Below are 111,812 nucleotides of genomic sequence, written 5' to 3' on the forward strand. Positions count from 1 at the left end.
CTGCTCGAAGGCTTCAACCTGCACGGCCGCTCGTTCGGCACGCTCTTCCAGCGCGGCAAGGTGGATGGTCGCGGCAAGGAGTTCACCTTCCTCGCCATCCGGTTCAGCCTCTACTTCGGCGCCATCTTCTGGCTGCTCCCGCTCGGCATGGCGTTCGCGTTCATCGGCGTGCAGCTCGCGGTCTTCGGCCTCTACATGGGTGCGAGCTTCGCCCCGAACCACAAGGGCATGCCGCTGATCGGCCGCGGCGTGAAGGTCGACTTCCTCAGCCGCCAGGTCCTCACCTCCCGCAACGTCGTCGGCTTCGGCATGACCGGGCTGCTCGGCGGGCTCAACTACCAGGTCGAGCACCACCTGTTCCCGAGCATGGCCAGGCCGCACCTGCGCAAGGCCGCCGCCATCGTCCGCGAGCACTGCCACACCGAGAACATCCCGTACACCGAGACCACACTGCTGAACTCGTACGGCATCGTCATCGAATACCTGAACCGCGTCGGCCTGTCCGCCCGCGACCCGTTCGACTGCCCGGCCGCCGCCTCGATGCGCTAGCGGTCTTCGGCCCGAACGTCAAGCATTGTCCGCTCGCCCTCACGTGTGAGAGTGTCGGCAGGGAGCGGGCGGACCACCGAAGCTCCACCCGCGCCGTTCTGCGACGAAGGGTGGGGTATGTCAGAAGTACTGCCGGGTGCCGTTCTCCCGACACCGGATCAGGTCTATGTCGGACCGATCACGATGGACGAGAAGAAGCTCGACGCGAAGCGTGACCCGATCGAGGTGAAACGCCCGCCGCAACAAGCGCCCAACGTGTTGATGGTGCTGCTTGACGATGTCGGGTTCGGCGCATCCAGTGCCTTCGGCGGCCCTGTGCCGATGCCGACGGCCGAGCGGTTGGCCGGTGGCGGCCTGCGCTACAGCCGCTTCCACACCACCGCGATCTGCTCGCCGACCAGGGCGGCCCTCCTGAGTGGCCGCAACCACCACCAGGTGGGGATGGGGCAGATCACCGAGACGGCGACGCCTGCTCCCGGCTACCGGTCGACGCGTCCGAACAGCTGCGTGCCGCTGCCGGAGATCCTGCGGCAGGCCGGGTACAACACCGCCCAGTTCGGCAAGTGCCACGAGGTGCCCGTGTGGGAGAGCGGCCCGACCGGCCCGTTCGATCACTGGCCGGCCTTCAGCGGCTTCGAGAAATTCTACGGTTTCATCGGTGGCGAGACCAACCAGTGGACGCCCGCCCTGGTCGACGGCGTCTCCCTCATCGAGCCGCCGGACGACCCCGACTACCACCTGATGCCGGACCTGGCCGACAAGACCATCCAGTACATCAACCAGCAGAAGGAGCTGACCCCGGACAAGCCGTTCTTCGTCTACTTCGCGCCGGGAGCGACGCACGCGCCGCATCACGTGCCGAAGGAGTGGATCGCCAAGCACAAAGGCGAGTTCGACGACGGCTGGGATGCGCTCCGCGAGAGGACGTTCGCACGCCAGAAGGAGCTGGGCGTGATCCCGGAGGATGCCGTCCTCACGGAGCGCTCCGCCGGCATCCCGGCGTGGGACGAGGTGCCGGACGAGCGCAAGCCGATCCTCGCCCACCAGATGGAGGTCTACGCGGCCTTCCTCGAGTACGCCGACCACCACACCGGCCGGGTCGTCGACGCCATCGAGAACCTCGGCATCCTCGACGACACCCTGGTGATCTTCATCATCGGCGACAACGGCGCATCCGCGGAGGGCGGCCTCGAGGGCGCGTTCATGCTGTCGACCGCGGCCAATGGCGGTGCGGAGTACGAGACGGTGGAGTTCTGGCAGGAGCACCTCGACGAGATCGGCGGCCCCGAGGCGTACAACCACTACGCGGTCGGCTGGGCTCACGCCATGTGCACGCCGTACCAGTGGACCAAGCAGGTCGCCAGCCACTACGGGGGAACGCGGAACGGCACCATCGTTCACTGGCCCAACCGGATCTCCGCCCGCGGCGAAGTGCGCGACCAGTGGCACCACGTCATCGACATCGCCCCGACCATCCTGGAGCTGGCGGGCCTGGCCCAGCCGCACACGGTCAACGGCGTGACCCAGGTGCCGATGCACGGCGTCTCGATGCAGTACAGCTTCGACGACGCATCGGCGGACGAGCGGCATCACACGCAGTACTTCGAGATCATGGGCAATCGCGGCATCTACCACAACGGCTGGACGGCGCAGACGAAGCACCGCACGCCGTGGGACGTGGTCGGCGCCGCCCCCGACTTCTCCGAGGACGTCTGGGAGCTCTACGACACGACAGTCGACTGGACGCAGTCGAACAACCTGGCGACGTCGAACCCGGACAAGCTGGCCGAGCTGCAGCAGCTCTTCCTCATCGAAGCGACGCGCTACAACGTCATCCCGATGGACGACAGGGCAGCGCAGCGGATGAACCCGGAGTTCGCCGGTCGCCCCACCCTGGTGTCCGGGACGAAGCTGCGACTGCACGAGGGGATGAAGCGCCTCAACGAGAACGTCGCGATCAATGTGAAGAACCGGTCTTGGTCCGCCACGGCGCAGCTCGTGATCCCGGACAGCGGGGATGCGGACGGCGCGATCCTCGCACAGGGCGGCCGCACGGGAGGCTGGGCGTTCTTCGCGGAGGGCGGCAAGCTCGGTTTCCACTACAACTACTGCGGTCTGCTGCGCAGCACCGCGCTGTCGGACAAGGCGATCGGAGCGGGAACCCACCAGGTGCGCGCCGAGTTCGCGTACGCGGGCGGCGGCATCGGCCGAGGCGGCACCGTCACCCTCTACATCGACGGGGATGCGGTGGGAAGCGCCGAGGTGGAGCGCACCCATCCGATGTACTTCTCCTTCGACGAGGGGCTGGACGTCGGCATCGACACCGGGATGCCGGCGTACGAGGGATATCGCACGCCGCACGGCGCCTTCAGCGCACGCATCGACTGGGCAGAGATCGACCTGGGGCTGGACGACCACAGCCACCTGCTCGACCCGGACGAATGGCTCGCGGCGGCGATGCGGCACCAGTAGCAGCACTGCTCACCGCACTCGGCGGCGGCGCTCCCTCTCGCTGGGAGCGCCGCCGCCGATCGGGGCGAGACGGCTCACGCCCCGAGCCTGCGCACCTCCACCGGGGCGAAGCGCGCCTCGACGAAGCGTGACGCCAGGTCCACCGCACGTTCGATCGACGCGACGTCCACCAGGTAATAGCCCCCGACGAACTCCTTGCTCTCGGTGAACGGCCCGTCGGTGACGTCCCTGCTGCCGCCGCTGTCCGTCCGCACCACGCGCGCGTCCGTCACGCTCAATTCGGCGGTGTCGACCAGCTCGCCGCTCGCGGTGAGCTCGCGCTGCAGGTCCTGATGTGCCGCCTCGAACTCGTCCTTGAGGTCGGTCTCCATCCTGGTCACGAACTCGTCGGTGTTGTAGATCGTCAGCAGATACTTCATCGTCGCCTCCTCGGCACTCGTACACTCACCATCACGTCGAACGGGGTGGCGTGATTTCGACAGGCCGCCACACCAGAATGTACGCACGCTCAGGCTCGCGCACACCGCGAATCCCGATTTCCGGTGACCTTTCCACACGCCTTTGCTACCCTCGAACGGGTATGCAGTCCGCATCCACCAGCCCCCGCAGTCATGGCCGCCGCTCGGCGGTCCGTCGTGCTGCCGTCCCGGCCGCCGAGCTGAGGCTGCCCGTCCACCACAGGATCGGCGTCGCTCTCGCGGTCATCGCGCTGGTCACCGGCTTCTCGATCGTGCCGACGGACGCCGCCCTCGCGGCGACGCTGGCCGCTCCGGCCACCACGCTCGCCCCGGGCCGGGACGCGCCGGCGCACACCCCGCCGCAGCGCATCGACGTGGATGCGACCATCGCCGCCCCCGTCGTCTCCCGCGACCAGCTCTCGGCGACGGACGGGGTGCAGACCCTGAGCAACAACGGCACGAACGCCGACTGGGCCAAGCTGGTGCTGATGTTCGGCGGCTGGCCGCAGACCGACGCGAACGTGCAGGTGATGCTGCGCTGGATGCGCCAGGAGAACGGTCCGCCCGACTGGTGGAACCGCAACAACCCGCTCAACAACGGCTACGGCTCCGGCGGTGGCGCCGGCCTCGGCAGCTACCCCGACCTCACCACCGCTGCAGAGTACGCCGCGAAGAACCTGCAGCGCGGCTACCCCGGCATCGTCGCGGGCCTGACAGCGGGCACGTCCGCCGACGCGACGGCGGCGGCCATCTGGGCGTCACCGTGGGCCACCAGCCACTACGGCAACGGCTCCCACTGGAGCACCGCCCCGGTCCAGCTCGTCAAGGCCCCCGCCTCCGCCTGGGGCAACTGACCCCTCCCGTCCCCCTCCCGGCTCGATCATGCGGGGGCGAGCCAGTCGCGGAGGCGGGGGAGCGGCCAGGTGGTGATGATGCGGTCGGGCGGGACGTCGTTGGCGGCGGCTCGGGCGGCGCCGTAGGCGAGGAAGTCGAGCTGGCCGGGGGCGTGAGCGTCGGTGTCGATGCTGAACAGGCATCCCGCCGCCAGCGCCACCTGGATGAGGTCGTCCGGCGGGTCCTGCCGCTCCGGCCGGGAGTTGATCTCCACCGCCACGTCGTTCTCCGCGCAGGCCGCGAACACCCGCTCTGCGTCGAACTCGGACGGCGGCCGCGTGCCGCGCGACCCGCTGACCAGCCGCCCTGTGCAGTGACCGAGAACGTTGGTGTGCGGATCGCGGATGCCGCCGAGCATCCTGGCGGTCATCGTGGCCCTGTCGGAGCGCAGCTTGGAGTGCACGCTCGCTACCACAACGTCGAGCCGCCAGAGCAGCTCGGGGGTCTGGTCGAGCTCCCCGCTCTCCAGGATGTCCACCTCGATCCCGGTGAGCAGGGTCACGGCGCCGGTGTCGAGCGCCGCGATGACATCCAGCTGCTCGGTGAGGCGTTCGGCGCTCAGCCCGCTGGCGACCGTGAGGGTGGGGGAGTGGTCGGTGATCGCCTGGTACTCCCGGCCGAGGGTCGCAGCTGCAGCGGCCATCGCCTCGATCGGGGTGGTGCCGTCCGACCAGTCGGTGTGCGCGTGCAGGTCGCCGCGCAGGGCGGCGCGCAGTGCGTCCCCTCCCTCGGCCAGTGGATGCGCGTTCCGCTCCCGCAGGTCGGCCAGGTAGTCGGGCACCACCCCGTCCACCGCCTGCGAGATCACCTGGAAGGTGCGGTCGCCGATCCCTTTGGTGCGCTTCAGCCGCCCGTCCGCCACGCGTTCGCGCAGTTCGTCCTGGCCGAGCGGAGCGATGGTCCCCGCCGCCCTCCGGAACGCCTGCACCTTGAAGGTCGGGGCGAGTTCCCGCTCCAGCCAGAAGGCGATCTCGTTGAGGGCGTCGACAGCATCCATGGAGCCCATCATGCTCCTGTTCAGCGGCGTCGGAGCAGGACGGTCGCGCCCGCTCCGATCACGGCGAGGGCCGCTGCGCCGACGAACAGCCAGGAGAAGCCGTCGGACAGCGCTGTCGCCGTGGAGGCGCCCGCCGCGAGCCCGGTGGCAGTGCGTCCGGCCGCGATGGTGCCGAGCACGGCAAGGCCGAGTGCTCCGCCGATCTGCTGGCTGGTGTTGACCAGGCCGCTGGCGAGGCCGGAGTCCCCGGCGGATGCGCCGTCCACCGCGAGCTGGGTCGCGGTGACGAAGCCGGCGCCGAGGCCGACGCCGATCAGGATGCTCGGGCCGAGCAGCCCTCCGACGAACGCGGCGTGCGGTCCCGCAGCGGCGAGCCAGAGCATCCCGGCGGCGAAGACGGCGAGGGCGGTGACCAGGGTCGGCCGCACGCCGACCCTGGCGACCACGGACGGCACGACGGCGGCGACCACCACGAGGGCTCCGGCGAGCGGGAGCTGGCTGATCCCCGCCGTGAGGGCGTCGTAGCCGAGCACATCCTGCAGGTAGACGGAGAGGGCGAAGAACAGGGCCGTGGTCGCGCCTCCGGCGAGGAGCATCACGACGTTGCCGGTGGCCGCGTCGCGATTGCGGAAGAACCGGAACGGCACGAGTGGATGCGCTGCCCGGCGCTCGACCAGCACGAACGCGGCGAGGAGCACCAGGGCGGCGGCGGAGGTGCCGATCGTGACCGGGCTGGCCCAGCCGAGCTGCCCGGCGAAGCTCAGGGCGGCGACGAGGGCGGTGAGCCCTGCCGTGATCGTGGCGGCGCCGGCGACATCCATGCGCTGACGCTCCCCGGACGGGTCGCGGGAGACGAGAGACGGCAGGACCGCGAGCACGACGATGCCGACCGGCACGTTGACGAAGAACACGGCCTGCCAGCCGAGCAGCGCCGTGAGGACTCCGCCGAGCAGGACGCCGGCCGCGCTCCCGATGCCGGCGACGGCTCCCCAGACGCCGAGTGCCTTGACGCGGTCGGCGCCGGTCACGAAGAGCTGGGTGACGATGGCGAGCGACGCGGGGGCGAGGAGAGCCGCGGACGCCCCCTGGAGTGCGCGGGCCGTGAGGAGCATCCCGCCGCTGACGGAGAGCCCTGCCAGGGCGGACGCCGCGACGAAGCCGGCGACGCCGACCAGGAACATGCGGCGATGGCCGAACCGGTCGGCCAGGCGTCCGCCGAGCAGGAGCAGCCCGCCGAAGGGGAGCACGTATGCGGTGATGACCCAGGCGAGCGCTGCCGTGCCAAGCTGGAGCTGGGCGCCGAGCGCCGGGAGCGCGATGTTCACGATGGATGCGTCGAGCACGACGAGGAACTGGGCGAGCGCGAGCACGCCGAGCGCCCACCAGCGGTGCGGGCTGCGCGTCGTGGTGGGGGCGGATGCGGTTGTGACGGACATGAGCGGTGCCTTTCGATAGTGAGTGACCGATCAGTCACTCTTATAGGTAGAAAAAGAAACCCGGGGGATGGGCGGGGGCGGCTACGGGTGGCGGATCCCGGCGGTGACGATGCGCGCCCAGTCGGACGAGTCGCCGTCGATGCCGGTGGTGACGATGAGGTGGCAGAGCTGCCCGAAGGCGATGAAGCGCTGCACGTCGTCGTCGGGCGCGCCGGAGCGAGTCTTCGCGAACCTGGTGACCCTGGCGAGGCCGCGTCGCAGCGCTGCCCCGATCTCCGGGACGGACGCGGCGGACTGCGCGTGCACCTGCAGCATGAGCAGCGATCGGTCGGCGATGAGGTCGGCGTACGCGTCGCCCATCGCGTAGAGGATCTCCGCGGGCGACGGACCGGCGCTCGCCGCCGCTCCGAGTTCCAGAGCCTCTTCGATCCGGTCGAAGCAGCGGTCGAGGGCCGCGACGAACAGCGTCTCCTTGCCGGGGAACAGCTTGAACACGTACGCGGTGGAGATGTGCGCGTGCTCTGCGACCGCCGAGATCGGCGTGCTGCTGTATCCGGAGGCGCCGAAGACTTCGATGGCGCTGGCGATCACGGTCTCGCGCCGTTCTTCAGCGGTCGAGAGCGTGGAGCGAGAGGTGGTCACCATGTGAGTGACTGTACACTCACTCCTTCTGCACGGTCAAGCGTTACGCCCCCTTACGCCGCGCAGAGCCGCCGTCGCCGCGCCCCCGCTAGCGTCGGAGAGGTGACCTCCACCATCGAGAACCTGGGCCGGGAGTCTCGGCTGTACCCGCCGTCCGAAGCCTTCGCCGCGCAGGCGAACGTCGGGGCGGACGCCTTCGACGACGCCAGCGACGCCGTCGCGTTCTGGGAGCGGCAGGCCGCGCGCCTCGACTGGGCGGAACCGTGGCACACGGCCCACACCTGGGAGCCCGCGAGCGTCGGCGCGGACGGCGAGCTGAGCATCCCGCGCGCCGAGTGGTTCGCCGGCGGCAGGCTGAACGCTGCCGTCAACTGCGTCGACAGGCACGTGGATGCCGGCAACGGCGAGCGCGTCGCCATCGACTTCATCGGCGAGCCCGGCGACACGGAGACGATCACATACGCCGACCTGCAGCGCCGCGTCGCGAAGGCGGCCAACGCACTCACCGCCCTCGGCATCGGGAAGGGCGACCGCGTCGTCGTCTACCTCCCCGTGATTCCGGAGACCATCGTCATCACTCTCGCCATCGCTCGCGTCGGGGCGATCCACTCGCTGGTGTTCGGCGGCTTCTCCGCCGAGGCGCTGCGCTTCCGGGTGGAGGACACAGGAGCGAAGCTGCTGGTCACTTCGGACGGCCAGTTCCGCCGCGGCACCGCGGTTCCGGTGAAGGCGAATGCCGACGCCGCCGTCGCAGGCGACAACGCCATCGAGCACGTGCTGGTGGTGCGGCGCACGGGCGACCTGACCCCAGGCATCCCGTGGCAGGACGGCCGCGACGTCTGGTGGCATGACGTGGTGGATGCGGCGCAGGACACCCACGAGCCGGAATACTTCGACGCGGAGACGCCGCTCTTCATCATCTACACCTCCGGCACGACCGGCACGCCGAAGGGCGTGGTGCACACCACGGGCGGCTACCTCACGCAGGCGTCGTGGAGCCACTGGGCGCTGTTCGACGCGAAGGAGTCGGACGTGTACTGGTGCACGGCCGACCTCGCCTGGGTGACGGCGCACACCTACGTGCTCTACGGCCCGTTCTCCAACGGCGCCACCTCGGTCATCTACGAGGGCACGCCGAACACTCCGCACGCCGGGCGGCACTTCGAGATCATCGAGCGCTACGGCGTCACCACCTACTACACGGCGCCCACCCTCATCCGGACCTTCATGACCTGGTTCCCGGACGGGCTGGGCGACGGCTGGGACCTGTCGAGCATCCGGTTGCTCGGCACGGTCGGCGAGGCCATCAACCCGGAGGCGTGGGTCTGGTTCCGCGAGCAGCTGGGCGCGGGCAGCGCTCCCGTGGTCGACACCTGGTGGCAGTCGGAATCCGGCTCGGCGATCGTCGCGCCGCTGCCGGGCGTCACGACGCTGAAGCCGGGGTCGGCGACCAACGCTGTGCCGGGGGTGACCGTGCGCGTGGTCGACGAGAACGGCGTGGATGTGCCGCGCGGTTCCGGCGGCTCGATCGTGATCGACGGCACCTGGCCGTCGATGGCCAGAACCGTGTGGGGCAACCCGGAGCGCTACCGCGACTCGTACTGGAGGGCGTTCGCCGCGCAGGGCTACTTCCTCGCCGGTGACGGAGCGGCCGTGGACGAGGACGGCTACATCTGGCTGCTCGGCCGCCTGGACGACGTGATCAACGTCTCAGGGCACCGCCTGTCGACGATCGAGATCGAGTCGGCGCTTGTCGCGCATCCACAGGTCGGCGAGGCTGCGGTGGTCGGCGTGGACGACGCGACCACCGGGCAGGCCGTCGCGGCGTTCGTCGTGCCGAGTGGGGATGCGCCCTCCGAGCAGGTGCTGCGGGATCAGGTGACGCGCGAGATCGGCGCCATCGCGAAGCCGGGCCACATCGTCGTCGTGCCCGACCTGCCCAAGACGCGCTCCGGCAAGATCATGCGCCGTCTGCTGGTCGATCTCTTCGACGCGCGCCCGCTCGGGGACACCACGTCCCTCCAGGACGAGACCGTCCCCGACACCATCCGCACCCTCCTCAGCAATCGAGCCTGAGGTTATTCAGCCGACACGCCGCTGTCGGCCTGAACAACTTCGGGCTCGATGATGGGGGAGGTAGCGGGGGCAGCAGACGCGGGGACGGGCTCTGAGGAGATGACGGCGTCGCGGAAGGCGGCGGTGAGCGCCGCGAAGTCGGGGCGCGTGGCCGGATCGCGGGCCGTCATCGCGGTCAGCAGCGCCGTCCAGTCTCCCGGCAGGCCGCTCGGGATGGGCGGATCGGCGCGCAGCCGCGCGAGCGCAGACTCGACCGCGGTGCCGGGGAACGTCACCGTGCGCGTGAAGCACTCCAGCAGCACGAGTCCGAGCGAGTAGACGTCGCTTGCCGGCGTCGCGTGCTCCCTGGACGCCTGCTCTGGGCTGAGGTAGGCGGCGGTGCCCGTCGTTGCTCCCGACTCGTCCGGCTCCGGTCCCGCGATCCCGCTGGCGATGCCGAAGTCGGTGATCCGTGCCCTGGCACGGAAGCTCGTGGTGCCGTACGACACGAGCATGATGTTGGACGGCTTGATGTCGCGGTGGACCACGCCGTTCGCGTGCACGTACTCCAGCGCCTCGGACACGTCGTATGCGATCTCGGCGATCTCCCTCACCGTGAGCGGCCGCTGCGCGATGGCGGTCTGCAGGTCCGTGCCTGAGACGAGCTCCATCACCAGGAACGGCCGGGGATCGTCGAGCGCCGAGTAGTCGATGCCGGCGTCGATGAGCGAGACGATGCCGTGGTGGCTGAGCCTGGCGAGCGCGCCCTGTTCCCTGCGGTACTGCTGCATCTCCTCCTCGCCGCCGGCGCGGTACACCTTGATGGCCACCTCGCGGTCGAGGATCTCGTCGGTCGCGCGGAACACCCGCGCCTCTCCGCCGCGCCCGATCAGGGTGTGCGGTCTGTACCGGCCGAGGAGGGCCGGGATCTCCTGCTCCGTCATCACTCCGCTTTCGAGCGGAGCAGCGCGAACGCGGTGTGGCCGACGATCAGGGTCTCCGGATGCTCGAGCGACAGTTCGGGGTCGCTCGACAGTTCCAGCTCCCACGCGGCGCCGTTCGTCTCCGGCAGCACGAATTCGACGCCGTTCTCCGATGCGTTGAGGAGGAGCAGGAAGCTGTCCGCTCCCGTATGCCGCAACTGGAATGCGATGGATTTGGCGTCGGCGACGTCCCAGTCCTCGTCGGCGAAGAGCTCGCCGTCCGCGCGCACGATGTGAACCGTGTCCGGTGCATCCGTCTCCGGACCCTGCCGGTACCAGTCCGGCCGCAGCGCAGGCTCCTCGCGGCGCAACCGGATGAGCCTGGTCGTGAATTCCCGCAGCTCCGTGTCCTCCGCCGCCCAGTCGAACCACGAGATCTCGTCGTCCTGGCAGTACGCGTTGTTGTTGCCCTGCTGGGTGCGGCCCAGCTCGTCGCCACCGAGGATCATCGGCACACCGGCGGAGAGCAGCACGGTGGCGAGGAAGTTCTTCCGCTGCCTGGTGCGTCGCGCGAGGATCGCCTGGTCGTCCGTCGGTCCCTCGACTCCGTTGTTGCTGGACCGGTTGTCGGATTCGCCGTCCGCGTTGTCCTCGCCGTTCGCCTCGTTGTGCTTCTGGTCGTAGCTCGTGAGGTCGGCGAGGGTGAAGCCGTCGTGCGCTGTGACGAAGTTGACGCTCGACAGCGGGGAACGGCGGGATTCCTCGTACACGTCAGGGCTGCCGAGCACGCGCTGCGAGAGCGTGGCGAGCATCCCGTCGGTTCCTCGCCAGAAGTCGCGGACGTCGTCGCGGAACTTGCCGTTCCACTCCGACCATCCGGCGGGGAAGCCGCCGACCTGGTAGCCGGCGGTGTCCCACGGCTCGGCGATCAGCTTGACCTGCGCGAGCGTCGGGTCCTGCTGCACGAGGGCGAGGAACGCGCTGTGCACGCTCGCGTCTCCGCCCTGCCTGGTGAGGGTGGTGGCGAGATCGAACCGGAAGCCGTCGACGTGCATCTCGGTGACCCAGTAGCGCAGCGAGTCCATGATGAGCTGCAGTGCTGCCGGGTGGCTGACGTTGACGCTGTTGCCTGTGCCCGTGGTGTCGAAGTAGTGCTCAGGGTCGTCCTCGACCAGCCGGTAGTACGACGGGTTGTCGATGCCCTTGAGGCTGAGCGTCGGGCCGAGGTCGTTGCCCTCCGCTGTGTGGTTGTAGACGACGTCGAGGATCACTTCGAGTCCGGCGGCGTGCAGCGCCTTCACCATGCCCTTGAACTCGTCCACCTGCTGACCGGCGGCGCCGGAAGCCGAGTACTCGTTGTGCGGGGCGAAGAACCCGATGGTGTTGTAACCCCAGTAGTTGCGCAGCCCCTTCTCTTCGAGGTGCGCATCCTGGAGGAACTGGTGCACGGGCATCAGCTCGACGGCGGTGACCCCGAGCGACGTGAGCTTCTCGATGGCTGCCGGATGCGCGAGACCGGCGTACGTGCCCCGCACGTCTTCCGGCACCGCGTCGAGCTGCTTGGTGAAGCCTTTGACGTGGGTCTCGTAGACGATCGTCTCTGCCAGCGGCGTCGCCGGCGGCCGGTCGTCGCCCCAGTCGAACGAGTGCGGGTCGACCACCACGGAGAGGGCCACGTGCCCTGCCCCGTCCGTCGGGTCGAGCTGGTCCGGCTGGTTCAGGTCGTGCCCGAAGACCGCCTGCCCGGTGTCGAAAGCACCGGTGACGGCGCGGGCGTGCGGGTCGAGGAGCACCTTGGCGTCGTTGAAACGCAGGCCGGATGCCGGATCCCACGGGCCGGAGACGCGGAGTCCGTACCTGGTGCCGGGGGTGAGATCCGGCACGATGCCGTGGAAGACGTGCGCCGTGCGCTTCGTCAGCTCTGTCCTGGTCTCCGTGCCGTCCTCGGCGAAGACGCAGACGGTGACAGCGTCGGCGTGCTCGCTGTAGACGGCGACGTTCGCGCCGCCATCGACCAGGGTGACGCCGAGCGGGTACCGCCGCGAGGTGTACTGGGTCATGCGCGTCCTGCTCGGTGTTCGGTTGTGCTCATGCCCGCCTCGCCCATCGTGGTGAATAGTTAGATTATCTAGACAATCGACGGGTTCACCACCCGTTGACAGGCGAGGCGCGGTCAGCTAGCCGTCAACGTCACCCGCACGGCATCGTCGAACGCCAGCACCGCGTCCGGCTCCGCGCCCTCCAGGTCGGTGCCGCTCAGGCCGGCGCCGCTCAGGCTGACCCGCACACGCATCCCGCCCCTGCTGAACGCGAAGACGTCGCCGTCCGCCGTGATGTCGGTCGCCGACGCATCCACCTGGATGCCGCGGCGCAACGCGATCAGGTCGCGGTAGAACGCGAGCAGCCGCGCATGCTCCTGTCGCTCCGGCTCCGCCCAGTCGAGGTGGGAGCGCTCGAACGTCTCAGGGTCCTGCGGATCTGGCACGATGTCCGGGTCCCAGCCCATCTTCGCGAACTCCGCGATCCTGCCGCGTGCTGTCGCTTCGCCGAGCTCCTTCTCCGGATGCGACGTGAAGAACTGCCAGGGCGTCGTCGCGCCCCACTCCTCCCCCATGAACAGCATCGGCGTGAACGGCCCGAGCAGCGTCAGCGTGGCCGCGACGGCGAGCTGGCCCTGATTCAGCGTGGCGGTGAGCCTGTCGCCGACCGCGCGGTTGCCGATCTGGTCGTGGTCCTGGCTGAACGCGACCAGCCTGGTGCGTGGGATGTCCGCATCCAGTGGCCGCCCGTGGTGCCGCTCGCGGAAGCTCGACCAGGTGCCGTCGTGGAAGAACCCGCGCTCGAACACCTTGGCGAGCGAACCCGGCCCGGCGAAGTCGGCGTAGTAGCCCGTCGTCTCCCCGGTGAGGTTGCTGTGGATGGCGTGGTGCACGTCGTCGTCCCACTGCGCGGTGATGCCGTAGCCGGTGCGCGCGCGCTCGCGGATGACCCTCGGATCGTTGAGGTCGCTCTCGGCGATCAGGCCGAGCGGTCGCCCGAGCTCGGCGCTCAGCTCGTCCACCTGGGTCGCCAGCTCCTCCAGGATGTGCACGGCGCGCGCGTCGTGGAGGGCGTGGACCGCATCCAGTCGCAGGCCGTCGACGTGCAGCTCGCGCAGCCAGTACAGCGCGTTGTCGACGATGTAGCGCCGCACCTCGTCGGACTGTGGACCGTCAAGGTTGACGGACGCGCCCCAGGTGCTGTGACTGTCGCCCAGGTACGGACCGAACACCGGCAGATAGTTGCCGCTCGGGCCGAGGTGGTTGTACACGACGTCCTGGATCACCGCCAGGCCGCGCGCGTGGCAGGCGTCCACGAAGCGCTGGTATGCGGCCGGTCCGCCGTACGGCTCGTGCACCGCGAACCAGAGAACGCCGTCGTAGCCCCAGCCGTGCTCGCCGTTGAAGGCGTTGACGGGCAGCAGCTCCACCGCATCCACCCCCAGCTGCACGAGGTGGTCGAGCCGGTCGATGGCGGAGTCGAGCGTCCCGTCCGGCGTGAAGGTGCCGATGTGCAGCTCATAGATCACGGCGCCGAGCAACTCGCGGCCCCGCCACTCCGCGTCCTCCCACACGTGCGCCGACGGGTCGAACTCGCGGCTGAGCGCGTGCACCCCGCGCGGCTGCCGCAGCGACCTGGGGTCGGGATGCGGTCCATGCCCGTCGACCACGAATCCGTAGTCGAGCGCCCCGCGGGCGGCGGGCAGCGGCTGGTCCAGCCACCACCAGCCGTCGTCCCCCCGGGTCAGCGGCCGGTCGTCCGCGCCCTCGACCACCAGCGAGACCGTGGATGCGTCCGGCGCCCACACCGGGAACCGCCGGTTCACAGCTCCACCAGCAGCGCGACGGGGTAGTGCTCGAGGATCGTCGCCAGCCTGGTCGTGCCCGTGTGCTCCGCACCCGTCAGTTCGTCCCGCATCCGTTGCCCTCCGAGGTCGATGGTGGTGTCCTGCCATCCTCCCGCAGCGGCGAGGCCGATGGGCAGGCGGGTGGCGATGGCGATGGCGCCGCCGCGGTCGAAAGCGATCACGTGGTCGGCCTGCGCTCCGGTGGCCACGAGCGGCCGGTATGTCGTGAACAGCTCCGGCCGGTCGCGGCGCAGCCGCAGGGCGCGGGAGGTGACGAGCACCTTGACGGCGCCGGACGAGTCGATGTCCGGCAGCCAGCCGTCGTCGATGCGGGCGAGCAGGGCGTCGGCGGCGTCGAAGCCGACCGGCCGCCGGTTGTCCGGGTCGACCAGCGACTGCTCCCAGCGCTCGCTGCCCTGGTAGACATCGGGCATCCCCGGAGAGAGGAGCTGCACGAGCTTGGCGCCCAGGCTGTTCGACGCCCCTGCGGCGTCGACCCGTGCTGAGATGGCCTCGACCTCGCCGCGCACGATGTCGTCGTCGTACGCTGCATCGACCAGCGAGAGCAGGCGTTCCTCGAACTCGTGGTCGCCGTCCGTCCACGACGTGCCTGTGCCGGCCTCGCGCGCCGCTTTCAGCGCGTACTCGCGCAGCCGCTCCCGCGAGATCGGCCAGGCGCCGACCGCCGCCTGCCACAGTCCGTCCTCCAGCGAGGCGTCGCCGATGGATGCGCGTGCCGCGACCTCCCGCAGGAACCGCGCCCACGCATCCGGCAGCTCGGCCAGCGCGCTGACGCGCGCGCGGGTGTCCTCTCCGCGCTTGGTGTCGTGGGTGCTCAGCGTCGTCATCGACTCCGGCAGGCGCTCCTGCCTGTCCAGCTGACGCTCGTGGAACTCGGCCACGGGCACGGCGAACTCGGCGGGCTCAGCGCCCACCTCGGTGAGCGAGATCAGGCGGGTGTACCGGTAGAAGGCGTTGTCCTCGACGCCCTTGGCCATGATCATGCCGCTGGTCTGCTGGAAGCGGACCGCAGCGGGATCGGCCGGGTCGGCCAGGCGCTGGACGACGCGGGCGAGCGCGTCGGCGAGGTCGGGGCGGGAGGCGAGAACCGCATCCCGTGCCGCGTGCAGCTGGTCGATGCCGAAGGGGAGGTAGCTGCGGTACACCGGGAAGCAGGCGGCGAGTTCTGCGACGGCGTCGATGGTGGCGTCCTGCGCTCCCGTCTCTGCGTCATCGAGCAAGCGCGCGATCCGCCGCACCTCCGAGTTCAGGATGCCGTCGGCCACCGCTCGCTTCCTGTCGTGCACGAGCGCTGCCCAGTTCGTCTCCGCATCCCCGGCGAGCTCGGTGAGCGTGTCGGCGCCGGCGGGATCGACGAACACACGGTCGATCAGCGCGAGCGCGTCGTATCCCGTCGTGCCGCTGACCGGCCAGTCCGGGATGCGCTCATCGCCCTCCAGGATCTTCTCCACCCACACCGGCCGTCCCTCCGCCAGCGCTGCCAGCCGCTCCAGGTAGCGGCCAGGGTGGGCGAGGCCGTCCGGATGGTCGACTCTGAGCCCGTCGACCAGACCCTCGCGCATCCACCGGCCGATCTCGGCGTGCGACGCGTCGAACACCCCGTCGTCCTCCACGCGGATGCCGGCGAGCGTGTTCACCGCGAAGAACCGGCGGTAGTTGAGGTCGTGGTCTGCGCGGCGCCAGGAGACCAGCTCGTAGTGCTGCCGGTCGTGCACCTCGGCCGGCGTCCCGCCCTCCGTGCCCGCGGCGATGGGGAAGCGGTGCTCGTAGTAGCGCAGCTCTCCGTCCTCCACGCTCAGCTCGGCGGTGTCGTCGTCGTGGCCGAGCACCGGGATGCGCACCCGGCCGCCTCCCGCCGCCCAGTCGATGTCGAAGTGGTCGGCGAACGGCGACTCCTGGCCGCTGCCGAGCACATCCCACCACCAAGAGTTCAGCGCGGGGGTCGCGATGCCCATGTGGTTCGGAACGATGTCGACGAGCACGCGGAGGCCGCGCCGGTGGGCGGCGTCGCTGAACGCGAGCAGCGCATCCGGACCCCCGCGCGCGGCGTCGACGCGGGAGTGGTCGACGACGTCGTAGCCGTGGGCGGAGCCAGGCTCGGCCTCGAGCAGAGGGGAGAGGTACACCCAGCCGACCCCGAGCCTCCTCAGGTATCCCAGGATCTGGGCGGCGTCGCGAAGGGTGAAGTCGGGGGAGATCTGAAGGCGATAGCTGCTGGTGCTCACGACTGCCATCCTCTTCGCGTCAGACCGTGCATGGAAGGGGTTGGCATCCTCAGAGAATGCTGGCAAGGGGGTAGTACCGGCCGCCGAGGCGTGGGAGCGTCGAAGGCGGGTCGGCAGTACTGCCGACGCGAACGCGTGAGAAAGGGAGGATCGTCATGGGACTCGACGACAAGATCCAGAACGCTGCCGAGAAGGCCGGGGGCAAGGCCAAGGAAGCCGCAGGCAAGGCCACCGACAACGAGCGCCTCGAAGCAGAGGGCAAGGCGGACCAGACCAAGGCGGACCTCAAGGGCGCCGGCGAGAAGGTCAAGGACGCGTTCAAGGAGTAGCACTCGGAACGCACGGTGAACGGCCGGACCCGGAAGCGGGGTCCGGCCGTTTCGTCTGTCCTGTCCCATCCGCGCTGCGTAATGCACAGAATCTTCACCGCGCGTTCACCTGGCGTTCACCTCGTTCCGGGAGTAAATTCCGGTGAATGGGCGACCGTATTGATCGCGTCAGAGCGTGGCGCGGAGTGGGCATCGGGATCGCGCTCGCCGTGGCGACGCTGATCGCGACCGTTGCGCTCGCTGTCGCCATCCCCACTCAGGGCGAGAATCCGCGGGCCTGGGGGGTGATCGTGTGCGGTGTGCTCACCGTGGCGATCTGCGTCCAGCTGGCGGTGCGGAACTGGCGCAGAATCCGCCACTACCGAGGCGACGACCTCCCGCAGACACCGGCAGGGCCAAGAAACCGTACGACCGGTTAATGCTAGGATTCTGCACACGAGGCGCCGGTTTTCAGGGTCGACGCCGTCACGGGGGTTATGGCGCGCCCGCCGGCGCCTCTTCTCCGGTGCGGGCCCTCCATACAGAACGTGAGGCCGCATCCCACCCGCTAGGGCAGCAGGATGACCTTCCCGCCCGGGTGTCCAGACTCCACCAATCGCTGCGCGTCCGCGGCCTGTGAGAGCGGGAACGTCCGCGCGATCTCGACCGTGAACTCCCCGCGCTCGATCAGGCCGAGCACGACAGGGTACGCCTCGTCCCGCCAGGCCTGCTCCTGCGGCGTGAGCGGGACGGGATTGCCGCCCGCCCAGGCCAGGATGCCGAGCTCGGCTGCGCGAGCGCCCATCACGATGGTCCCGATGTGCGAGCGGTCCTCGACCAGCTCGAACGACGCATCCAGTGCCTCGTCGGTGCCGATCGCGTCCAGGACCCTGTCGTAGCCCTGAGGTGCAGCCAGGCGCAGGCGGCCGACCACGCCGCGCCCGTACGCCACGGGGACCGCGCCGAGCGCCAGCAGTGCGTCGTGATTGCCCTCGCTCGCCGTGACCACCACGGTGGCGCCATCGCGCACGGCGAACTGGATCGCCGCGCGCCCGACGCTTCCGGAGCCGCCGTGGATCAGCAGCGTCATCCCGCCCTCGACGCCGAGGGAGCGCAGCGCCTGATACGCGGTGCTCACGGGCACACCGATCGCCGCAGCCTGCTCCCAGGTCACCCCGGCGGGCTTCCGCACCAGCTGGTCGGTGGATGCGGTGAGATGCGTCGCGTACGCGCCGTGCGCCCCGCGCACCACCACCTCGTCGCCCGCCTCCCAGCCGCTCGCTCCCTCCCCGACCTCGACGATGACGCCTGCCGCGTCGCTGCCGAGTCCGCGCGGCCCGGTGATCGGCCCGCTCGGCCGCAGCGCCGACCGGATCTTCCCGTCGATCGGGTTCACCCCCGCCGCCTTCACCGAGACGAGGACGCCGCCCTCCGGCGCCGTCGGCGTCTCCACCTGCACGATCTCGAGCACCTCCGGCCCGCCGAATCGCTCGTACTGCACCCGCTCCGCCATGCCTCTCCCGTCTTCTCTCCCCGTCCCCTCCGAAACTATCGAGTCCGAACTTGTTCAGGCGACACGCCGTCTCTGGATGTGAACAAGTTCGGACTCGATGGTTTCGGGGTCAGCCGGCGGGAACGGACTCGCGCTGGGTGAACGCGGCGCGGTAGCGCGTGGGGGCGACGCCCACCTCCGCGTCGAAGTGGTGGCGGAGCAGGGTGGCACTCGCGAACCCGGACTGCCGGGCCACCTCGTCCACCGGGAGGTCGGTCGTCTCCAGCAGCAGCCGGGCGTGCAGGATGCGCTGGGTGGTCAGCCACTGCATCGGCGACACCCCGGTCTCCGCCACGAAGCGCCGCGAGAAGCTGCGGGTCGACATATGCACGCGGCCGGCCAGCGCGCTCACCGTGTGGTTCTCGTCGAGGTGGTCGGAGAGGTGGTCGAGCAGTTCGGTGAAGGTGTCGTCCGTGCAGTCGGACACCGGCCGCTCGATGTACTGCCGCTGGCCGCCGTCGCGCTGCGGCGGCACGACCATGTTTCGGGCGATGGTGTTGGCCGTCGCGCTGCCGAGCTCGCGCCGCACGAGGTGCAGGCTCGCATCCACGCCTGCCGATGTGCCTGCGCTGGTGATGAGGTTGCCGTCGTCGACGAACAGCACGTCGGGGTCGACGTCCGCGGCGGGGAAGCGGCGGGCGAGCGCGTCCGCGTATCGCCAGTGCGTGGTGACCTTGCGCCCGTCGAGCAGCCCGGCAGCACCGAGGATGAACGCGCCGGAGCAGACGCTCAGCAGGATGGCGCCGCGGTCGGCCGCTCGACGCAGGCCGTCCAGCAGTTCCTCCGGGTAGTCGTCCCGGATGCGGGCGGCCGGGACCGCGATCAGGTCGGCATCGTCCATCGCATCGAGTCCGAAGGGTGCGATGATCGACGCCCCTGTCGGGTTCGGGATGGGGACGCCTGGCTCGATCGCGCAGATGCGGAAGTCGAACGGGGCGATTCCCGCGTAGCTGCGGTCGAGGCCGAAGACCTCGCAGACCACGCCGAATTCGAACATGGCGAAGTCGTCGATGAGCGGCACTGCGACAGAGCGGATCATGTCAGAAGCATAGTGGCCGAATTTTTGCGAAGGAAGACCTAAAGCCATCTCGTGGCCGAATCTTTCCCTCCGTAACGTTAACGTCATGGCTCAGGGAATCTTCACACAGGGAATGGAACACGGATGGGTCGCCAGGGCGGCCCGCACCCAGAACGCGGTCGAGCGCATCCCCCGTCGTCGGCGGTTCGTGCTCAGCGAGTGGCTTCCGGCGGCGCTGCAGGCCCGCGGACAGCGCATCGGCCGCGAGACCGAGCGAGCGTACTCCGACCTCAGCGCTGCACGCGACGCCCGCGAGGCCGGGCGCTGACCTTCAGGACGCGACCGCGAGGCCGCTCCGGCGCCGCCGTCACATGCGCGTCATACGGTCTAGACGCACAGAACGCGTCGCGCTACTCTCAGCGCATACCCAGGCACGCTTCGGTCTGGGGTACGGAGGGTGGGGAACATCATGTGGGACAACTTCTGGAACATCATCTGGCTCTTCTTCTGGAGCTTCGCGTTCATCGCCTACCTGTTCGCGCTGTTCGCGATCATCGGTGACCTGTTCCGCGACCACAAGCTCAACGGGTGGTGGAAGGCGCTGTGGATCATCTTCCTGATCTTCGTGCCGTTCCTCACCGCGCTGGTCTACCTGATCGCTCGCGGGCCAGGCATGGCGGAGCGTAGCCAGAAGGAGGCGCGACAGGTTCAGAGCGCGACCGACGACTACATCCGCACGGTCGCGAGCTCGAGCCCGGCCGACGAGATCGCCAAGGCCAAGCAGCTCCTCGACCAGGGTGTCATCACGCAGGAGGAGTTCGCGCACCTCAAGGCCCGCGCGCTCGCGCACCCCGGTGCTGCCGTACCGGCCGCTGCCGCCCCGGCCGCTGCCGCCCCGGCAGCGCCGACGCCGCCTGCGCCTCCCGCGGCCTGATTCACGCATTCGTGCCCAGGGTTCCTCGCCGCATCCGGCGGGAAACCCTGGGCTCGATGACGCTGTACGCCGGTCCGAGTTGACCGACCGGTATGGAAAGCTGTTTGCTTAACGGGTCGGCTGGTGCTGCCGCCGGGGATTTAGGGGCCCTTCGGAAGCGCCGGCTACTTACCCGAATGCGTGTGTGGGAGCGATTCGCTCCCACACACGCCGGGCACGGTCGGATGCACTGAATCGCTTCGGTCGATGACTCCCGTTTCACGTCGACGTCCAGAGCTGAGTCACCCCTCCCGACGGCCCGAGGGCTTCACCGTCCGGAGACCTGCCTTGTCCGTGTGGCCCCTGACTGGTGCGTGGCTATCCCGGCCGCTCTGGGAACGATGTGTCAGGCGTGTTGAACGCTGGCGCGGATCAGCGAAGCGGCCGCACCCCGAGCCCAGTTCTCGAACGTGTGCGATTGCGTGATGATCTGGCATTCGCCCGCGGAGGAGAACGTGTGCTCGTCGAAGCTCTCGCGGATCCGCTGCTCGTACAGGTCGAAATCGGTCACGGATTCGCCAGCGACCAAGATGATGCTCGGACCCACAAGATTGGCCATCGTGGCAAGCGCTGTCCCGATGATACGGGCGGCCTGCTCGAAAATCGCCACGGCGTCGGGGTCGCCAGACCGTGCAAGTTCCACGGCTTCGCGCATCGAGAGCAGAAAGTCGTTCTTGGCGGTGCGGATCGCCTGCAGGATGGCGCTGGAGGAGGCTACCGTCTCCACGCAGCCTCTTCGGCCGCACGAGCACACCAAATCGCTCGGACCGAGCGGCAGGTGGCCGAGTTCGCCCGCGACTCCGTATGCGCCTTCCACTACGTCGCCGTTGATGTACAGCCCGCAGCCGATGCCGGCCCCGATCGTCACGATCGCGAACGAGTCGGCGTCCACACCGATCCCGAACCATTCCTCAGCGATCGCGAGAGCGCGGACATCGTTGTCGATGATCACCGGCAGGGCCAGCCGGTCGCGGAGGATGCGTTCAAAGGGAACCTCGGACCAGTTCAACCTCGGCGAGCTCCGAACGGTCCCCGTCTGTTTGTCGACGTCGCCGGAGACGGAGACGCCGACCCCCATCACGCGCTCTGCGTCTGCGCCCAACGCCTTCGTGAGGGTGTTCACCGCGGCAGCGATCGCATCGGTTACGGCGTCCACCGTCGTGCCGAGCAGCGACCTGTGCGCCGACTGGACGACGTTGGCCCGCATCGTGGTGGCGACGGCGAAGATCTCGTTTGCCCGAACCTCCACACCGATCGCAAGCTGCGCCTGTTCATTCACGCTGATGGGCTGCACCGGACGGCCGGGCTGCGTCAAGCGCATGTTGTCGTGCGCGGAGAGAAGACCCTGGACGATAAGGGGCGCGACCGCCTTTGTCACCGCCGCTTGAGAGAGGCCTGTCCTCTTGGCGATCTCGATGCGGGCGATCGGGCCGCGCTTGAGGACCTCCGTGAAGACGTCGACCACCGCGGGGGTGTCGAGCGGGAATCCCGCCAACCCGTGCAATGCCTGCGTATCACTCACCGATATCGATCCTGTCTGGCATGCATGCCGGGAATCATCAGCGACCCCCGAAAGTGCAGAACTGCAACGCCTCTCACCACAATAGTTTCCGCCATCAAGCTACGTCAACAGAGTCGCCTCCGCAATCATCGGCGTCATTGCTTTACGCGGTCACGTATTCCGATCGTGGTCGGGTCGCTGCCTCGAGAATCTCCAGAACGTGCCGGTATGGGTTTCCTGTCGCCCTCGTCATTCCGATCTCGCAGGTTCGGTTGGAGGAAACGTACGCGTCGTACTTCTCTGCCGCAACGGTTTCTGCTTCTGCCGCGGTCGCGGCCGCCGTCAATTCGGGGTGAAGCATTCCACGATCCCCGGCGAAGGCGCAGCACCCCCAGTCCTCTGGAGTGACGACGCGGTCCGCGACGGCGTTGGCGACGCTGTGCAGTGCTGAGGTAGTGCCCAGAGCAGTGGTCGAACATGTCGGGTGGACGACGACCGAACCAAGACGCGAGGTCACCGTCAGATTCGGGACGAGGAACTGCTCGGCGAATGCGACCGAATCAACGATCCGAAGCACGATCCCACGCTCAGCGGCGGAGCGGGTCATCAGCTCCAGGCCCTCTGTGCACGAGGATGCGTCACTGACGACAGGGATCCGCCCATTGTCGGTAGCTTCGATCAGGAGGTCGACAGTCTTTCGCGACATGTGTGCGTACCCATCCACGAAGCCTTTGGACTTCCACGGTGTGCCGCAGCAGACGCTGTCGATTCCCGACGGGACGTGCAACGGGACGCCCGCGCGATCCGCCAGGGTCACCAGAGCGTCCTGCACGCCGATCCCGCCCGTCTCTGGTCCGAACATCGTGCCGACACACGCGGGGAAGTAGACAGCGACCGCGTCCGCTCGTGCGTCTCCTGCGAGACGCTTGCGCGCGTGGCCACCGGCTGGCAGTCTCGCGTCGTAGAGCGGAACGCGATCCTTGCCGAGCACCGCCCGTCCGACGTGCGTTGCTGGAATCGCCAGGGCCGCCAGCGGCTTCGCAGCGGACAGCGCGACGGCTCCCGCGCGGCTGATCGGGCCCCACGCCTCTGCTGCAGCTGACGCGACCGCGTTCGGGATGGTTCCCTGCCGTTCTGCGCGCAGACGCCTCACGAGGTCGCCCGTGTTGATGTCGACGGGGCAGGCGACGGCGCACATGCCGTCTACGGCGCACGTCTCTTCGCCCTCGTACTCGTAGTCCGCTTCGAGTGACTCCAGGAGCACCGTGTCGCCATTGGCTCTGGCCGACTCCATCTCTCGGCGCAGCACGATGCGCTGCCGCGGGGTGAGCGTGAGGTCGCGTGATGGGCACGCGGACTCGCAATATCCGCATTCGACGCAGCGGTCGACCTCGCTCTCGACGGTCGGCGTCGTCTTGAGGTCTTTGAGGTACGAGGTCGGGTCGTCGTTGATGAGGACGCCGGGGTTGAAGATGCCGGTCGGGTCGAACAGGTGTTTGATCTCGACCATCAGCACGTAGAGGGTGTCACCGTACTGGCGCCGTACGAACGGCGCCATGATCCGGCCTGTGCCGTGCTCAGCCTTCAGAGTTCCTCCGCGCGCGAGGACGAGGTCCACCATGCGTTCGGTGAACCGGCGGTAGCGATCGACGGCGCCTGGCTCGTCGAAGCGCTCATTCACCATGAAGTGGATGTTGCCGTCTTTGGCGTGTCCGAAGATCACACAGCCTTCGTATTCGAACTCGTCGAACAGGGCCGTGAGCTCTGTGCAGGTGGGAAGGAGCTCGGCGACGGGGACCGCGATGTCCTCGAGCAGCGCCGTGGTCCCGCTCGGCCTGGCGCCCGCGACAGCCGTGTACAGGCCTTTGCGCACATGCCACAGGCTGGCCCTGCTGTCGGCATCCCGTGTAAGACTCGCCGGTACGGCGAGGGGCAGGATCTCGAGGAGTTCTGCTACTTGGTCCACCTGCCTATCGAGTTCGGGCTCCGTCGCCCCGTGAAGTTCAACGAGCAGCGCCGCGTGACCCTCGACGTTGATGCCGGCGATTTCCTCTGGGCAGTCCGCCTCGGTCTGCGCTACGCGGAGGGACAGAGCATCCATCAGCTCGATGGTCGCGAACCCTGCATCGACGAGGGCGGGAAGTGATGCGGTCGCCCCCGCGAGATCCGTGAACACGAGGAGGCCGGTCGCGGCGTGAGCTTGCACGGGCACGGTGCGGAAGACGGCCTCCGCAACGAACCCGAGAGTGCCTTCGCTGCCGACGATGAGGTGCGCGAGGATCTCGGCGGGGGAGTCGAAGTCGATGAGCGCATTGATCGAATAGCCCATCGTGTTCTTGATGGAGAACTGCCTGCGCACCTCGGCGACCAGCGTTCGGTCTCGTTGCAGCGTGTCCCGAAGTTTCAGAAGCCCGGCGACGAGCTCCGGTTCCGCAGCGCGAAGTGTCTCATCGGCGTTCGCGGCCCCCGTGTCGATGGTGGTCCCGCTCGGAAGGACGACGGTGAGCGATTCGAGCGTGCGGTACGTGTTCTGTTCTGTTCCGCACGCCATACCGCTGGAGTTGTTGGCGATGACGCCACCGATCGTGCAGGCGATCTCACTCGCCGGATCCGGCCCGAGTTTGCGACCGAACCGGGCAAGCCGCACGTTCACCTGGCGTACCGTCGCTCCCGGCTGGACCCGGACCCGCGCGCCTTCGTCGAGCACGTCGATGCGCCGGAAGTGGCGGCGGGTGTCTGCGAGGACGGCGTGCGTGCTCGCCTGTCCGGAGAGACTGGTTCCTCCGGAACGGAAGGTGATCGGAGCGAGGCTCATGCGTGCGGCCGCGATCACCTGAGCCACTTCATCCGTCGTCTTCGGCGTCACGACAGCGTCCGGAACGAGGAGGTAATGGGAGGCGTCGTGTGCGAGCGCGCGCCGCAACGTCTGTCGTTGTGAAACGGCAACAGCTGACTCGGTGAGCTCTGCTTCGAACGCGACCGTGCTCGGTTTACTCATTCCGGCCGTCTCGGTCAGAGACTGACCGTGCCGCCGACGCCGGCGATCTGCCAACGGGAGCGAGCGACGGGGTCGATTGCGGTGGATGCGCCAGGAAGCTGGGGCCGCGTGAGGTACCCCTCGCTCACGACGCTCCGTTCCAGGAAGGCGTCCTGAGTCCAGGGGATGTACTCGATCAGCGGAGGAACTTCGGAGAGAACCGTGCCGACGAGGTGCTGGTGCACCTGCATCATGTCGCCGGCGTGCGGGGCGATGCGGAGCCCCTTCGCCGCGGCGTGCGCGGCGACCTGCAGCCACTCTGTGACGCCCCCGACACGGGTCGCGTCAACCTGCACGACACGGAAGGCGTCCGCCTCGATGAAGCTGGTGAACTGCTGATACGAGTAGATGCTCTCGCCGGCCGCGATATCGAGGACCGTGGACCGCTGCAGTTTTGCATGCCCGCCGAGATCGTCGGCGTGCAGAGGCTCCTCCACCCAGTCCATCCGCGCCTCCTCCAGGAACGGGAGGATACGGCTGGCCGTGGCGAGATCCCAGCGCTGGTTCGCGTCGCACATCAGGGTGACGTCGTCGCCGATGGCGGCACGAACGGCGCTGACCCTGCGAACGTCCTCGCGCCAGTCGGCCTTGCCGACTTTGATCTTGACCCGCTGCCAGCCATTGTCGATCAGCGACAGGAGGTCGCGAGTGAGTTCCGCCTCGGAGAAGTTCAGCCAGCCGCCGTCGGTGTTGTACGCCTCGATGTCGCTGGACGTGCCGCCGAGAAGCTGCCACAGGGGAGCGCCGGCGCGCTGCGCGGCAAGGTCCCACAGTGCGATGTCGACCATCGCAAGGGCCATGTGCATGACGCCGGCGCGTCCCATCCAGTGGGTCGGGAGCCAATAGAGCCGTTTCCAGGTTCCGAGGATGTCTTCCGATGAGGAACCGAGCAGGGAGGGGGAGTAGTACTTCCCGATGACATCGGCCAGCAGTTCCGGCGCACAGTGCACACCGGAGATCCCTGTTCCGACCCGGCCGTCCGCTGTACGGATCTCGACGACCGGCACTGTCCAGTGCGACATGGCAGCGGTCGAGTCGGCGATCGGCTTCGCGAGAGGCACAGCGAGCGCATACGTCTCGATCGAAACGATGACGGCTCCGTCGTCGCCTCGGTTGAGGTCGCCGGTGTCTGCTGACAGGACACCACGGGCGCTGCCGAGCGAACTCTCGATGGTCATAGTTGTCTCCTTCGGCTGCGCTGAGCGCAGATGTGCACGGTACAGTTCATTGCCTCACGACCGACCCGACTGGTCAACGACGTTTGCCGAATACGGTCGATCCGGATCCCAGATGCGTGTCATGGCCGTCCGTCCGTCGCAACTAGGATCGAGCCACCCTCGGACTCGAGCAAAGGGAGGACTCGTATGACGCTCGAACTGACGTGGCTGCGGACCTGGGTCGAAGTGGTTGATGCCGGCGGATTCGCGCGCGCAGCCGAGCTGGTCCACCTCTCGCAACCCCGCGTATCGGCCCACATCTCCAACCTCGAGAAGGAGCTCGGCTGCTCGCTCATCGAACGACGCGTCCGGCCGCTGACGCTCACGGACGAGGGAAAAGCGCTCCTGCCTCGCGCGAGGGCGGTTCTGGCGGCCGCTGACGAACTGACCTCTGGCGTGCTTGCTGAGAAAGGTGTCATTGCGGGGACGGTGCGAGTGGCGAGCTTCGCGAGCGCGAGTGCGCAATTCCTTCCGGCCGTGGTCACGCGTCTCGACGAACTCCACCCGCACATCGAATTGTCGATCCTCGACGGAGACGTCGGGATCATCGAGACCGCCCTGAGCGAGCGACGCGTCGCGGTCGCCCTCCGTCCGATGCGGCCAGAGCCAAGGGATCGGTCGTTCTCGGTCAGGCCGCTGTGGCGTGAGCCGTTCGTCGTGGTGGCTCCGGTCGGGCACCCGCTGCTCGAGAACGACCTGGTCGATCCCCGCCAGCTCGGCGGTGAACGGATCATCACGATCGGGAACCCACTCCTCGACGAGACGGTGGGATCGGAAGCCGAATCGGCGTTCAGCGCGCTGCGGCGCGGATTGCCGGCAGGATCGGTGTCGCACCAACCGTCGACACTGGGCGCGATGGTCCGTGCGGGGCACGGGATAGGGATCATGAACTACCTGGGGTTCGCGATGATCCGTCAGGACGGGCTGGAAACCCGTGAACTCGCCATCGATCAGTATCGCGACGTCGGCGTATGGTGGCACAGCGAGCGCCCTCTCAATGCTGCCGCGCGTGCGTTCATCGACATCGTCACCTCCTCACCACGCCCGGAAGGGACGTGGGAGATCCCCGTCACCGCCTGACCGAGCCGACACATTCGCTTGCCGGATACTCTCCATCCGCTAGTCGTCGTTGACCACCGCAACTCGTCCCTGGACGCTTAGGAGGCAGTCTGCCTCGTGACCCGGGACGACGTCGTCGGTGTATGGGGCGAATCTAGGAGAGCAATAACGATGAAATTGATGCGTATCGGACCGGCCGGCGCTGAGCGTCCCATTGTCCGCGTGAACGAGACACAGTACGTGGACGTCTCGGACGTCGCTCGGGACTTCGACGAGGCGTACTTCCGTTCCGGCGGACTCGACTCCCTCCGCGACGAAGTCGATCGTCGGATCGCGGACGGTCGGATCGAGAGATTCGGCGACGAGAGGATCGGCTCGCCTATCGGGCGGCCGCACCAGGTGCTGTGCATCGGCTTGAACTTCAGCGACCATGCAGCAGAGACCGGGCAGGCGGTCCCCGCGGAACCGATCGTGTTCAACAAGGCTCCGAACACTGTCGTCGGCCCGTACGACGACGTTCGGATCCCCCGCGGGTCGGCGAAGACCGACTGGGAAGTCGAACTCGGCATCGTCATCGGCCGTCGGGCGAGCTACCTGAACAGCCGGGAGGAGGCGCGCGAAGTGATCGCCGGTTTCGTCCTGGTCAACGACGTCAGCGAGCGCGCGTTCCAGATGGAGCGCGGAGGCCAATGGGTGAAGGGCAAATCGGCGGAGACCTTCAACCCGACTGGTCCGTGGCTGGTGACGCCCGACGAAATCTCCGACGTCGACGACCTGGCGATGTGGCTGGACGTCAACGGGGTGCGCCGGCAGACCGGCAGCACGGCCACGATGATCTTCGATCCGTACACGATCGTGCACTACCTGAGCCAGTTCCTCGTCCTTGAACCAGGCGACCTGATCGACACAGGGACACCTCCGGGAGTCGGCATGGGGGCGAAGCCCCCGGTCTACCTGAAGGCCGGCGACGTGATGGCACTCGGGATCGACGGTCTCGGGGAACAGCGACAGAACGTGGTCGGTGCACGATGAGCGGCTTCGACGGTCTCGCCGCGATCGTGACGGGTGGCTCCAGCGGAATCGGCGCGGCAACGACCCGGCTCCTTCTGGAGCGGGGAGCTCGGGTCGCCGTCCTCGACCGGAATCCGGCCGAGGACTCACGCGTGCTCTACGTCCCGTCGGATGTCACCGACTCGGCGAGCGTCGAATCGGCTGTGGCGGCGGTCATCGAGACATTCGGACGTCTCGACATCGTCATCAACAACGCGGGCGTCGGCGCGGTCGGCGATATCACCGAGAACTCGGACGACGAATGGCACCGGGTGCTGAACCTCAATGTCCTCGGGGCGGTGCGTGTCACGCGCGCGGCGGTGCCGTTCCTGCTGAAGTCCACCGACGCCGCAGTGGTCAACACCTGTTCGATCGTGTCCAAGGTGGGAGTCCCGCAGCGGGCGTTGTACTCCGCGTCGAAAGGAGCCCTCGAAGCCCTCACGATCGCGTCCGCTGCCGACTTCGTCGGTCGGATCCGGGTCAACGGGGTCCTTCCAGGGACTGCGGACACACCGTGGGTCTCCCGGTTGCTGCAGGGCGCAGGCGATGCGGACTCAGCCCGTGAACAGCTCACGCGGCGCCAGCCGCTCGGCCGGTTGGTCTCACCGGACGAGGTCGCGCACGCGATCGTGTATCTCGCCGATCCCGGCAACGCATCCACGACCGGAACACTGCTGACTGTCGACGGCGGGATGGGCGCGCTGAGGGTTCCGGAAGCTGTGCGTGGATCCTGACTCACGCACAGAAGAGCGGGCCGTGATGTGGGGCGGCCCGCTCTTTTCGTGTCTTCGAGCCTGTCAGCGCGCGTGCGCGACCACATCGTGCCCGGCAGCAGCGAGCGCGCGGACAGTGGCAAGACCGATCCCGTCGGTGGAGCCGGTGACGAAGGAGCGACCCATCAGTCGTTTTCGAGCCGGTACCAGCGGATGGCGTTGCCGCCGAGGGTGTCTGCCTCCTCGTCCTGGCTCAGGCCCGCGAGCAGTTCTGTCACCGTGTCGACGACCTGCGAGTATCCGGAGGCGGCGAGGAGGCACACCGGCCAGTCCGACCCGAACAGGACCCGGTCGGTCCCGAAGACCTCCAGGACGTGTTCCGCGTATGGGCGCAGCGTGTCGGCGTTCCAGTCGTCCCAGTTCGCTTCGGTGACCATCCCGGAGAGCTTGACGGCCACGTTCGGTCGTTCGGCGAGCTCACCGATCAAACGGGCCCAGTCGGGACTCCACCCGTCGGCGATGGGCGGCTTGGCGATGTGATCGAGAACGAAACGCTGATCGGGCAGATCCGACACCAGACGAATCGCGGAGGGGAGTTCGCGTGCGCGAACAAGCAGGTCGTAGGCCAGCCCGGCACTCCCGACCGCTTCGACCCCTGTGCGGACATCGGGCCGGTCGAGCCAGGCGGCGTCAGTCTCGTCGTGCACTTGATGGCGGATGCCGACCAACTGGCCGGGGAAACGCTCATCGAGCGCTGCCAAAGTCCCGTCCGTCCGCCCATCCGTCAGGTCGACCCAACCGACGACGCCGCGCACAAACGGTGTGGTCTCGGCGAGTTGAAGGAACTGTGTGGTCTCATCAAGGTCGGAGACCGTCTGAATCAGAACCGTCCCGTCGATCGTGTTCGCCTCGAGTTCGGGCGCGAGATCCTCCGGCGTGAACGCACGCCTGACGGGATCCATCGCATCTCCGGCCATCCACGGGTAGTCGAAATCTGCGGGGTCCCAGAAATGATGGTGCGCGTCGATTCGCCGCGGCCTCATCGGCGTGCGCTTTCGAGGCTGGGGATGGGGGCTCCTTCAGCGAGAAGACCCTCTCGCTGAAGCTCGAACCACAGCTGGTCGGGGATCTGAATGGACAGCAGCTCCAGGTCCTCGTCAAGCTCCTCCACGGAGCGCGCCCCGATCAGGACGGTCGCGACTTGCGGGTGCGCCAGCGGGAACTGGACGGCCGCTGCAGCGAGTGGAACGTCGAAGCGGTCGCAGACCGCGCGGATGCGACGGGCTTTCTCCACGATCCCCGAGGCCGCCGGCACGTAGTCGAACCGGGCGTCGTCTGACGGATCGATCAGGATGCCGCTGTTGAAGACGCCCCCGACGACGACGCGCGTGCCGTTGTCACGGCACGCGGGAAGCAGGTCGCCCATCGATCCCTGGTCGAGCAGGGTGTAGCGGCCTGCGAGGAGCACCATATCCAGGTCGAGGTTGGAGACGAGCTGGGTGAGCACCGTGGTCTGGTTCATCCCGGCGCCGATCCCGCGAACGACGCCTTGGGTGCGGAGGTCCCGAAGTGCGGCGTATGCGGTTGTGCTCGCCTCCGCGTAGTGATCGTCCGGGTCGTGCAGATTCAGGACATCCACCCTGTCGAGGTGCAGTCGTTCCAGGCTTTCGTGGAGTGAGGTGATGACGCCGTCGTAGCTGAAATCCCAGACCGGTCCGGTCTCGGGAACATCGACATAGAAGGGCTCGCCTTCGAAGTACTGACTCTCGTCTCGTGGAGCGTCAGAGCGAAGCAACCGGCCGACCTTCGTCGAGACGACGAATGAGTCTCTCTGTTCGGTGCTGATCGTCTCGGCGATCCGCTGTTCGGACAGGCCGTGCCCGTAGAGCGGGGCCGTGTCGAAGTAGCGGATGCCGGCATCCCAGGCGCGGCGCAGCGTCGCCGCCGCTTGCTCCTCTGGCACGACCGACAGGAAGTTACCGAGAGCTGCAGTGCCGAGTCCAATGCTCGGGAGGGTCAGGCCATGTTCGCCGACGTCAGTGGCGGGGAAGTCGAGCATGGAAAGCCTTTCGATGTGGGGATGGGGGGTTAGAGGACGGCGCCGATACGCCAAGGGACGATCTCTTCCGTACCGAAGCCGAGCTGTTCCGACTTGGAGGGGTTCCCGGACGCCATGTCGATGATCGCCTCGAAGAGTTGCGCGCCGGTTTCGAGCTGCCGGTCGTGACCAAACGCCTGTCCGGCGTCGAAGTCCATGTCCCCTTCCATCCGTCGGTAGAGGCCGGACGTGGTGCTGATCTTCAAGCAGGGAACAGGGCGGGATCCGAACACCGACCCACGGCCGGTGGTGAAAGCGAGGACGGTGGCGCCTCCGGCGACCATACCTGTCGCCGACACGGGGTCGTATCCCGGGGTGTCCATGAATGTGAGACCTGGAGTGGTCACAGGGGCGGCATAGTCGACGATGTCGTTGAGCGGGCTGGTGCCGCCCTTGAGTACGGCCCCGAGCGACTTCTCCCAGATGGTGGTGATGCCGCCAGCCCGGTTTCCCTTCGAGGGATTGTTGTCGAGCTCGGCCCCGTTGTCCTCCGTGTAGTGCAGCCACCAGTCGATCGTCTGGTCGAGTTGCTTCGCGATCGACGGGGTGGCCGCGCGAGCGCGCAGCAGGTGCTCCGCGCCGAAGATCTCCGGAGTCTCGCCGAGGATGACCTTGCCGCCCGCGGCGACGAGCATGTCAGCGGCGACACCGAGCGTCGGGTTGGCCGTGAGCCCTGAATAGGCATCGCTTCCCCCGCACTGCAACCCGAGGGTCAGCTCGGCCACTGGGATCGGCTCCCGCTGCAACTCCGCCAGCTGTGCGACGAGCGAGCCGATCTGCTTGACTCCTTCTGCGACGGTGGCGGCAGTGCCGCCGAGTTCCTGAATGGTCAGCTGTGTCAGCCCTGGGATCACGTCGGGGAGGAAATTCTCCGGCTGGTTGACTTCGCAGCCGAGACTGACCACGAGCACGCCCGCGAAGTTCGGGTGCGTGGCGTAACCGTGCAGTGTCCGGCGGAGGATGTCATCGCCGATGGTGTGTTCCGCGAGCGCGCAACCCTGGTCGTGAGGAAGCGGGACGATGCCGTCCAGGCCAGGGGCCCCTGCGAACTGTATCGAGGCGGCCTGTGCGATCAGCTTGCTGACCGTCGACGAGCAATTCACGGTCGGAACGATTCCGATGTAGTTGCGGGTCGCCGCGCGCCCGTCAGGTCGTCGATAACCCATGAACGTGCGCGCGGTCAGGTCCTCCGACGGCTCGTATGCAGTTCCAGAACTGACCGTCGATGCGCCGCGGGCGGACAGGTCGAGGAGTCCGACATTGTGGTCGTGTACGTGGGCGCCGGCCAGGATCGGCTCGATGGCCGCACCGATCACCTGTCCGTACTTGATCACCGGTTCTCCTGCCGCGATGCCTTTGAGCGCGACCTTGTGCGCCGGCGGTATGTCCGTCACCGCGACGATCGTGGTCTCGCCCCCAGCCAGCGACTCACCCGCGGTCGCGCCGTCGACGATGATGCCGACGTTGTCCGTCGATGGACGCGCGACGATCAGCGGGACAGCCGAAGCGACAGGGGTGGGAGTGGAGGGGAGAGTGCGTGACATTTCAGCGTCCTCAATGCTCGTGGTGCTATCCGATTCAGGCTATGCACGGGCGCGGAGGAGTCCCATGCCGGATTGCGAATGACCGACATCCGCTTGTCGATTGAAGCCCGCGTCGCCCGGCGCGGGATGCACCGGGTTCGCGGTCGGGCGGGAACTTTCGTGCGCCATTCACCGTCTCGATTCCCCCGTCAGTTCCGCGGAATCACGCGCAATTCCTGAAACCGTCGAGGTCCAGGCCCTGCAGTTGTCGAGGGTGGAAGCCTGCGCGTTTACTTTATTGCGTCAAGCCTGTGCGCCCAAGCTGATGGCAGAAACCGCATTACATTAGTTGACAGGAAAATATAAACCGAGTTAGTCTCTCGACACGTTCTCGGGCCGACGCCCGGTACCCCCGCCGTTGAAGTCCACGGCGAGCAGTTCAAAGGAGAGCACATCGTGGTCATGACAGCTGCGAAACCGACCGTCTCTGCCGGTCGAGGCAGCCGCCAGGTCAGGCGCAACCCATCTCACAGAGGGGACTGGCGCCTCGCCCTGATTCTGATCCTGCCCGCGACGGTGGGCTTCATCATTTTCGCGCTCTACCCCCTGGTGCGGGGCATCTACCTCAGCTTCACCGACTTCCATATCCTCACTCCTCCCGTCTGGTCCGGCATCGCCAACTACCAGCAGCTGCTGTCGGACGGCGTGTTCTGGAACTCGCTCGGGGTGACGGTCTACTTCGTGATCCTCTCGGTCGGCTTCGGACTCGCCATCTCCCTCGTGACAGCGGTGATTCTTCATCGGCTCACGAAGTCGAGCGTCATCCGCGGCATCGTGCTCCTCCCGTTCCTGATCTCCGGTGTCGTCGCCGCGCTGGTCTGGCAGTGGATGCTGGACCCTGGACTCGGCATCGTGAACGCACTCATCAAAGCGTTCGGCGGCCACAGCATCCTGTTCCTCGGGTCGCAGGACTGGGTGATTCCGACGCTCGCGTTCATCAGCATCTGGAAGGCGATGGGCTACAACGCCATCCTGATCTTCGCGGGACTGCAGACCATCCCGGGTGAAATCTACGAGGCAGGCCGCATTGACGGCGCCGGCGAGATCCGGATGTTCACCAAGCTCACTCTGCCGCTGCTGCGACCGATCATGGCGATGGTCGTCGTGCTGACGATCATCAGCTCGTTCCAGGTCTTCGACCTCGTGGCGGTCACGACCAAGGGAGGCCCGGCCAACGCGTCCAACGTGCTCCCGCTGTACATCTACAAGACGGGATTCGCCGAGTTCAACTTCGGCTACGCGCTGACGATGTCGATGGCACTCTTCGTGATGCTCCTGATCATCACGTTCTTCCAGATGCGCCTGATGCGCGCGAACGACACGGACACGAACTGAGACACCCATGACCAGCACACTTCTCCCAAAACCCGAGGTCGCGGCGGCGCCGATCGCGCGGGCCAAGTCCGGCCGTCGCTTCTCCATCGGCAAGGCCATCGCCTGGGTCTACCTATCCCTGTTCCTTCTGATCACTCTGTTCCCCTTCTACTGGATCCTGCGCACCGCACTGTCGAACAACTATGCGTTGATCAGCAACCCGACCTCCCTTCTCCCTGTCGGCTTCACGCTCGGCCCCTTCCTCCGGGTCCTCGGACTCGCCTCACCCTCCGAGGCGATCGCCGAAGGCGGTTCGGGCGCCTCGATCGACCTGGCCCTCTTCGTCCGCAACTCGCTGATCTACGCCACACTGCTGACGGTCATCGTCGTCTTCTGCTCGCTCCTCGCTGCATACGCGTTCTCACGACTTCAGTGGCGCGGTCGCAACATCGTCTTCTCGATCTTCCTCGCCGCGCTCATGATCCCCGGGATCATGACGCTGCTCCCGAACTTCGTGCTCATCCACGACCTCGGCTGGACGAACACGTTCGCCGGCCTGATCGCTCCCAGCGCCCTCTTCTCAGCGTTCGCCATCTTCTTCCTCCGGCAGTTCATGCTCGGCCTGAGCTCGGAGATCGAGGAGGCGGCCCTGATCGACGGCCTCGGCCCGTTCAAGATCCTCTTCCGGATCACGGTCCCGATGACCACGGGGCCGATCATGACCCTTTCGCTCCTCACCTTCATCAACGCCTGGAACGAGTACTTCTGGCCCTTGCTGATTGCGAACGACCCGAGCGTGCGCCCTCTCACGGTCGCGCTCGGCGTATTCCAACAGTCTTCACCGCAGACCCAGCCCGACTACGCCGGCCTGATGGCAGCTTCGCTCGTCGCGGCATTGCCGATGCTCGTGCTCTTCATGATCTTCGGCAAACGGATCGTCAATTCCATCGGCTTCACCGGAATCAAATAAGACCCCACACACTCGATCACAACCTGCTGACGTGACCCACGCCGGCCAGGCGAGTGCGCTCCAAGCCGGGTGGCACTGAGGCCATTCGGTCATCGCAATCCAGAAAGAGGCACATCGTGAAACTCAAGAAGTTCGTCCCCGTCGCCGCGGGCGCCGCAGTGCTCATGGCACTGGCCGGCTGCACCGGAGGCGGGGGCTCCAGCGACAAGGCCACCGTCAACTGGTGGACGTGGGACCCGAACCAGGCGGCCGCATACCAGCAGTGCATCCCCGGCTTCGAGAAAGAGAATCCGAACGTCACCGTCAAGATCTCGCAGTACCAAGTGAGCGACTACTTCACGAAGATCACCGCCGGATTCGTCTCCGGCGATGCCCCGGACGCGTTCATGAACAGTGTGACTTTCCTGCAGTCGTACGCCAGCCAGCACCAGCTTCTGGCGCTCGACGACAAGATCAAGCAGGACAAGGTCGACATGAGCCAGTTCGCCATCGGCGCCGACGCCTGGAAGTACACGGACGGCAAGCAGTACGCCCTCCCGATGGACTGGTCGACCGGCGTGCTCTACTTCAACACCGACCTCCTCGCAAAAGCCGGCTACACGCCGGAGGATGCGGCGAAGTTCACGTGGAACCCGCAGGACGGCGGCACCCTGTGGAAGGCCATCAAGCACCTCACGGTCGACAAGAACGGTGTCCGCGGCGACGAGCCCGGCTTCGACTCGAAGAACATCGCCACGTACGGGATGAGCAACCTCGAATCCACCGGCGACCCCTTCGGCCAGAACGCGTGGGGATGGATCCTGCCGAACGATGGCGTGAACATTCCGAACAAGAACCAGTGGGCGACCGTCTTCAACTACAACGACCCCAAGGTGGTCCAGGGTGTCAAGCTCGTGCGTGACCTGGCGAACGACGGTTTCACGCCTCAGCTGAACCAGTTCACCACCGCGAGCAACGAGCAGCTGGCGTCCGGCAACGTGGCGATCACGCTGGGCGGCACCTGGGAAGCGTCAACATACGCCGCGCTGAAGGACGCCAAGGTCGGAATCGCTCCGATGCCCGCTGGCACCGACGGCAAGCGCCATGCGATGTCCAATTCGAACGGCAACAACATCTGGGCAGGCGGCAAGCACATCGACCAGACCTGGAAGTGGGTTTCGTACCAGGAGAGCGAGGCGTGCCAGACCAAGGCAGCTACGTACAACGCGTCGTTCTTCCCGTCCATCGGTGCGTCGATGGAAGCGTTGACGAAGCAGGAGAGCGCCAAGCTCCCCGACTTCCACGTGTTCTCCGACTACGTGAAGAACGACGAGCTGTTCCCGAGCCCGATCTACAACAACGGTTCCGCTTTGACCAACGCGATGGTCCCGCAGTTCGAAGCGTACTTCACGAACAAGGCGGATGAGAGCATCTTCCAGAAGATGCAGGACCAGTCCAAAGAACTGCTCGCCAAGAAGTAGCAGCGAACATCTGAGCCTGCGGCCGCGCGGCAGCTGACCCTCCGCGCGGCCGCAGTTCCACGCACCAGCACCCTCAGGGTGAAGAGGAACACATTGAACACGACGAATCCGATCATCACTCTCCGCGGCGGCGGCACCGCGCTCATCGTCGAGCTCGCTCATCCGCGCCCTCGGATCATCCATTGGGGCGCCGACCTGGGCGACCTGGGTGCCTCCGACCTCGACGCGCTGGTGACGAGCGCCGACCCCTCCGCGACCCACAACTCGACCGACGAGCCGCGCGATCTGACGATTCTCCCTACTGAGGCGGACGCCTGGTCTGGCACTCCGGCGATCGAAGGCGTCGTCCGGGACGGAAGCCCGTACGCACGGTTCGTGCTCGCCTCTCATCGCTTCGACGAGGCAGCGGGAGAGCTCGACGTCACGCTTCGGGACGAACGGAACGGACTCGTCGCGACGGTCCGCTACCGGCTCGATCGATTCGGAGTACTCGACGTCGGGACGACCGTCGCCAACGAGTCCGACGGTGAAATGGTGTACGACGTCGGCGCCGTCACCGCCCTCCTGCCGCTGCCGGATCGCGCGACCGAATACCTGGACTTCACAGGCAAATGGTCGCGCGAGCGCAGTCCGCAGCGCGGTGCGATCGATCTCGGCACCCGCCTGCGCGAAAGTCGCAGGGGCCGGTCCAGCCTTGATTCGCCGTACCTCCTCATCGCGGGCACCCATGGCTTCGACTTCCGCAACGGCGAAGTGTGGGCGGTGCACGCGGGCTGGTCGGGCAACCAGCGCTACCTCGTCGAGCAGCTCCCGGAGGGCGCAGGAGTGTTCCGTTCGATCCTCGGCGCAGGCGAGCTGCTCCTCCCTGGGGAAGTCGGGCTCCGCCCAGGTGAGTGCTACCAAGCGCCCGAAGTCTCCTTCATCTGGTCGAACGCGGGCCTCGACGGCCTCTCCGGTGCGTTGCACAGGAAGCTGCGCGCGCGCGACACGCATCCGCGCTCGCCGCGTCCGTTGACGCTGAACACCTGGGAGGCTGTCTACTTCGACCACGACCTGGCGACGCTCGAACGGCTGGTCGATGCCGCGTCGCGCGTCGGCGTGGAGCGCATCGTCCTCGATGACGGCTGGTTCGCCGGACGGCGGAACGACACGAACGGCCTCGGCGACTGGATCGTCGACACCGAGGTGTGGCCGGACGGACTCTGGCCGCTGGTGGACGCGGTACGCGAGAAGGGGATGCAGTTCGGACTCTGGTTCGAGCCGGAGATGGTCAACCTCGGCTCCCGGTTGGCGCAGGAGCATCCCGACTGGATCCTCGCCCCGTCGGACGGGGTCGGCGCGGCGATCCGGCACCAGTACGTGCTGAACCTCGCGCATCCGGATGCCTGGGAGCACATCCTGGGCAGGATCGACGCGCTTGTCGCCGAGTACGGCATCGACTACATCAAGTGGGATCACAACCGCGAGCTGCACGAGGCCGCGCTCCGCAACGACCGTGACCGGGCGGGCGTGCACGAACAGACGCTGGCGCTCTACCGGATGCTCGACGAGCTGAAACGGCGCCACCCTGCGTTGGAGATCGAGTCCTGTGCATCCGGCGGCGGGCGGGTCGACCTCGGGATCCTGGCGCGCACGGACCGCGTGTGGGCGTCGGATTGCAACGACCCCGTCGAGCGTCAGAACATCCAGCGCTGGACGGCGCAGCTCATCCCGCTCGAACTGATCGGAAGTCATGTCGGGGCCGAGGAGTCGCACACGACCCACCGGGTCACAGCCCTCTCGTTCCGCCTCGCCACGGCGCTGTTCGGTCACGCCGGGATCGAGGCCGATCTGACCCGTCTCTCGCGCGAGGAACTCGACACCGTCACGGCGTTCGCCGCCCTCTACAAAGAACTGCGCCCGCTTCTCCACAGCGGCGACCTCGTCCGTGGTGACCTGGCGGACCAGGAGAGCGTCCTCACCGGCGTGGTCTCCACCGACCGCTCGGAGGCCGTCTTTTCCTGGGCTCGGCTCGGCACGTCCGCTCCCGCGCAGTCCGGCCGCGTCCGGCTGCCCGGCCTCGATCCCGACCGTGGCTACCGCATCCGGGTCCGCGACGAGATCGGCCGCACCTCGCTGCACGAGAACCCGCCGGCGTGGCTGGTCCAGGCGGCCGGCGACGGGTTCTCCGTCAGCGGCCGCGTGGCCGGAGGGGCCGGTCTGCCGCTGCCCACCCTGGACGCCCAGCAGGCGATCCTGATCCACCTCACCAGCCACTGAAGGAGTCCAGTACCGACATGCTGACCATCACCGACGACGCATCCGACGGCCAGATCCCGGCGGCGCGCTCCGGATCCCTCCACTACGAACGTCCGGCCTCGAACTGGTTCGAGGCGTTGCCGATCGGCAACGGCAGGCTCGCCGCGATGGTCTTCGGAGGGATCGAGACCGAACGCATCGACCTCAGTGAATCGACAGCCTGGTCGGGAGCGCCGGCATCGACAGACGTCAATCGGGCGGCAGCAGGCTCGCTCGGGCGGGTCCGTGAGCTCCTGTTCGCGGGCGAGGCGAGGCAGGCGCAGGAGCTTGCAGTGCGCGACCTCCTCGGGCGCCCGACCAGTTTCGGCACGAACCTGCCACTGCCGGATGTGGTCGTCGCGTTCGGCCACGGCGATCGCGCCGAAGGCTACTCTCGGCGACTCGACCTCGACGATGCGATCGTGACCACCCGCTATCTGGTGGATGGCGCCGACATTTCGCGCGAGGTCTTCGCGTCCCATCCGCACGGACTGATCGCCGTTCAGCTCCGCAGCGGCTCCGAGGGAGCGCTGGCGTTCCGCGTCGGATTCGCGACCGATGTCATCCCCGGGGCCGTGTCCTCGGATACGGACACGGTGACGTTCGACGGCCACGCATTCGAGACGCTGCACAGCGACGGCACACAGGGCGTCCGCGTCCTGATCAGAGCAACCGTCGCGTCGACGGATGGGACGATCACGGTATCCGGCGACGCGCTCGAGGTCGCCGACGCCACGGTCGCGACCCTCTACATCGCGGTTGGGACGGACTGGCGTGGCGAGCATCCGGACGACAGGGTGGATGCGCTGCTCGCGCAGGCCGCGGCAGACGGGTACGAACGGGTGCGCGCCGACCATATCGCCGACCACGGAGCGCTCATGGCCCGCTCGACTCTGCGCATCGGGGAGACCGATTCCTCCATCGCCGCGCTCCCCACAGACGAACGGCACCGGAGGCTCGCCAGGGGTGAGCGCGACGACGCCCTGCTAGCGCTCTACTACCAATACGGCCGGTATCTGACGATCGCGGGGTCGCGGGCGGATTCGCCTCTCCCGCTCGCTCTTCAAGGCCAATGGAATGACGGCCTCGCCAGCAGCGCCTCGTGGACGAACGACTTCCACCTGGACATGAACACGCAGCAGAACTACTGGGCTGCGGAGCCGACGGGCCTCGGCGAATGCCAGGAGCCGCTGTTCGGTCTGCTGGATCTCCTCGCCGAGACGGGCCGGGTAACGGCTCGCGAGATGTACGGCGCGGACGGCTGGGTCGCGCACACCGTGACGAACGCCTGGGGGTATACGGCCCCCGGTTCGGGCGCCGGCTGGGGGATGAATGTCACCGGCGGCGCGTGGCTGGCGCTCCAGCTCTGGGAGCACTTCGAGTACAGCCGCGACCTGGCGTTCCTCGGTGAGCGGGCGTATCCGGTGCTGCGGGATGCTGCGCGTTTCCTTCTCGACTACCTGGTGCTGGACCCGGAGACGGGTTGGCTCGTCGCCGGCCCGGCCGACAGTCCGGAGAACTGGTACGTGACGGAAGACGGCAGCCCGGCATCGTTGGCGATGGGCAACACTGTCGACCGGGTCTTCTCCGAAGCCATCCTCCGGATTGCGGGGGAAGCCGCGAAACTCCTCGACGTGGACGAGACTCTTCAAGGGCGCATCCTGGTGGCCAGGGAGAAGCTGCCGCCGTTCCAGGTCGGTCGTCACGGCCAGCTCCAGGAGTGGCTGCTGGACTACGAGGAGCACGATCCCGCCCACCGCCACACCTCGCACCTCTGCGCGCTCTACCCCGAGCGGCAGATCGGTCCCCGTGCGACACCAGAGCTCGCTGAGGCTGCTCGGGTGACGATCCAGCGGAGGATGGATGCGCCGGGGTGGGAGCAGGTGGAGTGGGTGGAGGCGAACTTCACCGTCTACTTCGCGCGTCTCCTCGACGGGGATGCGGCACTCCGGCACTACACACGACTCATCACGGACACCAGCGAGGTGAACCTGATGTCGTACTCGGCCGGTGGCGTCGCCGGTGCCACGCAGAACATCTACTCGTTCGACGGGAACGCGGGCGGCACCGCGGGAGTCGCCGAGATGCTGCTGCAATCGGATGGCGAGGTCGTGGAACTGCTGCCGGCGCTTCCCGCGGCATGGAAGGACGGGAGGATCACCGGGCTACGGGCGAAGGGCGGGTACGTGCTCGATCTGTCGTGGAGCGACGGCGTCCTGGACGAGGCGCGCATTGCGGTCGCGCCAGGTGCCACCGCCAAGCCGATCATCGTCCGTTACGGCGATGAGACGCTGCCGCTGGAGCCGACACCCGGGCTCACGACGACGATCAGCCCGCGATAGGTGATGACCCGCGCCCGGATCGGGCGCGGGTCGTCATCATCTCGAACGATGCGCCCCGGCTTTCACGCTTTGCGGACGGTGGTGATGACCGGTGTCGCGTTGGCGAACAGGTCGAGCACAGGGCAATGGGCGTCGACGGCTGCGCGGAGTTCCTGATAGCGCTCCTCGGTTGCCGGACCGGACAGCTCGACGATCAGGCGGACCTCTCCGAAGCCTGCGCGGACCGACTCGTCGAGCCCGAAGAGGCGCGCAGCGTCGAGGTCTCCTTCGGCGGTGACCGTGATGTCGTCGAATGGGATGTTCAGCGCGTGAGCGTAAAGCCGGAATACGACGATCTGGCACGAGATGAGTGCGCCGAGCGCGTACTCGACGGGGCTGGCGGCGGCGTCGTCCCCCGCGAGCGCGGCCGGCTCATCGACAAGGAACGTGTGCTTTCCTGCCGTGATTCGGCTGGCGACGGCACCCGACCCTTCGCCGCGGACCTTGTAGGTGAGGTGAGCGGCGGTTCGGTCAGCGTCGATCCGCGAACCCCACGCCGTCCCGGCTTCAGTGAGCCGCCGGGCGCGTTCAATGGTCTCAGGCGTTGTCTCTTCATCTGCGATGGTCATGGCCACCATGTTCGAGGGGGACTGCTGGTCCGGTCAAAGGCGTCCGTCACACGACGACATCGTCACTGTCCATGGCTTCCGTGAGCGCGCCAACGCCGATCGGGACGACGATTCCGCGTTCCGCATCGACGAGGACCCGCTGGCCGTCCGACAGGATGCGTGTGCCGTTGCCGGTGCCCATGATGGCCGGGATTCCCACTTCTCGCGCGACGATCGCGGCGTGCGACGCTGCTCCTCCTGAGTCGACGACCACGGCCGCCGCGATCGAGAAGAGGGGCGTCCAGGTCGGATTGGTGAACGGACAGACCAGGATCTCGCCGGCTTGAAGGGTGGCGAACTCCGCCTCGTCATGAATGATGCGCACACGCCCGACGACGCGCCCGCGGCTAGCCGGCATGCCACGCACCCGTCCATCCGCGTCCGCCGGTATGAACAGCTCCGCCGGGATGACGGTGTAATCATCGAGCGCCGCGATGCGGGCCGCCTTTCGTTGTTCGACGAGGTGCAAAGATGTTTCGTTCGATACTGGGGCGAGCTCGTCGATCGTCAGATACGCGATGTCGTCAGGGCTGGCGAGAGCGCCGCGAGCAGTCAGCCGGCCGCCCAGCTCGAGCAGGATGCGCCGGGCGACGGCCAGAGCGATCTCGAGCACGTACTGGCTGTCGTCACGGAATCCGGCACCCGATCGAGCCGCGCGAAGCTGCCGGTCGATGATCGGTCGGGCGACTCCGGCGCGCCATCCTGGTTCCGCGGCCAGCTCATTTCTGGCCCGCGCGAGGCGCACCTCGACGGCTCGATCCGGTTTCTGCTCGAGCCCGGCGAGACTCTTGATGAAGCCGTGCACGATCCAGGGCGCATCCCGCAGGGGAGGTAGGCCGACCGTGAAGATCGACACCGACCGGTACCCGTATGCGCGAAGATGGTCGTCCACTTCGGCGAGCAGGCTGCGGCCCCCCTCCGACTCCCGCAACCGTGCAGCGATATCAGCCGGCTCCTCTGTGCGGTACACGTCGCGCAGCTCGGGCGTCGCCCGCACGATGGCAGCGATGCGTTCGAGGTCGGCGTTCGTCGAGGTCATCACGCACGGAACGCCTGACATGAGATCGGCGCGAAGGGCCTCTACCCGGTCTCGTCCGACGACCCAGCGCAACAGACCCGCGGCCGTTGCTTCAGCCGCCATGCCGCCGATCAGCGCTCCGAAACGAGACGGCATCAGGCTGCCGACCGTGTCGATCAGCTCGTGGACACGAGCGATCAATGCAGAGTCATCGACGGTGGTCAGGTCCTCTGTGTCGAGACGATGCGCGAGCGGGCGGAACGATTCATCGGTACGGGCGTTCCAGTCGGCCGTTCTCGTGCGCATCAGGCGAAATGCCTTCGGCAGCACAGCAGGGACACGCCAGATGGCGCGCCAGGTCGGGCGGATCCGAGGCGGCGCGATCTGCGTGACCCCGTCGTCGATCTCGACCAGCACGTCGTCGAGCGTCGGCGAGGTGAATCCCGCCGACGCGATGGAGCCGAGAACCGCTCCGAGCGCCGGTCTGAAGACGAGAGACACATCCATCGGGAACGGTGGGTATGGCATGTGATCCGCGGTGATCGCGAAGGTGCCGAGGCTGTTCGTCAGGCGATCCGCGTCGCGTTTCGCGGATCGCTTCGCGGAACGCATCGACGGGCGACCTGCCTCGGCCGGGCCGCTCGGCGGAGCCTCGGGGAGAGCCGTGAGCGGCCTGGCCTGAACGAGTGCGCAGCGCCCGTTCGCGTATGTCCACTCGATGTCCTGCGGTGTGCCGAACCGTTGCTCGACGTCGCGGCCGAGGGCGACGAGTTGCCTCACAGCGGCGCGTGGGATCGCCGGGTGGCCGGCGACCTGTGCTCCAGTGATCGTGTCGACCTCGAAGTGCTCGCCCGTTGCTTCTCCCGAGACCAGGGCCTCTCCCAGACCGCGAACCGCCTCCACCACGATCCTGTCCCGACGCCCCGATACCGGGTCGGCAGTGAACATGACACCCGCCCACTCCGCGTCGACCATGCGCTGAACCACGACAGCGAGTGCGAGACCTTGTTCGTCCCACGAGAAGCGATCGCGGTATGCGACGGCCCGTGTCGTCCAGAGAGACGCCCAGCAGTCTCGTATAGCGCTCACGACGGCGTCGGCCCCGTGGACGTTGAGGTAGCTGTCGTGCTGGCCCGCGAAGGAAGCACCTGCCAAGTCTTCTGCCGTGCCGGATGACCGGACGGCGACGACCGGCGACCCCAGCTCCTTGTACGCCATCACGATCTGCCCGACGATGCGGTCGGGCATGGAGAGGTTCGGGATGCCGGTTCGTAGTGCATCCGGTTCAGCGCCCGCCAGCCCCGCCTCCTCGACGGACTCGACGTAGGCGGCTGTGGTCACGACGAACCCGTCCGGCACGGGGAATCCGGCGTCGACCAGGGCGCTCAGGTTGGCGCCCTTTCCGCCGAGGAGAAGCGGATCGGCGTGCTCTCCCAATCGAACCGTGTACTCACTCATCGCATCGCTCCGTATTCTTCACCACTTGATGGAGTTTCAGGCTAGTCGTCGCCCGGGTATTGTTCAACAGCCGATGAAGTATGCTGCGGACGTGGAGAATGCGAGCAGCCGACCGGGCAGATGGCGCTCCGGAGAAGACAGCCGGAAGCGCATCCTCGACGCCGCGCGCCGTTGCTTCAATCGCACGGGATACGACCGGACCACCGTGCGAGCGATAGCGGCAGAGGCGCAGGCGGACCCGTCGATGGTCTACTACTTCTTCGGCACGAAGGCGAGGCTGTTCTCCGTGGCGATGGAGCTTCCGCGCAACGTTCCGGAACGTCTCGCGGCGCAACTGGACGGAGAACTCGACGGACTCGGTGAACGGATCGTCCGGCACTTCCTGGAGATCTGGGATGAGCAGGCGAGCGTCGGTCCGTTGCTCGCGCTCATACGCTCGGCACCGACGGATACAGCATCCGCGTCGATGTTCGTGGAGTTCATGAAGCGAGAGATCGTCGTTCGATTGAGCGAGGCGATCGGCGGCGACGACGCAGAACTGCGCGCCGAGATGATCGGGTCGCAGCTGATCGGCCTGGCACTGATGCGCTACGTCGTCGAGATCGAACCGATCGCCTCGGCTCCGGCAGAGGCGATCGCGGCCCGCATGGGCGGTGCGCTGCAGAGCTACATCACCGATGCGGGCCGGACGGACCGCGTTCGACCGCACGAGATCTCTCGTGGTGCCTCGAGACCGTGAGCCGGGGTCCTCAGGCCGTATAGCCCCCGTCGACGGCGAGGGACGCGCCAGTCACGTACCGACCGCCTGGTCCTGCGAGATAGGCGACGGCCGCCGCGATGTCCTCGACCTCGCCGTAGCGACCGAGCGCGGTGAGCGACCGCTGGAAGTCGGCGGTGTCGCCGTCGGCGGGGTTCATCTCGGTATCGATCGGCCCAGGGTCCACCATCGTCGCGGTGATGCCTCTGGGGCCGAGCTCGCGAGCGAGACCGTTCGTCAAGCCGATCAGCGCGGATTTGGCCATCGCCTGGAGTACGGCGCCCGGACCGGGCACCCGGCCATTGAAGCAGGACCCGATGCTGATGATCCGACCTCCCTCGCTCATGTGCCGCGCCGCGGCCTGGGACGCAAGGAACACCGAGCGGAGGTCGACGGCGAGCACGCGATCCAGTTCGGCGACAGAGACGTCCTGCAGAGGACCGGATGTCAGGAAGCCGGCGTTGTTCACCACGATGTCGATTCGACCGAAATCGTTCACCGTCCTCTCGACGGCGCCGCGCGCAGCATCCGGCTCCGCCAGATCCGCATGGATGGCGGATGCGATACCGCCGTCGTCGCGGATGCGGTTCGCCACCGCGTCGGCGCGATCGGGGGAGTTCGCATACGTCAGCGCGACTTTCGCGCCGGACGATGCGAGCGTGACGGCGATGGCGGCGCCGATCCCGCGGCTGCCTCCGGTCACCAGTGCGACTTTTCCAGCCAGTTCGGCCCCGGACGGCCGCCGGGCGTACAGATCGTTGTTCGTCATATCGCCATCATGAAACCTTCACATTAGTGTGAGGGTCAAGTGTCCCGCAGGGAGAGGATCAGCATGCGCATCGGAGAGCTGTCCCGGCGGACGGCGACGTCGCGGCGTCAGCTGCGCTACTACGAGGAACAGGAGCTCATCTTCGCGGAGCGGGAATCGAACGGCTACCGCGACTATCAGGAGGCGCTCGTCGATCGAGTCGCACAGATCCGCGGCCTGCTCGATGCCGGCCTGCCCGTCAAGATCATCCGGCAGATCCTCCCGTGCCTGCGCTCCCCGTCCGCCATCCATTTCGAGTCGGCGACCCCTGAGATGGTCGCGACGATCGAGGAGCAGCGAGACAAGATGGACGAACGCATCCGCTGCCTGACGCAGAACCGCGACGCCCTCTCCGCCTATCTGGGCGCTGTGACACGACAGGTCGCTCCGGCGAGCCCGCCGGCGCGGTGAGTCAGCTCGACGACGAGGATTCCTGCCCCTTGTCGGCAATCGTGGTGAGAGCAGTCCTCAGCTGCCCGACGGCGTTGCTTCCGAGCATGCCCTCGAGCCAGGCTTCGTATTCGCTGACCACCATTTCTGCTGCGACCAGCAGATCCCAGCCCCGCTGCGTCGGGAGATACAGGCTCSCCCTCCCGTCCGCGGGGTCCGGTCGGTTCTCGACGTAGCCGCGAGCCAGAAGATGTCCGGCGAGCTGGGCGGTGGCCTGCTTCGTGCGTCCTCCGCGCTCCACCAGCGTCGAGAGGCGCGAACCTCCGGGGTCGACCGCTGCGAGCACCGATACGTGTGCGGCGCTGATGTCGGCGTATCCGGCATCGACCAAGCCCTCGTCGAGGAACGCCATGAGTCGTTGGCGCGCCTGCCTCATCAGATCGCCGATCGGGCGCGGCCGCCCGGCAAGGGGATTGGTCAGGTCCTTGACTATCGCAGCAGCATCGGGCATTTTAGTCATGTGCCTGACTATATCTCGAATCCGAGCCATCCTGAGTCGACCCGTGGACCCCGCATGCGCGACCGATTCATCGTCGTGAACGACTGCCGATTCCATGTGATCGAGGCCGGTAGCCGTCAGGCCGAGCCCGTGCTCCTTCTCCACGGCTTTCCGCAGCACGCGTACGCCTGGCGTCACCTCATCGCTCCCCTCGCCGGCGACAGGCACGTGATCGCCATTGATCTGCGGGGATGCGGCTCCACGGACGCACCACGACGGGGGTACGACACGTCGCAGCGAGTGGCCGACGTCATCGCACTCCTCGACGCGCTGAAGGTGGCCCGTGCCGATATCGTCGGGCACGATTGGGGAGCGTGGCTCGGGTTCCGGCTGGCGCTCGACCACCCCGATCGGGTGCGACGACTGGTGTCCGTTTCGATGGTGCATCCCTGGGTCATGCAGCGCCATCTCATCCCTCACCTCTGGCGATGGTGGGTGACCGCGTTGTTCGAGATCCCGGGCGTCGGTGAGTGGGTCTTGCGTCGCCGTCCCGAGGTGGCGGGGTGGCTACTCGCCCGCGATGCCCCGGATCGCGGGCTCTGGACGCACCAGCTCCGCACGATCTACTCAGGCCCGGCGGCGGAGCCGGCGCGCGCTTCGGCGGGGAGGCGCTTGCACACGCAGCTCGTGCTGCGTGACATTCCCCGGCTTCTGCTGGGAGTCGATCGGCGGCGTCCGTTCACGACGCCCACCGTGATCATCGGTGGGGACGGCGATGCGCTGCTGCCGCCGTCGGTGCTGACTGTTCCCTTGCGGCTGGCTGACCGCGTCACTGTTCGCGTGGTCCCCGGCGGCCACTTCCTGCTCGATGAGTCCCCCGAGGAGGTCCTGAACCTGACGGTGCAGCATCTGCGATGACCTCCACCTCAGTCGAGCGAGGGCTCACCCTCCGCTGGGTCGATGAGCTCTGCGATGACCGGCCGCAGCAGTTCCGCCACGGCGTCGGTGTGTTCGGGCCCGAGCCCATCCAGTTCCAGGATGTAGCGGCTTACCACCACGCCGATGGTCAGGGCGCCGACGAGGCCTGCTCGTGTGCGCGGGTGTGGTGCTGTCAGCTTCTCGGCCACAGCCGCCTGCTGCGCCCGCATCACCGACACGAGGTCGGATGCCGAACCGCGATCGGAGTGCACTGAGCGCAGCGCCGCAAGGAGCTCGACGGGCGGAGACGTGAGCTTCTCTTCGAGGGAGGCGACCAGGTTGGACGCGAGGACGCGGAGGTCTGCCGTGTCGTCCAGTTCGGGCTCGAGGCCGACGGCGCGTTCGTAGAGGTCGGCTTTCGAACCGAAGTTCCGAACGACGAGTGCTGGATCCGTTCGAGCCGCGGCGGCGATGTCGCGCACCGTAGTCGATTCGTATCCACGCTCACTGAACAATCGTCGAGCTTCAGCGAGGATGCGGCGGTCGGTCTCCCTCCGCTGCTCTCGTCGCCTGTTCGCCGGTACGGGGGATGCCATGCATTTGAGTTTACCGCTGTTGACTGAAGCGCTTCGTCGGCTATTCTTGGCTCGATCAACAATTGATGACTGAAAGATGGAATTCGCGAGGAGGATCCATGATTCAGACGCTCGTCCTGGGCTTGGCCGGAGGGGTGCTCGTCGCGAATGGCATCCCTCACTTCGTGAAGGGCATCACGAAGGAGCATTTTCCGACACCGTTCGGCGGCTCTCCGGTCGTCAACCTGGTCGGCGGGTGGGTGATGCTCGTCGGCGGTGGAGCAAGCCTGGGCTTCGCGGACCTGGGCGGGCAGCCCGTCGGATGGGTCGCCGTGGCGGTGGGGGCGCTCTGTATGGGTCTGTTCCACGCATCCATCGGAGCCTTCGGCCGGCGCGACTAGACGAGTCGGACCGCTGGGGCCACCCTGGCGCTTCCGATGCCTCGGTCGGCCTTGCCCAACCGGAACCGAACCTTCCCTTTGAGAACGGTGCCGGACGCCACCTGCCCGTCGACGAGGGGTTCACCGGGAAACAGGGTGAACGTCCACGTGACGTTGTCGTCGCTGTCGGGGATCGATCCTGGTTCGGATTGAAGGAGGCGCGCACCCCAGAGCTGCCGGGTCATGGCAGCACGAGTGTCGACGCCGTCGACCTCGAAGCGCTCGCCGGGGGACCGCGCGATGTCGTCGTAGCTTCCGCCGGCGAGACCATACGAACCCACGACGGAGACGAACGGCGTCCACGGCAGGGTCGGCACAGTGAGATCGACGCCGGGATCGAGCGACGGATCGACGAAGTCCGATGTCAACCCGGAGTGTTGACTCGCGCGAACCGCGTCGGGAACCCGTCCTCGCGTGTCCAGATGATGGGGCGACGGCACGAGAAGGATGCCGAACTCGACGTCTCCGGCGAAGCGGAACCCGTCGAAACGAGCACGGAGCTGGGCTTCGACGTGCGCCGCCCCCTCCCACGCGTCGTCGTCCATGAGGTCGGCGATGGCGTCCAGCGGCGAGGGAAGACCTGACGTCTCGACGAGGTCCCTGATCGCCGGGGCCGTGATCCATCCCGATCGCTGCAGACGGGCGAGCTCGCGCTCTCGATAGTCTGACGTCACCATCCGACGATCCTGTCACCCGAAGATCTTGTCTGCCGATATACCCAGCATCTCGCTCGAGAGCTGCACTCCGAAGTCCTCGGAGACCCTGCGCCTCCACGGGCGCGAGACGATGGCGTGCGTGAAGCGCCGCGCGGCGCGGGGCTGCTTCATGATGAGCGCCGCCAGCTCGTGGGCACGATCCATGATCTGGTCTCGCGGCACGATCTCGTTGACCAGACCGAGCTCCAGCGCCGTATGCGCGTCCACCGGTGCGCCCGTGTAGAGATGATAGGCGGCACGCTTGGTGCCGAGAGTCTCCTGCAGCGCCAGACCGAGCCCGTCTCCCGGCGCGGTCGCGGCCGCGAAGTGCCCGTCGGAGAACACGACATCGTCGGTGGCGATCGTCAGATCGGCCATCAGCGCGAACTCGGTGTGGAATCGGCTCGGTCCATTGATCGCGGCGATGGTCGGGACGTCAATCGCGTGCACGAAGTTCTCGATCAGCTTCAGGCCCTCGTAGTAGGTGTTGTACGCGAACTGGTCGGTGGCGCCTTCCGGTTGGAGTCGGCTCAGGTCGTCGGCATTGGGAAAGTCGAGAAAGAGATCGCCCGTTCCGGTGATGATGATCACCTCGTTGGCCGGGTCACCGCCGATCTCTCGCCACGCATTGCCCCATGCGCGGTGCACGTCGAGGTTGAATCGAGCCGGCCCACCGTCCGTGTGCAGGCGAAGCGTCAGGACGCCATCGTGCCTGTCCATGACGAAGTAGTCGGCGAACTCGAGGGAGTAGTGCTCGAACACGGGCTGACCCGCGACCGGGTGACGAGTGGGCATTGGGTGGCCTTCCTGATGATTATCGATGTGCGGAGCAGTGCTCCGTACATCAGAGTACGGAGCAGCGCTCCGGAGATCAAGTGCCATCGACTAAGATCATCCCGACATGAACGACCGGACTGAGACTCAGTGACCGAGAGCGGCGATGTCGGCTGGTCGGCCGCCCGTGCCCACGCGGCGCGAAATCGGGACAGACTTCTGCAGAGTGCCGCAGAGGTCTTCGCGCGCGACGGCGTGAATGCCTCGCTTCGCGACGTCGCGAGACGGGCCGGCGTCGGAATCGGAACCCTCTACAGGCGCTTCGAATCGCGCGAGGCCGTGCTGGCAGCCTTGCTCGCGGACAGTTTCGCGTCGCTCAATGCTCTCCGCGCCGAGCTCGAATCGCGCGACGACGCCACCGGGTCTTTGATCGAGTGGTTGAGCGCGCTCACCGACGAGATGCGCGCGTTCCCCGGAGTTCCGGACTTGGTCGTCAGGGCGATGGTCGACGACGACTCACGACTCCATGAGCTTTGTCGGAACATGGCCAGAACCGGAGGTGCGCTGCTTGCTCGTGCGCAGTCCAGCGGAGGCATCCGCTCCGATCTGACGATCGCCGACCTGCTCAGGGTGTCGGCCGCGATCGCGACGATCGAAGAGCAGGGCGCAGAACGGCGGAAGTCCGACGAGTCGACGGCATCACCCACGGCATCCCGGATGCTCGACATCGTCCTCGATGGCCTCCGCCCGCGGTCGCCCTGACCCTCTGCCGCGGCCCTCGCCACCCAATCCCGCTCCGAGGGGATGGTCTCAGTGCGAATCGCCGCGGATGCCCGCGGTATCCGTGCGCTCGAGTCCCCTCAGATACGCGCCGAGCACCTGCCGCGCATCGACGGGGGCGGCGCGAGCTGCTCTGTACATCAGCAGGGCATCGACCAGTCCGACCAGGTCGCTGGCGTGGGCTGCCGCATCCGAGATGCCGGCAGCGGTCAAGACCTCCTGGGCGGCGACGTTCAACCGGGACCGAACGGGGGCGCCGACGGTGAGTCTCGATCGCAGCTCTTCGTCGTCCCGCAGTTCGAACAGGAGCGCGAACCGGGCGGCCTGCGCATCCTCGCGCAGGGCCAGGCGGTCGAGGAAGCCCACGGCGACGTGTGTCGCCTCCTCGGTGGAGAGAACGGTCGGCACGACGAGGACGCTCACATCCTCCTCGGTGTATGCGGCGAGACGATCGACGACCAGGGCCGTCAGCTCGTAGCGGGTTCTCGCGTAATACGACGTCGACCCGGCAGCGAGCCCGGCCTCGACATCGACAGCGCGATGCGTCATGGCGCGGATCCCCTGCTGCGCAATGAGCCGCACCGCAGCATCCGCGATCTGTTCGCGTCTCGTCATGTACCTCACCCGTTCGTGCCTCTACAATCATAGAGACCTCTACATTTGTAGAGGATGATCGAGGAAGGAGTCGCGCATGAAGGTTGCTGTCGTCGGGGGAGGGCTTTCCGGCCACGCGATCGCTCGAGCGATCGCCGCCAGGGGTGCATCTCCCGTGCTGTTCTCGCGCTCGACAGGGTTCGACGTGACCCGGGATGACGCGATGCTCCGGTTGCGCGACGCGGACGTGATCGTCGAAGCGACCGGACGATTCACCACCAGCCGTTCGATCGCCACACGGTTCTTCACGCAATCGACTCGGGCGGTGGCCGCCGCAGCGAACGCGGTGGGTGCGCGGCATGTGCTCCTCTCCATCGTCAACTGCGAACGTGCAGAGGTGCAGGGGTACGGGTACTTCGCCGGCAAGCGAGCGCAGGAGGAGGCCGCCAGGGACCTGAGCCGTGACCTCGCCATCGTGCGTACAACGCAGTGGTTCGAATTCGCAGGTCAGACACTCGAAAGGATGGGGCTCGGTCCAGTGGGGCTCGTGCCGCGAATGCTCATCCAGCCTGTCGCTCTCGACGCCGTCGCCGCGGTCGTAGCAGACGCCGCAGTGGAACCAAAGACTGTCGTCCAGCGAGAGGTGGCCGGCCCAGAGATCATGACCCTCGCAGAGATGACCAGAAGGGTCAGGCCGACGAAAGTCGTGCGCATCCCCCTGCTCCTGCCTGGGCCGACCTGGAGGGCGATCCGACACGGTGCCTTGCTGCCCTCCCAGGATGCCGCCATCGTCGGACCGACGTTCTCGGACTGGCTTGCTCACGATCGGACGCACGCCGAGGCCGATGGCATCGGAGATGCTTCGTCGGCCTGAGGCCGGGCTCACACGGCTGACGCGCGCCGGTCCACGGGACGGGTGCCTTGCACAGGCTTATTTTATGACTTACGATAAGTCATGAAATAAGCCTGTCACTGTCGATGGAGACTCCCGTGAAAGAACTCACCACCCGTGATCTGAGGAAGCGCAACCGATCACGCGTTCTGCGCTTGATCGTTCGCGACGGGGAGACCTCACGGCGGCATCTGGCCGCCGCGCTCGGCCTGTCGCTCGCGACGGTGACGAACGTGGTCGCCGATCTGGTCGGCGAGGGTCTCGTCAGAGAGTCCGGCGCGTTTCCGTCGGATGGCGGCCGCCCGACCGCCATGCTCTCGGCGAACCCGGAGGGCGCATACTTCGTCGGGGCGTCAGTCCGCGAGGACGGAGCCACGGCGGTGATCCTCGATTTGAGCCTGTCCGTGATCGCGCGAGTCGATCGGGTCGCTGGAGCGTTCTCCGATCCGGAGGCAATGGCTGCGACCGTGACCGAGGCGATCGATGAGGCCATCCGCGCCGTCGACCGTCCTGCGGCGATCTATGGTGTCGGTCTGGGAATGCCAGGGCTCATCCAGGTGAAGGGTGACTCGTGGTCAGGCGCCGCCGACTACGTGATGACCAGCAACGGATACGGCCAAGGGCTCGGCTGGGCGACCACCCCGACCAGCGTGAGCCGGATCTACGAACATGCCGACCTTCCGACGTTCGCCGACAACGGTGCGAAGACCCAGGCGATGGCAGAGTCGTGGTTCGGCGCGGCTCGAGAGCTGGACGACGTGCTCATCGCCCTCGTCGGTCGCGGGCTCGGGCTCGGCATCATCAGCGACGGCCGGCTGCTCCGCGGCTCTGTGATGGGTGCCGGCGAATGGGGGCACACGAAGATCTCCACGGGAGGACCGACCTGCAGCTGTGGCAGCAGGGGGTGTCTCGGCACGTACATCGGCGCAGGCGGAATCGCCCGCAGGTGGCGCGAGGCCGGCGGGCAGCCGGCGGATGATCTGTCCACGGCCGTCGACGACCTCATCGCCTCGGCGAGCTCAGGAGACGAGCGTGCGGCAGGCGTTCTCACAGAGACGATCGAGCTTCTCGGGCTCGGCCTGTCGAACATCGTGAATCTGTTCAATCCGGAGCGAATCGTTCTGGGCGGATGGGTCGGCCTGAAGCTGACCGGGTTCGACCTCGCCGCCATCACCGGGGCGACGCGCCAGCGCTCGCTTCCCCAGCTGGCCTCCGGATTCGACTTCGTCCCGGCCGCACTCGGCCGCGACTCGAGCGCTCAGGGCGCCGCACTGCTCGCGTTGGAGAGCCTCATCGACCATCCGGTCCGCAGGACAGTGACGGCTGATTCCGACCTCATCACCGTGACCCACTGACCCGCTCGACCACCCACGACCACCACACGAAAGGAACCGCGAATGAGTATCGACCACCTGCGCACCGCCGCCGTCTGGCCCGTCATGCTGACACCGATGAACTGGGATCGCACCATCGACTGGGAGGGAGTCGACCGGCTCACCGACTGGTACATCGACGCCGGAGTGACCGGCCTGTTCACGAACTGCCGATCGAGTGAGGTCGAGTTCCTCACTCCGGATGAGCGGGTGCAACTCGCAGAGCGCGTCGTCAAGCGCGCGAACGGCCGCGCCGCCGTCGTGGCGACGGGGACGTTCGGCGCGCCGGTCGAAGACGAGATCGAGTCGATCAAGCGGATGGACGACGTCGGAGCCGACGCAGTGGTCATTCTGACGAACCACCTCGGCGAGCCTGGCGCGTCCGAGGCCCAGTGGTCGGGGAAGCTCGAGCAGATCGTCGAGGGGACCGGAGACATCAAGCTCGGTTTCTACGAGTGCCCGACTCCGTGGAAACGCGTGCTCCCCGCGAACGTCTACGGCTGGGCCGCCGACACCGGACGTTTCGTCTTCCACAAAGACGTCAGCCACTCGGTCCCTGATATCGCGGCGAAGCTCGAAGCGTCGGCCGGGACGCCCCTGCGCCTCTACAACGGTCAGATCTCCTCTGTGATCGAGTCCATGATCCTCGGCGGTTCCGGACACTCCGGCTATGCGTCGACGCTGTTCCCGGAGTTGGCGGTCTGGCTGTGCGCGAACGGAACGCGCGACGACGACGACACCCGGAGGGTGCAGCGACTGCTGACCGTCGCCGAACGGATGATCAATGTCGGATACCCGACATCGGCGAAGCAGTGGCTCGGCTACACGACCGACCTCGGAATCGCGCCGGTGAGCCGGATGCCAGGCAGCTACATCCTCGGCGCGCACGAGTTCGACCCGCTGGCGAACATGGTCGACCTCGTCAAGTCGCTCGAGCTGCAGCTCGCCTGATCCACCTTCCGGCCGGTCGCAAAGCCTCCGGCCGGCCGGAAGTGTGATCTTCCATCGACGTTTCAACCGACAGAAGTGAGGAGGCGCAATCGTCGCCCACGTCACTGGGCGCCAGCTGTACCGTCTCGCGGGGCCGCTTCGGCCCCGAGCATTTTCAGACAAGGAGGTCTTCAATGCATTTCCACTCGACACACTATCCCGTCGCTCGTCGATCGGGTCACTACCGTGCCCGCATCGGCGGCGTGGTGGCAGCATCGGTCGCCATTGTGCTGGCGATCGCCGGATGCTCTTCACCGGCCACCACCAGCGCGACCGCACAGAACAAATCCCTCACGCTGGCGGCATCCATCGACGCGGGCTCATTCGATCCTGCGCTGATCCAGAACGGCAACCAGGCCCAATTCTGGACACCGGTCTACGACACGCTCCTGCTGCTCAAGCCCGACGCGACGATCGCTCCGGGGCTTGCGGAGAAATTCGAGTACAACGCCGATAAGACGGTGCTCACCTTGAATCTGCGGAAGGGGGTGACGTTCAGCGACGGCACGCCGTTCAATGCGGAGTCCGTCAAGGCGAATGTGGAGCACCTCAGGAACGGAAACGGTCAGAACAGCTTCATGGTCGGTTCGATCAAGACCGTGGTCCCCGTCGACGATCACACGGTGAAGCTCGAGCTCAGCCAGCAGGACCCGGCGCTGCTCACCTACCTCACGATGGCCGGCGGAGCCGAGGGGAGCCCTGCGGCGCTCGCGTCGCCGTCGATCGCCACGAATCCGGTCGGGTCCGGCCCGTACGTGCTCGACACGAAGCAGACCGAACTCGGCGCGACGTATGTCTACACGCGCAATCCGGACTATTGGGACAAGAAGTCGTTCCCGTTCAAAACGGTCACCATCAAGGTGATGTCGGATCTCACCGCGCGGATGAATGCGCTGCAGTCTGGACAGGTGCAGGGCGCGATTGCGGACGGTACGAGCGTCGCGACAGCGAAGGCGGCAGGATTGAACGTCTCGTTCAACCCGGTGAACCGTCGCGGTCTGATCATCGCCGATCGGGCGGGCACGGTCGTTCCTGCTCTGGCCAACCCGCTGGTGCGGGAGGCCATCAACTACGCGATCGACGCGAAGGGATTGCTCAAGAGCATCCAGCAGGGTTACGGCACGAGGTCGACCCAGATCTTCAACCCGCTCAGCGTCGCGTACGACAAATCGCTCAATGACGAATATCCGTTCGACCCAGCCAAAGCCAAAAAGCTCATGGCCCAGGCCGGCTATGCGAACGGCTTCGATGTCGTGATGCCGGAGAACCCGACGGAGAAATCGAACCCGATCGTGGCGCAGCAACTCGGTGACATCGGCATCCGCGTGAAGTGGGCCAAGGTCGACGCCACGAACTACGTCAGCGAGGTGCAGTCCGGCAAGTACGGCATGTTCTGGATGTCGCTCAGCATCGGAGACCCGTGGTGGGACCTCACGAAGCAGGTCCTGCCCACTGGGCCGTGGAATCCCTTCAAGACGACGGATCCTGCCCTCGATCCGCTGATCACCAAGGCCAAGACGGCCACCTCCTCCAGCGCGTATCAGACCGCGATGCAAGACGTGAACCGGTGGCTGGTGAAGAGCGGCTGGTTCAACATCTGGTACGTCGAGCAGGCGGTGTACATCACCTCGAAGGATGTGAAGGCCACGATGCACGCCGAGAACACCGTCCCGTACATCAGGGACTTCGCCCCGGCATCCTGATCGGTCGGGGCGGCGGCTCAGGCTGTCGCCCCGGCTCGTCCCACCGGCCGTCAGAACGAAAGTCATCACCATGCTCCTGCTCTTCGCGAGGCGAGCGCTTGCCGCGGTCGTCCTCCTCTTCGCGATCACGTTCGTCGCCTTCCTCCTCATCTACAGCGGAGGCGGCAATGTTGCCCGAAACATCCTCGGCGAACTGGCGACCCAGGACCAGGTCGACGGGCTCTCGGATCAGCTGGGCCTCAACCAGCCGATCCTGGTGCAGTACGCCACCTGGCTGGGGAACGCCATCCACGGCGATTTCGGCGTCTCCTGGTTCTCCCAGGCCCCCGTCGGCCCTGCGCTGCTGAGCCGACTGGCCGTGACGCTCTCGATCGTCGCGGTGGCGGTCGCGCTGGCCGCCATCGTCAGCGTCGCGCTCGGCATGACGGCCGCCGTGCGCGGCGGGTGGCTCGACAGGGTCATCCAGCTCTTCGCCGTCGGCGGCGAGGCGCTTCCGAACTTCTGGATCGGTCTCTTCCTCGTCTCGGTTTTCGCCGTTTCGCTGCATTGGTTCCCTGCGACAGGCTTCGTGCCGTTCTCCACCTCCCCGATCGGCTGGTTGCAGACGATCACCCTCCCCGTCATCGCCCTCGTGATCGGCGGGGTCGCGTCAGGTGCTCAGCAGATCCGCGGAGCGGTGATCGACGTGCTGGAGAAGGATTACGTCAGGACTCTCCGCGCGCGTGGACTTCCCGAACGGTCCGTGCTCCTCCGGCACGTCCTCCGCAACGCCGCGTCACCGGCGGTCACCGTGATCTCGCTCCAGTTCATCGGCCTCCTCGGCGGAGTCGTCCTGATCGAGCGGGTCTTCGGGCTGCCAGGCCTCGGAAGCTTCGCGGTCACTGCGACGATCCAGGGCGACCGTCCCGTTGTCATGGGAGTACTCATCACCATGTCGATCATCGTGGTGATCGTGAACCTCATCGTCGATCTGGTGATCGGCTGGATCAACCCGAAAGCGAGAATCCGATGACAACGCAGCCGATCGCAGCGATCGAACGCAGACGCCACGGCGCGATCTGGCGCTTCACCAGGAACCCGCTGGCCATGACGGCCAGTATCGTCCTGCTCCTCATCATCCTCGCGAGCGTGTTCGCACCTGTGCTGGCGCCACACGACCCCAGTCGCGCCGTGCTCGAACTCACCAACGCGCCTCCAGGAGGCACGTTCCTGCTCGGTGGAGACGGCGCGGGTCGCGACATCGTGAGCCGGTTGATCTTCTCGGGAAGGCTGACTCTTCTCGGAGTTCTCATCACGGACTGCGTCGCCGCCGTGATCGGCGTGACCTTCGGTCTGCTGGCCGGGTACTTCGGCGGCATCCTCGACAACGTCAGCGGATGGCTCGCCAACTTCCTGATCGTGCTTCCCGGCACTCTCGTGCTCGTTTCGCTGTTCACGATCATCGGGCCCAACATCCTGCTGTCGATGGCTGTTCTCGGCGTGCTGATCGCGCCCAACTTCTTCAGGGTCACCCGCAATCAGGTGATCGCCGTGAAGAACGAACTCTATGTCGACGCGGCGAAGGTCTCCGGGCTTTCGAACGCACGGATCATCGGACGGCACATCCTCTCCGTCGTTCGTGGACCGATCATCATTCTGTTCGCCACAGTGGGCGGGATCGCCATCGTCGTACAGGCCGGGCTCGAATTCATCGGTCTCGGCGATCCGGCGACGCCGACGTGGGGAGGGATGCTGCAGGACGCCTTCACGAACATGTTCGTCGCCCCCCTCGCATTCCTGCCGCCCGGACTCGCGATCGGCGTGACCGTCGCCTCCTTCATCCTCGTCGGGAACGGCGTCCGCGACGCGCTCAACGACACCGCTCCGCCGAAGAGGAGGGCGCCGCGGGTCCCCGCAGGCGCTGCGGTCGAGCCGGCGCAGACCGCACCGCATCCGACGGACGCGCTGCTGAGCGTGCGCGACCTGGAGGTCGGCTACCAGACAGCCGACGGCGACCACGTGACCGTCGTGCACGGCGTGAGCTTCGACATCGCACGCGGCGAGGTCTTCGGACTCGTCGGAGAGTCAGGATCCGGAAAGACGCAGATCGTCCTGTCGGTGCTCGGTCTGCTTCCGAGAGGAGGCGCGGTCGAAGCCGGGAGCATCCGTCTGGCCGGAACCGACCTGAGGAGCCTCAGCGCATCCGAACGCCGTTCGATCCTGGGGCGCCGCATCGGCTACATTCCGCAGGAGCCGATGAGCAACCTCGATCCAGCGTTCACGATCGGACGTCAGCTGGTCGAGCCGTTGCGCAGCGTCGCCGGGCTGTCGCGCTCCGAGGCTCGCAAACGATCGCTCGACCTCCTGGCCAGGGTCGGTATCACCGATCCCGAGCGTGTCTTCCGTTCCTATCCGCACCAGGTGAGTGGAGGGATGGCCCAGCGGGTCCTCATCGCCGGGGCGATCTCATGCGATCCCGACCTGCTCGTCGCCGATGAGATGACGACCGCGCTCGACGTGACGGTCCAGGCGGAGATCCTCGACCTGGTGCGCGACATCCAGATCGAGCGCGGCCTCAGCGTCCTTCTCGTCACGCACAACTTCGGCGTGGTAGCCGACCTGTGCGACACCGTCACCGTCATGAAGGACGGACTCATCCTGGAACACCAGAGCGCAGCCGGGCTTTTCGGTTCGCCTCAACACCCGTACACCCGCGGTCTGCTCGACTCCACTCTGGAGGGCGCGCCCCTGCGCGAGCCACTGGACAGCGACGCGGAGACCGCGCAGATCTCAGGAGGCGCCCGATGACACTGCTCACCGTGGACGACGTCGTCGTCGAATACACCCGCGGCCGGACCCGTTTCAGGGCGGTGGACGGAGTGTCCATCTCGATCGCCGAAGGGGAGACGCTCGGGTTGGTGGGTGAGTCCGGTTCCGGCAAGACCACTCTCGGCCGGGCAGTGCTCGGGTTGGTGACGCCGGAGTCGGGTACGGTGCATTTCCGGGGCCAGGACATCACATCGCGGACCAGAGCGCTTCGGCGCAGCCTGGCCAGGCAGATCCAGGTCGTCTTCCAGGATCCGTACACGTCGCTGAATCCCATGCTGTCGATCGGCGACATCCTGGCCGAGCCGTTGCGGGCGCAGGGGGCGACGAGGAACGACGCCAGGCGCAGGATCGTGGAGTTGCTCGACCAGGTGCACTTGCCGGCCGGGTCGATCTCGCGGGTCGCGCGCGAGTTCTCAGGCGGTCAGCGCCAGCGGATCGCGATCGCACGCGCCCTTGCCGTGCGGCCATCGCTCATCGTGTGCGACGAACCGGTGAGCGCGCTCGACCTCACGACGCAGCTCCGCGTCCTCGAGTTGTTCAAGGAGATCCAGGAGAGCACGGGGGTGGCGTACCTGTTCATCTCGCACGACCTTGCTGTCATCCGGGCGATCAGCCATCGGGTAGCAGTCCTCTACCGGGGCAAGTTGGTCGAGCACGGCTCGGCTGAGGCCATCACGGCCACCCCAGCGGACCCGTACACTCGGCGACTGCTGATGTCGGCACCCGTCCCAGACCCTGTCGAGCAGGCCAGACGCAGGGCAGAGCGGCACGAGCTCCTCGTGGCGGGCACATGAGCGCCACGGAGCGGAGCGGTCGGCTGCGCGTGTTCATCGCCAACCGCATCGACGAAGCGCTCTGCGCGGTGATGACCGAGCTCGAACCGCGGATCGACCTGCTCTGGGAACCGGACCTTCTGCGGCCCCGACGGAGGATGGGAGACCACCACGGCGACCCGGATTTCACTCGCAGTCCCGCGCAGCAGTCCCGGTTCGAGACGCTGGTGTCGCGAGCTGACGTGTTCTTCGGGGTGCCGGACGAGTCCGCCTCGACCCTCCGGCGTGCGGTGGATGCGAATCCTTCGCTGCGCTGGGTGCACACGATGGCGGCAGGCGGAGGGTCTCAGATCAAAGCCGCCGGGCTGTCCCCGGTTCAACTCGAGTCGATCGTCTTCACCACCTCCGCAGGTGTTCACGCGGATCAACTCGCAGAGTTCGCCCTCCTCGGTGTGCTCGCCGGGGCCAAGGATCTTCCGCGTCTCCTCTCCGCGAAGGCCAGGCGGGAATGGGAACCACGGTGGCCGATGGGCGCGGTGCGTGGCCGAACAGCCATCGTCGTCGGTCTCGGGAACATCGGGAAGATGTTCGCACGGAAGGCATCGGCGCTCGGCATGCGTGTCGTCGGCGTTCATCGCTCCGCGACCGAGGTGCCGGGGGTCACGACGGTCGTGCCGCCCGCGAAGCTCCGCGACGTGCTCCCCGGCGCGGACGCGGTCGTCGTCGCCCTTCCGGGAACGGATGCCACGTTCCACTCCATCGGCCGTGCCGAATTCGCCGCGATGCGCGATGGAGCGACATTCGTGAACGTCGGCAGAGGCGCCGTCGTCGACGAGAGCGCCCTCGTCGAGGCCCTCGAGGAAGGCAGGATCGGCTTCGCGGCACTCGACGTGTTCGAGACGGAGCCCCTCTCTTCGGAGAGCGCGCTGTGGTCCATGACCAACGTCATCCTCAGCCCGCACACCGCGGCTCTCGACCCGCAGGAGGACAGGCGGATCGTCGAGCTCTTCGCGGGCAACGCCACCCGTCTGCTCGACGGCGACCCACTCGTCAACCGGGTGAACACGGTCGACTTCTACTAGCAGCACAGCTCGCTGACGATCATGCTCGGGGCGCTCGCCGGGATCAGCCGACGGGCGGTCGACGACATCGGGGGCTTTGTGCGACCCCGCACCCGGACATGTGCGTCATTCCGGCATCGTGACGACCACTTTGCGTCCGCGCTCCGCCCTCTCCGCCGCCCTGTGCGCATCCCACACCCGGTCGAACGGGATGGCGTCGACTGCTAGCGGCGTCAGCTCGCCAGCCGCGAGCATCCCGAGCAGCGTCGTGAGGCCGCGCCGGTAGTCGTCGCGCCTCGTCAGGACGAGACCGGGCACCGAGCACACGCGCTGCCGCTGCACGCCCCAGCGATGCGCCGCCGACGAGAGCGAGCCCAGCAGCGAGTCCGCGCGCTCGTGCCCCGGTCGGCCGACGAACGCCGTGTGCACCCAAGTGCCGTGCGGCGCGAGCGCGCCGAGCACCTCCTGCGAGCCCGTGTGGTCGATCGCGGCGTCGACGCCTCCGCCGCTCGCGTTCTTCACGCGCGCGGCCCAGAGCGGGTCGGTGTAGTCGACGAAGGTCACGCCGAGTGCCTCCGCCGCCGCACGCGATCGGGTGGATGCGCTGCCGAACACGGTCAGCCCGTCGCGCTGGGCGAGCTGCGCCGCATACGAGCCCACCGGCCCTGTGACTCCCTGCACGAGGATGCTGCCGCCCGCATCCACTGCTGCGAGCTGCAGGGCGTGCCAGGCGGTGATCAGGTCCAGCGGCGCCGTCGCAGCCACGGCGGAGTCGAGTGCGTCCGGCACGGGAGCGAGCAGCGTCGCGGGGATCACGATGCTGGTTGCGTGCGCTCCCATGCGGGGGAGGACGCCTGCGACGCGATCGCCTGCGCGCATCCCGAGCACCGCGGAGACGGCAGACTCGGTTTCGAGGACGCCGACGAAGTCGTAGCCGGTGACGAAGCCGGGGAGAGGCTGGAAGACGTAGCCGCCACGGCGGGCGAGCACGTCGGTCGAGCCGAGGGAGGCGTGCGTGATGCGCACGGCGACCTCCGTGCCGCGGGGCGCGCGCATTTCCTCGTCGACGAGCGCGACGCCGTCGGTGTCGCCGAAGCTGGTGACTCTGGCGGCCGTTCTGCTCTGCATGCGCTCAGCCGGCCCGGCGTGCGAGCAGCCCTGAGCGCTCCTGGTGCGCCTCGAACCAGTCGGCGACGTACCAGCACATCGGCACGATCTTCAGTTCGGTGTTCGCCTCGATGTCGTTCACGGCGTATTCGACCAGCTGCGCCGCATACCCGTTTCCGCGTTTCGCCGGCGTGGTGAACGCCCGCGTCAGCGAGATCGAACCGCCCAGAATGCTGTAGTCGAGCACGCCGACCAGCTCGCCGTCGATGCGCATCGCGTACCGTTTCGCATCCGTCTCGTTGCTGAACTCCGTGGCCATGCGCCCATCGTACGTCCGTCGCGTGCGAAGGGAACCCGGGGTAGGCTGACGACGTGGGATCCCGACCCGCACCCTTCGGGCTTCCGCGCGCAGTTCCGCGTTCGAGCCACAGCAGGCCAGGCCGCAGGCGACGTCCGTCGCGTGTGTAGCGAATGACTCTGGAGCCCGCTGTGACGTTCGATTCCCCGTCGCCTCTCTCGCCAGCCCACGAGGCCCTGCTCGCTCAGGTGCCGATCAGGGACCACACGGTGATCGAGGCGGAGACCATCCTCTACGAGCACGAGGGGGTCGCGCTCGAGGGCTATCTGGCCAGGGATGCGCAAGCCGACGAACGCCGTCCGGCCGTCCTGCTGCTGCACGACTGGCACGGCGTCGGAGACACGGTGAAGATGCGCGCCCAGATGCTCGCGCGCCTCGGTTATGTGGCGTTCGCCGCCGATCTGTACGGCGTCGGCGTGCGCCCGCAGGGAGAGGCGGCGTCGGAGGAGGCGGGCAAGTACTACCGCGACCTGGCGCTGTTGCGCACGAGGGTCGCCGCCGGATTCACCGTGCTGCAGCAGCACCCCACCGTCGACCCTGCCCGTCTTGCCGTGATCGGCTACTGCTTCGGCGGGACGGCCGCGATCGAGTTCGCGCGCACGGGCGCGCCGGCCAGGGGAGTCGTGTCGTTCCACGGCGGCCTGATCGCGCACGAGTCGTCCGACGCGGCGGCGATCGCAGCATCCCTCCTCGTCCTCACCGGCGGGGACGACCCCGTCGTCCCTCCGGAGGCGGTCGTCGCGTTCGAGAACGAACTGCGCGGAGCCCCGCACGTCGACTGGCAGGTCACCACGTACTCGGGAGCCCCGCACGCGTTCACGATCCCTGGCTCCGACCGCTACCGGCCGACAGCGGATGCGCGGAGCTGGCGTGCGCTGGTCTGCTTCCTCGACGAGGTGTTCGCCTGAGCGGTACCCTCGCCTGATGGACCACCCGGAGCTGTTCGAACCTGACGACCCGTTCGTCGCGCGGATGCGCGCCATCTGCCTGCGCTTCCCCGAAGCGGTCGAGGTCTCGGCGTGGGGCCGCCCGACGTTCCGCGCCGGCAAGAAGGTCTTCGCCCTCGCGGGAAGCGGACTCGCCCGACCGTACTCGCTCGTCTTCAAACCGGACCCTGACGAGGCCCGCGCCTTCCATGAGGATCCGCGATTCTTCGTCCCGAAGTACTGGGGCGCATCCGGGTGGCTGGGCATCGACATCGACCCTGCTGCGCCCGATTCGGTGTGGAAAGAGGTCGCAGAATTGATCGAGACGTCGTACCGCCAGGTGGCTCTGAAGCGCCAATTGGCGGTACTGGACGAGGTCATGTAAGCTCTAATCCGGCCCGCGAGCAGGAATGTTCGAAGGCATTGCGCCCGTAGCTCAACGGATAGAGCATCTGACTACGGATCAGAAGGTTGGGGGTTCGAATCCCTCCGGGCGCACACTGGTTGAGACAGTAGACACGGCCCCCGCTTCGGCGGGGGTTTTGTCGTTTCAGCGACCGCTCTGCGCGGCCGCATACCGCCCGGCCAGCACCCCGAACGCCTCCAGCAGCTCCCTGGGCTGCACGTCCTCCAACACCGCGTCGAACCGGCCGAGCGATGCCGCCAGCGCCACCCACGACCACGACCCAACGTGGATGCGGCACCGCCCGTCCCCGAGGTCGTCCACGACAGCGTCGCCCGCGAACGGCAGCACCTCGGCGGCGGAGGTCTGCAGCACCGCGCTGCCGCGGCACGGCCACTCGTCCGCCGTCTCCGAGCCCGTGAACCGGGCGGACACGAACGCGCGCACATCCCCTCCCGGCAGCTCCCGCGGCGAGAACCTGCGACCGTTCGGGATGCGCGGACTGATCCGGTCGACCCGGAAGATGCGCCAGTCGTCGCGGCCGAGATCCCATCCGACGAGGTACCAGCGCTCGCCGGAGACGACGAGGTGGTGTGGCTCGACGCGGCGGGCCGCATCCGACGTCGCCGCCGCACTCGCCGCATCCACCGCCCGGTAGTCGAACCGCAGCGTCTCCCGCGCCCGGAGGGCCGCGGACACCGCCACCAGCACCTCCGTCGACACCGGCTCGACGGCGGCGTTCAGCGCGTTGGGCATCGCAGTGAACTGCAGCGCATCCAGCCGGTGTCGCAGCCGCGACGGCATCACCTGCCGCACCGTGGTGAGCGCCCTGACCGCTGCCTCCTCGATGCCGACCCCGCTGACCGTCGCCGCCTGCAGGGCGACCGCGACCGCGACCGCCTGGTCGTCGTCGAAGAGAAGGGGAGGGAGGTCGGAGCCAGCCGCGAGGCGGTACCCGCCGTCCGGCCCCTTGGTGGCGCGGATGCTGTAGCCCATCTCGCGGAGGCGGTCGACGTCGCGCCGCACCGTGCGCCGGCTGATGTCGAGCCGCTCGGCGAGAAGCTGCCCCGGCCAGTCCCTCCTTGCCTGCAGCAGGGACAGCAGCACGAGGAGGCGGGAGCTGGTCGCTGTCATGGGTTCAGCGTAGATCGAGTAGAGGACCGTAACTGTCCTCTACTGCTGTGAGAGTGGGCGTCGCCCGGATGGTCCGGGCACACCATCAGCGAGGAGCAGCCATGTCCGTCACGACCACACCCCATCTCAACTTCCGCGGAGCCGCGAAGGCGGCCCTCGAGTTCTACCACTCGGTCTTCGGCGGCCGGCTCATCCTGGTCAGCAACGCCGACGCCCACTCCGCCGAGACCCCGGCCGAAGCGGATCAGATCAAGTTCGGCCAGGTCATCGGCGCGGACGGCTTCCAGATCATGGCGTACGACGTCCCGGCCAGCGCCTCGTACGCCCAGGGGGAGAAGTCGGTCTTCGTCTCGGTGCGCAGCGATTCCGCGGACGAGATCGCCACCCTGTGGGGGAGGCTGGCACAGGGCTCGACCATCGTCGAAGACCTCGGCCCATCGGTGTTCTCGCCCGCATACGGGATGCTGAAAGACCGGTTCGGCGTCACCTGGGTGCTCGACGTCGCGGTGGCGTGGGACGCGGCCTGACCTGACCGGGGTCGCCGCGGCGTCACTCCGCCGCGGTCGGCCCCACGGTCTCCGTGCTCGCCACGCCGGCCCCATCCCCTTTGAGCTCGATCAGGATGGTGTGCGTCGGCGTCGAACCCACGTTCTCGCCGGAGTGCCGCTGCGCGGGCAGCCAGACCGCGTCGCCCGCATCCAGATGCACAGAGCGTTCCCTGCCAGGTGTGCGCAGGTGCCGGTCGAAATCGGTCAGTGCGACAAGCACGCTGTTCGGATGGTCGTGGTCGTTGGTGCGAACGCCTGGCGTGTCCGTGTAGTCGAGCACGCGCACGAACTCGTTCTCCCAGAGCAGGCGGTAGTTCTCCGGGTCGGTGCGGATCGGGTCGTCGGTGACCATGCCGCGAGGATACGCCGATTCTGGCCGCGTGCACCCACTCACCCCGAAGTGCGCCCTTCCGTGCCCGCCGCGGCCTCCGTACGCTGGCTCCATGAGCACCAGCAGCGCCGGCACCAGCACGCCCGCCACCGCCCCGGCCCTCGCTACCACGGGGTCCACCGGCATCCTGGGCGGCTACGTCGCCGGGATGCTCGCCGATGCGGGAGTGGCGCAGCGCCTTCTGGTGCGGGACCCGTCCAGGGCGCCCGAGCTGCCAGCATCCACGGTGCTGCCGTTCGCGTACTCGGACAGGGAGGCGTCGCTGCGAGCGCTCAACGGAGTCGAGACCCTGTTCATGGTGTCTGCCGCCGAGAACGCCGAGCGCCTGGCCGAGCATCGTGCGTTCATCGACGCTGCTCGGGATGCGGGGGTCCGCCACGTCGTGTACACCTCCTTCGTCGGGGCGGCGCCGGATGCGACGTTCACGCTCGCCCGCGACCACTTCCACACTGAGGAGCACCTGAAGCAGTCCGGCATGGCGTTCACCTTCCTGCGCGACAACCTCTACCTCGACTTCATGGATGCGATGGTCGGGGAGGACGGGGTGATCCGCGGTCCAGCAGGCGACGGGCGTGCCGCGATCGTGGCGCGGTTCGATGTCGCCCGTGTCGCCGCCGCGATCCTGCGCGACCCCGCGCAGCACGACGGCATCACTTACGAGCTGACCGGCCCGGAGGCGCTGACGATGGCCGAGGTGGCGGCGATCCTGACCGCGCACCGGGGCACGCCCGTGCGCTTCCACGACGAGACCGTAGACGAGGCGTACGCCTCGCGCAGAAAATGGGATGCGCCGCAGTGGCAGTATGACGCGTGGGTGTCGACATACACCGCGATCGCCGCCGGCGAGCTGAAGCGGGTGACGGACGACGTGGAGAAGGTCACGGGCACGGCCCCGCTCAGCCTGCAGCAGTTCCTCGAGCGCTGACCCGCGGCCACCGGGGGCGCGTGTAATCTCGCAGAAGATCGCTCCCGCAACGGCTGAGCAACGAGAATGCTGAGCAACGAAAGAGCTGAGCAACGAAAGGAATGGCCGTGGTCAGCTTCAGAACCACCCTGCTGGGCGCAGGCGGCAACAACGTCGGCATCGTCGTGCCGGAGGAGGTCGTGCTCGGCTTCGATCGCGGCAAGCGCGTGCCTGTCGTCGTCACCATCGACGGCGGATACACCTACCGGAACACCATCGCATCCATGGGCGGCCGGTTCCTCATCTCGTTCAACGCCGAGACGCGGGCGGCCACCGGCAGGGGAGCAGGGGATGAGGTCGAGGTCACTCTCGAGGTCGACGACGCCCCGCGCACCGTGGAGGTCCCTGCCGAGCTCGCGGCGGCGTTTGCAGCCGACCGGGATGCGGCGAAGGCGTGGGATGCCCTCTCGTACAGCAAGCAGCGTGCGCACGCCACGGCGGTCGAGAGCGCGAAGAGCGACGACACCAGGGCGAGGCGGGTGCGGGGTGTGATCGAGGCGCTGCGCCCGTAGTCTCCCGATTCAGCTCAGCGATTTACCTGCATTTCGGCGCCGAAAAAATGCGACGCCGCAAATTTCAGGTGCGGTGTCACGAATGTCGGAGGCGTCTGCCAAACTTCTCAGGTACTGAAAAAGCCACCTGGGGGAACTGTGATCCTGCTCCGTCTGACCCTGCGTCACGCGCGCCCATACGTCTGGGGCATCGTGGGGGTGGTCGTGCTGCAATTGCTGTCCACGATCGCCGCGCTCTACCTGCCGAGCCTCAACGCGCAGATCGTCGACAAGGGCGTCGTCACCGGCGACACCGACTTCATCTGGAACACCGGAATGACGATGCTGGTCGTCTGCCTCGCCCAGGTGGTCACCGCGGTCGGCGGCATCTACTTCGGCGCCAAGGTGTCGATGGCGGTCGGGCGCGACCTGCGCCGTGAGGTGTACCGCAAGGTCGACTCGCTGAGCGCGCTCGACGTCGGACGCTGGGGAACGGCGACGCTCATCACGCGCAACACGAACGACGTCCAGCAGGTGCAGATGCTCGTGCTGATGACGCTCAACTTCATGGTGTCCACCCCGATCATGTGCATCGGCGGCATCATCATGGCGCTGCGCGAAGACCTCGGGCTGTCCTGGCTCGTCTGGGTGTCCGTGCCTGTGCTTTTCCTGGTCGTCGGCGTTCTCGTGGTGATGCTGCTCCCGCTGTTCCGCGAGATGCAGGAGCGCATCGACAAGGTCAACGGCGTGCTGCGCGAGCAGATCGTCGGCATCCGGGTCATTCGGGCATTCGTCCGCGAGCCGTTCGAGTCAGAGCGCTACGCAGAGGCCAACCTCGCGCTCACCAGGGTGTCCGTCAAGGTCGGCAACATCTTCGTCCTGATGTTCCCCATCATCATGGTCATCCTGCACCTCGCCACGGCCGCCGTCCTCTGGTTCGGCGGGCAACGAGTGGATGCGGGCCAGATGCAGGTGGGCTCGCTCACCGCGTTCCTGCAGTACCTCCTCATGATCCTCACCGCCGTCATGATGGGCGTCTTCATGGTGATGATGATCCCGCGTGCCGTCGTGTGCGCCGGGCGCATCGACGAGGTGCTGTCCACCGAGCCGTCCGACGCCGGGTCCACCGGGGACGCGCCGCTTCCGTCGTCCGGGCGGGTCGAGTTCCGCGGAGTGACCTTCGGCTACCCCGGCGCTGAGAAGCCCGTGCTGAGCGCCATCGACTTCGTCGCCGAGCAGGGCAGCATGACCGCGATCGTCGGCTCGACGGGAGCGGGCAAGACCACGCTCGTCAATCTCGTCCCCAACCTCTACACGCCGCAGCAGGGATCCGTGACGGTCGGCGGCGTGCGCGTGGACGCGCTCACCAGGGCGCAGCTCGCCGGCGTCCTCGGGCTCGTGCCGCAGCGCCCGTATCTCTTCTCCGGCACGATCAGGTCCAACCTGCGTTTCGGTCGACCGGACGCCACGGACGACGAGCTATGGGAAGCGCTGCGCGTCGCGCAGGCCGACGACTTCGTGCGTGCCAAGGAGGGCGGCCTGGATGCGCGCATCTCGCAGGGCGGCACCAACGTCTCCGGGGGGCAGCGTCAGCGCCTCTGCATCGCGAGGGCCCTGGTCTCCCGGCCGCAGGTGTACCTCTTCGACGACTCGTTCTCCGCGCTCGACGTCGCGACGGACGCCCGCCTCCGCGCGGCGCTCGCCGACGCCACCAAGGAGTCGGCGGTGATCGTGGTGGCGCAGCGCGTGTCGACCATCCGGGAGGCGGACAGCATCATCGTGCTCGACGACGGCCGCATCGTCGGCCGGGGAACCCATGACGAACTCCTCGAAACGAGCGAGACCTACCGCGAGATCGTCGAATCACAGCTGAGCCTGGAGGTGGCCTGAGATGGCACGCGACAAGCGCGCAGACGACGTCCTCGAACGCGACGATGTCACCGCCCCCGAGGTCGAAGACTTCGAATACACGCCGACGGAGGCCGACGGCGACATGTTCGGCGGAACGCCGGCCAAGAAGGCGCAGCACTTCTGGCCGTCGCTGCGCCGCCTGCTCGGCCTGCTCCGGCCGGAGCGTGTCAAGTTCGCGTTCGTGGTCGCGCTCGTGGTGGTCTCGGTGATCCTCACGGTGATCGCGCCCAAGATCCTCGGATCGGCGATGGATGTGATCTTCCGCGGCGCGATCGGGGCCAACCTCCCCGCCAACGTTCCGCTGGACCAGCAGGTCGCCGCTGCCCGGGCAGCCGGCAACGATCAGCTCGCCGACATGCTCGCCACCACCAAGCCGGTCCCCGGTGAGGGCATCGACTTCGTGCTGCTGAGCCGGCTCATCTTCATCGTGCTGGCCATCTACCTGGTCGCCTCGTTCCTGATGTGGGCGCAGGGCTACGTGCTCAACGCGCTCGTCATGCGCGTCGTCTACCGGCTGCGTGCCGACATCGAGACCAAGCTCAATCGGCTGCCACTCAGCTACTTCGACACCCGCCAGCGCGGCGACCTGATGTCGCGGGTCACGAACGACGTCGACAACATCCAGGCGGCACTCCAGCAGGCGTTCTCGCAGCTCGTGCAGTCGGTGCTCACCGTGCTCGGCATCACGATCATGATGTTCATCGTGTCGTGGCAGCTTGCGCTGATCGCCCTCATCGCCCTCCCGCTGTCCGGCGTGATCGCGGGCGTCATCGGCTCGCGGTCGCAGAAGCTGTTCGCAGCGCAGTGGAAGAACACCGGAACGCTCAACGGGCACATCGAGGAGTCGTACTCCGGGCTCGAGCTGGTGCGCGCCTTCGGTCGCGACGAGGTCATGCTCGCGGAGTTCGACGACCGCAACGAGAAGCTGTACCGCGCCTCGTTCGGAGCGCAGTTCGTGTCGGGAACGATCATGCCCGCCATGACGTTCGTCTCCTACCTCTCCTACGTGATGATCGCGGTCGTCGGCGGCCTCCGTGTCGCAACGGGCCAGATGACCCTCGGAGACGCGACGGCGTTCATCCAGTACTCGCGCGAGTTCACGCAGCCGATCAGCCAGGTCGCCGGCATCGCCAACATGCTGCAGTCGGGTGTCGCGTCCGCGGAGCGCACGTTCGAGTTCCTCGACGCCGACGAGCAGGAGCCGGACGACGTCAAGGCGGAACTGCCGGAGCGCACGGACGGCCACGTCGAGTTCGACCGTGTGTCGTTCAGCTACTCGTCGACCACGCCGCTCATCGAGGACCTGTCGCTCTCCGTCGACCCCGGCCACACGGTCGCGATCGTCGGTCCGACGGGCGCGGGCAAGACCACGCTGGTCAACCTGGTGATGCGGTTCTACGAGCTCGACTCCGGCCGCATCCTGCTCGACGGCATCGACATCACGGAGCTGTCTCGGGCCGAGCTGCGCGAGCAGGTGGGCATGGTCCTCCAGGACGCCTGGCTGTTCGGCGGCACGATCCGCGACAACATCCGGTACGGCCGGCTCGACGCCACGGACGAGGAGGTAATCGACGCGGCGAAGGCCACGATGGTCGACCGTTTCGTCCGCCAGCTCCCCGAGGGCTACGACACGGTGCTGGATGCGGACGGCGGCAGCGTCTCGGCGGGCGAGCGCCAGCTCATCACCATCGCTCGCGCCTTCATCGCGAACCCGTCGCTGCTGATCCTCGACGAGGCCACGTCGTCGGTCGACACCCGCACCGAGCTGCTGGTGCAGCAGGCGATGGCGGCCCTCCGCACCGATCGCACGTCGTTCGTGATCGCTCACCGACTCTCCACGATCCGGGATGCGCACACCATCCTCGTCATGGAGAACGGCGCCATCGTCGAACAGGGCAACCACGAGACGCTCCTCGCTCGCCGCGGCGCGTACTACGACCTGTACATGACCCAGTTCCGCGGAGAGGATGCAGAGGCAGACGCCGAACTCCTCGAAGCGGGCGGGGTGCAGGGCGGTGCTCCTGGCGTCGCCCCTGTGGCCGATGCCGCTGCCCCCGCCGCCGCTGCTGCTGCCGCCGCCGCTGTTGACGCTGCCCCCGCTGCTGCCGACGCCGCCGCGGAGCGGCACGACGATGCCGCCGGAAGCCAGGACGACCTTGCCGAATTCGCAGGGGAGGACCGTCCGGCCGGGAGCTAAGCTGTCCCCGACCGGCGCTGTGACGGTGCCGGTCGGAGGGGGTTTGATCATGAATCCGACCGTTCCGCTCTGGGCCCCGTATTACGGCGCACCGTTCGGTGTGGCTTTTACGCGGTTCTGGAAGAAATACGTCCGTTTCGACGGGCGAGCCAGTCGCAGCGAGTACTGGTGGTGGGCGCTCGCGAACGCGGTCATCGGCTTCGTGCTCTATGTGATCCTGCTCCTCGGAGCGGCGGTCGGAGCAAGCATCGACGAGAACGGCCGCGGCGTCCCAGGGCCAGGTATCGCGATCGGCATCATCCTGTTCGTGGCGTGGGGTCTCGCCGTGATCATCCCCGGTCTAGCTCTCGCGGCTCGCCGCCTCCACGACGTGAACCTGAGCGGCTGGCTCCTGCTGCTGCTCCTCATCCCGAGCCTCGGCGGCATCGCGATCCTCGTGATGACGCTGCTGCCGCCCAACCCGGCCGGCGCCCGCTTCGACCGTCCGGACGCCGAGGTCCCCGGCTACGTCCCCGTCGTCCCCGGACCAGGGCTTCCGCCGCGCGACTACGGCTGGCCCCAGTCCCCGATGCCGTACGCAGGCCCGGCGGGAGGCCAGCCGCTGTACGCGTCGCCGTCGGCGCCGCAACCGCCCGCGCCCGGCGTGCCGCCGTCGGCCCCGGAGCCCGGCGTGCCGCCGTCGGCCCCGGAGCCCGCCGCGCCGCCAGCGGCCCCGCAGCCCGCCGCGCCGCCAGCGGCCCCGCAGCCCGCCGCGCCGCCAGCGGCCCCACAGCCCGCTCCGCCGACGCAGCCGCCTGCTCCGCCGACGCAGCCGCCCGCTCCACCTGCGCCTCCCACCCCGCCGTCGCCCTGACGGCTGGCCCGGCCAGGCAGCAGGAGCCACCGCATCCACCCCCGGACTCGTGGCACAGAAACGGCTCCCGGTGCATAAGCACCGGGAGCCGTTCCGTGCGCGCCGGGTCGGCGGCGCGCGCGTGGGCGCGGTCGCTACGCGAGCGCGCCGATCGCGAAGCTGACGGCGCCCTGGTCGTCCACCTGAGCGTCGAGGATCTTGTCATCGAGCGCGACGGCTGCTTCCTCCTCGAGGAAGAGACGCGCCCCTCCGGTCTCCACCACCTGGTCGGCCGGCTCAGGTGCGGGGGTCACGGCGGCCGCGAACGCGGTGTGCTGCGGGTTGCTGCTGCTGATGCGCAGTCCAGCCTCCTCCTGTGGTGCCTGCTCGGTGAGTGTCTTGACGATCGTGCTGGCGTTCTCTGTCAGGGTGAGCATGTGCTCTCCTTCCGTTTGGTTCCAGGAGTCGCCTACGTTCCCGCACCCTCCGCGATGCTGCAAGGGGCGTTCCAGCCATTGCCAGGGAACACTCACCTGGCGAGTCCGCTAGCATCGCCGGATGGAATCGTTGATACCAGTCGTCTGGTTGTGGCTCGCCATCATCACGGGCGGCCTCGCCCAGTCGAGGGGCCGCTCCGGCTGGACCTGGTTCGTCCTCGGGCTCCTTCTCGGCCCGATCGCCGCCACCTGGCTGGTCGCCTGGAAGCCGGTCCAGCCGACCGCGAAAGACATCCCGACACGTCCCGCCGCACCCATCGGCCCGGAGGGCAACCCCACCTAGACGCTGCCAGCCAGCGCAGTCGGCCAGCGCTGCCAGCGGACGCAGCGGGCGCGCCCTACCCGCCGACCACCCCCAGGAACTCCCGGTTGAACGCGGGCAGGTCGTCCGGCTTCCGCGACGACACGAGCGTGAACGGCCCGTCGTCCACCACCACTTCTTCGTCCACCCAGCGGGCGCCGGCGTTGCGGTAGTCGGTCTGCAGGCTCGGCCAGCTCGTCAGCGTGCGGTCGGCGACCACACCCGCCTCGATCAGCACCCAGCCGCCGTGACAGATCACGCCGACCGGCTTGCCCGCCGCCGCGAACGCAGCGACCAGGGCCACCGCATCCGGCTGGGTGCGCACGGTGTCGCCGTTCGCCACCCCGCCGGGCAGCATCAGCGCGTCGTAGTCGTCGGCCGATGCGTCGGCCAGCGTCACATCCACCGGGAACGTGTCGGCGGGGGTGAGGTGGTTGAACGCCTGCACCTCGCCAGCCTCCTTCGAGATCAGCGTCGGCGTGCCTCCGCCGTCGGCGACGGCCTTCCATGGCTCGACCAGTTCCGCCTGCTCGATGCCTTCCGACGCCACCAGGAACGCGACCCTTTTTCCGTCCATTGCCATGTCTCTCTCCTTCGTTCGACACCACTCGTACCCCTGAGACGCGGGAGAATGAACCCATGGCGAGCATCCCGGACCTTCTTCTCAACGACGGCAACCGCATCCCGCAGCTCGGGTTCGGCGTGTACAAGATCCCGGAGGCCGAGACTGCGGATGCGGTGCTCACGGCCCTCGACGCCGGATACCGGCACATCGACACGGCGGCGTTCTACGAGAACGAGCGCGGCGTCGGCGACGGCGTGCGCCGCAGCGGACTCGACCGCGACGAGGTGTTCGTGACCACGAAGGTGTGGTGGGACCAGAACGGCTACGACAGCACACTGCGTTCCTTCGATCAGAGCCTCGAACGGCTCGGCTTCGACTCGGTCGACCTGTTCCTCATCCACTGGCCGGCGCCGAAGCACGACAAGTACGTCGACACCTGGCGTGCGCTCGAGACGATCCGGGATGAGGGGCGGGCCAGGTCGATCGGCGTCGCCAACTTCCACATCCACCACCTCGAACGGCTGGCGCACGAGACCGATACGGTTCCCGCCGTCAACCAGGTGGAGCTGCACCCGTGGCTGCCGCAGGCCGACGTGCGCGCGTACGACGAGGCCAACGGCATCGTGACGGAGGCGTGGTCGCCGCTCGCCCGCGGCCGCATCCTCGGCAACGAGCCGCTGGCGCTCATCGCAGGGAAGCACGGGGTGACGCCGGCGCAGGTGGTGATCCGCTGGCAGGTGCAGCTCGGCAACGTCGTCATCCCGAAGTCGGTGACCCCCGACCGCATCCGGCAGAACCTCGACGTCTTCTCGTTCGCCCTCGACGCCGACGACCTCGCCGTCATCGCCGCCCTCGAGTCGGGCGAGCGCACCGGCCGCGACCCTGACGACCTCGGCTGACGCCCCGCCCCGTCCCCACATAATCGAGTCCGAAGTTGTTCACGCGACACGCCGGATAGCGGCGTGAACAACCTCGGACTCGATTGCGTCGCTACTCACCGGAGGGGTGGGCTCCGACCGCGTCGACCAGCCAGGCGTACGCGAAGGCCCGCTCGCGCCAGGCCGAGTACCGGCCGGAGACACCGCCGTGCCCTGCAGCCATCTCGATCTTGAGCAGCGCGTCAGCGCCGACCTCGCGCAGCTTCGCCACCCACTTCGCAGGCTCGACGTACAGCACGCGGGTGTCGTTGAGGCTGGTCACCGCCAGGATGCGCGGGTAGTGCGTCTCGTGCACGTTCTCGATCGGCGAGTACGACTTCATGTACGCGTACACCTCCTCGTCGTGCAGCGGGTCGCCCCACTCGTCCCACTCGATCACCGTCAGCGGCAGCGACGGGTCCAGGATGCTCGTGAGCGGGTCCACGAACGGCACCTCCGCGAGGATGCCGGAGAAGTACTTCGGCGCCAGGTTCGCGACAGCGCCCATCAGCAGGCCGCCTGCGCTCCCGCCCTGCGCCGCGAGCCGGTCGGGCGACGTCCATCCGGTGTCGATGAGGTGGCGCGCGCTGTCCACGAAGTCGGTGAAGGTGTTCTTCTTGTGCAGCTTCTTGCCGTGCTCGTACCAGAGCCGCCCGAGCTCGCCGCCGCCGCGCACGTGCGCGATGGCGAACACGATGCCGCGGTCGAGGAGGCTGAGGCGCGGGATGCCGAACGACGGGTCCATGCTCGCCTCGTACGACCCGTAGCCGTACAGCACCAGCGGCGCAGGCTCGCCGGGCGTCACCAGGTCGCGCCGGTACACCAGCGAGATCGGGATGCGCGTCCCGTCCTTCGCCGTCGCCCACTCGCGCTTCTGCTCGAACAGCGCGGGGTCGAACTCGCCGAGGACGGCCTGCTGCTTGCGCAGGCGGAGTTCGCGGGTGCGGACGTCGTAGTCGTAGACAGTGGACGGCGTGACGAAGCTGCCGTAGCCGAGCCGCAGCGTCGGCTGGGTCCACTCCGGGTTGCCGCCCGCTCCGACGGTGAAGAGCTCTTCGTCGAAGTGCAGTTCGTGCAGGGTGTCGTCGCCGGCGGTGTCGTCGGCCGCGCCGTCCTTGCCTGCGCCGCCCTCGCCCGCGCCGTCCTCGCGAGCGCCGCCCTTCTCAGGGACGCACGCGACGGCGACCCTGGTGAGCCCGTCGCGCCGGTACTCCACCGCCACGAAGTCGCGGAACGCATCCACCCCTTCGAGCCGCACCTGCGGGTTGTGGGGGAGCAGGACGCGGCGTGCACCCTGCGGGTCGTCGGCGGAGACGCTCAAGAGCTCGAAGTTGACGGCGTCGTCGTTGTGGACGATGAGCAGCCGGTCGCGCCCGCCGACCACCGCGTGTTCCACGTCGTACTCGACGCCCTCCTTCCGCGGCCAGACCACCGCGAACTCACCGGTGGGGTCGCTGGACCGAAGAAGCCACGCCTCGCTGGTGATGTTGGAGCCGGCCTCGATGACGAGGAAGTCGCGGCTCCGGGTCAGCCCGACGCCGATCCAGTAGCGCTCGTCCGGCTCGTGGAACACCTGCACGTCGCCCGTGCCTGGCGCGTCGCCGACCCTGTGCCGCCACACGGTGTCAGGACGCCAGGCGTCGTCGACCGTCGTGTAGAAGATGTACTCGCCGCTCTGGTCGAACAGGGCGCCGGAGGCTGTGTCCTCGATCTCGTCGGGGAACTCGACGCCGTCGTCCACGAGCGAGCGCACCCGGATCGTGTACCGTTCGTCGCCTTCTGTGTCGACCGCCCAGAGCAGGCGCGTGCCGTCGGCGCTCACGTCGAAGCTGCCGAGCGAGTAGAACTCGTGCCCTTCGGCGTGCTCATTGTCGTCGAGCAGGATCTGCTCGCCTGGCAGCCCGTTGCGCTGCGCGTCCTCGTCGAGCGCCGGCGGCTCCCAGTCGTCCGCCGCGGCGATCGGCGCCCGGCAGTGGATGCCGTACTGCTTTCCCTCGACCGTCCTGGTGTAGTACCACCAGTCGCCTTCGCGGGTCGGGACGCTCAGGTCGGTCTCGCGGGTGCGCCCCTTGATCTCTTCGAAGATCTGCTCCTGCAGCAGCGACAGGTGTTCTGTGCGCGCGTTCGTGTACGCGTTCTCCTCGTGCAGGTGCGCGACGACCGCCGGGTCGTCCTTCTCGCGCAACCACTCGTAGTCGTCGATGTGCACGTCTCCGTGGTGGATGCGTTCTGTCGGCTTCTTCGGCGTGATCGGCGGCGTGAGCATGGCTTCAGGCTACCGTCCGGCGTCTGGGGCGCGCCCGTCGGCGGCGTCCTCGCGTGGGTCGTGACGGCGCTATCCGCGGAGTTCGGCGGAGAGGGTGAGCAGCGCGGCGTGCACGACGGCGAAGTCGGTCGGCGCCGCGAGGCTCCGTCTGGCCTGCCCGATCGCCACCCGCAGCCTGGTGGCCGCCTCGGGGTCCGCGGGGCCCGTGCTCCTGGACGCGAGCCGCGCATCCAGTGCAGCGGGAAGCTCCCGCGCCGCCTCGATGCAGTCGATGACCCTCGCTGGCCGCTTCCTGGCGACCATCCGGTGGGCGCGATGGGCAGGCGCGAGCTGTTCCACCCGGCCGATGGATGCGCGGAACGCGGCCACCCGCATCGCCACCGGCAGCGCAGGGTCACCGGGCGAGAGCACCGCTCCGAGGGCGACGAGCATCTCCGAGAACCGCTTGCGTGCCACGTCCTCCGACCGCACAGGAAGCACGAACCAGCTCGCCGCGATGCCGAGCACGGCGCCCGTCACGATCGCAAGAATGCGCTCGCCGAGCACCGCGCCCAGCGACGCTCCCGTCGGCGTGACGCCCAGCAGCCCCTGCAGCAGCGCGACCGCGAGGGTGACGGCGAGGGCCCAGAACGCGTAGCTGTACGTGCGCAGCCAGGTTCCGGCGAACAGGGCCACGAAGATGACGACCACGGCGAACAACCCGGTCGGCTCCACGACGAACGAGAGAGCCACGGCCGCCGCCGTCCCCGCGAGCGCCCCTGCCACCCGCAACGCGCTCTTGTAGAGGACGTCGCCTCGTCCTCGATTCCCGGAGCAGACGATGAACGCCGTCAGCACGGTCCACATCGCGTGATCGGGGAACAGCAGCCATCCCGCGACGAAGGCGGCAGCGAGCGCGACGGCCATCTGCAGCGCCATCCGTGTGCTGGCGGGGAGGCGGCGACGGGGCATGCGGGCGGGAGCGGCCTGCCGGGCGGGCGGAGCCTGCGTGGCAGGCGGAGCCGGCGCATCCTGTGCCGCAGGCGCGGCCGGAGCGACCAGCGCATCCGGCGCGGTCACCACTCCCGCCAGCACGCCCACCTCCCTCGCCATGGCCACCCACACGATCGCGACGACGGACGCGCCGACGAGCAGCAGCAGATCCAGCCACCACCGCCCCGTCTGCACCACGGCGCCCGGTGCCACGAGGATGGCCGTGAACGGCAGCGTGAGCAGCGCACCCAGCCGGGCGACTCTGTCGCCGAAGCGCCGCATCCAGATCGGAACGCTCATCCCGGCCACGAACGCCGCGGCGCCCACCGGCGGAACCGCGACCAGCAGCCAACCGACCCCGGCGGCCACCAGGCCGATCGCCGGAAGCAGCGCCGACGACCTGGCGAACTCCGCCCTGGACGCGAACGTGCGCCGCGACAGTGTCAAGGCGACCACGGTGGCGAGCACCGCGGTCCCGTATCCCCCTCCCGCCGCAACGGAGATCCACCACATCGTCGCGCAGGCGCCTGCCGCGGCCGCGACGGTGATCAGGGCGGAGAGCCCTGCGCGGGCCGTGGGGTGCATGGGTGCATTTTCTCACTCAACGGTGCAGCGCAGTCGCGGCAACGCGCGCCGATTCACCTGGTCGATTCCACCGGCTAGGGTGAGCAGATGAGCGAGAAATGGTGGCAGTCCGCTGTTGTCTACCAGGTGTATCCCCGGAGTTTCGCTGACAGCAACGGCGACGGAATCGGCGACCTGCGGGGCATCATCGACCACCTCGACCACCTGGATGCGCTCGGCGTGGATGTGGTCTGGCTGTCCCCGATCTACGCGTCGCCGCACGACGACAACGGGTACGACATCAGCGACTATCGCGCGATCGACCCGGCGTTCGGCACCTTCGCCGACTTCGACGAGCTTCTGCAGGAGATGCACGCCCGCGGGATGAAGCTCGTGATGGATCTCGTCGTCAACCACACCTCGGACGAGCACGCCTGGTTCGTCGAGTCCGCAGAGGGGCCGGACAGCCCCAAGCGCGATTGGTACTGGTGGCGGCCGCCGCGCGACGGCAAGGCGCCGGGGGAGCGGGGAGCGGAGCCGAACAACTGGGGCTCGTTCTTCTCCGGTCCTGCCTGGCAGCTCGATCCGGCGAGCGGCGAGTACTACCTGCACTTGTTCTCCCGCAAGCAACCCGACCTCAACTGGGAGAACCCAGAGGTCAGGGACGCGGTCTACGACATGATGAACTGGTGGCTCGACCGCGGGGTCGACGGGTTCAGGATGGACGTCATCAACCTGATCTCCAAGGTGCAGGACCTGCCGGACGGCGTCGTCCCTCCCGGCGCGCTGTACGGCGACGGATACCCGTTCTACGGGCAGGGGCCGCGCATCCACGAGTTCTTGCACGAGATGCACGAGCGTGTGTTCGCCGGGCGCGACGACCGGTATCTCACCGTGGGGGAGATGCCAGGTGTGACGATCGACCAGGCCCAGCTCTTCACCGATCCGGCGCGCGGCGAGCTCGACATGGTGTTCCAGTTCGAGCACGTCGACCTCGACCACGGGCCGGGCGGCAAGTGGGATCACCGGCCGGCGAGCGTGCTCGATCTGAAGCGGTCGTTCGCCAAGTGGCAGGACGGCCTCGCCGAGAGCGGCTGGAACAGTCTCTACTGGAACAACCACGACCAGCCGCGCGTCGTCAGCCGCTTCGGCGACGACGGGGCGGCGCGCATCCCGTCGGCGAAGGCGCTCGCGACCGTGCTGCACCTGCAGCGCGGCACCCCGTACGTCTACCAGGGCGAAGAGCTCGGGATGACGAACGTGCCGTTCAGCGGCATCGGCGACTTCCGCGACATCGAGACGCTCAACCACTACGCCGAGGCCGTCGACGTGCTCGGCGCTCCAGCAGACGAGGTGCTCGCCGCGCTGCGCACCACCAGCAGGGACAACGCCCGCACCCCGGTGCAATGGTCGGATGCGCCGAACGCCGGCTTCACCACCGGCACTCCGTGGATCCCGGTCAACCCGAACTTCCGCCGGATCAACGCTGCGGCGGAGCGACGTGACCCCGATTCGGTGTTCGCGTACTACCGCAGCCTGATCGACCTGCGGCATGACGACGAGCGGGTCTCCGACGGGACGCTCGAGCTGGTGCTGGCCGAGCATCCACAGGTCTTCGCGTACACCAGGACGCTGGGGGAGCGGCAGCTGCTCGTGCTCGTCAACCTCACGGGGGAACAGGCGGAGTTCGAGCTTCCGGATGCGCAGCGCTGGGCGGCCGCGACGACCGTGCTGAGCAACCTTCCGGATGCGCCGGGCGGCGTCACGGGGACCCTCGCGCCGTGGCAGGCGCTCGTGCTCTCCCGCGAGGGCGCCTGAGCCGGACGGTCAGGCACGGCCACGTCCCTGCGCGGCTTGCCAGAAGGCTCTCGCGGGTGTCTGATGTTGCGCAACGGCCCTGGTGCGTCGGCGCTCGGGCCGAGTGGAGCCGAGGAGACGGTCATGGGCAGCTATGTCGCGCGAGCCGAAGTGGATGTGCGGGCGCCGCGGTCGGCGGTGTGGCGGGTGCTCACGTCCAACGGCGCGCATCCGGAGATCATGTTCGGTGCCGATGTGGAGTCGGACTGGCGCATCGGCAGCCGCATCGTCTGGCGCGGCGAATGGCAGGGGAAGAGCTTCGCGGACCACGGGCGGGTGATCGAGTTGCAGGAGCCCAGCAGGATCGTGCTCACCCATTTCAGTCCGCTCAGCGGCGCGGACGATGTGCCGGAGAACTATCACACCCTCCGGTTCGAACTGGATGAGACGCCGCGGGGCACGCATGTCACCCTCGATCAGGACAACAATCCGACGGCGGAGGCGGCGACGCACGCCAGGGAGAACTGGACGACGATGCTCGCCGGCGTGAAGGCGGTCGCGGAGCGCGAGGCCTGAACCGCGCTGTCGGGCCGGGCCGCGCGCTGGCGCGCCGCGTGCCTACGGACCGACCGCCTCGCGGAGGTACGCCCCGAGGAACAGATCGAACGCGGACACGGTCTTCTCCCTGTCACCGGTCATCAGGTAGCCGAAGCGGAGCCCGGCCGCGGTGTCGGCGAGCCAGCGGGCGAGCACCGCAGCGCGCTTCTTCTCGACCCCGTTCGCGGTGAGCCAGCGCTGCACGACGGCGAGCCAGTCCCGGAACGAACTCGTGATGCGGGTTCCGAGGTCGGGGTCGATCGGCTCGAGGGCTCCTGCCTCGAACTCGAGGCGGAGGCTGGTGCGGTTGCTCTCGCTGAGGGAGCGGCGGAAGGCCGCCCGGTACCAGTCGGCGAACTGCTCGCGATCGAACGCGGCGATGTCGACGCCGAGCGCCGGCTCCGACTGCCGGCGGACCGCCTCCTCCAGGATGGCGTCGACCATCTGCTGCCGGGAACCGAAATGGTAGATGAACGAGTACGTGCTCACACCCAGCGCGCTCGCCAGGCTGCGGAAGGTCATCCGGGAAAGCGGCTCGGTCGCCACATGCTCCATGATGCGGCCCAAAAGCTCTGGCTTTCGATTGGGGTCTGGTGTACGTCCCACGCGATAACCATAGGTGAGGCGCTGGGGGTCGCGGAAGGCGAATCAGGGTATAAAGACCGGAATTCCAATATCAGTTCCGGAGCGCCTCCTCTGGCTCACTCCGGGACGATCCGAGGACGGGATGCGTCAGCCGCGCCCGCCCGAGAGGAGCGGCTCACCCGTTCCCCTTGCCGCCGTTCCCTGGTCCGCCGTTCCCCTGGCCGCCATTGCCGGCGCCGCCGGTAGCCGGGGGCGCCGGGTTGACAGGAGCGGTGGGAGCCGTGGGCGTCGGCGGCTTGGGCGCGACGGGAGCCTTCGTGAACTTCGCGTCCGGCGACGGGAACGCGGTGCCGCCGTACGCCGCATTGAGCGCGAGCAGGATCGGCTTCGCGATCGCGAACTTGACGTTTCCGCCTCCGATGCCGTTGAACGATTGGCTGCGGAGCGCGACCGCCCCCTCCACGTTGCCGACCCAGGTGGCCTGTGCGACCTTCGTGGTGGAGGTGACGAGCCAGTTCTCCAGCGAGTCGTCCGTCGTGCCTGTCTTGCCGAAGATCGGGATGCCGTCGTTCGGGTTGGCCGACGTGGCCGTTCCGCCTCGCAGCACGCCCTGCAGCGCGAAGATCGCCGCGGCCGCGACACCCGGGTCGATCGGAGTGGTCGAGCACTGCGTCTTGGGCACGGCGTGCTCCGTGCCGTCCGCGTTCAGGATCTTGTCGATCGCGATCGGGCTGCAGGCGACGCCGTTGTTGGCGATGCCCGCGTACGCGGTCGCCATGGTGAGCGGCGCGATGTAGTTGGTGCCGAGGACCGACGACGGGTTGGCCATGAACCGGTTGGCCTCTTCATCCGCCCCGTGCACGAGGAGGTCCTGCGCACGCTGCTTGATGCCGCAGAGGTCGAGCTTGGTGGCCATCTGCGCGAAGATCGTGTTGATCGACTGGGCGGTCGCGTTCATCACCGTCGTGCTGCCGACGGACTCGCCCTCGTCGTTCGAGACCGGCCACGGTGCGCCCCCGATGTCGTTGCACGGATCGCTGGAGTGGAAGGCGGACTGCGGGAACAGATGCTGCGTTCCGTTGACGGACTCGTAGAGGGAGTGCCCCTCCTGCAGCCATTCGAGCAGGTCGAACGCCTTGTACGCCGATCCCGTCTGGAAGCCCTCCGAGCCGCCGTCGACGTAATCGGTGTTGTAGTTGACGGCCGTGGTCGCGGGGGCAGGATTGGCCGTGTTGTCGTACGGTCTGTTCTGCACCATCGTGACGACGCGTCCTGTTCCGACCTCGACGGAGACGTTCGACGATCCGAGGTCGAGGTACGGGCTGGCCGGCGGGATGTACGCGGCGATCGACGCCTGCGCGGCGCCCTGCAGGTCGAGGTTGAGGGTGGTGTAGATCTTGAGCCCGCCGCGGTTGAGGAAGCTGCTGCGGTCGTCGCTCGTCTTGCCGAAGATCGCGTTGTTCTCGATCTGGCGCTCGACGTAGTCGCAGAAGAACGCCGCATTGAACTGCTGAGCTGTCATGCAGCCGTTCTGCACAGGGGAGATCTTCGGCTCGACCTTCGACGCCTTGGCCGCGTCGTGCTCCGCCTTGGTGATCTTGCCGTTGGCGAGCATCCTGTCGAGGACGTAGTTGCGGCGCTCCAGGGTGTCTTTGTATCCGTCGGCCGCGCCGTTCTCCTTGTTGTTCGGCTGGTCGATGCGGAGGTTGTCCGGGTTGTTGAGAATCGCGATGAGCGTTGCGGCCTGCTGCAGGTTGAGAGCTTTCGCAGAGACGCCGAAGTAGTATTCGGACGCGGACTGGACCCCGTAGGTCCGTCCGCCGAACAGAGCGATGTTCAGGTAGCTCTGCAGGATCTGGTTCTTGGTGTATTCCTTCTCGAGGCCGATCGCGTATCGCATCTCCTTGAGCTTGCGAACGGGGTCGACCTCTGTGGCGTCGTTGTAGCAGGACTCGTACGCGGTGAGCTGCTTCTTCTGCACGGCCGCCGTGGCCGTCACGTCCGGCTGCTTGTTCTCGCAGCGCTGCACCAGGATGTTCTTGACGTACTGCTGGGTGATCGACGAGCCGCCCTGCACGTCCTTGTGCAGCGCCGTGAGCATGGCGCCTCGGATCGTGCCGGTGACGTCGACGCCGCCGTGCTCGTAGAACCGCGGGTCCTCGGTGGCGATCGCGGCGTCTTTGAGGTTCTGCGAGATATCGTCCCAGCCGACCTCGACGCGGTTCTGCGAGTAGAAGGTCGCGATCGGGACGTCTTTGCCTCCGGACTTCGCGTACATGGTCGACGCCTGGGCGAGCGGCTCGACCTTGATGTATTCGGGCAGCCCGTCGAAGACGCCGATGGTGGAGTCGGCGGCCGATCCCGTGAGGGCCACCGCCGGCGTGACGGCTGCCGCGCCGAGCACGCCGGCCACGGCGCTGAGTGCGACGAATCCCAAGAGCGCGGGCGCCCATCCCCATCTGCTGCGGCCCGAAGATTTCATGGCGTCATGATACGCGGCGTCGTTGGCGGTTTCGCCGGGACACTCGTCAGGTTGCGGACAGTCTCGGGATGTGGAGAGCGTCGTCGGGCGGTCGTCACTCCGAGCGAAGCTTGTCGCAGAGCTCGGCCAGCCGCTCGAGTTCGTCTGCGTCGAGGCGTCCTCCGACGCGTTCGGTGATCGTCCGCATGTGCTCGACGGCCACCCTCCTGAACATCTCGAAGCCGGAGTCTGTCATGCGGATGACCGTGCCACGCGCATCCGACGGCTCCGGGCATTTCGCGACAAGCCCGCGGGCGACCAGCCGGTCGACCAGGCGACTGACGCTCGGCTGCGTGAGCAGCACGTGCTTGTTCAGGTCACGGAGCCGGAGCGAACGGTCTGGCTGCCTGGACAGGTTGAACAGCACGTCGTACTCGTTGAACGAGATGTCCCTGGTCGGGAACTCGGCGGCGAGGGTGCGCATCACGGCGACCTGGGCGCGGAACAGCGACTCCCACGCGCTGACGGCATTGACGCGGGCGGATGCCCGTCTGGTCGCGCGGTCGCGTTCGTCGGTGCCTGCTCGCTCGTCCGTACGCATGATGCTGCTGCCTCCTCGGTGACGAATGCTCGATGCATTCGCATCCTTCCACCAACCGGTGACAGTTCCATCCGTGCCAGCACGGGATGCGCGCCATCGCGTTAAGAGATTGAGGGCCGGCCGCAGAGGCTAGCGGCCGGCCCTCTCCCTTGCACCAAGAGTGTCCTGCAATCACATTCCGCGTTGGCTGCCACAGCAAACAACTAACGCTCTTGAACTATATAACGAAGAGGTAACGGGATCTAGTTATCTGTTCGTTATTTTTGCTGCGAGTTTTCTATGTGCCCCGCAGCGGCCCCTCGGCCTCGCCCATCCGGTCCAGGGATGCGGTGAGGCTGGCGAGGAACGCCGTGACGACCTCGGCCTGGTCCTCGTCGAGAGCGGCTGCCACGGACAGCAGTCTGCGGTGCATGTCGCCGAGCGTCTCGCGGACGTCTTCGTCCGCTCCGGGAGTAGCCGTGATGACGATGCTCCGCCTGTCGCTCGGGTGCGGGGCGCGGCGGATGTGGCCGGAGGCGGTGAGCCTGTCCAGCATGATCGTGATCGACGAGGATTTCATGCCGAGCAGGACGGCCAGGTCGTTCGGCGTCACCGGCTTCCCCTCCGCCTCAGACTTCAGCAGGAAGCGCAGGGCGCGGAGGTCGGCCTCACCCATCTTCATGGACTCGCGCGTGCGGCGTCGCATGGCCTGCTCGGCGGCGCGATACGTGCGCAGCGAGCGGAGGACGCGGACGGAGCTGGCCGGCGCCGTTTCATACCAGGGTTGTTCGGGCATACGACGGCCAGTTTACCCGGCGTGTCGGCGGCGTCCGTGTGGTGACATCGCCACGGGTCAACGCTTTGCGCGGGTGTGCGACGAAGCGGCCGTGTCGATGTGATCGACCGCGTCGCGCAGGCGGTCGATGAACTCGACGATCGTCTCCGCGTCCTTCTCCGAAAGCGATCCTGCCACGTCGATGAGCTCTTCCCTGATGTCGCCGAGGATCGCCTTGTGCAGTTCATCGGTCGGCACGGTGGGGACGATGATCAGGGCGCGCCTGTCGAACGGGCTCGGCTCGCGTCTGACGTGTCCCGCCTTCTCGAGCCGGTCGAGGAGGATCGTGATGGAAGAGCTCTGAACGCCGAGGTAGTCCGCGAGCTCCTTCGGTCCGACGCTCACGCCGCGCTCGTTCGCGCGAAGCAGATAGCGCAGCGCGGAAATGTCGTTCTCGCTCATCCGCATCGCGTGCTCCGAGCGCCGCTGCATGGCCGCGTCGGCCGCCCCGTATGCCCGCATCGCTTCGAGGACGGTCACGGCGCGCTGCCGTTCCGCCTCCTGTCCGTACCAGTAGTGAGGCGTCGAACCCGATTTGTTCGTCGTCATGCCCTAGATGATAGACCAACTACAAGCTAGACAATCTAGCGATGGACATCAGACGGCGACCGCGGTAGTGCTCCGAGCGACAGGCGATCCTGCTGCTCTGGCTGACGTCTGGCGGCGCCTGTGTTGCGGTAGAGGGGAGATGTCTGCGAGCTCCTGCGGCAGCAAGACTCCGGCGGACCTGCTCGCCATCTCCATCAGCTGGCCGAGCCACGCATCGTCGAGGCGGTCGCCTACATCCCGATCGAACTCGTAACGGAGCGGGATGGCGTTGTCGATCCAGACGGAATGCCGGGCCGGAGCCGACCGCGTGGTCGACCAGCTCAGCAGGAAGGGCTCCCTCCGCCTGAGCTTCACCGTGATGACCGCCTGAATATGCGCGAGAGCGCGGTCGTCGAACTCGAACCCCTGCCCGTCGTACACCAGCACACCCATGACTCTCCCCGTCCTTTCGTGCGCCCGATCCGGCGACGTGATCGAGGTTAGCGTATTACTAGATCGTCTAGCTACGCACATCCGGAAATATCCATCTGGAAAGCGATTAGCGTATCTTCGGCCGAGAATCAACCCCCCTCCCCGAATTTGTCTCGGACGAAAACTAGCTAGAAGATCTAGTTATCCACGACAGCTCGGAAGGGCACATCATGACGATTGCTACAGACGGTCCGTTCCTGGCGACGCACGCCGGAGCCGGCGACGAGCCCGCCATCTCGGCGACAGGCACCGAGTGCGTGACCTGGCGCGTCCCCACCGCCGGCCTCTGGGTGGCAGAGACCCCCTCCGCATACCTCGGGATGGTCGACCACAGCCGCGACGGCTTCGTCGCCACGAGCAGCACCGGTCGCGACCTGGGCGTCTTCGGCACCCTCGCGGAGGCGCAGGTCGCGGTCTACCGGACGTGGTCGACCCCGGACCAGGCCCCACGTGCGGGCTGGACGTTCCGCGCGTCCGCCGCCTGCTAGCCCCACAAACCACCAACAAAGAAGGAAGCCGAATAACAATGCTCGCCCTCATCATCGTTCTGCTCGTCGTCTGGGCCATCTTGGCCGTTCTTGGATTCGCCATCAAGGGCCTGCTCTGGCTCGCGATCCTCGGGCTCGTCTTCTTCGTGATCACGGCGATCGTCGGCTTCATCAGGCGCAACAAGAAGGCCTGAGCCCCACGCGCTCCTCAGCGGACCTCCCAGCGACGACCTCGCGGGGAGGTCCGCTTTCGTGTGTCGGAAAGCGTCTGGACAGATCACTCCAGAGCGAATACTCTAAACAAAGTATTCGGAGGTGAGTATGAGTAGACGAGCGATCTCGAACCCGCTGGCACTGGCGGTGCTGTCCTGTCTGTGGGAACGGCCGATGTACCCGTACGAGATGACCACCTCGATGCGCGAGCGCGGCAAAGAAGACAGCATCCGGCTGAATTTCGGCTCCCTCTACGCGGTCATCAAGTCGCTGGAGAAGCACGGCTTCATCGTCGCGGCGCAGACAGAGCGCGAGGGGAACCGCCCGGAGCGCATCGTCTACGAGATCACCGAGTCCGGCCGCCGCGAGGCCGACGAGTGGCTGCGCGAGCTCATCGACACCCCGGTGAAGGAATACCCGGCGATCGAGACAGGGCTCTCACTGCTGCCGATGCTCCCGCCGCAGACGGCCATGGAACTGCTCGACAAGCGGGTCGAGCGTCTCGACGACGAGATCGCATCCCGTCGTCGTCAGCTCGACGAGATCGGGGACGACCTCCCCGAGCTGTTCATGGTCGAGTTCCACTACCGCCAGGCTGTGCTGGATGCGGAACGCGCGTACCTCGCGGGCCTCGCCGCGCGCATCCGAGATCGGTCGCTCAGCGGCCTGGAGATGTGGGAGGGGCTGCACGCGCTCCTCCATCAAGGACTCAGCATGGCCGACATCCAGCAGAGGGTGGCGGCAGGCGACTTCGGGCAGGAGGTGGCCGACCTGCTGGGCACGTAGTACCGCATTACACAAAACCGATGGCCGGAGAGCGGCAACTCTCCGGCCATCCAAACCCCAGTCGTTCCGTGAGGAACCTGCGTCAACAGTCACCGAGGGTCCATCTCCAATGGTATCGCGCGGGTCTCTCACGAACGGCTTCACTCAGAAAGGAAGCCATCGTGGCAACCGAAAACCCGTCGGCGCTCATCGCCGACGACCTCAGGAAGTCCTACGGGGGCGGCAGGGGCAAGCCGCCCGTGCACGCTGTCGACGGCCTCAGCTTCACGGCGGAGACCGGAACCGTCTTCGGGCTGCTCGGCCCGAACGGTGCAGGCAAGTCAACCACCATCAAGATCCTCTCGACTCTGACTCGCGCCGATTCCGGCCGGGCGTTCGTGGCGGGGATCGACGTGGCCAAGCACCCGGGCCGGGTGCGCAGGTCCATCGGTTTCGTCGCGCAGAAGTCGGTCGCCGACCCGATGGACACGGGCGCGGAGAACCTCGTCCTCGCCGGCAGGCTGCAGGGCTTGTCCGCACGGGATGCGCGTGCCAGGGCAACGGAACTGCTCGACAGGTTCGCGCTGACCGAGCACGCGACGCGGCAGGTCAAGACGTACTCGGGCGGCATGTCGCGCAAGCTGGACGTGGCGATCGGCCTCATGCACCGGCCGGCCGTGCTGTTCCTCGACGAGCCGACCACCGGTCTCGACCCCGAGGCCCGCGCAGAGCTGTGGTCGGAGATCGAGCGGATGACCGCGTTCGAGAACATGACCGTGCTGCTCACCACGCACTACCTGGAGGAGGCGGACAGGCTCGCCAAGCGCCTCGCCATCGTCGACAGGGGAACGGTGGTGACCGCCGGCACCCCTGAGGAGCTCAAGAACGACCTCCGCGGAGACGCGGTCATCGTCGAGCTCACCAGCGACGGCGACCCGTTCGCAGCGCTCGAAGCGCTCCGCCGGGTGGATGCGCTCAGCGAGGTCGGAGGGGACGGCCGCACCCTGCGTGCCCGCGCAGACAGCGGCGCCGCGACGCTGCCGCACGCGCTGGCCGCTCTCGACGCGGCAGGCGTCGCCGTCGCGTCGGCGACCGTCGCGAGGCCGAGCCTCGACGACGTCTACCTGCGGCACACCGGCCGCACCCTCACGAAAGCACAGGAGACCGCGCAGGACGCAGCATTGGAGAACGCATCATGACCGCCATCGCACCCACCAGTATCCACTCGGAGCGCACGGCGTCAGGGCCGTCGTTCTTCACCCACACCGCTGTGCTGACCGCACGGCTGCTGCGAGCGGCGTGGCGGATGCCCGTCTTCCTGGTGATGAACCTGGTGCAGCCGATCATCTGGCTGCTGCTGTTCGGGCAGCTCTTCAAGGCGGTCGTACAGATCCCCGGGTTCGGCAACGGGCAGAGCTACCTGGAGTTCCTGACGCCGGGCATCGTGATGATGATGGCGCTGTTCGGCAGTGCCTGGTCCGGCACGGTGTACATCCAGGACATGCAGCGTGGAGTGATGGACCGGTTCCTCACCTCGCCGACCAGCCGGCCGGCGATGATCGTTTCGACGCTCGTCTACCAGTCGATCCTCGCCGTGGTGCAGTCGCTCGTCGTTCTCGGGATCGCGTTCTGGGCCGGTGCCCGGTTCGAGGGCGGCTTCTCCGGGATCGTGCTGCTGCTGCTCGCCGTAGTGCTGCTGACCGCGGTGTTCTGCTCGCTGTCCAACGCCGTCGCGCTGCTGGCGCGGGAGCAGACGGCGCTGATCGGCATCTCGCAGCTGATCACGCTGCCGCTGATGTTCCTCAGCTCGGCGATCATGAACACCAAGCTGTCGCCGGAGTGGGTGCAGAACGTCGCGGCGTACAACCCGTTCGAGTGGGCCGTGATCGTCGGCCGCCAGGCGCTCAGCGCGCATCCCGACTGGTCGTCGCTCTGGGCGCATGTCGGGCTGCTCGCCGCTCTCACCGTCGTGATGGCCGCCCTCGCGACCTCGGCCTTCCGCGCCTACCAGCGCTCGGCCTGACCCGAACAATCGAGTCCGAAGTTATTCAGGCGCCACGCCGAGTGGCACCGTGAACAACTTCGGACTCGATGGCGTCGGGGCCTAGAACAGGTCGGGGGAGGGAGCGGAGGCGTGGCGGATCGAGACGTCGGCGTGACGGTCGAAGCGGTAGCCGACGCCGCGGACGGTGCGCACGATGTCCTCGTAGCGACCGAGCTTTGAGCGGAGGCGGCGGACGTGCACGTCGATGGTGCGCTCGTTCGGCACCTCATCGTCGGCGGAGCCCCACAGCGACGAGATCAGTTCGGCGCGCTCGATGGTGCGGCCCTCGCGGAGCACGAGGTACTGCAGCAGCTCGAACTCCTTGTATGTGAGAGCAGCGGTCTGGTTGTCGAGGATGAGGCGCTTGCGCGAGATGTCGACGACGACGCCACCGGATGCGCGGTCCTCGTCCTCATCCGGCGTCGCCTGGTGGCGGTGCTTGGCGATGGCGGCAGGGTCCTGCAGGGCGAGGCGGACCACATCCACATCGCGTCCGCCCGCTCCCTCCGGGGCGAGGGCGACGGCGGCGTACGTCTCAGCGGACGGGGCGATCTCGGCGGTGAGGCGCTTCAGCGCGTCGACGATGCGGCCGAGGTCGGTGCCAGCGGCGGCGGCCTTGGCCTCGTCGATGCCGACGTAGAGGACGAATCCTCGGGCCTCTGTTCCGTTGGGCACGGCGCGGATCTGGGCGGCGGGCGCTGCCGGTGCTGCGGTCTGTGCCTGGACGGCGGTGGCGGGAGCGGGGGCTGCGGCGAGGTGACGGCTGGGGGCGTAAGCGGTGTCGATGGTTGCCAGAGACATGGGATGAGTCCTTTGCGATGATGCGGTGAATCCCCTGCCGGATACGGCGTCCCCGGTGGCGTCGATGCGTTCGACGTGTACAGGTAGGTGGCGGGGTGCGAGGATTCGCGAGTTGTGTCGGCCCTGGAGCGGGCGGTGAGCGGATGCGTGCGTGTGGCGCATCCGGGGAGCGTGTCAGCGCGGTCCCGACTCAGTGGGTCGGCGGCTGGCTGGCTCGGCGAAGGGTCGTCAGATTAGCGACACATTCGGCAACACATGACCGAGTCGCGGCCGGGCATCATCATGCCGGCATCCCCAGGGGCCTCGAAGGAGGTCAGGGTACGCGAGTTGTCAGTCATGCATTGAAGTAAAGCGTCCGATGACGGCCCGTGTCAAATCATTACGCAATATTGCGCTGCCGCTCGCAGTGAGCGGGTGAGTCGGAGCGGGTGGATCAGACCGTGCCGTAGAGGCGGTCGCCTGCGTCGCCGAGGCCGGGGACGATGTAGCCGTTCTCGTTGAGGCGCTCGTCGAGGGCGCCGAGCACGATGGTGACGTCGCGGCCCTCGGTCGCCTTCTCCAGGGCGGCGATGCCCTCCGGCGCGGCCAGGATGCAGATGGCGGTGACGTCGACGGCGCCGCGCTTGAACAGGAACTCGATGGCGGCGCCGAGCGATCCGCCCGTCGCGAGCATCGGGTCGAGCACGAAGCACTGGCGGTCGGACAGGTCGTCCGGCAACCGCTCCGCATAGGTGGTCGGCTCGAAGGTGACCTCGTTGCGGGCCATCCCGAGGAAGCCGACCTCGGCGGTCGGCATCAGGCGGACCATGCCCTCGAGCATCCCGAGCCCGGCGCGCAGGATGGGAACGACGAGCGGGCGCGGCTCGCTGAGCGTCACGCCGACGGTCGTGGTGACGGGCGTCTCGATCTCGACCGGCTCCACCTTCACGGCGCGCGTGGCCTCGTAGGCGAGCAGCGTGACGAGCTCCTCTGTCAGTGCGCGGAACACCGGAGACGGGGTGTGCTTGTTGCGCAACACCGTCAGCTTGTGGGTGATGAGGGGGTGGTCGGCAACGTGCACTCGCATAGGCTCAAGGCTAACCGACGATTACCCCGCGAGGAGCCCCCGTGAGTCTGGCCGTCCCCGACGACTACGAGCAGTGGATGCGGCGCGCCATCTTCGACGCCAGGCTCGCCTTCGACACGGGGGACGTTCCGGTGGCAGCGCTGGTCGTCGACGAGCACGGAACGGTCATCGGCACCGGCCGGAACGAGCGCGAGCTGCACCACGACCCGACGGCGCACGCGGAGGTGCTCGCGCTGCGCGAGGCGGCCGCATCCAGGGACGACTGGCATCTCGAGGGATGCACGCTCGTCGTCACCCTGGAACCGTGCGTGATGTGCGCAGGCGCTGTGCTCGCTGCCAGGGTGCCGCGTGTGGTGTTCGGGGCGTGGGACGAGAAGGCAGGTGCAGCCGGATCGGTGTACGACGTGCTGCGGGACCGCAGACTCAACCACCGCGTCGAGGTGTTCGCCGGGGTGCTGGCCGAGGACTGCGCCGACCTGCTGCTGGACTTCTTCCGCGCGAAGCGCTGAGCGCCGCTGCGCCCGCTACGGAAGCTGCGCCACCCACTCCGAGAACGCTGCCCTGGACGCGGCCTGCATCGCCCCTGAGTACTGCTCGCGGTCTCGGCGCATCGCGTCGGGGTCGATGGCGTGCTCGTCGAGTTCGTTGTACCCGTCGGAGACCCAGCGTTCGTGCATCTCGTCGGTGACCTCCGGGTGGAACTGCACGGCGAGGGCGAAGTCGCCGATCGCGAAAGCCTCGTTCGAGTAGTCACTCGACGACGCCAGCAGCGTCGCCCGCTCCGGCAGCTCGAACGTGTCGCCGTGCCACTCCACGACGGGCACACCGTCGAAGTGCCGGATCGGCGACTCGGCTCCGGCCGGGGTCGGCTCGACCCTGCGGAAGCCGATCTGCATCGTGTCGCCCTTGTAGACGCGCTCGCCGAGCGCGCCCGCCATGAGCTGCGCGCCGAGACAGACGCCGAGCGTCGGCCGCTCGGCGTCGAGCCGCTCGCGGATCAGCCGCTGCTCGTGCGCCAGGTGCGGGAACTCGTCGGTCTGGTACGCGCCCATCTCGCCGCCGAGGACCACGAGGAGGTCGGCGGACTGCGCATCCACTGCTGACACGTCCTCCGTCGTCGCGTCGATCACGTGCACCTCGTAGCCGTGCTCGACCAGGACGGGTCCGATGTTGCCGAGGTGGATGGTGGGGTCGTGCTGGAGCACGACGGCACGTCTGGTCACTCGAGTCCTTTGATGACGATGGTGTCGGTAGCTGGGTGCTTCTCGTTGGGGTCGATCCAGACGTCCGGCTCGATGTAGATGACGCGGGCGGCCGGCACGGCAGCACGGATGCGCCTCTCGACAGAGTCGATCGCCGCGGCGACGTCTGACAGTCTGCGCTCGCCGTAGATCGCGAGCTTCACGCCCACCAGGAGCTCGTCCGGCCCGAGGTACAGCGTCTTCATGTGGATGATGCGCTCCGCCTCGTCGCCGTCGAGGATCGCCTTCTCGATGGCAGCGACATCCTCGTCGCTCGCACCCTCGCCGACCAGGAGGCTCTTGGTCTCCATGCCGAGGACGATCGCGACCACGATCAGCAGCGCGCCGATCAGGAGGGTGCCGATCGCATCCCACACCCCGTTGCCGGTGATGATCGTGAGTCCGACGCCGAGCAGGGCGAACACGAGTCCGGTGAGGGCGGCGACGTCCTCGAGGAGCACGACGGGCAGCTCCGGCGCCTTGGCGCGGCGGATGAACTGCGGCCACGACATGCCCTTCTTGTGCGGGCGGGACTCGTGCACGGCGGTGCGCAGCGAGAACGATTCGAGGCAGATCGCGATGACGAGCACGAGCAGCGGCAGCCACCAGTTCTCCAGGGGATGCGGGTGCGTCAGCTTCTCGAAGCCCTCGTAGAGCGAGAACACGCCACCGACCGAGAACAGGATGATCGAGACGACGAAGGCGTAGACGTAGCGCTCGCGGCCGTAACCGAACGGGTGCTCCTTGTCCGCCTTCTTCTTCGCCTGGCGTCCGCCGAGGAGCAGGAGCAGCTGGTTCCCGGAGTCGGCGACCGAGTGCACGCCCTCCGCGAGCATGGAGGACGAGCCGGAGAACGCCCACGCGATGAACTTCGTGATGGCGATCCCGAGGTTGGCCGCGAAGGCTGCGACGATTGCCTTGGTTCCACCCGATGCGCTCATGGCAACATCCTAGGATGGCGGCATGACCGACACGCAGAACGTCACGCTTCCGACGATCGCCATGCTCGGAGCGGGCTCCATGGGCCGCGCCATCCTCAGCGGCCTCCTCGCGCCCGGTGTCACCGTCGACGGCGGCATCCGGGTGACCAACCGTTCCGCGGCCCGCGCCGCCGAGCTCTCCGGAACCGCCGGCGTGACCGCGTACGCCACGGAGGAGAAGGCCGACGCGAACCGCACCGCCGTCGACGGCGCTGAGATCGTGATCGTGGCCGTGAAGCCCGCGATGGTGCCCGACCTGCTGCGCGAGATCGGCGCATCCCTCACCCCCGGCGCCGTCGTCGTGAGCGTCGCGGCCGGTGTGACGACCGCGACGTTCGAGTCGCTGCTGCCGGAGACCGTGGCTGTCGTGCGGTCGATGCCGAACACGCCGGCCGTCGTCGGGAAGGCCGTCACGGGGATCAGTGGAGGCAACCGCGCGCGCCAGGAAGACCTCGCGCTGGTGCGCACGCTGTTCGAGACCGTCGGCGAGGTGGTCGAGGTCCCCGAATCGCAGCTGGATGCCCTCGGCACCATCTCCGGCTCCGGCCCCGCGTACGTGTTCTTCCTCATCGAGCAGCTGACCGAGGCGGCCGTCGCCAAGGGCTTCACACCGGAGCAGGCGGCGACGCTGGTGAACGGCACCTTCCTCGGTGCGTCCGAACTCCTGGTCTCCTCCGGCGAGGACCCCGCCGAACTCCGCCGCCGCGTCACGAGCCCGGGCGGCACCACGGAGCGCGCCATCGCCGTGCTCGCCGACGCCGACCTCTCCGGCCTCTTCACGCGCGCCACCGACGCCGCTCTCGCCCGCTCCCGCGAGCTCGGCGCCTCCTGACCCCACCCCCCTCCTCGCTCCCCACCCCATCGAGCCCGAAGTTATTCATGCGACACGCCGATCTCGGGCGTGAACAAGTCCGGACTCGATCGTTTGAGGGCTGCGCGGATCAGGGGGACGGCCCGAGGGACAGGGCCGGCGAGGTCGGCGGCGGTCAGGAAGACGGTATTCCAGCCGGCGGATGCGAGACGCTCGCGTCGGTGGATGTCCGCGCGATAGAGGTCCGAATCGGTTCGGTGGTGGTCGCCGAGGTACTCGATCGCTAGCCTGCGCTCAGGGTACGCGAGGTCGACCATCGCGATCAGCCGCCCATCGTGCTTCACACGGAAATTCAGTTCAGGTTCGGGGAGCCCGGCGCCGACAAGTTCCACCCGAAGCAGTGACTCTTGCGGGGACAGCGACCCGAAGCGGACCAAGTCGAGCGCGAGGCGAAGATTCCGGACGCCGCGACGACGACCGTGATGACGCACGGCGCGTTCGAGGTCGGCCGGTCCGAGCGGACTGGCCTCTCCCGAATACGGCTCGTCGCCCGTGATGATGAAGTCACCGATTGCGACCAGGTCGGGCACGTCGAGGCGTCCCGAGAGCTGAGCCCACACGTCCTCGGGCGCGACGCAGGGAAGACCGTCGATCGTGACGACCCGATGCCCGACCGCCTGCAGTTCATGCGACGCGACTCCCCGCATCTGAGGCGGCTTCCTCGGCGCGAAGACGGCGACGTGGAGAAGCCTGGGGTGGCGGTGAACGGGGAGCGGCAGCCGGTGGATCAGGGCAGCGGTTTCATGACTGAAGTAGTGGCCCACTCGGCGCTGCGCCGCATATGCGCGGCACATTTCGATGTGATCGCTGAGGTCCGCATCCACTGCTCGGACGCCGCGAAACGGCCGCTGGAGGTCGCCTCGGTAGAGGCGCCATCGCTCGACTCCCGCCGCCCGAGCCTGGGCGTACGTGAATCCCGCGGCATCGAGCCCTGCGTCAGCTAGCTGTTCCATCCCAACATCGTCATGCCCCGCTCACGCCGCCGTCCGGTTGTCCACAGCCCAGCCATCGATTCCGAAGTTGTTCACACCCGAAGCCGGCGTGTCGCCTGAACAAGTTCGGACTCGATTGTTTCGGAGGCCGGGAGAGCGGGAGCGGGAGCGGGGCGGGGGAGAGGTCAGGAGTCGAGGGCGGCGAAGCGCTCGATGTCGGAGGAGGAGCCGGAGACGATGATGAGGTCGTGGTTGGAGACGACGGTGTCTGCTGTCGCGTATGTGAAGGGCTTGCCGGGGGACTTGACGCCGACGACCGTGATCTTGTGCTTGGTGCGCACGCCGGACTCGGTGAGGGTGAGGCCGCGGATGGGCTTCGGCGGGTACATCTTCACGAGGGCGAAGTCGTCGTCGAACTCGATGAAGTCGAGCATCCGGCCTGACACCAGGTGGGCGACGCGCTCTCCGGCCTCCGCCTCCGGGTAGATGACGTGGTTGGCGCCGATGCGCTCCAGGATCTTGCCGTGCGACTGCGAGATCGCCTTCGCCCAGATCTGCGGCACCTTGAGGTCGACCAGGTTGGCCGTGATCAGCACGCTCGCCTCGATCGACGAGCCGACGGCGACCACCGCGATCGAGAAGTCCTCTGCGCCGATCTGACGCAGCGTCTCGATCGAGCGGGCGTCGGCCTGAACAGTGTGCGTGACCCTGTCCGCCCACTTCTGCACCAGCCCGGCATCCGTGTCGATGGCGAGCACTTCGCGGTCCAGACGGTCGAGCTCCCCGGCCGTCGCGGCGCCGAAGCGACCGAGACCGATCACCAGGACGGGAGCATTGTGCTTGATCCTGTCAACCAACGAGCGGCCTCTCCTCCGGGTTCTGGTACAGCTGCTTGCGCTGGCTCTGGGCGAGCGCCGCGGCGAGAGTCACTGTACCAACGCGCCCGCAGAACATCGTGGCCGCCATCACGTAGACGCCGGCGTCCGGCAGCTTCTCAGTGAGTCCGGTGGACAGACCGCAGGTGGCGAACGCGGAGATCACGTCGAACAGCACATGATCGAGCGGCGCCTTCGTGATCTGCAGGATCAGGATGCTCGACACGGCCACGATCGTCGCACCCCACAGCGCCACCGCCACCGACAGCCGCAGCACGTCGATCGGGATGCGGCGGCGGAACGCATCCATCGACTCCACACCGCGCGCCTCGGCGAACGCCGCGAGGAACAGCACGGCGAGCGTCGTCACCTTGATGCCGCCTGCCGTGGATGCCGACCCGCCTCCGATGAACATCAGCATGTCGGTCACCAGCAGGCTCGACCCGTGCAGGTCGTCGATGGGCACGGTCGAGAACCCGCCCGATCTGGCCATGGTCGACAGGAACAGCGACTGGAAGACCGTATGCCCCGCATCCAGATGGCCGAAGGTCTTGGGGTTGTCCGCTTCGAGGACGATGTACAGCACCGCGCCGGTGACGAGCAGGATCACCGAGGTCAGCAGGGTGAGCTTGACGTGGATGGACCAGCGGCGGCGCTTCTTGCGCAGGTTCGTCGCGATGGCGAGGATCACCGGGAAGCCGATCGCTCCGAGGAAGACGCCGATCATCAGCGCGCCGAGGAACCAGAAGTCCTCCGCATACGGCGTCAGCCCCTCCGCGTTGGGCGAGAAGCCGGTGTTCGTGAACGCCATCGCCGAGTAGTAGACGCTCTCCCATAGAGCGGTGACGAACGGGACACCGGCGATCAGCATCCGCGGGAACAGCAGCAGAGCGACGACGCCCTCGATCACCACCATGCTGAGCGCCACCGTGATGAGCAGCTTGCCCACCTCGCCGAGCCGCACCGCCTGGCCCTCTGCCACCGGCCCGGCGTGGATGCGCAGCGGGTTGCTGTCGCTCGCGGCCATCAGCTTCGCTCGGAGACCGAGTTTGCGGGACACGACCAGCCCGAGGATGCTCGCCATCGTCAGCACGCCGACGGCGCCGATCTGCACGCCGAAGAACACCAGCAGGTGGCCGAAGACGCTCCAGTGGGTGGCCATGTCGACCGTGGAGAGGCCGGTGACGCAGATCACGGACACGGCGGTGAACAGGGCGTCGGCGAGCGGCGTGGTCGAGTGTTCCGTCGTCGCAATCGGCAGCGAGAACAGGAGGGTGAAGACGAGGATCAGGAGGGTGAAGACGAGGATCGCAAATCGCGAAGGGCTTCTGCTGGCGAACCCGTTGACACCGTCGCGGATGCGGCCGCCCGGCCCGAGGCCGATGCGCCCGGACATCTGTGTCGCTCGCATGACCGTTCCTCCCGCCGACAGCTTGGGACATGGTACTCCGCTGGGCGAGTGACTAGCCTGGGGTCATGGCCGACATCTTTGACGTGATCGCGGATGCGACGCGACGCGACATCCTGAGAGTCCTTCTCGACCGGCACGTCGACGATGTCCATTCCTCGGGGGAGATATCCGTCTCCGAGATCGTGTCGACACTGGAATTGAGCCAGCCGACCGTGTCGAAGCACCTCAAAGTCCTGCGCGAGGCCGGGCTCGTCTCGGTGCGCGAGGAGGGCCAGCACCGCTACTACCGACTGGATGCCGCCCCGCTGGAGGCCGTGGAGGACTGGGTCATTCCGTTCACGGCATCCGATGTCGACCTCGCCGCGATCGAGGACCAGCTCGCCGAGGAGACCCGCGAGTTCGCGAGCACGGTCGGCAAGGTGCTCGCCGACACCGGCCATCGTGTGACGACCGCGGTGGAGCGGGTGACGCCGCGCAAGTGGCGCCGCGACTGACGCGAGCGACGCTCCCGCTCGCCGTCCACTTGTCTGCGACCCCCGCCGGGTTCTAGAGTTCGTGTCACCACTCGTGTCACACGAGTACCATGACAGCAGAAGAAGGACTAGGCAGAATGGCACGCGATCTCTCGGATGTGCGCTTCCTGACGGTCGCAGAGGTGGCCGACATGATGCGCGTCTCCCGCATGACCGTGTACCGTCTCGTGCACTCCGGCGAACTGCCCGCCATCCGTTTCGGGCGGTCGTTCCGGGTTCCGGAATCGGCTGTCACCCAGGCTCTGGACAACCACGTCGCCGACACCGCGTGACGTCGGGTAGACTAGTGCCTTGTGTCGCCGCGCATTCCGCGGCCTGCCCCCTAACTTTGTGAGGTCTACGTGGGTTCCGTTATCAAGAAGCGTCGCAAGCGTATGGCGAAGAAGAAGCACCGCAAGCTTCTTCGCAAGACGCGCCACCAGCGTCGCAACAAGAAGTAGACCTCGAGTCTGCAGCTCAAGCGTCGGTCCCTTCGGGTCCGACGCTTTTTGCTGCCCGGATACTGACGCTCGCGCCGCGGCCGGCCGCCGCGCATCCGGCTAGGGTTGGATGCGTGTCCAGCGTCTCTCTCACTCTGATCGGCAAGCCGGGGTGTCATCTCTGCGATGACGCCCGCGCGGTGATCGGCGCCGTGATCGGCGACCTGCCGGATGGCGCACCGACCGTCGTGGTCGACGAGAAGAACATCCTGGAGGACCCTGACCTGCACGCGCAGTATGTCGAGGACATCCCTGTGGTGCTCGTCGACGGCAGGGTGCACACCTATTGGCGCGTCGATCCGGCTCGTCTCCGCACCGCTCTCCTGGAGGTCAGATGACCATTCGCCATGTCGTGTCGTGGAAGCTCGCGACCTCGGACGAGTCGGAGCGCGCAGAGCAGCGCGCCGCCGTGAAGGCCGGCCTGGAGTCGTTGCCGGCGACCATCCCGGAGATCCTCGCGCTGGAGGTGGGAGTGGATGCGCTGAGCGCCGACAACTTCGACGTCGTGCTGATCAGCAACTTCGCAGACGAGGCGGCACTTCAGCGCTACGTCGAGCACCCGGATCACCAGCGCGTCGCCGCGTACATCCGCTCCGTGGTGGGAGCACGCTCGGCGGTCGACTTCCGCGTCTAACGCAATCGAGTCCGGACTTGTTCACGCCTGGACACGGCGTGTCGTGTGAACAAGTCCGGACTCGTTGGATGCGCGCGGCGGGTCAGACGATGGGGGTGTCGTCGATCTCGGCGTCGGCGCGGCGGTAGTCGGCGAGGAACTGGGCGTGGGACGGGGCGAAGAGCGCCTTGACGAGGTCGCCTGCCTTGTCGCCGTCGCGTTCCTTGGCAGCGGCGGCGATCTCCGCGATGCGCGCGGGGAGGTCGTCGGTGTCGAACGGACGCTGCCACACGGCGATGTAGCGCAGCAGCTGGGGGCTGAGGCCCTCGCTGACGCTCACGAGGACATCGTTGCCCGTGTTCCGCTCGAACTCCAGGAAGAACTCGTTGAGCGTGTGTCCGAGCGCGGGGTGGTCGCCGGACTTGGTGAGCTTCTTCGCCTCCTTGGCCAGCTTGTCGAGGCGGGTGGCCGCCGCGTTGCTGAGGTTCGGGACGGCGTCGCGTGCTGCCTGCTCGTGCAGGAGCCCGGAGATGTAGACGGCCTCGTCGATCGCGCGCATGTCGATCGGAGCGACGCGGGTGTACCTGTTGGGCGCCATCTCGACCAGGCCGATCTCGGCGAGCTTCATCAGGGCTTCGCGGATCGGGGTGCGGGAGACGCCGAGCCACGCGGTCAGCTTCTCGTCGAGCAGAGTCTCGCCCGGTTCGAGGGTTCCGTCGAGGATGCCGTCATACAGGCGGTTGTAGACGACATCGCGGAGCAGCTGGCGCTCGACCGGTGCGGTGTCTTTGACGGGGAGCGGCATCAGTTCTCCTTCTTCTCGAGCGCGGCGAACTCGTCGACGAGCTGGGAGAGTGCTTTGTTCCAGTAGTCGTCGACGGCCGCGGCGGCCTTGTCGGCGTTGCCGGCGGTCGACGCATCGACGATGGTCTTCAGGTACGGCAGTCCGGCCTCGAACGCGCTCGTGCTCGGAGCAGCGATGAGCGCGCGTCGGATCTCCGGCAGGTGGCGGCTGAGCAGGCGGGCCACCGTCTTGTTGTCGAGTCTGCGTACGTAGACGTTGATGAAGTCGTCGGAGAACGACTTGTCCTTGACGAGTTCGCTGAGGTCGTCCCCGCTGGTCGCTTTCGCTGCGAAGGCGCGAAGCGTCTCCTTGTCGCCGTCGGTGAGGAGGGCGGTGGAGTCGCGGACGACGCCGTGCAGGAGGGTGCCGACCGTCTCGATGAGACCGCGGAGGCGGACGGAATCGATCGGGGTGACGCGCGTCCGCTTCTGCGGCATGATCTCGACGAGCCCCATGGAGGCGAGCTGGTTCAGGGCCTCGCGCACCGGGGTGCGGGAGACGCCGACCCACTTCTCGATCTCAGCGTCGTAGAGCTGCTCGCCAGGGGTGAGATCGCCGTCGACGATCGCGTCGAGTAGGCGAAGGAAGACTTCGTCTCTGATGAGCCGTCGTGGGCTGACGGTCTCCGTAATGGGTACAGGCATACATGAATATTACATCCGCCCAGTGTGAATTCAAGCTAGGGAGAACACGAATGTCGCGGATGTGGGATCGGAGCGCCAGGAATCCCGGGTGCTGTGGTGATGGATGAAGAGGCTCGCGCTGTGAAGTCTGTTATGTCAGATGTGAATAAAGGGTATCAGCTATCGGATCGGCAGAAGCGCGGCGTCCCCATCGGCCTGGACGCCGCGCTTCTGCGATGCCAGCGGCTCGTCAGAACTTGTTGCCGAGGGCCTTGGCCTTGAGGGCGTCGAACTCGCCTGCGGTGATGACTCCCTGGTCGAGGAGCTGCTTGGCCTTGGCGATGTCGTCGGCCGGGGAGGCGGACGCGACCGTGCGGATGTAGTCGTCAGCCTGGGACTGGGCCTGCTGCACATCCCGCGCCTGGCGCTCCGCCATGCCGCGACCCCGCGCGATCAGGTAGACGAGGGCGGTGAGGAACGGAAGGAAGACCAGGAAGATGATCCAGAGCGCCTTCCACCAGCCGTTGAGCTTGCGGTCGCGGAAGAGGTCACCGATGATCGCGAAGAGTGCGAACAGGTAAGCAATGAACGCGAAGGCCCAGAAGATGAGCCAGATGACGTTCCAGAAGTTGTTCCACATGAGACGACAATCCTTCCGTGCACCGCTCCGTGCGGCGTCAGAGCACACGCTAGTGCTCAGGTCGTGCGCTGCGCTAGGGAAACCGACCTCGCCGCCGTGGGCGGATGGCTGTCGGAGGGCGCGGGTTAGGCTGACGCCATGCTGCCGCAGATCCCCCCGCACACGTGGCGAGGGCGGAGCGCGGCGGGGACGGCGATGTTCGTCCTCTGGCTCGTGGTAGCGGTCCCGCTCTCCGTCGTCGCCGGGCTGGTGCTCCTCGCGCTCGGTGCGCTGGCAGCGGCGGTCGCGCTCGTGTTCTGGCTGGTGTGGGCGGCGGTCGCCTGGGTGTGGTTCGCGATCGAGCATGTGCAGCGCATCCCGTATCCGTTCGCGCTCCGGCCCCCGGCTGGGAGGCGGGCGCGCCGACTCGTCGGCAGCTCGCTCTACCTCGCGCTCGCCCCGCGCATCGTCGGAGGGACGGCGCGCCTGGCCGGTGTGGTGTTCGGGCCGCTGCTGCTGCTTGCGAGCGTGGCCGGCCTCTTCTCCACGCGCTGGCGCGCGCGACCGTACGTCGCCGTGTTCACGCTGCGCGCCGTGCTTCTCAAGGTCGTGAACCTCGGCCGCCGCCGCAATCTGCTGCGCGACGGGCACGACGCGGACATCCTCCGCTACGACGACTTCCTGGCGTCGGCGTTCCCGCACATCAGGGACTTCCTCGACTGGTGGCGCGATCCGCACGCGCCACATGACTACACGCCGTCTCCCACCCTGGTCGACGTGCCGGCAGCGCTCCTCGGGCTCGAGCTCGAACCGTATCCCGACCCGCTCGGCTATCCGGGGCTGGCGGCGGGCGCGCTCCGCCGCCATAGCATCGGGAGCCTGCGCGACATCTTCCTCAGCCAGCGCGAGATCGACGACCTCTGCGACCCCGACCTCGACGACCGCGCCGACGTCGCTTTGATCCGCGTCGTGCACCGCGTGGATGCGAATGGGCTGCGCCACTGGATCGTGCAGTTCCCGAGCACCAAGTCCTGGCACCCGCGACAGGGCGCAGCCCCGAACGATCTCACGGCCGACCTGGTGATCGGTGCGGAGGAGGAGCCGACCGTCACCCGCGCCGCACTCGAGACGATGCGCGCCGCGGGCATCCAGCCAGGGGAGCCCGTGCTGCTCGCCGGGTTCAGCCTCGGCGGCATGGTGGCGGCCCAGGTGGCGGTGCGTGCGGCACGGGCAGGGTTCACGGTGTCGCATCTCGTGGTCGCCGGGACGCCGCTCGGCCGGGTGCGCATCCCGGACGAGGTTCGCGTGCTGGCGATCGAGCACGTGCTCGACATCGTGCCGCGGATCGACGGCAGGGAGAACCCGGTGCGGCACGTTTCAGGCACGGACGGCTTCGTGACCGTCAAGGCCGGCCCGATGCTGCCTGTCGGGTTCCGGCTCGGCGCCCTGCACCAGTCGACGGCATACGCGGACACGGCTCAGGCGATCGAGTCGGACCCGCCGGATGCCCTGGTCGCCTCGCTGCTGCACGAGCTCGCCGGTTACTTCGGCGGCGGCCAGACCATCGTCGACCACGCCGCGCTCCGCTCCGGCGGCCTCGGCCCGCAGCCGTCCGTCCCGTTCTACCTGCACAGCACCGTGCAGGACGGCATCACGCGGGGCACGCTCCGGCAGACCCTCCGGCGCATCGCCGGGGTGATCGCGGTGGACGTGTACCAGTCGCGAGCGGGGTTCGCGACGACGATCCTGTGGAACGCGGACGTGCTCGTGCGCAGCCTGCAGCCGTGGTTCGCCTCCGTGGAGCGGTTCGCGGTGTACCGCGGACTGCTCTCGCTGTTGAAGCGGCGGCGCGCGGTGGGCATCCACTTCCGGTTGCAGGCGAAGGAGACGCCGGGAGTGATCTGGGAGGCCACGGTGCAGCAGATGGCGGACGGCCGATGGAGGGAGATCCTCGACGTGTCGTTCGACGACGCGGCGTCGGAGGCCGAGTTCGAGCGCGCGTTCCCCGGAGGAGCGGAGCCTGCCGTGGTGTTCTACCCCGCGTCGGCGTTCGAGCCGATCGTGGACACCGCATCCCGTCGCTGACGGAACGGCGCGGAAACGGCGCGGAATCGGCAGGAGTGGGACCAGCGGTCGCTCAGTCGAGCCGCACGTCGTCGGCGTGCGCGCCGAGCGAGCGGGCGTAGCGCTCCGTCAGCTCCACCATGAACGGGCGCTCGGTCGTCGTAGCGTCGATGCCGAAGACCGTCCCGGCGAAATCCAGCTCTCGCTGCACGGCCCAGATCTCCTCGTGCGCGCCAGGCGGGAAGAGCTGCGCTGGGTCGCCGACGGCCACCCAGCCGATCGGCACCGTGCTTCCGGCCTCCAGTACCGTGCGCAGGTGGACCACTGCGTCGATGCGCACCTCGCTGCCGCGGCCGATCACGGCGCCGTTGAAGATCCGTGCTCCTGTCGCGATGAACACTTCCCGATCGACGGTCGCTCCGGTGATCGCGGCGAGCGGCCCGATCAGCGAGTGGTCGCCGATCGTGAGCGGGTGCCTTCTGGTGGAGCGGAGCACGGCGTTCTCCATCACGATGACGTGCTCGCCGAGGTCGACGGGGCCGCCCTCCGCAGTGATCACGGCGCCGTGCGCGATCCTGCAGCCGGCGCCGATCCGCACCTCCCCGCTGACCACCGCGGTGTCGGCGACCACAGCAGACGGGTGGATGCGGGGTTCGGCTTCGCCGTGTCGGTATCGCACGCCTTGACCGTACTATGGACCGCACGCGAACGAGGAGGTCACCGTGGGACGTGAAGGGTACTGGACCACCGAGCCGGTCGAGCTGCTCGAAGTCGGGGAAGGCTTCCGGCTGGACGAGCAGGACACGGGCGGCAAGCCCGGATTCGACGGAGGCAAGCCGGAGGGGGTGGCCGCGCTCGCCGAGGGGGCTGCGATCCTGGCCGACCTGCAGGAGCGCCTGTACGCGGCGGGGACGGTGGGCGACAAGCGTCGGCTGCTGCTCGTGCTGCAGGCCATGGACACCGCAGGCAAGGGCGGCATCGTCTCGCACGTCGTCGGCGCGGTGAACCCGGGCGGTGTGCGCTACGCGGGCTTCAAGAAGCCGACGCCGGAGGAGCTGGCTCACGACTTCCTCTGGCGCATCGACCGCGAGGTCCCTGCCGCAGGCCAGCTCGGCGTGTTCGACCGTTCGCACTACGAGGACGTGCTGATCGGGCGCGTGCGGCAGCTCGCGCCCGCCGACGAGATCGAGCGCAGGTACGGTGCGATCAACCAGTTCGAGGAGGAACTGGTGGAGAGCGGGACGACGATCGTGAAGGTGATGCTTCACCTCGGCAAGGACGAGCAGAGGGCACGCCTCGCCGATCGCCTCGAGCGGCCGGAGAAGCACTGGAAGTACAACCCGGGGGATGTCGACGAGCGCGAGCTGTGGGACGAGTACCAGGCCGCGTACCAGGTGGTCTTCGACAGGACCTCCACGAAGCAGGCCCCGTGGTTCGTCGTCCCCGCCGACCGCAAATGGTACGCGCGGCTCGCGGTGCAGCACCTGCTCATCCATGCCCTGGAGGACATGGACTTGGGCTGGCCCGCCCCCGACTACGACGTGGAGGTCGAGAAGGCCAGGCTCGCCGCCTCCTGATGTGGCGGCAGGCGCCGGCTATCCGAAGGCTTCGACCACCGGACGGAACTTCATCGTCGTCTCGGCGAGTTCTCGCTCAGGGTCGGAGTCGGCCACGATGCCCGCACCGGCATACGCAGTGATGTCGCCGGACTCGGAGACCTGCGCGCAGCGCAGCGCGATGGCCCACTCGCCGTCGCCGTCGCCGCCGACCCAGCCGACGGGACCGGCATAACGGCCACGGTCGAACGGCTCCAGCTCGCGGATGACGGCCATCGCATCCCGTGTCGGGGTGCCTGCGACAGCGGCGGTCGGATGCAGGGCGTCGACCAGGTCGAGCGAGCTCGACCCGTCGCTCAGGGTGCCCTGGACGTCGGTGGCGAGGTGCCAAAGGTTGGGGAGCTTGAGGGTGAACGGCAGGTCGCTCGCAGCGAGGTCGGCGCTGTGCTCGCGCAGGGCGTCGACGACGCTCGCCACGGCGTAGCGGTGCTCGTCCTGGTCTTTGGTGCTGCTCGCGAGCGTGACGGCGGCGTCGTGGTCGCTGACGCTGTCGGCGCCGCGCGAGATGGTGCCGGCGAGCACGCGGGCGCTCACGGTTCCGTGGTCGACGCGCACCAGCGTCTCCGGTGACGAGCCGACCAGCCCGTCGACGGCGAACGTCCAGCACTCCGGGTAGCCGAGGGCCAGCTCCACCAGGGCACGGCGCACATCGGACTCGTGCGGAAGGTGCCCGGTGAGGTCCCTGGCGACGACGACCTTGCGGAGGTCGCCGCGCATGACGTGATCGACGGCGGCCTGCACGGCGGCGCGATAGCCGTCCTTGCTGAGCTTGCCGGGAAGGAGGGAGAGGCGGTACTCGTCGCCGAAGGGGGTGGGGCGCGGGAGGGCGGACGGCGCTGCACCGGAGGCGTCCGCGTCGTCGGCCGGGCGGATGCGGGTGATCCAGCTCCGCCCATCCCGGCGCCCGATGACGAACTCGGGGACGATGAGCACACTCGTCGCAGCGCTGTCGTTGTCGAACGCGAAGGTGCCGAACGCGACCAGGCCGGTGCCCGGCTTGCCGATGCCGTCTGTGACGGACGCCTGCGAGACGACCTCGCGCCACGCGGCGGCGGCAGAACGCATCCTGTCGTTGCCGGAGAACTCGAGCCGAAGCGCTTCGCCGATCCCGGCCATCCCTTCTCCCTTGCGGAGCCAGAGCAGCGGGTGCCTGGCGTCGAGGAACGGGATGAGCTGGCGGACGTCGTCGATGGGGGTGGTTTCGACCAGGAGAGCCGTGGCGCTCGATGTCCGGGGCGTGGTCGCTGTTGCTGTCACCCGTTCAGCCTACGCCCGGGATGCTGGGGTCGGATGCGCGCGGGCTGAGGGTTCGCGGGGCCGGGATGCGCATCCCGCCCCCGCGAACCGTCCGTCGAATCAGGACAGTCGCACCGGCGAGCCGAGCACCCGGCCGCTCGCGCTGCCGGACGGGCCTGTCACCGTCCACGACGTGTCCGGCACGAAGTAGCCCTGTGCCGCCTCCGCTGCGGTGACCGTGTGCTTCGGCGTCGAGCACACGTATGACGCGCCGGGCGCCAGCGCCGTGTACCGGCAGTTGCCTGCGCCGCTCGGCAGGAACGGGGAGAAGGCGCCGGCGGTGGGGACCACGGAGACGGTGGCCGTGCCGGTGTTCGTGACCCGGAAGGTGTACGCCACCTGGTCGCCCGCTGCGTACGGCGAGGAGGTCACGTCGCGTTCGCCGTCCGAGCGCTCGCCGGAGATGGCCGCCGTCCCGATGGTCGCCGCCCCTGCCTGGATGCCGCCCTGCAGCGCGACCGGCAGGCCGAGGACGCGGGTGGCGCCGGAGGAGTCGCCCGACGCGCTCCAGGTGGTGTCCGGCACGGCATAGCCCCGCGACACCTCGCCCGCTGTCACGGTGTGCCGCGGCGAGGAGCAGGTGTATGAGGCGCCACCGGCGAGGCCGATGTACCGGCAGTTTCCCGCGCCGCTCGGCACCAGGGGCGAGAAGTTGCCGCTGGTGGGTGCGATCGTGGACGCGGCTGAACCGTGGTTGGAGACCGTGAACGCATACGGCAGCGCTTCGCCGGCTGCGTACGGAGACGCGCTGAGATCGCGGGCGGTGTCCGTCCGTGCGCCGGCGATCGTCAGCTTAGAGAGCGTGCTGACGCCGTCGCAGGCCGCGTTCAGCCAGGCGTCGTCGAATCGGGCGAAGTTCATCGCCGTGGATGCGCTCGACTCGTAGAGCACGCCGAACTGGCCGGGACTGAGCCTGGTGGCCGTCGAGTATCCGGAGAATCCGGCGTTGAGCTGCCTGGCGAACGGCCAGGTCGCGCCGTCGTCGCAGGAGACGCGCGCCGTCAGGTTGGAGCGGGCCAACTGGGATGCGGTGTTGGTGAAGAGCAGCATCTTCGATTCGGGGCTGCCGGAGGGTGCGTCCGGGAACACCCGCGTGATCGACGCGTTGTTGGTCGGGTCCGGCAGCTCGGTGTCCTGGCTGACAGGGCCGTACGTGACGCCGCCATCGGTGGAGACGGCGACCTTGCGGTATCCGCCGCCCGCGTTGTCGCGGGAGTTGAGGAGCACGCGGCCGTCGGAGAGCTCGACCACCTTGTTCTCGTCCATCCTCGTCCCGGCGAACTGACCGCGCTGCCAGGTGGCGCCGTGGTCGTCCGAGTACACGCTGTATGCCTGGATGGCGTTGGTGCCGTCCGCCTGGCGCACGTCACCGGCGAACTGCTGGATCAGCCGGCCGGCGTGCGCGCCGTAGTGGAGCTGGATGCCCTCTCCGGAGCTCGCGAACATGCTGCGAACGTCGCCGGCGACGGGACTCGTGGTGCTCGTCCCCGGCTTGACCACCGAGGTGATCAGCCGTGGTTCGCTCCAGGTGACGCCGGCGTCGTCCGACTCGGACACCTGGGCACTGATGACCTGCCGGTTCGCGTCGTCGTTGCCGAACGTGCTGCCGCCAAAGCCCTGGTCCTTCGAGTAGACGGAGAACAGGAAGACCTTTCCAGCTACGGCGTCGTAGACGAAGCTCGGGTCGCTGAATCCGCTCTTCGGCGACGTGGTCACTCCGGCGCGCACCGTGCTGAGCGGACCCCAGGTCTGACCGCCGTCCGTGCTGCGCTTCATCACGATCGAGTTGGGGTTGGGGGAGTCCGCCGCGCTCCCTGGCCGGCCGTCCCACGCCGCGAGCACGACGCCGCCGCCGACGGATGCGAGCGCGGGGATGCGATACGCGGCGAACGGAGAGACAGGGCTCCCCGAGATGTCAGCGGTGCTGAAAGCGCCTGGCGGATCGGTCGGTGCTGCGACGGCCGGTGCGATCGGCAGAACGACGGCCGCGGCCGTGGCCGAGGCGGCGAGGGCGGCGAGCCATGCTCTCCTGCGGTGGGGATGCTGCCGGATCTCCGAAAATGGGCGTGACATAGCGTTCCTTCCTTTCCTGTTGGCACTGCGATGTGTTCCGGGTGAGGTGAGGTACTGCGTCGGGTATCCGGGTAAGCGATGTCGGCAGAGCGCGGCGTCAGCCCAGTTCGCGGACGGTGGATGCGAGGATCGCCGCCGCCTTCCGATCGGCGCGCCTGTCGTGCAGGGCGGCGACTCCGGCCGCCGCGAAGAACAGCGCGACCATCGGCAGGGCGAGGCCGACCATCGAGAGCACGTCGGCCGCCGGGGTCGCGATGGCGGTGAAGAGGGCGATGGCGATCACGGCCACCCGCCACGACCGGACGATGGTGGATGCGCGCAGCACGCCGACGAAGTTGAGCAGCACGACCACGATCGGGAGCACGAACGCCACACCGATCGCGACGATGAGCTTGAGCACGAAGTCGAAGTAGGTCTTCGCCTGCACGATCGCCGCATCCTGCTGAGGGGCGAACCCGGTGAGCACGCCGACCATGTGCGGCAGCACGAACCAGCCCGCCAGACAGCCGGCGAGGAACAGCGGGACCGCGGTGAAGAAGAAGCCGAAACCGTACAGCCGTTCCCTGCGGTTGAGCGCTGGAACGAGGAATGCCCAGAGCTGGTAGAGCCAGACCGGGCTGGAGACGATGACGCCGACGGTCATCGCCACCTGCATCCTGAGGTCGAACGCGCCCGTGATGGTGTCGTAGTTGAGTTCGGCGAGACGGTGCTGGGTGGCGGCGACCTGTTCGATCGGGGCGCGGAGTGCATCCAGCACCGGGGTCGCCAGAAACCATCCGGCCACGACGCCGGCGAGCAGCGCTGCGGCCGACCGGAAGAGGCGGCGGCGGAGTTCGGCGAGATGCGCGGCGATCGCCATGCGGCCGGACTCGGCCTTCTGCGCGCGCGGCTTCGTACTCCGCCGCACGGGTCAGACCTCCGTGCTGCCCGGCGTCTTCGGCTCGCTGTCGCGACCGGTGAACTCGGGCTTGACCTCGCTCTTGAAGATCCGCATCGACTGTCCGAGGCTCTTCGCGAGGGCGGGGATCTTGGGTGCGCCGAACAGGAGAAGGATGACGGCGACGATGATCAGGGCGTGCCAGCCGTTGAGGTTCGCGAACATCGGGGGAGGCCTTTCTCGTAGAGGTTCGCGGCTGATGCCGCCCGGTCACTCAAGCACATATGACGTCTGATGTCTAGGCGGAATTGTGATACGGTCGCACCCATGTTCGGTCTGACGTTCGACAAACTGATCGTCGTGGGAGTGGTCGCGGCCTTCCTCGTCGGCCCGACGCGCCTGCCCGGATACGCCGCGAAACTCGCTGAGTTGGTGCGCAGACTGCGCAGCACGGCCGACGGCCTCAAGGAGCGCGTCAGCGACGAGATCGGCGAGGACATCGACTGGCAGAAGCTCGACCCGCGGCGGTACGACCCCCGCGCCATCGTGCGCGGCGCGCTCTTCGACGACGAGCAGGACACCGGGACGAAACGGGACTGACCAGGCCGGCCGACAGGCAGCCACCAGCGAAAGAGAGAGCATGTTCCTCGACCTCCCAGAGCCAGAGCTCCGCGCGTACCGCAGCGCGCAGAGCGACCCGGACGACTTCGACGCGTTCTGGGCGGACACGATCGACGGCGCCCGCGCGCATCCACTGGTCGTCGGCGTCGAACAGGTGGATGCGGGACTCACCACGGTCGACGTGTTCGACGTGCGTTTCGGCGGCTACGACGGCGAGGAGATCGCCGCGTGGCTGCGCCTCCCGCGCGGCGCCGACGGGCCGCTGCCCGCGGTCGTCCAGTTCCACGGCTACGGCAGGGGGCGGGGCGATGCCGTCGAGAACCTGCTCTGGGCGTCGGCGGGATACGCGCACTTCGAGATGGACACCCGCGGCCAGGGCTGGAGTGGATCGCGCGGCGTCACGCCGGACAGCGGCTCGCCGCCGCCGCAGATGCCCGGCTTCGTCACCAGGGGAGTCGAGCACAGGAGCACCTACTACTACCGCCGCCTGTTCACCGATGCGGTGAGGGCCGTCGAGGCGGCACGCACGTTCGAAGCGGTGGATGCGTCCCGCGTCGCTGTCCTCGGCATCAGCCAGGGCGGAGGGATCGCGCTCGCCGTCGCCGGGCTCGTCCCCGACCTCGCGCACGTTGTGGCGAGGGTGCCGTTCCTCTGCGACTTCCCGCGCGCATCCGTCGTCACCGACCGGATGCCGTTCCGCGAGATCGCGGACTACCTGGCGCACTTCCGCGACCGCACAGAGCAGGTGCACGAGACGCTCTCGTACTTCGACGGCGTGAACTTCGCGAAGCGGGCGACGGCGCCCGCCACGATCACGGCGGCGCTGATGGACCCGATCTGCCCGCCGTCGACCGTCTACGCCGCGTACAACGCGTACGCGGGGCCGAAGCGCATCCACACCTGGCCGTACAACGCCCACGAGGGCGGCGGTGTCGACGACGACCTGCTCTCACTGCGCGTGCTGCGCGACGCCTTCGCGGCTCAGGATGCGGTGCCGAGCCCCCTGCGCAGCGGGATGTAGTGCTTCACGACCGCCTCGCGGTACGCCTCGACGTCGCCGGCCTCCGCTGCGCGCAGCATGTCGCCGTGCGCGCGGGCCGTCTCGTCCAGGCCGACCGTGGGCGGAAGGCCGAGCCGCGGATACACGACCGTGTTGACCTCCCAGAACGCGGTGACGAGCTGGCCGACGAGCGCGTTGTCGAGGTGGGCGAGCAGGTCGGAGTGGAAGGCGCGGTCCTCCTCGGCGAACGCCTCGCCTCTGGCGCTCTTCTCCTCCATCGCATCCACCACCTGGTGCAGCCCGGGGTTGCTCGTGCCTGCCAGGGCGGCGCAGACCTGCTCCGCCATCGCCAGGTCGAGCGCTTCGCGCACCTCGACGACCTCGCGCAGGGCGGCGAAGTCGTCCTCCGGACCGAGGACGCCGCGGAAGACGAGCCCTTCCACCAGCGGGGCAAGCGACAATTGACCGACGTACGTTCCGTAGCCGTGACGAACCTCAACGATGTCGAGGGCGGCGAGCGTCCTCATCGCCTCACGCACGCTGGACCGGCTCACGCCGAGTTCTGCGCACAGTTCCGCCTCCGTGGGAAGGAGGTCACCCGGCTGAAGCCGGTGGATGAGGATGTAGTCCTTGATCTGGTCTGTCACCGACGTTCGGCGTTGGCT

General features: G+C 67.7%; 111 protein-coding genes and 1 tRNA gene (1 of these 112 only partly in view). 58 read left to right on the forward strand and 54 right to left on the reverse strand.

Annotated elements, in window-relative coordinates:
* Together ASE16_RS01075 and ASE16_RS01080 are read left to right on the forward strand one after the other, a co-directional pair.
* A protein-coding gene (locus ASE16_RS01075) for a fatty acid desaturase family protein (protein ID WP_055889511.1) crosses the window boundary here: on the forward strand, positions 1–549 show its 3' end. 564 nt of this gene lie to the left of the window's left edge; 549 of the gene's 1,113 nt are visible here — the last part of the coding sequence; its start codon lies beyond the left edge, outside the window; it ends in the stop codon at positions 547–549.
* 117 nt (positions 550–666) lie between these two features.
* On the forward strand, positions 667–3,021 hold the full coding sequence (locus tag ASE16_RS01080; protein WP_055889520.1) for an arylsulfatase: 2,355 nt from the start codon (positions 667–669) through the stop codon (positions 3,019–3,021).
* A gap of 74 nt (positions 3,022–3,095) precedes the next feature.
* Here the strand turns inward: ASE16_RS01080 and ASE16_RS01085 are convergent, their stop codons facing one another.
* The gene (locus ASE16_RS01085; RefSeq protein ID WP_055889523.1) at positions 3,096–3,440 is read right to left on the reverse strand and encodes a YciI family protein; all 345 of its coding nucleotides are present in this window, start codon (positions 3,438–3,440) and stop codon (positions 3,096–3,098) included.
* A 161-nt stretch (positions 3,441–3,601) separates the two neighbouring features.
* Here ASE16_RS01085 and ASE16_RS01090 point away from each other — a divergent pair, with 161 nt between their 5' ends.
* The gene (locus tag ASE16_RS01090) at positions 3,602–4,333 is read left to right on the forward strand and encodes a hypothetical protein (protein WP_235500201.1); all 732 of its coding nucleotides are present in this window, start codon (positions 3,602–3,604) and stop codon (positions 4,331–4,333) included.
* A gap of 26 nt (positions 4,334–4,359) precedes the next feature.
* On the opposite strand, the gene ASE16_RS01095 is transcribed toward ASE16_RS01090, so the two are convergent.
* The 3 genes from ASE16_RS01095 to ASE16_RS01105 form a co-directional block, all read right to left on the reverse strand.
* Positions 4,360–5,370 carry a PHP domain-containing protein gene (locus ASE16_RS01095; RefSeq protein ID WP_055891407.1) on the reverse strand — a complete coding sequence of 337 codons (1,011 nt, stop codon included), beginning with the start codon at positions 5,368–5,370 and terminating at the stop codon, positions 4,360–4,362.
* A gap of 20 nt (positions 5,371–5,390) precedes the next feature.
* Positions 5,391–6,806: a DHA2 family efflux MFS transporter permease subunit gene (locus ASE16_RS01100; RefSeq protein ID WP_055889527.1), complete on the reverse strand. Its 1,416-nt coding sequence runs from the start codon at positions 6,804–6,806 to the stop codon at positions 5,391–5,393.
* A gap of 81 nt (positions 6,807–6,887) precedes the next feature.
* Positions 6,888–7,451, reverse strand: a complete 564-nt coding sequence (locus tag ASE16_RS01105; RefSeq protein ID WP_200949521.1) for a TetR/AcrR family transcriptional regulator — start codon at positions 7,449–7,451, stop codon at positions 6,888–6,890.
* Between the two features lie 99 nt (positions 7,452–7,550).
* Between ASE16_RS01105 and acs the strand changes: the two genes are divergently transcribed.
* Positions 7,551–9,524 carry an acetate--CoA ligase gene (acs, locus tag ASE16_RS01110; RefSeq protein ID WP_055889530.1) on the forward strand — a complete coding sequence of 658 codons (1,974 nt, stop codon included), beginning with the start codon at positions 7,551–7,553 and terminating at the stop codon, positions 9,522–9,524.
* 2 nt (positions 9,525–9,526) lie between these two features.
* Here acs and ASE16_RS01115 read toward each other — a convergent pair whose 3' ends face one another.
* The 4 genes from ASE16_RS01115 to treY all read right to left on the reverse strand — a co-directional run bounded on the left by ASE16_RS01115 (position 9,527) and on the right by treY (position 16,567).
* On the reverse strand, positions 9,527–10,447 hold the full coding sequence (locus ASE16_RS01115) for a serine/threonine-protein kinase (RefSeq protein WP_082581122.1): 921 nt from the start codon (positions 10,445–10,447) through the stop codon (positions 9,527–9,529).
* Entirely contained in the window at positions 10,447–12,486 is a 2,040-nt protein-coding gene (gene glgX, locus ASE16_RS01120) for a glycogen debranching protein GlgX (RefSeq protein WP_055889533.1), read from the reverse strand. The genes ASE16_RS01115 and glgX overlap by 1 nt, the downstream gene beginning before the upstream one ends.
* A 113-nt stretch (positions 12,487–12,599) precedes the next feature.
* On the reverse strand, positions 12,600–14,291 hold the full coding sequence (gene treZ, locus ASE16_RS01125; RefSeq protein WP_055889536.1) for a malto-oligosyltrehalose trehalohydrolase: 1,692 nt from the start codon (positions 14,289–14,291) through the stop codon (positions 12,600–12,602).
* Positions 14,288–16,567, reverse strand: a complete 2,280-nt coding sequence (treY, locus tag ASE16_RS20040) for a malto-oligosyltrehalose synthase (protein WP_055889539.1) — start codon at positions 16,565–16,567, stop codon at positions 14,288–14,290. The genes treZ and treY overlap by 4 nt, the downstream gene beginning before the upstream one ends.
* Before the next feature lie 146 nt (positions 16,568–16,713).
* Between treY and ASE16_RS01135 the strand changes: the two genes are divergently transcribed.
* Entirely contained in the window at positions 16,714–16,887 is a 174-nt protein-coding gene (locus ASE16_RS01135) for a CsbD family protein (protein ID WP_055889541.1), read from the forward strand.
* 146 nt (positions 16,888–17,033) lie between these two features.
* Positions 17,034–17,306, forward strand: coding sequence for a hypothetical protein (locus ASE16_RS01140; protein ID WP_055889543.1), 273 nt, complete (start codon positions 17,034–17,036; stop codon positions 17,304–17,306).
* 128 nt (positions 17,307–17,434) lie between these two features.
* On the opposite strand, the gene ASE16_RS01145 is transcribed toward ASE16_RS01140, so the two are convergent.
* Both ASE16_RS01145 and ASE16_RS01150 read right to left on the reverse strand, forming a co-directional pair.
* Entirely contained in the window at positions 17,435–18,379 is a 945-nt protein-coding gene (locus tag ASE16_RS01145) for an NADP-dependent oxidoreductase (RefSeq protein WP_055889546.1), read from the reverse strand.
* 109 nt (positions 18,380–18,488) lie between these two features.
* A complete protein-coding gene (locus tag ASE16_RS01150) occupies positions 18,489–19,457 on the reverse strand; it encodes a helix-turn-helix domain-containing protein (protein ID WP_055889549.1) in 969 nt (322 codons plus the stop codon).
* 112 nt (positions 19,458–19,569) lie between these two features.
* On the opposite strand from ASE16_RS01150, the gene ASE16_RS01155 reads away from it, so the two are divergent.
* Together ASE16_RS01155 and ASE16_RS01160 are read left to right on the forward strand one after the other, a co-directional pair.
* Positions 19,570–19,764 (forward strand): hypothetical protein, encoded by a 195-nt coding sequence (locus ASE16_RS01155; RefSeq protein WP_055889552.1) that lies wholly within the window; start codon positions 19,570–19,572, stop codon positions 19,762–19,764.
* 141 nt (positions 19,765–19,905) lie between these two features.
* Positions 19,906–20,370: an SHOCT domain-containing protein gene (locus ASE16_RS01160; protein WP_200949557.1), complete on the forward strand. Its 465-nt coding sequence runs from the start codon at positions 19,906–19,908 to the stop codon at positions 20,368–20,370.
* 385 nt (positions 20,371–20,755) lie between these two features.
* Here ASE16_RS01160 and ASE16_RS01165 read toward each other — a convergent pair whose 3' ends face one another.
* The 3 genes from ASE16_RS01165 to ASE16_RS01175 all read right to left on the reverse strand — a co-directional run bounded on the left by ASE16_RS01165 (position 20,756) and on the right by ASE16_RS01175 (position 26,125).
* On the reverse strand, positions 20,756–21,931 hold the full coding sequence (locus ASE16_RS01165) for an ROK family transcriptional regulator (RefSeq protein ID WP_235500203.1): 1,176 nt from the start codon (positions 21,929–21,931) through the stop codon (positions 20,756–20,758).
* A gap of 142 nt (positions 21,932–22,073) precedes the next feature.
* Complete coding sequence (locus ASE16_RS01170) at positions 22,074–24,908, reverse strand: FAD-binding and (Fe-S)-binding domain-containing protein (RefSeq protein ID WP_055889558.1); 2,835 nt, start codon at positions 24,906–24,908, stop codon at positions 22,074–22,076.
* A gap of 14 nt (positions 24,909–24,922) precedes the next feature.
* On the reverse strand, positions 24,923–26,125 hold the full coding sequence (locus ASE16_RS01175) for a mandelate racemase/muconate lactonizing enzyme family protein (RefSeq protein WP_055889560.1): 1,203 nt from the start codon (positions 26,123–26,125) through the stop codon (positions 24,923–24,925).
* Positions 26,126–26,311: 186 nt separating this feature from the next.
* Between ASE16_RS01175 and ASE16_RS01180 the strand changes: the two genes are divergently transcribed.
* From ASE16_RS01180 to ASE16_RS01190, 3 genes are all read left to right on the forward strand, one after another.
* The gene (locus tag ASE16_RS01180) at positions 26,312–27,244 is read left to right on the forward strand and encodes a LysR family transcriptional regulator (RefSeq protein WP_055889562.1); all 933 of its coding nucleotides are present in this window, start codon (positions 26,312–26,314) and stop codon (positions 27,242–27,244) included.
* Positions 27,245–27,394: 150 nt separating this feature from the next.
* Positions 27,395–28,255: a fumarylacetoacetate hydrolase family protein gene (locus tag ASE16_RS01185; RefSeq protein WP_055889566.1), complete on the forward strand. Its 861-nt coding sequence runs from the start codon at positions 27,395–27,397 to the stop codon at positions 28,253–28,255.
* Entirely contained in the window at positions 28,252–29,007 is a 756-nt protein-coding gene (locus ASE16_RS01190) for an SDR family NAD(P)-dependent oxidoreductase (RefSeq protein ID WP_055889569.1), read from the forward strand. The genes ASE16_RS01185 and ASE16_RS01190 overlap by 4 nt, the downstream gene beginning before the upstream one ends.
* Before the next feature lie 164 nt (positions 29,008–29,171).
* On the opposite strand, the gene ASE16_RS01195 is transcribed toward ASE16_RS01190, so the two are convergent.
* From ASE16_RS01195 to ASE16_RS01205, 3 genes are read right to left on the reverse strand one after another with little or no spacing between them, the layout of a single operon-like run.
* On the reverse strand, positions 29,172–30,029 hold the full coding sequence (locus ASE16_RS01195; protein WP_055889571.1) for an amidohydrolase family protein: 858 nt from the start codon (positions 30,027–30,029) through the stop codon (positions 29,172–29,174).
* Positions 30,026–31,099, reverse strand: a complete 1,074-nt coding sequence (locus tag ASE16_RS01200) for an aldo/keto reductase (RefSeq protein ID WP_200949522.1) — start codon at positions 31,097–31,099, stop codon at positions 30,026–30,028. The genes ASE16_RS01195 and ASE16_RS01200 overlap by 4 nt, the downstream gene beginning before the upstream one ends.
* Positions 31,075–32,628 (reverse strand): UxaA family hydrolase, encoded by a 1,554-nt coding sequence (locus tag ASE16_RS01205; RefSeq protein WP_082581124.1) that lies wholly within the window; start codon positions 32,626–32,628, stop codon positions 31,075–31,077. The genes ASE16_RS01200 and ASE16_RS01205 overlap by 25 nt, the downstream gene beginning before the upstream one ends.
* A 441-nt stretch (positions 32,629–33,069) precedes the next feature.
* Between ASE16_RS01205 and ASE16_RS01210 the strand changes: the two genes are divergently transcribed.
* The 5 genes from ASE16_RS01210 (at position 33,070) to ASE16_RS01230 (ending at position 41,030) form a co-directional block, all read left to right on the forward strand.
* On the forward strand, positions 33,070–34,002 hold the full coding sequence (locus ASE16_RS01210; protein WP_082581125.1) for a carbohydrate ABC transporter permease: 933 nt from the start codon (positions 33,070–33,072) through the stop codon (positions 34,000–34,002).
* Positions 34,003–34,009: 7 nt separating this feature from the next.
* Complete coding sequence (locus ASE16_RS01215) at positions 34,010–34,951, forward strand: carbohydrate ABC transporter permease (RefSeq protein WP_055889580.1); 942 nt, start codon at positions 34,010–34,012, stop codon at positions 34,949–34,951.
* A 116-nt stretch (positions 34,952–35,067) separates the two neighbouring features.
* A complete protein-coding gene (locus tag ASE16_RS01220) occupies positions 35,068–36,411 on the forward strand; it encodes an ABC transporter substrate-binding protein (RefSeq protein WP_200949523.1) in 1,344 nt (447 codons plus the stop codon).
* 93 nt (positions 36,412–36,504) lie between these two features.
* Positions 36,505–38,670 carry an alpha-galactosidase gene (locus ASE16_RS01225; protein WP_055889582.1) on the forward strand — a complete coding sequence of 722 codons (2,166 nt, stop codon included), beginning with the start codon at positions 36,505–36,507 and terminating at the stop codon, positions 38,668–38,670.
* A gap of 17 nt (positions 38,671–38,687) precedes the next feature.
* Positions 38,688–41,030, forward strand: a complete 2,343-nt coding sequence (locus tag ASE16_RS01230) for a glycosyl hydrolase family 95 catalytic domain-containing protein (RefSeq protein WP_055889584.1) — start codon at positions 38,688–38,690, stop codon at positions 41,028–41,030.
* A 62-nt stretch (positions 41,031–41,092) separates the two neighbouring features.
* On the opposite strand, the gene ASE16_RS01235 is transcribed toward ASE16_RS01230, so the two are convergent.
* Together ASE16_RS01235 and ASE16_RS01240 are read right to left on the reverse strand one after the other, a co-directional pair.
* Positions 41,093–41,647 (reverse strand): OsmC family protein, encoded by a 555-nt coding sequence (locus ASE16_RS01235; RefSeq protein ID WP_235500221.1) that lies wholly within the window; start codon positions 41,645–41,647, stop codon positions 41,093–41,095.
* 37 nt (positions 41,648–41,684) lie between these two features.
* Entirely contained in the window at positions 41,685–44,153 is a 2,469-nt protein-coding gene (locus tag ASE16_RS01240; RefSeq protein ID WP_082581126.1) for a PEP/pyruvate-binding domain-containing protein, read from the reverse strand.
* Here ASE16_RS01240 and ASE16_RS01245 point away from each other — a divergent pair.
* Complete coding sequence (locus ASE16_RS01245) at positions 44,140–44,892, forward strand: TetR family transcriptional regulator (RefSeq protein ID WP_200949524.1); 753 nt, start codon at positions 44,140–44,142, stop codon at positions 44,890–44,892. The genes ASE16_RS01240 and ASE16_RS01245 overlap by 14 nt on opposite strands.
* 10 nt (positions 44,893–44,902) lie before the next feature.
* Here the strand turns inward: ASE16_RS01245 and ASE16_RS01250 are convergent, their stop codons facing one another.
* Positions 44,903–45,679: a 3-oxoacyl-ACP reductase family protein gene (locus ASE16_RS01250; protein ID WP_055889595.1), complete on the reverse strand. Its 777-nt coding sequence runs from the start codon at positions 45,677–45,679 to the stop codon at positions 44,903–44,905.
* A gap of 63 nt (positions 45,680–45,742) precedes the next feature.
* On the opposite strand from ASE16_RS01250, the gene ASE16_RS01255 reads away from it, so the two are divergent.
* Entirely contained in the window at positions 45,743–46,129 is a 387-nt protein-coding gene (locus ASE16_RS01255; protein WP_055889598.1) for a MerR family transcriptional regulator, read from the forward strand.
* Between the two features lies 1 nt (position 46,130).
* Here ASE16_RS01255 and ASE16_RS01260 read toward each other — a convergent pair whose 3' ends face one another.
* Entirely contained in the window at positions 46,131–46,628 is a 498-nt protein-coding gene (locus ASE16_RS01260; RefSeq protein ID WP_162255947.1) for a MarR family winged helix-turn-helix transcriptional regulator, read from the reverse strand.
* 54 nt (positions 46,629–46,682) lie between these two features.
* Here ASE16_RS01260 and ASE16_RS01265 point away from each other — a divergent pair, with 54 nt between their 5' ends.
* Positions 46,683–47,525 carry an alpha/beta fold hydrolase gene (locus ASE16_RS01265; RefSeq protein WP_055889603.1) on the forward strand — a complete coding sequence of 281 codons (843 nt, stop codon included), beginning with the start codon at positions 46,683–46,685 and terminating at the stop codon, positions 47,523–47,525.
* A gap of 8 nt (positions 47,526–47,533) precedes the next feature.
* On the opposite strand, the gene ASE16_RS01270 is transcribed toward ASE16_RS01265, so the two are convergent.
* On the reverse strand, positions 47,534–48,121 hold the full coding sequence (locus ASE16_RS01270; RefSeq protein ID WP_082581128.1) for a TetR/AcrR family transcriptional regulator: 588 nt from the start codon (positions 48,119–48,121) through the stop codon (positions 47,534–47,536).
* 98 nt (positions 48,122–48,219) lie between these two features.
* Between ASE16_RS01270 and ASE16_RS01275 the strand changes: the two genes are divergently transcribed.
* Positions 48,220–48,501, forward strand: a complete 282-nt coding sequence (locus ASE16_RS01275; protein ID WP_055889607.1) for a hypothetical protein — start codon at positions 48,220–48,222, stop codon at positions 48,499–48,501.
* On the opposite strand, the gene ASE16_RS01280 is transcribed toward ASE16_RS01275, so the two are convergent.
* The gene (locus ASE16_RS01280; protein ID WP_055889609.1) at positions 48,498–49,217 is read right to left on the reverse strand and encodes a hypothetical protein; all 720 of its coding nucleotides are present in this window, start codon (positions 49,215–49,217) and stop codon (positions 48,498–48,500) included. The genes ASE16_RS01275 and ASE16_RS01280 overlap by 4 nt on opposite strands.
* A gap of 12 nt (positions 49,218–49,229) precedes the next feature.
* Positions 49,230–50,030 carry an enoyl-CoA hydratase/isomerase family protein gene (locus tag ASE16_RS01285; RefSeq protein WP_055889612.1) on the reverse strand — a complete coding sequence of 267 codons (801 nt, stop codon included), beginning with the start codon at positions 50,028–50,030 and terminating at the stop codon, positions 49,230–49,232.
* Positions 50,031–50,159: 129 nt separating this feature from the next.
* Between ASE16_RS01285 and ASE16_RS01290 the strand changes: the two genes are divergently transcribed.
* Entirely contained in the window at positions 50,160–50,771 is a 612-nt protein-coding gene (locus tag ASE16_RS01290) for a TetR/AcrR family transcriptional regulator (RefSeq protein WP_055889615.1), read from the forward strand.
* A 48-nt stretch (positions 50,772–50,819) separates the two neighbouring features.
* Here the strand turns inward: ASE16_RS01290 and ASE16_RS01295 are convergent, their stop codons facing one another.
* The gene (locus ASE16_RS01295) at positions 50,820–51,404 is read right to left on the reverse strand and encodes a TetR/AcrR family transcriptional regulator (RefSeq protein ID WP_055889618.1); all 585 of its coding nucleotides are present in this window, start codon (positions 51,402–51,404) and stop codon (positions 50,820–50,822) included.
* Positions 51,405–51,480: 76 nt separating this feature from the next.
* On the opposite strand from ASE16_RS01295, the gene ASE16_RS01300 reads away from it, so the two are divergent.
* From ASE16_RS01300 to ASE16_RS01335, 8 genes are all read left to right on the forward strand, one after another.
* On the forward strand, positions 51,481–52,257 hold the full coding sequence (locus tag ASE16_RS01300) for an NADH(P)-binding protein (RefSeq protein WP_055889621.1): 777 nt from the start codon (positions 51,481–51,483) through the stop codon (positions 52,255–52,257).
* Positions 52,258–52,373: 116 nt separating this feature from the next.
* Positions 52,374–53,630 (forward strand): ROK family protein, encoded by a 1,257-nt coding sequence (locus tag ASE16_RS01305; protein WP_055889624.1) that lies wholly within the window; start codon positions 52,374–52,376, stop codon positions 53,628–53,630.
* A 42-nt stretch (positions 53,631–53,672) separates the two neighbouring features.
* Complete coding sequence (locus ASE16_RS01310; RefSeq protein ID WP_055889626.1) at positions 53,673–54,599, forward strand: dihydrodipicolinate synthase family protein; 927 nt, start codon at positions 53,673–53,675, stop codon at positions 54,597–54,599.
* A gap of 173 nt (positions 54,600–54,772) precedes the next feature.
* Positions 54,773–56,341, forward strand: coding sequence for an ABC transporter substrate-binding protein (locus ASE16_RS01315; RefSeq protein WP_082581130.1), 1,569 nt, complete (start codon positions 54,773–54,775; stop codon positions 56,339–56,341).
* A gap of 70 nt (positions 56,342–56,411) precedes the next feature.
* Positions 56,412–57,353 (forward strand): ABC transporter permease, encoded by a 942-nt coding sequence (locus ASE16_RS01320; RefSeq protein WP_055889630.1) that lies wholly within the window; start codon positions 56,412–56,414, stop codon positions 57,351–57,353.
* Positions 57,350–59,128 carry a dipeptide/oligopeptide/nickel ABC transporter permease/ATP-binding protein gene (locus ASE16_RS01325; RefSeq protein WP_055889632.1) on the forward strand — a complete coding sequence of 593 codons (1,779 nt, stop codon included), beginning with the start codon at positions 57,350–57,352 and terminating at the stop codon, positions 59,126–59,128. Before ASE16_RS01320 ends, ASE16_RS01325 begins: the two co-directional genes overlap by 4 nt.
* The gene (locus tag ASE16_RS01330) at positions 59,125–59,943 is read left to right on the forward strand and encodes an ATP-binding cassette domain-containing protein (RefSeq protein ID WP_055889634.1); all 819 of its coding nucleotides are present in this window, start codon (positions 59,125–59,127) and stop codon (positions 59,941–59,943) included. Before ASE16_RS01325 ends, ASE16_RS01330 begins: the two co-directional genes overlap by 4 nt.
* Positions 59,940–61,004, forward strand: coding sequence for a D-2-hydroxyacid dehydrogenase (locus ASE16_RS01335; protein WP_055889645.1), 1,065 nt, complete (start codon positions 59,940–59,942; stop codon positions 61,002–61,004). Before ASE16_RS01330 ends, ASE16_RS01335 begins: the two co-directional genes overlap by 4 nt.
* A 105-nt stretch (positions 61,005–61,109) precedes the next feature.
* Here ASE16_RS01335 and ASE16_RS01340 read toward each other — a convergent pair whose 3' ends face one another.
* Both ASE16_RS01340 and ASE16_RS01345 read right to left on the reverse strand, forming a co-directional pair.
* A complete protein-coding gene (locus ASE16_RS01340; RefSeq protein ID WP_055889654.1) occupies positions 61,110–62,111 on the reverse strand; it encodes a zinc-binding dehydrogenase in 1,002 nt (333 codons plus the stop codon).
* Positions 62,112–62,115: 4 nt separating this feature from the next.
* The gene (locus tag ASE16_RS01345; protein ID WP_055889664.1) at positions 62,116–62,409 is read right to left on the reverse strand and encodes a GNAT family N-acetyltransferase; all 294 of its coding nucleotides are present in this window, start codon (positions 62,407–62,409) and stop codon (positions 62,116–62,118) included.
* Positions 62,410–62,579: 170 nt separating this feature from the next.
* Between ASE16_RS01345 and ASE16_RS01350 the strand changes: the two genes are divergently transcribed.
* From ASE16_RS01350 to ASE16_RS01360, 3 genes are all read left to right on the forward strand, one after another.
* Entirely contained in the window at positions 62,580–63,356 is a 777-nt protein-coding gene (locus tag ASE16_RS01350; RefSeq protein ID WP_055889666.1) for a dienelactone hydrolase family protein, read from the forward strand.
* Between the two features lie 16 nt (positions 63,357–63,372).
* Positions 63,373–63,759 carry an MmcQ/YjbR family DNA-binding protein gene (locus ASE16_RS01355; RefSeq protein ID WP_055889668.1) on the forward strand — a complete coding sequence of 129 codons (387 nt, stop codon included), beginning with the start codon at positions 63,373–63,375 and terminating at the stop codon, positions 63,757–63,759.
* A 40-nt stretch (positions 63,760–63,799) separates the two neighbouring features.
* Positions 63,800–63,872: transfer RNA gene (locus ASE16_RS01360), tRNA-Arg, on the forward strand.
* A gap of 52 nt (positions 63,873–63,924) precedes the next feature.
* On the opposite strand, the gene ASE16_RS01365 is transcribed toward ASE16_RS01360, so the two are convergent.
* Positions 63,925–64,911 carry a helix-turn-helix transcriptional regulator gene (locus ASE16_RS01365; protein ID WP_055889673.1) on the reverse strand — a complete coding sequence of 329 codons (987 nt, stop codon included), beginning with the start codon at positions 64,909–64,911 and terminating at the stop codon, positions 63,925–63,927.
* Positions 64,912–65,012: 101 nt separating this feature from the next.
* Here ASE16_RS01365 and ASE16_RS01370 point away from each other — a divergent pair, with 101 nt between their 5' ends.
* The gene (locus tag ASE16_RS01370; protein WP_055889677.1) at positions 65,013–65,438 is read left to right on the forward strand and encodes a VOC family protein; all 426 of its coding nucleotides are present in this window, start codon (positions 65,013–65,015) and stop codon (positions 65,436–65,438) included.
* A 22-nt stretch (positions 65,439–65,460) separates the two neighbouring features.
* Here ASE16_RS01370 and ASE16_RS01375 read toward each other — a convergent pair whose 3' ends face one another.
* Positions 65,461–65,811 carry a hypothetical protein gene (locus ASE16_RS01375; protein ID WP_055889681.1) on the reverse strand — a complete coding sequence of 117 codons (351 nt, stop codon included), beginning with the start codon at positions 65,809–65,811 and terminating at the stop codon, positions 65,461–65,463.
* Positions 65,812–65,902: 91 nt separating this feature from the next.
* Here ASE16_RS01375 and ASE16_RS01380 point away from each other — a divergent pair, with 91 nt between their 5' ends.
* The 5 genes from ASE16_RS01380 (at position 65,903) to ASE16_RS20300 (ending at position 72,266) form a co-directional block, all read left to right on the forward strand.
* Positions 65,903–66,775, forward strand: a complete 873-nt coding sequence (locus tag ASE16_RS01380) for an SDR family oxidoreductase (protein WP_055889684.1) — start codon at positions 65,903–65,905, stop codon at positions 66,773–66,775.
* A 101-nt stretch (positions 66,776–66,876) separates the two neighbouring features.
* On the forward strand, positions 66,877–67,326 hold the full coding sequence (locus ASE16_RS01385; RefSeq protein ID WP_055889687.1) for a DUF1905 domain-containing protein: 450 nt from the start codon (positions 66,877–66,879) through the stop codon (positions 67,324–67,326).
* A gap of 138 nt (positions 67,327–67,464) precedes the next feature.
* Positions 67,465–69,195, forward strand: coding sequence for an ABC transporter ATP-binding protein (locus ASE16_RS01390; protein ID WP_055889691.1), 1,731 nt, complete (start codon positions 67,465–67,467; stop codon positions 69,193–69,195).
* A 1-nt stretch (position 69,196) separates the two neighbouring features.
* Positions 69,197–71,413: an ABC transporter ATP-binding protein gene (locus ASE16_RS01395; RefSeq protein ID WP_321164211.1), complete on the forward strand. Its 2,217-nt coding sequence runs from the start codon at positions 69,197–69,199 to the stop codon at positions 71,411–71,413.
* A gap of 49 nt (positions 71,414–71,462) precedes the next feature.
* Positions 71,463–72,266, forward strand: coding sequence for a DUF805 domain-containing protein (locus tag ASE16_RS20300; protein WP_321164212.1), 804 nt, complete (start codon positions 71,463–71,465; stop codon positions 72,264–72,266).
* Between the two features lie 134 nt (positions 72,267–72,400).
* On the opposite strand, the gene ASE16_RS01405 is transcribed toward ASE16_RS20300, so the two are convergent.
* Positions 72,401–72,682, reverse strand: coding sequence for a hypothetical protein (locus tag ASE16_RS01405; protein ID WP_055889697.1), 282 nt, complete (start codon positions 72,680–72,682; stop codon positions 72,401–72,403).
* Between the two features lie 121 nt (positions 72,683–72,803).
* On the opposite strand from ASE16_RS01405, the gene ASE16_RS01410 reads away from it, so the two are divergent.
* Positions 72,804–73,025, forward strand: coding sequence for a hypothetical protein (locus ASE16_RS01410; RefSeq protein ID WP_055889701.1), 222 nt, complete (start codon positions 72,804–72,806; stop codon positions 73,023–73,025).
* A gap of 55 nt (positions 73,026–73,080) precedes the next feature.
* On the opposite strand, the gene ASE16_RS01415 is transcribed toward ASE16_RS01410, so the two are convergent.
* Positions 73,081–73,626 (reverse strand): DJ-1/PfpI/YhbO family deglycase/protease, encoded by a 546-nt coding sequence (locus ASE16_RS01415; protein WP_055889704.1) that lies wholly within the window; start codon positions 73,624–73,626, stop codon positions 73,081–73,083.
* Between the two features lie 56 nt (positions 73,627–73,682).
* On the opposite strand from ASE16_RS01415, the gene ASE16_RS01420 reads away from it, so the two are divergent.
* Entirely contained in the window at positions 73,683–74,507 is an 825-nt protein-coding gene (locus ASE16_RS01420; RefSeq protein WP_055889709.1) for an aldo/keto reductase, read from the forward strand.
* 91 nt (positions 74,508–74,598) lie between these two features.
* On the opposite strand, the gene ASE16_RS01425 is transcribed toward ASE16_RS01420, so the two are convergent.
* Positions 74,599–76,791 (reverse strand): S9 family peptidase, encoded by a 2,193-nt coding sequence (locus tag ASE16_RS01425; protein WP_055889712.1) that lies wholly within the window; start codon positions 76,789–76,791, stop codon positions 74,599–74,601.
* Between the two features lie 69 nt (positions 76,792–76,860).
* On the reverse strand, positions 76,861–78,348 hold the full coding sequence (locus tag ASE16_RS01430) for an FUSC family protein (protein WP_055889714.1): 1,488 nt from the start codon (positions 78,346–78,348) through the stop codon (positions 76,861–76,863).
* 87 nt (positions 78,349–78,435) lie between these two features.
* Between ASE16_RS01430 and ASE16_RS01435 the strand changes: the two genes are divergently transcribed.
* Positions 78,436–80,145: a glycoside hydrolase family 13 protein gene (locus ASE16_RS01435; RefSeq protein ID WP_055889716.1), complete on the forward strand. Its 1,710-nt coding sequence runs from the start codon at positions 78,436–78,438 to the stop codon at positions 80,143–80,145.
* Between the two features lie 123 nt (positions 80,146–80,268).
* A complete protein-coding gene (locus tag ASE16_RS01440) occupies positions 80,269–80,700 on the forward strand; it encodes an SRPBCC family protein (protein ID WP_055889719.1) in 432 nt (143 codons plus the stop codon).
* Between the two features lie 42 nt (positions 80,701–80,742).
* Here the strand turns inward: ASE16_RS01440 and ASE16_RS01445 are convergent, their stop codons facing one another.
* The 6 genes from ASE16_RS01445 to ASE16_RS01470 all read right to left on the reverse strand — a co-directional run bounded on the left by ASE16_RS01445 (position 80,743) and on the right by ASE16_RS01470 (position 86,163).
* On the reverse strand, positions 80,743–81,276 hold the full coding sequence (locus ASE16_RS01445; protein ID WP_235500363.1) for a TetR/AcrR family transcriptional regulator: 534 nt from the start codon (positions 81,274–81,276) through the stop codon (positions 80,743–80,745).
* 205 nt (positions 81,277–81,481) lie between these two features.
* Positions 81,482–83,788: a transglycosylase domain-containing protein gene (locus ASE16_RS01450; RefSeq protein WP_055889726.1), complete on the reverse strand. Its 2,307-nt coding sequence runs from the start codon at positions 83,786–83,788 to the stop codon at positions 81,482–81,484.
* Positions 83,789–83,882: 94 nt separating this feature from the next.
* Positions 83,883–84,368 (reverse strand): MarR family winged helix-turn-helix transcriptional regulator, encoded by a 486-nt coding sequence (locus ASE16_RS01455; protein WP_055889729.1) that lies wholly within the window; start codon positions 84,366–84,368, stop codon positions 83,883–83,885.
* Positions 84,369–84,645: 277 nt separating this feature from the next.
* Positions 84,646–85,143, reverse strand: a complete 498-nt coding sequence (locus ASE16_RS01460) for a MarR family winged helix-turn-helix transcriptional regulator (RefSeq protein WP_055889733.1) — start codon at positions 85,141–85,143, stop codon at positions 84,646–84,648.
* Positions 85,144–85,200: 57 nt separating this feature from the next.
* Entirely contained in the window at positions 85,201–85,731 is a 531-nt protein-coding gene (locus ASE16_RS01465; RefSeq protein ID WP_055889737.1) for a MarR family winged helix-turn-helix transcriptional regulator, read from the reverse strand.
* Between the two features lie 48 nt (positions 85,732–85,779).
* Positions 85,780–86,163 carry a hypothetical protein gene (locus tag ASE16_RS01470; RefSeq protein ID WP_055889742.1) on the reverse strand — a complete coding sequence of 128 codons (384 nt, stop codon included), beginning with the start codon at positions 86,161–86,163 and terminating at the stop codon, positions 85,780–85,782.
* Positions 86,164–86,372: 209 nt separating this feature from the next.
* Between ASE16_RS01470 and ASE16_RS19915 the strand changes: the two genes are divergently transcribed.
* The 5 genes from ASE16_RS19915 (at position 86,373) to ASE16_RS01490 (ending at position 89,691) form a co-directional block, all read left to right on the forward strand.
* A complete protein-coding gene (locus tag ASE16_RS19915; protein WP_200949525.1) occupies positions 86,373–86,690 on the forward strand; it encodes a hypothetical protein in 318 nt (105 codons plus the stop codon).
* 38 nt (positions 86,691–86,728) lie between these two features.
* Positions 86,729–86,884 carry a hypothetical protein gene (locus tag ASE16_RS19920; protein WP_200949526.1) on the forward strand — a complete coding sequence of 52 codons (156 nt, stop codon included), beginning with the start codon at positions 86,729–86,731 and terminating at the stop codon, positions 86,882–86,884.
* 127 nt (positions 86,885–87,011) lie between these two features.
* On the forward strand, positions 87,012–87,689 hold the full coding sequence (locus tag ASE16_RS01480; RefSeq protein ID WP_055889745.1) for a PadR family transcriptional regulator: 678 nt from the start codon (positions 87,012–87,014) through the stop codon (positions 87,687–87,689).
* Between the two features lie 161 nt (positions 87,690–87,850).
* Entirely contained in the window at positions 87,851–88,867 is a 1,017-nt protein-coding gene (locus ASE16_RS01485; RefSeq protein ID WP_055889749.1) for an ATP-binding cassette domain-containing protein, read from the forward strand.
* Complete coding sequence (locus ASE16_RS01490) at positions 88,864–89,691, forward strand: ABC transporter permease (protein ID WP_055889753.1); 828 nt, start codon at positions 88,864–88,866, stop codon at positions 89,689–89,691. The genes ASE16_RS01485 and ASE16_RS01490 overlap by 4 nt, the downstream gene beginning before the upstream one ends.
* Before the next feature lie 81 nt (positions 89,692–89,772).
* Here the strand turns inward: ASE16_RS01490 and ASE16_RS01495 are convergent, their stop codons facing one another.
* A complete protein-coding gene (locus ASE16_RS01495; protein ID WP_055889757.1) occupies positions 89,773–90,513 on the reverse strand; it encodes a winged helix-turn-helix domain-containing protein in 741 nt (246 codons plus the stop codon).
* 433 nt (positions 90,514–90,946) lie between these two features.
* Positions 90,947–91,579, reverse strand: a complete 633-nt coding sequence (gene upp / locus ASE16_RS01500) for a uracil phosphoribosyltransferase (RefSeq protein ID WP_055889760.1) — start codon at positions 91,577–91,579, stop codon at positions 90,947–90,949.
* 41 nt (positions 91,580–91,620) lie between these two features.
* Between upp and tadA the strand changes: the two genes are divergently transcribed.
* A complete protein-coding gene (tadA, locus tag ASE16_RS01505; RefSeq protein ID WP_055889764.1) occupies positions 91,621–92,088 on the forward strand; it encodes a tRNA adenosine(34) deaminase TadA in 468 nt (155 codons plus the stop codon).
* 15 nt (positions 92,089–92,103) lie between these two features.
* Here the strand turns inward: tadA and ASE16_RS01510 are convergent, their stop codons facing one another.
* Entirely contained in the window at positions 92,104–92,802 is a 699-nt protein-coding gene (locus ASE16_RS01510; RefSeq protein ID WP_055889766.1) for a glutamine amidotransferase, read from the reverse strand.
* Positions 92,799–93,761, reverse strand: a complete 963-nt coding sequence (locus tag ASE16_RS01515; RefSeq protein ID WP_055889768.1) for a cation diffusion facilitator family transporter — start codon at positions 93,759–93,761, stop codon at positions 92,799–92,801. The genes ASE16_RS01510 and ASE16_RS01515 overlap by 4 nt, the downstream gene beginning before the upstream one ends.
* Positions 93,762–93,783: 22 nt before the next feature.
* Between ASE16_RS01515 and proC the strand changes: the two genes are divergently transcribed.
* Complete coding sequence (gene proC, locus ASE16_RS01520; RefSeq protein ID WP_055889769.1) at positions 93,784–94,632, forward strand: pyrroline-5-carboxylate reductase; 849 nt, start codon at positions 93,784–93,786, stop codon at positions 94,630–94,632.
* 41 nt (positions 94,633–94,673) lie between these two features.
* On the opposite strand, the gene ASE16_RS01525 is transcribed toward proC, so the two are convergent.
* The 3 genes from ASE16_RS01525 to ASE16_RS01540 form a co-directional block, all read right to left on the reverse strand.
* Positions 94,674–95,495, reverse strand: a complete 822-nt coding sequence (locus ASE16_RS01525; protein ID WP_200949527.1) for a hypothetical protein — start codon at positions 95,493–95,495, stop codon at positions 94,674–94,676.
* A gap of 293 nt (positions 95,496–95,788) precedes the next feature.
* On the reverse strand, positions 95,789–96,460 hold the full coding sequence (locus ASE16_RS01535; protein ID WP_055889775.1) for a potassium channel family protein: 672 nt from the start codon (positions 96,458–96,460) through the stop codon (positions 95,789–95,791).
* Positions 96,453–97,889: a TrkH family potassium uptake protein gene (locus tag ASE16_RS01540; protein ID WP_055889778.1), complete on the reverse strand. Its 1,437-nt coding sequence runs from the start codon at positions 97,887–97,889 to the stop codon at positions 96,453–96,455. Before ASE16_RS01540 ends, ASE16_RS01535 begins: the two co-directional genes overlap by 8 nt.
* Before the next feature lie 65 nt (positions 97,890–97,954).
* On the opposite strand from ASE16_RS01540, the gene ASE16_RS01545 reads away from it, so the two are divergent.
* The 5 genes from ASE16_RS01545 to ASE16_RS01560 all read left to right on the forward strand — a co-directional run bounded on the left by ASE16_RS01545 (position 97,955) and on the right by ASE16_RS01560 (position 99,535).
* On the forward strand, positions 97,955–98,383 hold the full coding sequence (locus ASE16_RS01545) for an ArsR/SmtB family transcription factor (protein WP_055889783.1): 429 nt from the start codon (positions 97,955–97,957) through the stop codon (positions 98,381–98,383).
* A gap of 116 nt (positions 98,384–98,499) precedes the next feature.
* The gene (locus ASE16_RS01550; RefSeq protein ID WP_055889786.1) at positions 98,500–98,694 is read left to right on the forward strand and encodes a helix-turn-helix domain-containing protein; all 195 of its coding nucleotides are present in this window, start codon (positions 98,500–98,502) and stop codon (positions 98,692–98,694) included.
* A gap of 69 nt (positions 98,695–98,763) precedes the next feature.
* On the forward strand, positions 98,764–98,862 hold the full coding sequence (locus ASE16_RS19215; protein WP_003792170.1) for a 30S ribosomal protein bS22: 99 nt from the start codon (positions 98,764–98,766) through the stop codon (positions 98,860–98,862).
* A 113-nt stretch (positions 98,863–98,975) separates the two neighbouring features.
* On the forward strand, positions 98,976–99,239 hold the full coding sequence (locus ASE16_RS01555; RefSeq protein ID WP_055889788.1) for a glutaredoxin family protein: 264 nt from the start codon (positions 98,976–98,978) through the stop codon (positions 99,237–99,239).
* Positions 99,236–99,535, forward strand: a complete 300-nt coding sequence (locus tag ASE16_RS01560; RefSeq protein ID WP_055889790.1) for a Dabb family protein — start codon at positions 99,236–99,238, stop codon at positions 99,533–99,535. The genes ASE16_RS01555 and ASE16_RS01560 overlap by 4 nt, the downstream gene beginning before the upstream one ends.
* An 82-nt stretch (positions 99,536–99,617) precedes the next feature.
* Here ASE16_RS01560 and ASE16_RS01565 read toward each other — a convergent pair whose 3' ends face one another.
* The 3 genes from ASE16_RS01565 to ASE16_RS01575 form a co-directional block, all read right to left on the reverse strand.
* Entirely contained in the window at positions 99,618–100,319 is a 702-nt protein-coding gene (locus tag ASE16_RS01565; protein WP_055889795.1) for a GntR family transcriptional regulator, read from the reverse strand.
* Positions 100,319–101,002 (reverse strand): GntR family transcriptional regulator, encoded by a 684-nt coding sequence (locus tag ASE16_RS01570; protein ID WP_055889798.1) that lies wholly within the window; start codon positions 101,000–101,002, stop codon positions 100,319–100,321. The genes ASE16_RS01565 and ASE16_RS01570 overlap by 1 nt, the downstream gene beginning before the upstream one ends.
* Before the next feature lie 229 nt (positions 101,003–101,231).
* Positions 101,232–101,621 carry an SHOCT domain-containing protein gene (locus tag ASE16_RS01575; protein WP_055889803.1) on the reverse strand — a complete coding sequence of 130 codons (390 nt, stop codon included), beginning with the start codon at positions 101,619–101,621 and terminating at the stop codon, positions 101,232–101,234.
* 138 nt (positions 101,622–101,759) lie between these two features.
* Between ASE16_RS01575 and ASE16_RS01580 the strand changes: the two genes are divergently transcribed.
* Positions 101,760–103,685, forward strand: a complete 1,926-nt coding sequence (locus tag ASE16_RS01580) for a thioesterase domain-containing protein (RefSeq protein WP_157479969.1) — start codon at positions 101,760–101,762, stop codon at positions 103,683–103,685.
* 52 nt (positions 103,686–103,737) lie between these two features.
* Here ASE16_RS01580 and ASE16_RS01585 read toward each other — a convergent pair whose 3' ends face one another.
* Entirely contained in the window at positions 103,738–104,343 is a 606-nt protein-coding gene (locus tag ASE16_RS01585) for a gamma carbonic anhydrase family protein (RefSeq protein ID WP_055889811.1), read from the reverse strand.
* A 43-nt stretch (positions 104,344–104,386) separates the two neighbouring features.
* Here ASE16_RS01585 and ASE16_RS01590 point away from each other — a divergent pair, with 43 nt between their 5' ends.
* Entirely contained in the window at positions 104,387–105,241 is an 855-nt protein-coding gene (locus ASE16_RS01590) for a polyphosphate kinase 2 family protein (protein ID WP_055889814.1), read from the forward strand.
* A gap of 18 nt (positions 105,242–105,259) precedes the next feature.
* On the opposite strand, the gene ASE16_RS01595 is transcribed toward ASE16_RS01590, so the two are convergent.
* The 4 genes from ASE16_RS01595 to tatA form a co-directional block, all read right to left on the reverse strand.
* Positions 105,260–106,537 carry an isochorismate synthase MenF gene (locus ASE16_RS01595; protein ID WP_055889818.1) on the reverse strand — a complete coding sequence of 426 codons (1,278 nt, stop codon included), beginning with the start codon at positions 106,535–106,537 and terminating at the stop codon, positions 105,260–105,262.
* Positions 106,538–106,636: 99 nt separating this feature from the next.
* Complete coding sequence (locus ASE16_RS01600; protein ID WP_055889821.1) at positions 106,637–108,649, reverse strand: sialidase family protein; 2,013 nt, start codon at positions 108,647–108,649, stop codon at positions 106,637–106,639.
* Between the two features lie 97 nt (positions 108,650–108,746).
* A complete protein-coding gene (gene tatC / locus ASE16_RS01605; protein ID WP_055889823.1) occupies positions 108,747–109,508 on the reverse strand; it encodes a twin-arginine translocase subunit TatC in 762 nt (253 codons plus the stop codon).
* A 51-nt stretch (positions 109,509–109,559) separates the two neighbouring features.
* Positions 109,560–109,751 carry a twin-arginine translocase TatA/TatE family subunit gene (tatA, locus tag ASE16_RS01610; protein ID WP_055889826.1) on the reverse strand — a complete coding sequence of 64 codons (192 nt, stop codon included), beginning with the start codon at positions 109,749–109,751 and terminating at the stop codon, positions 109,560–109,562.
* A gap of 102 nt (positions 109,752–109,853) precedes the next feature.
* Here tatA and ASE16_RS01615 point away from each other — a divergent pair, with 102 nt between their 5' ends.
* Positions 109,854–110,126, forward strand: coding sequence for a hypothetical protein (locus ASE16_RS01615; RefSeq protein ID WP_055889830.1), 273 nt, complete (start codon positions 109,854–109,856; stop codon positions 110,124–110,126).
* Between the two features lie 40 nt (positions 110,127–110,166).
* A complete protein-coding gene (locus tag ASE16_RS01620) occupies positions 110,167–111,168 on the forward strand; it encodes an acetylxylan esterase (RefSeq protein ID WP_055889833.1) in 1,002 nt (333 codons plus the stop codon).
* On the opposite strand, the gene ASE16_RS01625 is transcribed toward ASE16_RS01620, so the two are convergent.
* Positions 111,129–111,794 (reverse strand): FadR/GntR family transcriptional regulator, encoded by a 666-nt coding sequence (locus ASE16_RS01625; protein ID WP_235500233.1) that lies wholly within the window; start codon positions 111,792–111,794, stop codon positions 111,129–111,131. The two genes, ASE16_RS01620 and ASE16_RS01625, sit on opposite strands and share 40 nt — an antisense overlap.
* Positions 111,795–111,812 lie beyond the last annotated feature (18 nt).

The organism is Leifsonia sp. Root227, assembly GCF_001428745.1.
In the GTDB taxonomy this organism is placed as follows: Bacteria; Actinomycetota; Actinomycetes; order Actinomycetales; family Microbacteriaceae; genus Leifsonia.

Coding starts and splice junctions, on each gene's coding strand:
- ASE16_RS01615 (WP_055889830.1), top strand. CDS start 109,854: ATGTTCGGTCTGACGTTCGACAAACTGATCGTCGTGGGAGTGGTCGCG.
- ASE16_RS01105 (WP_200949521.1), bottom strand. CDS start 7,451: ATGGTGACCACCTCTCGCTCCACGCTCTCGACCGCTGAAGAACGGCGC.
- proC (WP_055889769.1), top strand. CDS start 93,784: ATGACCGACACGCAGAACGTCACGCTTCCGACGATCGCCATGCTCGGA.
- ASE16_RS01620 (WP_055889833.1), top strand. CDS start 110,167: ATGTTCCTCGACCTCCCAGAGCCAGAGCTCCGCGCGTACCGCAGCGCG.
- treY (WP_055889539.1), bottom strand. CDS start 16,567: ATGGCAGTCGTGAGCACCAGCAGCTATCGCCTTCAGATCTCCCCCGAC.
- ASE16_RS01175 (WP_055889560.1), bottom strand. CDS start 26,125: ATGACCATCGAGAGTTCGCTCGGCAGCGCCCGTGGTGTCCTGTCAGCA.
- ASE16_RS01090 (WP_235500201.1), top strand. CDS start 3,602: ATGCAGTCCGCATCCACCAGCCCCCGCAGTCATGGCCGCCGCTCGGCG.
- ASE16_RS01315 (WP_082581130.1), top strand. CDS start 54,773: ATGCATTTCCACTCGACACACTATCCCGTCGCTCGTCGATCGGGTCAC.
- ASE16_RS01405 (WP_055889697.1), bottom strand. CDS start 72,682: ATGCTCACCCTGACAGAGAACGCCAGCACGATCGTCAAGACACTCACC.
- ASE16_RS01430 (WP_055889714.1), bottom strand. CDS start 78,348: ATGCACCCCACGGCCCGCGCAGGGCTCTCCGCCCTGATCACCGTCGCG.
- ASE16_RS01340 (WP_055889654.1), bottom strand. CDS start 62,111: ATGCAGAGCAGAACGGCCGCCAGAGTCACCAGCTTCGGCGACACCGAC.
- ASE16_RS01095 (WP_055891407.1), bottom strand. CDS start 5,370: ATGGATGCTGTCGACGCCCTCAACGAGATCGCCTTCTGGCTGGAGCGG.
- ASE16_RS01470 (WP_055889742.1), bottom strand. CDS start 86,163: ATGGGTGTGCTGGTGTACGACGGGCAGGGGTTCGAGTTCGACGACCGC.
- ASE16_RS01370 (WP_055889677.1), top strand. CDS start 65,013: ATGTCCGTCACGACCACACCCCATCTCAACTTCCGCGGAGCCGCGAAG.
- ASE16_RS01495 (WP_055889757.1), bottom strand. CDS start 90,513: ATGTCTCTGGCAACCATCGACACCGCTTACGCCCCCAGCCGTCACCTC.
- ASE16_RS01100 (WP_055889527.1), bottom strand. CDS start 6,806: ATGTCCGTCACAACCGCATCCGCCCCCACCACGACGCGCAGCCCGCAC.
- ASE16_RS01570 (WP_055889798.1), bottom strand. CDS start 101,002: ATGCCTGTACCCATTACGGAGACCGTCAGCCCACGACGGCTCATCAGA.
- ASE16_RS01410 (WP_055889701.1), top strand. CDS start 72,804: ATGGAATCGTTGATACCAGTCGTCTGGTTGTGGCTCGCCATCATCACG.
- ASE16_RS01160 (WP_200949557.1), top strand. CDS start 19,906: ATGTGGGACAACTTCTGGAACATCATCTGGCTCTTCTTCTGGAGCTTC.
- ASE16_RS01345 (WP_055889664.1), bottom strand. CDS start 62,409: ATGGCCACGGAGTTCAGCAACGAGACGGATGCGAAACGGTACGCGATG.
- ASE16_RS01310 (WP_055889626.1), top strand. CDS start 53,673: ATGAGTATCGACCACCTGCGCACCGCCGCCGTCTGGCCCGTCATGCTG.
- ASE16_RS19920 (WP_200949526.1), top strand. CDS start 86,729: ATGCTCGCCCTCATCATCGTTCTGCTCGTCGTCTGGGCCATCTTGGCC.
- ASE16_RS01385 (WP_055889687.1), top strand. CDS start 66,877: ATGGCCGTGGTCAGCTTCAGAACCACCCTGCTGGGCGCAGGCGGCAAC.
- ASE16_RS01450 (WP_055889726.1), bottom strand. CDS start 83,788: ATGAAATCTTCGGGCCGCAGCAGATGGGGATGGGCGCCCGCGCTCTTG.
- ASE16_RS01490 (WP_055889753.1), top strand. CDS start 88,864: ATGACCGCCATCGCACCCACCAGTATCCACTCGGAGCGCACGGCGTCA.
- ASE16_RS19915 (WP_200949525.1), top strand. CDS start 86,373: ATGACGATTGCTACAGACGGTCCGTTCCTGGCGACGCACGCCGGAGCC.
- ASE16_RS01550 (WP_055889786.1), top strand. CDS start 98,500: ATGGCACGCGATCTCTCGGATGTGCGCTTCCTGACGGTCGCAGAGGTG.
- ASE16_RS01170 (WP_055889558.1), bottom strand. CDS start 24,908: ATGAGTAAACCGAGCACGGTCGCGTTCGAAGCAGAGCTCACCGAGTCA.
- ASE16_RS01240 (WP_082581126.1), bottom strand. CDS start 44,153: ATGAGTGAGTACACGGTTCGATTGGGAGAGCACGCCGATCCGCTTCTC.
- ASE16_RS01440 (WP_055889719.1), top strand. CDS start 80,269: ATGGGCAGCTATGTCGCGCGAGCCGAAGTGGATGTGCGGGCGCCGCGG.
- ASE16_RS01190 (WP_055889569.1), top strand. CDS start 28,252: ATGAGCGGCTTCGACGGTCTCGCCGCGATCGTGACGGGTGGCTCCAGC.
- ASE16_RS01435 (WP_055889716.1), top strand. CDS start 78,436: ATGAGCGAGAAATGGTGGCAGTCCGCTGTTGTCTACCAGGTGTATCCC.
- ASE16_RS01085 (WP_055889523.1), bottom strand. CDS start 3,440: ATGAAGTATCTGCTGACGATCTACAACACCGACGAGTTCGTGACCAGG.
- ASE16_RS01205 (WP_082581124.1), bottom strand. CDS start 32,628: ATGTCACGCACTCTCCCCTCCACTCCCACCCCTGTCGCTTCGGCTGTC.
- ASE16_RS01115 (WP_082581122.1), bottom strand. CDS start 10,447: ATGACGGAGCAGGAGATCCCGGCCCTCCTCGGCCGGTACAGACCGCAC.
- ASE16_RS01540 (WP_055889778.1), bottom strand. CDS start 97,889: ATGCGAGCGACACAGATGTCCGGGCGCATCGGCCTCGGGCCGGGCGGC.
- ASE16_RS01275 (WP_055889607.1), top strand. CDS start 48,220: ATGATTCAGACGCTCGTCCTGGGCTTGGCCGGAGGGGTGCTCGTCGCG.
- ASE16_RS01365 (WP_055889673.1), bottom strand. CDS start 64,911: ATGACAGCGACCAGCTCCCGCCTCCTCGTGCTGCTGTCCCTGCTGCAG.
- ASE16_RS01295 (WP_055889618.1), bottom strand. CDS start 51,404: ATGACGAGACGCGAACAGATCGCGGATGCTGCGGTGCGGCTCATTGCG.
- ASE16_RS01210 (WP_082581125.1), top strand. CDS start 33,070: ATGACAGCTGCGAAACCGACCGTCTCTGCCGGTCGAGGCAGCCGCCAG.
- ASE16_RS01155 (WP_055889552.1), top strand. CDS start 19,570: ATGGAACACGGATGGGTCGCCAGGGCGGCCCGCACCCAGAACGCGGTC.
- ASE16_RS01300 (WP_055889621.1), top strand. CDS start 51,481: ATGAAGGTTGCTGTCGTCGGGGGAGGGCTTTCCGGCCACGCGATCGCT.
- ASE16_RS01355 (WP_055889668.1), top strand. CDS start 63,373: ATGGACCACCCGGAGCTGTTCGAACCTGACGACCCGTTCGTCGCGCGG.
- ASE16_RS01215 (WP_055889580.1), top strand. CDS start 34,010: ATGACCAGCACACTTCTCCCAAAACCCGAGGTCGCGGCGGCGCCGATC.
- ASE16_RS01180 (WP_055889562.1), top strand. CDS start 26,312: ATGACGCTCGAACTGACGTGGCTGCGGACCTGGGTCGAAGTGGTTGAT.
- ASE16_RS01465 (WP_055889737.1), bottom strand. CDS start 85,731: ATGACGACGAACAAATCGGGTTCGACGCCTCACTACTGGTACGGACAG.
- ASE16_RS01255 (WP_055889598.1), top strand. CDS start 45,743: ATGCGCATCGGAGAGCTGTCCCGGCGGACGGCGACGTCGCGGCGTCAG.
- glgX (WP_055889533.1), bottom strand. CDS start 12,486: ATGACCCAGTACACCTCGCGGCGGTACCCGCTCGGCGTCACCCTGGTC.
- ASE16_RS01335 (WP_055889645.1), top strand. CDS start 59,940: ATGAGCGCCACGGAGCGGAGCGGTCGGCTGCGCGTGTTCATCGCCAAC.
- ASE16_RS01195 (WP_055889571.1), bottom strand. CDS start 30,029: ATGAGGCCGCGGCGAATCGACGCGCACCATCATTTCTGGGACCCCGCA.
- ASE16_RS01280 (WP_055889609.1), bottom strand. CDS start 49,217: ATGGTGACGTCAGACTATCGAGAGCGCGAGCTCGCCCGTCTGCAGCGA.
- ASE16_RS01455 (WP_055889729.1), bottom strand. CDS start 84,368: ATGCGTACGGACGAGCGAGCAGGCACCGACGAACGCGACCGCGCGACC.
- ASE16_RS01420 (WP_055889709.1), top strand. CDS start 73,683: ATGGCGAGCATCCCGGACCTTCTTCTCAACGACGGCAACCGCATCCCG.
- ASE16_RS01580 (WP_157479969.1), top strand. CDS start 101,760: ATGCTGCCGCAGATCCCCCCGCACACGTGGCGAGGGCGGAGCGCGGCG.
- ASE16_RS01600 (WP_055889821.1), bottom strand. CDS start 108,649: ATGTCACGCCCATTTTCGGAGATCCGGCAGCATCCCCACCGCAGGAGA.
- ASE16_RS01375 (WP_055889681.1), bottom strand. CDS start 65,811: ATGGTCACCGACGACCCGATCCGCACCGACCCGGAGAACTACCGCCTG.
- ASE16_RS01185 (WP_055889566.1), top strand. CDS start 27,395: ATGAAATTGATGCGTATCGGACCGGCCGGCGCTGAGCGTCCCATTGTC.
- ASE16_RS01230 (WP_055889584.1), top strand. CDS start 38,688: ATGCTGACCATCACCGACGACGCATCCGACGGCCAGATCCCGGCGGCG.
- ASE16_RS01285 (WP_055889612.1), bottom strand. CDS start 50,030: ATGCCCACTCGTCACCCGGTCGCGGGTCAGCCCGTGTTCGAGCACTAC.
- ASE16_RS01145 (WP_055889546.1), bottom strand. CDS start 18,379: ATGGCGGAGCGGGTGCAGTACGAGCGATTCGGCGGGCCGGAGGTGCTC.
- ASE16_RS01150 (WP_055889549.1), bottom strand. CDS start 19,457: ATGATCCGCTCTGTCGCAGTGCCGCTCATCGACGACTTCGCCATGTTC.
- ASE16_RS01325 (WP_055889632.1), top strand. CDS start 57,350: ATGACAACGCAGCCGATCGCAGCGATCGAACGCAGACGCCACGGCGCG.
- ASE16_RS01515 (WP_055889768.1), bottom strand. CDS start 93,761: ATGAGCGCATCGGGTGGAACCAAGGCAATCGTCGCAGCCTTCGCGGCC.
- ASE16_RS01320 (WP_055889630.1), top strand. CDS start 56,412: ATGCTCCTGCTCTTCGCGAGGCGAGCGCTTGCCGCGGTCGTCCTCCTC.
- upp (WP_055889760.1), bottom strand. CDS start 91,579: ATGCGAGTGCACGTTGCCGACCACCCCCTCATCACCCACAAGCTGACG.
- ASE16_RS01480 (WP_055889745.1), top strand. CDS start 87,012: ATGAGTAGACGAGCGATCTCGAACCCGCTGGCACTGGCGGTGCTGTCC.
- ASE16_RS01575 (WP_055889803.1), bottom strand. CDS start 101,621: ATGTGGAACAACTTCTGGAACGTCATCTGGCTCATCTTCTGGGCCTTC.
- ASE16_RS01080 (WP_055889520.1), top strand. CDS start 667: ATGTCAGAAGTACTGCCGGGTGCCGTTCTCCCGACACCGGATCAGGTC.
- ASE16_RS01140 (WP_055889543.1), top strand. CDS start 17,034: ATGGGCGACCGTATTGATCGCGTCAGAGCGTGGCGCGGAGTGGGCATC.
- tatC (WP_055889823.1), bottom strand. CDS start 109,508: ATGGCGATCGCCGCGCATCTCGCCGAACTCCGCCGCCGCCTCTTCCGG.
- ASE16_RS01265 (WP_055889603.1), top strand. CDS start 46,683: ATGCGCGACCGATTCATCGTCGTGAACGACTGCCGATTCCATGTGATC.
- ASE16_RS01565 (WP_055889795.1), bottom strand. CDS start 100,319: ATGCCGCTCCCCGTCAAAGACACCGCACCGGTCGAGCGCCAGCTGCTC.
- ASE16_RS01270 (WP_082581128.1), bottom strand. CDS start 48,121: ATGGCATCCCCCGTACCGGCGAACAGGCGACGAGAGCAGCGGAGGGAG.
- ASE16_RS01330 (WP_055889634.1), top strand. CDS start 59,125: ATGACACTGCTCACCGTGGACGACGTCGTCGTCGAATACACCCGCGGC.
- ASE16_RS01560 (WP_055889790.1), top strand. CDS start 99,236: ATGACCATTCGCCATGTCGTGTCGTGGAAGCTCGCGACCTCGGACGAG.
- ASE16_RS01395 (WP_321164211.1), top strand. CDS start 69,197: ATGGCACGCGACAAGCGCGCAGACGACGTCCTCGAACGCGACGATGTC.
- ASE16_RS01235 (WP_235500221.1), bottom strand. CDS start 41,647: ATGGTGGCCATGACCATCGCAGATGAAGAGACAACGCCTGAGACCATT.
- tatA (WP_055889826.1), bottom strand. CDS start 109,751: ATGTTCGCGAACCTCAACGGCTGGCACGCCCTGATCATCGTCGCCGTC.
- ASE16_RS01415 (WP_055889704.1), bottom strand. CDS start 73,626: ATGGCAATGGACGGAAAAAGGGTCGCGTTCCTGGTGGCGTCGGAAGGC.
- ASE16_RS01445 (WP_235500363.1), bottom strand. CDS start 81,276: ATGGAGCATGTGGCGACCGAGCCGCTTTCCCGGATGACCTTCCGCAGC.
- ASE16_RS01460 (WP_055889733.1), bottom strand. CDS start 85,143: ATGCCCGAACAACCCTGGTATGAAACGGCGCCGGCCAGCTCCGTCCGC.
- ASE16_RS01425 (WP_055889712.1), bottom strand. CDS start 76,791: ATGCTCACGCCGCCGATCACGCCGAAGAAGCCGACAGAACGCATCCAC.
- ASE16_RS01135 (WP_055889541.1), top strand. CDS start 16,714: ATGGGACTCGACGACAAGATCCAGAACGCTGCCGAGAAGGCCGGGGGC.
- ASE16_RS01380 (WP_055889684.1), top strand. CDS start 65,903: ATGAGCACCAGCAGCGCCGGCACCAGCACGCCCGCCACCGCCCCGGCC.
- ASE16_RS01250 (WP_055889595.1), bottom strand. CDS start 45,679: ATGACGAACAACGATCTGTACGCCCGGCGGCCGTCCGGGGCCGAACTG.
- ASE16_RS01545 (WP_055889783.1), top strand. CDS start 97,955: ATGGCCGACATCTTTGACGTGATCGCGGATGCGACGCGACGCGACATC.
- ASE16_RS20300 (WP_321164212.1), top strand. CDS start 71,463: ATGAATCCGACCGTTCCGCTCTGGGCCCCGTATTACGGCGCACCGTTC.